General features: G+C 71.7%; 97 protein-coding genes (1 of these 97 running past the window's edge). 57 read left to right on the top strand and 40 right to left on the bottom strand.

The features are described from left to right. The 24 genes from nrtL to ACH4TP_RS01000 all read left to right on the top strand — a co-directional run. Window positions 1–701, top strand: partial view of an ArgS-related anticodon-binding protein NrtL gene (gene nrtL / locus ACH4TP_RS01115; RefSeq protein ID WP_398189128.1) — the 3' portion only. 262 nt of this gene lie to the left of the window's left edge; 701 of the gene's 963 nt are visible here — the last part of the coding sequence; its start codon lies off the left edge, out of view; the stop codon is at window positions 699–701. Window positions 702–713: 12 nt separating this feature from the next. Continuing rightward, window positions 714–2,105 carry a diaminopimelate decarboxylase gene (lysA, locus tag ACH4TP_RS01110; RefSeq protein ID WP_389236177.1) on the top strand — a complete coding sequence of 464 codons (1,392 nt, stop codon included), beginning with the start codon at window positions 714–716 and terminating at the stop codon, window positions 2,103–2,105. A 162-nt stretch (window positions 2,106–2,267) separates the two neighbouring features. Continuing rightward, entirely contained in the window at window positions 2,268–3,560 is a 1,293-nt protein-coding gene (locus tag ACH4TP_RS01105) for a homoserine dehydrogenase (protein ID WP_398435121.1), read from the top strand. 6 nt (window positions 3,561–3,566) lie between these two features. Then, window positions 3,567–4,637, top strand: a complete 1,071-nt coding sequence (thrC, locus tag ACH4TP_RS01100) for a threonine synthase (RefSeq protein ID WP_398189124.1) — start codon at window positions 3,567–3,569, stop codon at window positions 4,635–4,637. 309 nt (window positions 4,638–4,946) lie between these two features. Next, window positions 4,947–5,864 carry a homoserine kinase gene (gene thrB / locus ACH4TP_RS01095; protein WP_389236173.1) on the top strand — a complete coding sequence of 306 codons (918 nt, stop codon included), beginning with the start codon at window positions 4,947–4,949 and terminating at the stop codon, window positions 5,862–5,864. Between the two features lie 415 nt (window positions 5,865–6,279). After that, complete coding sequence (gene rho, locus ACH4TP_RS01090; protein ID WP_398189120.1) at window positions 6,280–8,292, top strand: transcription termination factor Rho; 2,013 nt, start codon at window positions 6,280–6,282, stop codon at window positions 8,290–8,292. Between the two features lie 207 nt (window positions 8,293–8,499). Beyond that, a complete protein-coding gene (locus tag ACH4TP_RS01085; RefSeq protein WP_398435119.1) occupies window positions 8,500–9,594 on the top strand; it encodes an LCP family protein in 1,095 nt (364 codons plus the stop codon). A gap of 134 nt (window positions 9,595–9,728) precedes the next feature. Beyond that, window positions 9,729–9,950, top strand: coding sequence for a 50S ribosomal protein L31 (rpmE, locus tag ACH4TP_RS01080; protein ID WP_015036196.1), 222 nt, complete (start codon window positions 9,729–9,731; stop codon window positions 9,948–9,950). A 98-nt stretch (window positions 9,951–10,048) separates the two neighbouring features. After that, on the top strand, window positions 10,049–11,125 hold the full coding sequence (prfA, locus tag ACH4TP_RS01075; protein WP_388845157.1) for a peptide chain release factor 1: 1,077 nt from the start codon (window positions 10,049–10,051) through the stop codon (window positions 11,123–11,125). An 89-nt stretch (window positions 11,126–11,214) separates the two neighbouring features. Beyond that, window positions 11,215–12,060, top strand: coding sequence for a peptide chain release factor N(5)-glutamine methyltransferase (gene prmC / locus ACH4TP_RS01070; RefSeq protein WP_352028391.1), 846 nt, complete (start codon window positions 11,215–11,217; stop codon window positions 12,058–12,060). Between the two features lie 34 nt (window positions 12,061–12,094). Next, window positions 12,095–12,742: an L-threonylcarbamoyladenylate synthase gene (locus ACH4TP_RS01065; RefSeq protein ID WP_389236167.1), complete on the top strand. Its 648-nt coding sequence runs from the start codon at window positions 12,095–12,097 to the stop codon at window positions 12,740–12,742. After that, window positions 12,739–13,386, top strand: a complete 648-nt coding sequence (locus ACH4TP_RS01060) for a protein-tyrosine-phosphatase (protein WP_389236165.1) — start codon at window positions 12,739–12,741, stop codon at window positions 13,384–13,386. Before ACH4TP_RS01065 ends, ACH4TP_RS01060 begins: the two co-directional genes overlap by 4 nt. A gap of 245 nt (window positions 13,387–13,631) precedes the next feature. Then, on the top strand, window positions 13,632–14,879 hold the full coding sequence (gene glyA / locus ACH4TP_RS01055; protein WP_389236163.1) for a serine hydroxymethyltransferase: 1,248 nt from the start codon (window positions 13,632–13,634) through the stop codon (window positions 14,877–14,879). Window positions 14,880–14,986: 107 nt separating this feature from the next. Continuing rightward, window positions 14,987–16,312 (top strand): MraY family glycosyltransferase, encoded by a 1,326-nt coding sequence (locus ACH4TP_RS01050; protein ID WP_398435115.1) that lies wholly within the window; start codon window positions 14,987–14,989, stop codon window positions 16,310–16,312. 266 nt (window positions 16,313–16,578) lie between these two features. Continuing rightward, complete coding sequence (locus tag ACH4TP_RS01045; RefSeq protein ID WP_389236159.1) at window positions 16,579–16,992, top strand: hypothetical protein; 414 nt, start codon at window positions 16,579–16,581, stop codon at window positions 16,990–16,992. Between the two features lie 225 nt (window positions 16,993–17,217). Further along, entirely contained in the window at window positions 17,218–18,027 is an 810-nt protein-coding gene (atpB, locus tag ACH4TP_RS01040) for a F0F1 ATP synthase subunit A (protein ID WP_389236157.1), read from the top strand. 91 nt (window positions 18,028–18,118) lie between these two features. Further along, window positions 18,119–18,385 (top strand): ATP synthase F0 subunit C, encoded by a 267-nt coding sequence (atpE, locus tag ACH4TP_RS01035; protein WP_266896688.1) that lies wholly within the window; start codon window positions 18,119–18,121, stop codon window positions 18,383–18,385. A gap of 41 nt (window positions 18,386–18,426) precedes the next feature. Further along, window positions 18,427–18,972: a F0F1 ATP synthase subunit B gene (locus ACH4TP_RS01030; RefSeq protein WP_398435113.1), complete on the top strand. Its 546-nt coding sequence runs from the start codon at window positions 18,427–18,429 to the stop codon at window positions 18,970–18,972. Further along, complete coding sequence (locus tag ACH4TP_RS01025) at window positions 18,969–19,784, top strand: F0F1 ATP synthase subunit delta (RefSeq protein ID WP_389236154.1); 816 nt, start codon at window positions 18,969–18,971, stop codon at window positions 19,782–19,784. The genes ACH4TP_RS01030 and ACH4TP_RS01025 overlap by 4 nt, the downstream gene beginning before the upstream one ends. Window positions 19,785–19,936: 152 nt before the next feature. After that, complete coding sequence (gene atpA, locus ACH4TP_RS01020) at window positions 19,937–21,532, top strand: F0F1 ATP synthase subunit alpha (RefSeq protein WP_351183844.1); 1,596 nt, start codon at window positions 19,937–19,939, stop codon at window positions 21,530–21,532. 20 nt (window positions 21,533–21,552) lie between these two features. Further along, window positions 21,553–22,470 (top strand): F0F1 ATP synthase subunit gamma, encoded by a 918-nt coding sequence (locus ACH4TP_RS01015; RefSeq protein WP_389236152.1) that lies wholly within the window; start codon window positions 21,553–21,555, stop codon window positions 22,468–22,470. Beyond that, window positions 22,470–23,912 (top strand): F0F1 ATP synthase subunit beta, encoded by a 1,443-nt coding sequence (atpD, locus tag ACH4TP_RS01010; protein ID WP_389236150.1) that lies wholly within the window; start codon window positions 22,470–22,472, stop codon window positions 23,910–23,912. Before ACH4TP_RS01015 ends, atpD begins: the two co-directional genes overlap by 1 nt. 111 nt (window positions 23,913–24,023) lie before the next feature. Next, complete coding sequence (locus tag ACH4TP_RS01005; protein WP_189799849.1) at window positions 24,024–24,398, top strand: F0F1 ATP synthase subunit epsilon; 375 nt, start codon at window positions 24,024–24,026, stop codon at window positions 24,396–24,398. A 146-nt stretch (window positions 24,399–24,544) separates the two neighbouring features. Continuing rightward, a complete protein-coding gene (locus ACH4TP_RS01000; protein WP_389236148.1) occupies window positions 24,545–24,991 on the top strand; it encodes a DUF2550 domain-containing protein in 447 nt (148 codons plus the stop codon). 55 nt (window positions 24,992–25,046) lie between these two features. On the opposite strand, the gene ACH4TP_RS00995 is transcribed toward ACH4TP_RS01000, so the two are convergent. The 3 genes from ACH4TP_RS00995 to ACH4TP_RS00985 all read right to left on the bottom strand — a co-directional run bounded on the left by ACH4TP_RS00995 (window position 25,047) and on the right by ACH4TP_RS00985 (window position 28,849). After that, on the bottom strand, window positions 25,047–26,894 hold the full coding sequence (locus ACH4TP_RS00995; RefSeq protein WP_398435110.1) for a glycosyl hydrolase family 18 protein: 1,848 nt from the start codon (window positions 26,892–26,894) through the stop codon (window positions 25,047–25,049). Between the two features lie 123 nt (window positions 26,895–27,017). Then, entirely contained in the window at window positions 27,018–27,656 is a 639-nt protein-coding gene (locus ACH4TP_RS00990) for a response regulator (protein WP_398435109.1), read from the bottom strand. Beyond that, a complete protein-coding gene (locus ACH4TP_RS00985) occupies window positions 27,653–28,849 on the bottom strand; it encodes a sensor histidine kinase (protein WP_398435107.1) in 1,197 nt (398 codons plus the stop codon). The genes ACH4TP_RS00990 and ACH4TP_RS00985 overlap by 4 nt, the downstream gene beginning before the upstream one ends. Window positions 28,850–28,986: 137 nt before the next feature. Here ACH4TP_RS00985 and ACH4TP_RS00980 point away from each other — a divergent pair, with 137 nt between their 5' ends. Further along, on the top strand, window positions 28,987–29,655 hold the full coding sequence (locus ACH4TP_RS00980; RefSeq protein ID WP_398435106.1) for a hypothetical protein: 669 nt from the start codon (window positions 28,987–28,989) through the stop codon (window positions 29,653–29,655). Here the strand turns inward: ACH4TP_RS00980 and ACH4TP_RS00975 are convergent. The 3 genes from ACH4TP_RS00975 to ACH4TP_RS00965 are packed head-to-tail and all read right to left on the bottom strand — an operon-like array spanning window position 29,652 to window position 31,771. After that, window positions 29,652–30,224 (bottom strand): cob(I)yrinic acid a,c-diamide adenosyltransferase, encoded by a 573-nt coding sequence (locus tag ACH4TP_RS00975; protein ID WP_389236138.1) that lies wholly within the window; start codon window positions 30,222–30,224, stop codon window positions 29,652–29,654. The genes ACH4TP_RS00980 and ACH4TP_RS00975 overlap by 4 nt on opposite strands. 13 nt (window positions 30,225–30,237) lie before the next feature. Continuing rightward, window positions 30,238–30,987 (bottom strand): ABC transporter permease, encoded by a 750-nt coding sequence (locus tag ACH4TP_RS00970; protein WP_398435104.1) that lies wholly within the window; start codon window positions 30,985–30,987, stop codon window positions 30,238–30,240. Between the two features lie 10 nt (window positions 30,988–30,997). Continuing rightward, the gene (locus tag ACH4TP_RS00965) at window positions 30,998–31,771 is read right to left on the bottom strand and encodes an ABC transporter ATP-binding protein (protein ID WP_389236134.1); all 774 of its coding nucleotides are present in this window, start codon (window positions 31,769–31,771) and stop codon (window positions 30,998–31,000) included. Between the two features lie 71 nt (window positions 31,772–31,842). Between ACH4TP_RS00965 and ACH4TP_RS00960 the strand changes: the two genes are divergently transcribed. From ACH4TP_RS00960 to ACH4TP_RS00945, 4 genes are all read left to right on the top strand, one after another. Further along, entirely contained in the window at window positions 31,843–32,481 is a 639-nt protein-coding gene (locus ACH4TP_RS00960) for a TetR/AcrR family transcriptional regulator (protein ID WP_398189091.1), read from the top strand. A 129-nt stretch (window positions 32,482–32,610) separates the two neighbouring features. After that, the gene (locus ACH4TP_RS00955) at window positions 32,611–33,459 is read left to right on the top strand and encodes a 3-hydroxyacyl-CoA dehydrogenase family protein (protein ID WP_398189088.1); all 849 of its coding nucleotides are present in this window, start codon (window positions 32,611–32,613) and stop codon (window positions 33,457–33,459) included. 127 nt (window positions 33,460–33,586) lie between these two features. Next, window positions 33,587–33,910 (top strand): STAS domain-containing protein, encoded by a 324-nt coding sequence (locus ACH4TP_RS00950; protein ID WP_030210572.1) that lies wholly within the window; start codon window positions 33,587–33,589, stop codon window positions 33,908–33,910. 215 nt (window positions 33,911–34,125) lie between these two features. Continuing rightward, a complete protein-coding gene (locus tag ACH4TP_RS00945) occupies window positions 34,126–36,744 on the top strand; it encodes an ATP-binding protein (protein WP_398435101.1) in 2,619 nt (872 codons plus the stop codon). A gap of 70 nt (window positions 36,745–36,814) precedes the next feature. Here ACH4TP_RS00945 and nucS read toward each other — a convergent pair whose 3' ends face one another. After that, window positions 36,815–37,486 (bottom strand): endonuclease NucS, encoded by a 672-nt coding sequence (nucS, locus tag ACH4TP_RS00940; protein ID WP_177181633.1) that lies wholly within the window; start codon window positions 37,484–37,486, stop codon window positions 36,815–36,817. A gap of 282 nt (window positions 37,487–37,768) precedes the next feature. Here nucS and ACH4TP_RS00935 point away from each other — a divergent pair, with 282 nt between their 5' ends. Next, window positions 37,769–38,161: an SCO5389 family protein gene (locus ACH4TP_RS00935; protein ID WP_389236126.1), complete on the top strand. Its 393-nt coding sequence runs from the start codon at window positions 37,769–37,771 to the stop codon at window positions 38,159–38,161. 109 nt (window positions 38,162–38,270) lie between these two features. On the opposite strand, the gene ACH4TP_RS00930 is transcribed toward ACH4TP_RS00935, so the two are convergent. Further along, window positions 38,271–39,305, bottom strand: coding sequence for an LLM class flavin-dependent oxidoreductase (locus tag ACH4TP_RS00930; protein ID WP_398435099.1), 1,035 nt, complete (start codon window positions 39,303–39,305; stop codon window positions 38,271–38,273). Window positions 39,306–39,505: 200 nt separating this feature from the next. Between ACH4TP_RS00930 and ACH4TP_RS00925 the strand changes: the two genes are divergently transcribed. Next, a complete protein-coding gene (locus ACH4TP_RS00925) occupies window positions 39,506–39,832 on the top strand; it encodes an ATP/GTP-binding protein (protein ID WP_398435098.1) in 327 nt (108 codons plus the stop codon). 4 nt (window positions 39,833–39,836) lie between these two features. Here the strand turns inward: ACH4TP_RS00925 and ACH4TP_RS00920 are convergent, their stop codons facing one another. The 7 genes from ACH4TP_RS00920 to mce all read right to left on the bottom strand — a co-directional run bounded on the left by ACH4TP_RS00920 (window position 39,837) and on the right by mce (window position 50,411). Beyond that, entirely contained in the window at window positions 39,837–40,673 is an 837-nt protein-coding gene (locus tag ACH4TP_RS00920) for an ABC transporter permease (protein ID WP_398435096.1), read from the bottom strand. Continuing rightward, complete coding sequence (locus ACH4TP_RS00915) at window positions 40,670–41,842, bottom strand: ABC transporter ATP-binding protein (protein ID WP_398435094.1); 1,173 nt, start codon at window positions 41,840–41,842, stop codon at window positions 40,670–40,672. Before ACH4TP_RS00915 ends, ACH4TP_RS00920 begins: the two co-directional genes overlap by 4 nt. Before the next feature lie 157 nt (window positions 41,843–41,999). Further along, window positions 42,000–42,779, bottom strand: a complete 780-nt coding sequence (locus ACH4TP_RS00910; protein ID WP_398189074.1) for an ABC transporter permease — start codon at window positions 42,777–42,779, stop codon at window positions 42,000–42,002. A 3-nt stretch (window positions 42,780–42,782) separates the two neighbouring features. Further along, the gene (locus ACH4TP_RS00905) at window positions 42,783–43,751 is read right to left on the bottom strand and encodes an ABC transporter ATP-binding protein (protein ID WP_398189071.1); all 969 of its coding nucleotides are present in this window, start codon (window positions 43,749–43,751) and stop codon (window positions 42,783–42,785) included. Window positions 43,752–43,849: 98 nt separating this feature from the next. Continuing rightward, window positions 43,850–44,785: a cellulose-binding protein gene (locus ACH4TP_RS00900; protein WP_389236112.1), complete on the bottom strand. Its 936-nt coding sequence runs from the start codon at window positions 44,783–44,785 to the stop codon at window positions 43,850–43,852. A gap of 114 nt (window positions 44,786–44,899) precedes the next feature. Beyond that, window positions 44,900–49,744 carry a polarized growth protein Scy gene (gene scy, locus ACH4TP_RS00895; protein WP_398435092.1) on the bottom strand — a complete coding sequence of 1,615 codons (4,845 nt, stop codon included), beginning with the start codon at window positions 49,742–49,744 and terminating at the stop codon, window positions 44,900–44,902. Between the two features lie 214 nt (window positions 49,745–49,958). Next, complete coding sequence (gene mce, locus ACH4TP_RS00890) at window positions 49,959–50,411, bottom strand: methylmalonyl-CoA epimerase (RefSeq protein ID WP_389236108.1); 453 nt, start codon at window positions 50,409–50,411, stop codon at window positions 49,959–49,961. A gap of 137 nt (window positions 50,412–50,548) precedes the next feature. Between mce and ACH4TP_RS00885 the strand changes: the two genes are divergently transcribed. Together ACH4TP_RS00885 and meaB are read left to right on the top strand one after the other, a co-directional pair. Further along, on the top strand, window positions 50,549–51,751 hold the full coding sequence (locus ACH4TP_RS00885) for an acetyl-CoA C-acetyltransferase (protein ID WP_398189065.1): 1,203 nt from the start codon (window positions 50,549–50,551) through the stop codon (window positions 51,749–51,751). Window positions 51,752–51,777: 26 nt separating this feature from the next. Next, complete coding sequence (gene meaB, locus ACH4TP_RS00880) at window positions 51,778–52,734, top strand: methylmalonyl Co-A mutase-associated GTPase MeaB (RefSeq protein ID WP_398189062.1); 957 nt, start codon at window positions 51,778–51,780, stop codon at window positions 52,732–52,734. Window positions 52,735–52,798: 64 nt separating this feature from the next. Here the strand turns inward: meaB and ACH4TP_RS00875 are convergent, their stop codons facing one another. From ACH4TP_RS00875 to ACH4TP_RS00860, 4 genes are all read right to left on the bottom strand, one after another. Then, window positions 52,799–53,275, bottom strand: a complete 477-nt coding sequence (locus tag ACH4TP_RS00875) for a MarR family winged helix-turn-helix transcriptional regulator (protein WP_389236102.1) — start codon at window positions 53,273–53,275, stop codon at window positions 52,799–52,801. 83 nt (window positions 53,276–53,358) lie between these two features. After that, the gene (locus tag ACH4TP_RS00870; protein WP_389236100.1) at window positions 53,359–54,135 is read right to left on the bottom strand and encodes an AIM24 family protein; all 777 of its coding nucleotides are present in this window, start codon (window positions 54,133–54,135) and stop codon (window positions 53,359–53,361) included. Continuing rightward, window positions 54,132–54,782, bottom strand: coding sequence for an AIM24 family protein (locus ACH4TP_RS00865; RefSeq protein WP_389236098.1), 651 nt, complete (start codon window positions 54,780–54,782; stop codon window positions 54,132–54,134). Before ACH4TP_RS00865 ends, ACH4TP_RS00870 begins: the two co-directional genes overlap by 4 nt. Beyond that, window positions 54,782–55,420 carry an AIM24 family protein gene (locus ACH4TP_RS00860; RefSeq protein ID WP_041662875.1) on the bottom strand — a complete coding sequence of 213 codons (639 nt, stop codon included), beginning with the start codon at window positions 55,418–55,420 and terminating at the stop codon, window positions 54,782–54,784. Before ACH4TP_RS00860 ends, ACH4TP_RS00865 begins: the two co-directional genes overlap by 1 nt. Before the next feature lie 107 nt (window positions 55,421–55,527). Between ACH4TP_RS00860 and ACH4TP_RS00855 the strand changes: the two genes are divergently transcribed. From ACH4TP_RS00855 to ACH4TP_RS00835, 5 genes are all read left to right on the top strand, one after another. Beyond that, complete coding sequence (locus ACH4TP_RS00855) at window positions 55,528–55,872, top strand: DUF3817 domain-containing protein (protein ID WP_389236096.1); 345 nt, start codon at window positions 55,528–55,530, stop codon at window positions 55,870–55,872. Continuing rightward, window positions 55,869–56,165 carry an MTH1187 family thiamine-binding protein gene (locus ACH4TP_RS00850; RefSeq protein WP_398435090.1) on the top strand — a complete coding sequence of 99 codons (297 nt, stop codon included), beginning with the start codon at window positions 55,869–55,871 and terminating at the stop codon, window positions 56,163–56,165. The genes ACH4TP_RS00855 and ACH4TP_RS00850 overlap by 4 nt, the downstream gene beginning before the upstream one ends. Window positions 56,166–56,322: 157 nt before the next feature. Next, entirely contained in the window at window positions 56,323–57,045 is a 723-nt protein-coding gene (locus ACH4TP_RS00845) for a hypothetical protein (RefSeq protein WP_398435089.1), read from the top strand. Continuing rightward, complete coding sequence (locus ACH4TP_RS00840; protein WP_398435087.1) at window positions 57,042–57,725, top strand: DUF4166 domain-containing protein; 684 nt, start codon at window positions 57,042–57,044, stop codon at window positions 57,723–57,725. Before ACH4TP_RS00845 ends, ACH4TP_RS00840 begins: the two co-directional genes overlap by 4 nt. Next, window positions 57,722–58,396, top strand: a complete 675-nt coding sequence (locus ACH4TP_RS00835; protein WP_398435085.1) for a TetR/AcrR family transcriptional regulator — start codon at window positions 57,722–57,724, stop codon at window positions 58,394–58,396. The genes ACH4TP_RS00840 and ACH4TP_RS00835 overlap by 4 nt, the downstream gene beginning before the upstream one ends. Before the next feature lie 3 nt (window positions 58,397–58,399). On the opposite strand, the gene ACH4TP_RS00830 is transcribed toward ACH4TP_RS00835, so the two are convergent. Continuing rightward, entirely contained in the window at window positions 58,400–59,392 is a 993-nt protein-coding gene (locus ACH4TP_RS00830; RefSeq protein WP_389236086.1) for a DUF5937 family protein, read from the bottom strand. An 83-nt stretch (window positions 59,393–59,475) separates the two neighbouring features. Here ACH4TP_RS00830 and ACH4TP_RS00825 point away from each other — a divergent pair, with 83 nt between their 5' ends. The 4 genes from ACH4TP_RS00825 (at window position 59,476) to ACH4TP_RS00810 (ending at window position 63,656) form a co-directional block, all read left to right on the top strand. Beyond that, window positions 59,476–60,966, top strand: coding sequence for an MFS transporter (locus ACH4TP_RS00825; RefSeq protein WP_398435083.1), 1,491 nt, complete (start codon window positions 59,476–59,478; stop codon window positions 60,964–60,966). Between the two features lie 9 nt (window positions 60,967–60,975). Further along, on the top strand, window positions 60,976–61,485 hold the full coding sequence (locus ACH4TP_RS00820) for a MarR family winged helix-turn-helix transcriptional regulator (protein ID WP_389236082.1): 510 nt from the start codon (window positions 60,976–60,978) through the stop codon (window positions 61,483–61,485). A gap of 54 nt (window positions 61,486–61,539) precedes the next feature. Further along, complete coding sequence (locus ACH4TP_RS00815) at window positions 61,540–61,872, top strand: DUF3817 domain-containing protein (protein WP_389236080.1); 333 nt, start codon at window positions 61,540–61,542, stop codon at window positions 61,870–61,872. Between the two features lie 83 nt (window positions 61,873–61,955). Beyond that, window positions 61,956–63,656: a methylmalonyl-CoA mutase gene (locus ACH4TP_RS00810; protein ID WP_398435081.1), complete on the top strand. Its 1,701-nt coding sequence runs from the start codon at window positions 61,956–61,958 to the stop codon at window positions 63,654–63,656. 64 nt (window positions 63,657–63,720) lie between these two features. On the opposite strand, the gene ACH4TP_RS00805 is transcribed toward ACH4TP_RS00810, so the two are convergent. Continuing rightward, window positions 63,721–64,350 (bottom strand): TetR/AcrR family transcriptional regulator, encoded by a 630-nt coding sequence (locus ACH4TP_RS00805; RefSeq protein ID WP_389236076.1) that lies wholly within the window; start codon window positions 64,348–64,350, stop codon window positions 63,721–63,723. Window positions 64,351–64,681: 331 nt separating this feature from the next. On the opposite strand from ACH4TP_RS00805, the gene ACH4TP_RS00800 reads away from it, so the two are divergent. From ACH4TP_RS00800 to ACH4TP_RS00770, 7 genes are all read left to right on the top strand, one after another. Further along, window positions 64,682–65,641: a tetratricopeptide repeat protein gene (locus tag ACH4TP_RS00800; RefSeq protein WP_398189037.1), complete on the top strand. Its 960-nt coding sequence runs from the start codon at window positions 64,682–64,684 to the stop codon at window positions 65,639–65,641. Between the two features lie 590 nt (window positions 65,642–66,231). Further along, window positions 66,232–66,912: a DUF6230 family protein gene (locus ACH4TP_RS00795; RefSeq protein WP_389236072.1), complete on the top strand. Its 681-nt coding sequence runs from the start codon at window positions 66,232–66,234 to the stop codon at window positions 66,910–66,912. A 114-nt stretch (window positions 66,913–67,026) separates the two neighbouring features. Then, entirely contained in the window at window positions 67,027–67,596 is a 570-nt protein-coding gene (locus ACH4TP_RS00790; RefSeq protein WP_398435078.1) for a DUF6114 domain-containing protein, read from the top strand. Continuing rightward, window positions 67,586–68,890 (top strand): hypothetical protein, encoded by a 1,305-nt coding sequence (locus ACH4TP_RS00785; protein WP_398435077.1) that lies wholly within the window; start codon window positions 67,586–67,588, stop codon window positions 68,888–68,890. Before ACH4TP_RS00790 ends, ACH4TP_RS00785 begins: the two co-directional genes overlap by 11 nt. Window positions 68,891–69,168: 278 nt before the next feature. Next, the gene (locus tag ACH4TP_RS00780; protein WP_398435075.1) at window positions 69,169–70,020 is read left to right on the top strand and encodes an FG-GAP-like repeat-containing protein; all 852 of its coding nucleotides are present in this window, start codon (window positions 69,169–69,171) and stop codon (window positions 70,018–70,020) included. Between the two features lie 107 nt (window positions 70,021–70,127). Next, a complete protein-coding gene (locus ACH4TP_RS00775; protein WP_398435074.1) occupies window positions 70,128–74,576 on the top strand; it encodes a polymorphic toxin-type HINT domain-containing protein in 4,449 nt (1,482 codons plus the stop codon). Between the two features lie 12 nt (window positions 74,577–74,588). Beyond that, window positions 74,589–75,263: a hypothetical protein gene (locus ACH4TP_RS00770; protein ID WP_398435072.1), complete on the top strand. Its 675-nt coding sequence runs from the start codon at window positions 74,589–74,591 to the stop codon at window positions 75,261–75,263. Between the two features lie 67 nt (window positions 75,264–75,330). Here the strand turns inward: ACH4TP_RS00770 and pyk are convergent, their stop codons facing one another. The 3 genes from pyk to pta all read right to left on the bottom strand — a co-directional run bounded on the left by pyk (window position 75,331) and on the right by pta (window position 80,134). Beyond that, window positions 75,331–76,761 (bottom strand): pyruvate kinase, encoded by a 1,431-nt coding sequence (pyk, locus tag ACH4TP_RS00765; RefSeq protein WP_389236066.1) that lies wholly within the window; start codon window positions 76,759–76,761, stop codon window positions 75,331–75,333. A gap of 74 nt (window positions 76,762–76,835) precedes the next feature. Then, window positions 76,836–78,056 (bottom strand): acetate kinase, encoded by a 1,221-nt coding sequence (locus ACH4TP_RS00760; RefSeq protein ID WP_389236064.1) that lies wholly within the window; start codon window positions 78,054–78,056, stop codon window positions 76,836–76,838. Then, on the bottom strand, window positions 78,053–80,134 hold the full coding sequence (gene pta / locus ACH4TP_RS00755) for a phosphate acetyltransferase (RefSeq protein ID WP_398435069.1): 2,082 nt from the start codon (window positions 80,132–80,134) through the stop codon (window positions 78,053–78,055). The genes ACH4TP_RS00760 and pta overlap by 4 nt, the downstream gene beginning before the upstream one ends. 307 nt (window positions 80,135–80,441) lie before the next feature. On the opposite strand from pta, the gene ACH4TP_RS00750 reads away from it, so the two are divergent. Beyond that, window positions 80,442–81,467 carry an ATP-dependent 6-phosphofructokinase gene (locus ACH4TP_RS00750; protein ID WP_389236060.1) on the top strand — a complete coding sequence of 342 codons (1,026 nt, stop codon included), beginning with the start codon at window positions 80,442–80,444 and terminating at the stop codon, window positions 81,465–81,467. 131 nt (window positions 81,468–81,598) lie between these two features. After that, on the top strand, window positions 81,599–82,360 hold the full coding sequence (locus ACH4TP_RS00745; RefSeq protein ID WP_389236058.1) for an RICIN domain-containing protein: 762 nt from the start codon (window positions 81,599–81,601) through the stop codon (window positions 82,358–82,360). Window positions 82,361–82,376: 16 nt separating this feature from the next. Here ACH4TP_RS00745 and ACH4TP_RS00740 read toward each other — a convergent pair whose 3' ends face one another. The 4 genes from ACH4TP_RS00740 to ACH4TP_RS00725 form a co-directional block, all read right to left on the bottom strand. Beyond that, the gene (locus tag ACH4TP_RS00740; protein WP_398435067.1) at window positions 82,377–83,117 is read right to left on the bottom strand and encodes a tyrosine-protein phosphatase; all 741 of its coding nucleotides are present in this window, start codon (window positions 83,115–83,117) and stop codon (window positions 82,377–82,379) included. A gap of 54 nt (window positions 83,118–83,171) precedes the next feature. Beyond that, the gene (locus ACH4TP_RS00735; protein WP_389236265.1) at window positions 83,172–83,780 is read right to left on the bottom strand and encodes a helix-turn-helix domain-containing protein; all 609 of its coding nucleotides are present in this window, start codon (window positions 83,778–83,780) and stop codon (window positions 83,172–83,174) included. A 164-nt stretch (window positions 83,781–83,944) separates the two neighbouring features. Continuing rightward, window positions 83,945–84,640 (bottom strand): response regulator, encoded by a 696-nt coding sequence (locus ACH4TP_RS00730; RefSeq protein WP_398435065.1) that lies wholly within the window; start codon window positions 84,638–84,640, stop codon window positions 83,945–83,947. Beyond that, the gene (locus ACH4TP_RS00725; protein WP_398189019.1) at window positions 84,637–86,379 is read right to left on the bottom strand and encodes an ATP-binding protein; all 1,743 of its coding nucleotides are present in this window, start codon (window positions 86,377–86,379) and stop codon (window positions 84,637–84,639) included. The genes ACH4TP_RS00730 and ACH4TP_RS00725 overlap by 4 nt, the downstream gene beginning before the upstream one ends. 195 nt (window positions 86,380–86,574) lie before the next feature. On the opposite strand from ACH4TP_RS00725, the gene ACH4TP_RS00720 reads away from it, so the two are divergent. Both ACH4TP_RS00720 and ACH4TP_RS00715 read left to right on the top strand, forming a co-directional pair. Next, window positions 86,575–87,927 (top strand): cation:dicarboxylate symporter family transporter, encoded by a 1,353-nt coding sequence (locus tag ACH4TP_RS00720; protein WP_389236050.1) that lies wholly within the window; start codon window positions 86,575–86,577, stop codon window positions 87,925–87,927. A gap of 220 nt (window positions 87,928–88,147) precedes the next feature. Continuing rightward, on the top strand, window positions 88,148–89,047 hold the full coding sequence (locus tag ACH4TP_RS00715) for an META domain-containing protein (RefSeq protein ID WP_398435062.1): 900 nt from the start codon (window positions 88,148–88,150) through the stop codon (window positions 89,045–89,047). A gap of 41 nt (window positions 89,048–89,088) precedes the next feature. On the opposite strand, the gene ACH4TP_RS00710 is transcribed toward ACH4TP_RS00715, so the two are convergent. Next, window positions 89,089–89,970: an aldo/keto reductase gene (locus tag ACH4TP_RS00710; protein ID WP_398435061.1), complete on the bottom strand. Its 882-nt coding sequence runs from the start codon at window positions 89,968–89,970 to the stop codon at window positions 89,089–89,091. Further along, window positions 89,970–90,866, bottom strand: a complete 897-nt coding sequence (locus ACH4TP_RS00705; RefSeq protein ID WP_398435059.1) for an NAD-dependent epimerase/dehydratase family protein — start codon at window positions 90,864–90,866, stop codon at window positions 89,970–89,972. Before ACH4TP_RS00705 ends, ACH4TP_RS00710 begins: the two co-directional genes overlap by 1 nt. 67 nt (window positions 90,867–90,933) lie before the next feature. Here ACH4TP_RS00705 and ACH4TP_RS00700 point away from each other — a divergent pair, with 67 nt between their 5' ends. Both ACH4TP_RS00700 and ACH4TP_RS00695 read left to right on the top strand, forming a co-directional pair. After that, window positions 90,934–91,452 carry an Lrp/AsnC family transcriptional regulator gene (locus ACH4TP_RS00700; RefSeq protein WP_398189007.1) on the top strand — a complete coding sequence of 173 codons (519 nt, stop codon included), beginning with the start codon at window positions 90,934–90,936 and terminating at the stop codon, window positions 91,450–91,452. 176 nt (window positions 91,453–91,628) lie between these two features. Continuing rightward, window positions 91,629–93,866, top strand: coding sequence for a HelD family protein (locus ACH4TP_RS00695; protein ID WP_389236043.1), 2,238 nt, complete (start codon window positions 91,629–91,631; stop codon window positions 93,864–93,866). On the opposite strand, the gene glgB is transcribed toward ACH4TP_RS00695, so the two are convergent. From glgB to ACH4TP_RS00675, 4 genes are all read right to left on the bottom strand, one after another. After that, the gene (gene glgB, locus ACH4TP_RS00690; protein ID WP_398435057.1) at window positions 93,853–96,084 is read right to left on the bottom strand and encodes a 1,4-alpha-glucan branching enzyme; all 2,232 of its coding nucleotides are present in this window, start codon (window positions 96,082–96,084) and stop codon (window positions 93,853–93,855) included. The two genes, ACH4TP_RS00695 and glgB, sit on opposite strands and share 14 nt — an antisense overlap. Window positions 96,085–96,262: 178 nt before the next feature. After that, window positions 96,263–97,600, bottom strand: coding sequence for a maltokinase (locus tag ACH4TP_RS00685; RefSeq protein WP_398189001.1), 1,338 nt, complete (start codon window positions 97,598–97,600; stop codon window positions 96,263–96,265). A 235-nt stretch (window positions 97,601–97,835) separates the two neighbouring features. Further along, complete coding sequence (gene treS / locus ACH4TP_RS00680; protein WP_389236037.1) at window positions 97,836–99,530, bottom strand: maltose alpha-D-glucosyltransferase; 1,695 nt, start codon at window positions 99,528–99,530, stop codon at window positions 97,836–97,838. Further along, window positions 99,527–101,512 (bottom strand): alpha-1,4-glucan--maltose-1-phosphate maltosyltransferase, encoded by a 1,986-nt coding sequence (locus ACH4TP_RS00675; RefSeq protein ID WP_398188997.1) that lies wholly within the window; start codon window positions 101,510–101,512, stop codon window positions 99,527–99,529. The genes treS and ACH4TP_RS00675 overlap by 4 nt, the downstream gene beginning before the upstream one ends. Before the next feature lie 398 nt (window positions 101,513–101,910). Between ACH4TP_RS00675 and glgP the strand changes: the two genes are divergently transcribed. Further along, window positions 101,911–104,460, top strand: coding sequence for an alpha-glucan family phosphorylase (gene glgP, locus ACH4TP_RS00670; RefSeq protein WP_398435054.1), 2,550 nt, complete (start codon window positions 101,911–101,913; stop codon window positions 104,458–104,460). Window positions 104,461–104,473: 13 nt separating this feature from the next. Here glgP and ACH4TP_RS00665 read toward each other — a convergent pair whose 3' ends face one another. The 4 genes from ACH4TP_RS00665 to ACH4TP_RS00650 all read right to left on the bottom strand — a co-directional run bounded on the left by ACH4TP_RS00665 (window position 104,474) and on the right by ACH4TP_RS00650 (window position 109,885). Next, the gene (locus tag ACH4TP_RS00665) at window positions 104,474–105,994 is read right to left on the bottom strand and encodes a sensor histidine kinase (protein ID WP_398435052.1); all 1,521 of its coding nucleotides are present in this window, start codon (window positions 105,992–105,994) and stop codon (window positions 104,474–104,476) included. Next, the gene (locus ACH4TP_RS00660) at window positions 105,987–106,646 is read right to left on the bottom strand and encodes a response regulator (protein WP_398435050.1); all 660 of its coding nucleotides are present in this window, start codon (window positions 106,644–106,646) and stop codon (window positions 105,987–105,989) included. The genes ACH4TP_RS00665 and ACH4TP_RS00660 overlap by 8 nt, the downstream gene beginning before the upstream one ends. A gap of 78 nt (window positions 106,647–106,724) precedes the next feature. Beyond that, window positions 106,725–108,755, bottom strand: coding sequence for a M4 family metallopeptidase (locus ACH4TP_RS00655; protein WP_398435048.1), 2,031 nt, complete (start codon window positions 108,753–108,755; stop codon window positions 106,725–106,727). 224 nt (window positions 108,756–108,979) lie between these two features. Next, window positions 108,980–109,885 carry a TetR/AcrR family transcriptional regulator C-terminal domain-containing protein gene (locus tag ACH4TP_RS00650; RefSeq protein ID WP_398192382.1) on the bottom strand — a complete coding sequence of 302 codons (906 nt, stop codon included), beginning with the start codon at window positions 109,883–109,885 and terminating at the stop codon, window positions 108,980–108,982. A gap of 125 nt (window positions 109,886–110,010) precedes the next feature. On the opposite strand from ACH4TP_RS00650, the gene ACH4TP_RS00645 reads away from it, so the two are divergent. Continuing rightward, window positions 110,011–111,501: an MFS transporter gene (locus ACH4TP_RS00645; protein WP_398435046.1), complete on the top strand. Its 1,491-nt coding sequence runs from the start codon at window positions 110,011–110,013 to the stop codon at window positions 111,499–111,501. A 137-nt stretch (window positions 111,502–111,638) separates the two neighbouring features. Here the strand turns inward: ACH4TP_RS00645 and ACH4TP_RS00640 are convergent, their stop codons facing one another. Further along, window positions 111,639–113,441, bottom strand: coding sequence for an ABC transporter ATP-binding protein (locus ACH4TP_RS00640; protein ID WP_389236020.1), 1,803 nt, complete (start codon window positions 113,439–113,441; stop codon window positions 111,639–111,641). Continuing rightward, window positions 113,438–115,225: an ABC transporter ATP-binding protein gene (locus ACH4TP_RS00635; protein ID WP_398192376.1), complete on the bottom strand. Its 1,788-nt coding sequence runs from the start codon at window positions 115,223–115,225 to the stop codon at window positions 113,438–113,440. Before ACH4TP_RS00635 ends, ACH4TP_RS00640 begins: the two co-directional genes overlap by 4 nt. Between the last annotated feature and the right edge of the window lie 118 nt (window positions 115,226–115,343).

Genomic DNA, 115,343 nt, shown 5'->3' with positions numbered 1-115,343 from the left:
TGAACTTCACCCTGCGTCGTGACGCCGGCGGCGACCTCGTACGGGCGATTCGTGCCGCCGGAGTCGCGTACGGGCACGGTGACGCGCTCGCCGGGACCGTCGTGCGGTTCGCCGAGCCGGCGGAGGAGCGGGCCGGGATCGTCACCGAGGTCGTGCTCCGGCTGCTCCTCGGTCAAGGGGCCGACGCCGGGTTCGGCGGGGACGAGCGGATCCACGTACGGGGCGGGGCGTACGAGCCCGGGACCCTCGGGGTCGACGCCGCGCGGTGGGCGCTGCTGCGGGCCGCTCCGCATGATCGTGTCCTCGACGGTCCGCCCCTTCTCGTCCAGCACGAGCGCAACTCCCTCTTCCGTGTCCGGTACGCCCACGCGCGGGTCCGGCGGCTGCTCGTCAACGGGCTGCAGCTCGGCTTCGCCCCCTCGTACGAGACCGACATCCACGCTCCCGAGCTTCTCGGCGTCCTCGGCGACCACCCCGTCGTCCTCCTCGCCGCCGCCCGCCACCGCGCCCCCGACCGGGTCGCCCGGCACCTGGAAGCCACCGCCGACGCGCTGCTCGCGTTCCAGCACACCGTTCTGCCGCTCGGCGGCGAGAAACCCTCGGCCGCCCACCGGTCCCGGCTCGCGCTCGCCGAAGCCGCCGGGACGGTGCTCGCCGGTGGCCTCGCCCTGCTCGGCATCAGCGCACCCGACCAGATCTGAAAGACGCAGACCATGAGCCGTTCCGCCCACCCCGCCGGGCCCCGCCACGCCGATGTCCTCCCCGAGGGGCACTACTCCGCTCCGCCCGCCGACCTCAACCTGCTCGACCCCAAGATCTGGGCCCGGACCGTCAAGCGCGACGAGCGGGGGGTCGCCACCGTCGGCGGTCTCGCCGTCGACGCCCTCGCCGAGGAGTTCGGCACGCCCGCCTACTTCCTCGACGAGACCGACTTCCGCGCCCGCTGCCGCGCCTGGGCCGAGGCCTTCGGCAAGGACGCCGACGTGTTCTACGCCGGGAAGGCCTTCCTCTCCCGCGCCGTCGTGCGGTGGCTCAAGGAGGAGGGACTGAACCTCGACGTGTGTTCCGGGGGCGAGCTGACCACCGCTCTCTCCGCCGGGATGCCCGCCGAGCGCATCGCCTTCCACGGGAACAACAAGAGCGACGACGAGATCCACAAGGCCGTCTCGGCCGGTGTCGGGCGGATCGTGCTCGACTCCTTCCAGGAGATCGTGCGGGTCGCCCACGTCGCGCAGTCCCTCGGCAAGCGGCAGCGCGTGCAGATCCGCGCGACCGTCGGCGTCGAGGCGCACACGCACGAGTTCATCGCCACCGCCCACGAGGACCAGAAGTTCGGGATCTCGCTCGCCGGCGGGCAGGCCGCCGAGGCCGTGCGGCGGGCCCTCACGCTGGACGGCCTCGAGCTCGTCGGCATCCACTCGCACATCGGGTCGCAGATCTTCGACATGGCCGGCTTCGAGGTGTCCGCGCGGCGCATCGTGCAGCTGCTCGCCGAGGTGCGGGACGAGCACGGGGTCGAGCTGCCCGAGATCGACCTCGGAGGCGGGCTCGGCATCGCGTACACCTCCGAGGACGACCCGCGCGAGCCGCACGAGATCGCCAAGGCGCTGAACGAGATCGTCACGCGGGAGTGCGAGGCCGCCGGGCTGCGGACGCCCCGCATCTCCGTGGAGCCGGGGCGCGCCATCGTCGGCCCCACCGCCTTCACCCTCTACCGCGTCGGCACCGTCAAGCCGCTCGAAGGGCTGCGGACGTACGTGAGCGTCGACGGCGGCATGTCGGACAACATCCGCACCGCCCTGTACGACGCCGAGTACAGCGTCAGCCTCGTCTCGCGGACCAGCGAGGCCGAGCCGATGCTCTCCCGCGTCGTCGGCAAGCACTGCGAGAGCGGCGACATCGTCGTACGGGACGCCTTCCTGCCCTCGGACCTGGCGCCCGGCGACCTCGTCGCCGTGCCGGCCACCGGCGCGTACTGCCGCTCCATGGCCAGCAACTACAACCACGCCCTGCGGCCGCCCGTCGTCGCCGTCCGCGACGGCGAGGCGCGGGTCATCGTCCGGCGCGAGACGGAGGAAGATCTCCTGCGTCTCGACGTGGGCTGATGAAATAGTCGCGTGGTCAAATAGCCGCGTGATGAAATCGGTGTCTCAGGATCCGGACGAGGGGCTGAATCCCCCGTCCGGTGAGTGAGACTGGTTCTCCGTAGAGAACCGTAGAACTACGAGACCGTAGAGATACGAAGTAGTACGAGGAAACGAGGTCGGATGATGCGTACGCGTCCGCTGAAGGTGGCGCTGCTGGGCTGTGGTGTGGTCGGCTCAGAGGTGGCGCGCATCATGACGACGCACGCCGACGACCTCGCCGCGCGCATCGGCGCGCCGGTCGAGCTCGCCGGCGTGGCCGTCCGCCGGCCCGACAAGGTCCGCGGGGGAGTCCCCGCCGAGCTGATCACCACCGACGCGACCGCCCTCGTCAAACGCGGGGACATCGACGTCGTCGTCGAGGTCATCGGCGGGATCGAGCCGGCCCGCACCCTCATCACCACCGCCTTCGAGCACGGCGCCTCCGTCGTCTCGGCGAACAAGGCGCTGCTCGCCCAGGACGGCGCGAGCCTGTACGCCGCCGCCGAGCAGCACGGCCAGGACCTCTATTACGAGGCCGCCGTCGCCGGCGCCATCCCGCTGATCCGGCCGCTGCGCGAGTCCCTCGCCGGCGACAAGATCAACCGGGTGATGGGCATCGTCAACGGCACGACGAACTTCATCCTCGACAAGATGGACACGTCCGGCGCCGGCTACTCCGAGGCGCTCGACGAGGCCACCGCCCTCGGGTACGCCGAGGCCGACCCCACCGCCGACGTCGAGGGCTTCGACGCCGCCGCCAAGGCCGCCATCCTCGCCGGGATCGCCTTCCACACGCGCGTGCGCCTCGACGACGTCTACCGCGAGGGCATGACCGAGGTCACCGCCGCGGACTTCGCCTCCGCCAAGCAGATGGGCTGCACCATCAAGCTGCTCGCGATCTGCGAGCGGGCCGCCGACGGCGGGTCCGTCACCGCGCGCGTGCACCCCGCGATGATCCCGCTCAGCCACCCGCTGGCCTCCGTCCGCGAGGCGTACAACGCGGTCTTCGTCGAGGCGGAGGCCGCCGGGCAGCTCATGTTCTACGGCCCCGGGGCGGGCGGCTCGCCGACCGCCTCGGCCGTTCTCGGCGACGTCGTCGCCGTCTGCCGCAACCGTCTCAACGAGGCGACGGGCCCCGGCGAGTCCGCGTACACCCAGCTGCCCGTGAGCTCCATGGGCGAGGTCGTCACGCGGTACCACATCAGCCTCGACGTGGCCGACAAGCCGGGCGTCCTCGCCCAGGTCGCGACGGTCTTCGCCGAGCACGGCGTATCCATCGATACGGTGCGCCAGCAGGGCAAGGACGGCGAGGCATCGCTCGTCGTCGTCACCCACCGCGCGCCCGACGCCGCCCTCTCCGGGACCGTCGAGGCGCTGCGCAAGCTCGACACCGTGCGCGGTGTCGCCAGCATCATGCGTGTTGAAGGGGAGTAAGGACCCATGACCCACAAGGGCACCCACCAGTGGCGCGGCATCATCGAGGAGTACCGGGACCGCCTTCCGGTCACGGACACGACGCCGGTCGTCACGCTCCGTGAGGGCGGCACGCCGCTCGTCCCCGCTCAGGTCCTCTCCGAGCGCACGGGCTGCGAGGTGCACCTCAAGGTCGAGGGCGCCAACCCCACCGGCTCCTTCAAGGACCGGGGCATGACCATGGCCATCTCCAAGGCCAAGGAGGAGGGCGCGCAGGCCGTCATCTGCGCGTCCACCGGCAACACCTCCGCCTCCGCCGCCGCCTACGCGGTGCGCGCGGGCATGGTGTCGGCCGTGCTCGTCCCGCAGGGCAAGATCGCGCTCGGCAAGATGGGCCAGGCCCTCGTGCACGGCGCGAAGATCCTCCAGGTCGACGGCAACTTCGACGACTGCCTGACCCTGGCCCGCGGCCTCTCCGAGAACTACCCGGTGGCGCTGGTCAATTCGGTCAACCCGGTCCGCATCGAGGGCCAGAAGACCGCCGCGTTCGAGATCGTGGACATGCTGGGCGACGCCCCCGACATCCACGTCCTGCCCGTGGGCAACGCCGGCAACATCACGGCGTACTGGAAGGGGTACCGCGAGTACGCCGCCGACGGCCTCGCCACCCACCGCCCGCGCATGTGGGGCTTCCAGGCCTCCGGCTCCGCCCCGCTCGTGCGCGGCGAGGTCGTCAAGGACCCCTCGACGATCGCCACCGCGATCCGCATCGGCAACCCGGCCTCGTGGGACTACGCGATCGCCGCGCGCGACGAGTCGGGCGGCTTCATCGACGAGGTGACGGACCGTGAGATCCTCCAGGCCTACCGCCTGTTGGCCGCCCAGGAGGGCGTCTTCGTCGAGCCCGCCTCGGCCGCCTCGGTCGCCGGTCTGCTGAAGGCCGCCGCGCAGGGCAAGGTCGACCCCGGCCAGAAGATCGTCTGCACCGTCACCGGCAACGGCCTCAAGGACCCCGACTGGGCCGTCGCCGGCGCGCCGCAGCCGGTCACCGTCCCGGTCGACGCCGCGGCCGCCGCCGAGCGCCTCGGCCTGGCCTGAAAAACGGGCCAGGGGCCGGGAACAGGCAAGTCCCGCCGGTTCCTGATCGGGTGAAACCCGATCAGGAACCTACATAGGCGCACAGGATGGCTCGCGACACGCATCGTGCGCCTCCTGTGCGCCCTATGTCGCCACAGAACCTTCCTTCGATAGGCTGTACCGAACCCGCCCCGTCGCATATGCGCGGTGTCGTTGCCGTTGTCGCCTCCGCGGCCGAAACGGCCCCCGGCCCCCGGGTCTCCGAGTACTTCGTCTTGAATACCCGTTGTCTGAAACACCGTTTTCGCGATCAAGGAGAGTCAACGAGCGATGGCCGGTCCAGCGTTCCGCGCCGCCGCCGTACGGGTGCGCGTCCCCGCCACCAGCGCCAACCTCGGCCCGGGCTTCGACGCCTTCGGCCTGTCGCTGGGGCTCTACGACGACGTCGTCGTCCGGGTCGCCGACTCCGGGCTGCACGTCGACATCGCCGGTGAGGGCGCCGAGACGCTCCCGCGCGACGAGAGCCACCTGCTCGTACGCTCCCTGCGCACGGCCTTCGACCTGCTCGGCGGACAGCCGCGCGGCCTCGAGGTCGTCTGCGCCAACCGCATCCCGCACGGCCGCGGCCTCGGCTCCTCCTCCGCCGCCATCTGCGCCGGCATCGTCGCCGCCCGCGCCGTGACCATAGGCGGGGACGCCCGGCTCGACGAGGCCGCCCTCCTGGAGCTGGCCACCGAGATCGAGGGCCACCCCGACAACGTCGCCGCCTGTCTGCTCGGCGGATTCACGCTCGCCTGGACCGAGTCCGGCGCCGCGAAGGCGATCAGGATGGATCCCTCGGATTCCATCGTTCCGGTGGTTTTCGTCCCCGGCAAGCCCGTACTGACCGAGACCGCCCGCGGACTCCTGCCGCGCACCGTCCCGCACGTGGACGCCGCCGCCAACGCCGGCCGCGCCGCCCTCCTCGTCGAGGCGCTGACCCGCCGCCCCGAGCTGCTGCTCGCGGCCACCGAGGACCGGCTGCACCAGGAGTACCGGGCCCCCGCGATGCCCGAGAGCATCGCCCTGGTGAACCGGCTGCGCGCGGACGGCGTCCCCGCGGTCATCTCCGGCGCGGGCCCCACGGTCCTCGCGCTGGCCGAACACGGGACGGCCGACAAGGTCGCCCGCCTCGCGGGCGAGGGCTGGGCCGCGAACCGGCTCGACCTCGACGCGTCCGGAGCGAGCGTCCTGCCGCTGGCGCCCTAGGCGTGTGGCGGCCGGGGCGCCGGGCAGCGCCTCGGACAGGAGATTGCCGGTGAGGGAGAGGGGGAATGTTTGTTGGAGCCGGTAGTGTTAACCTCAAGTCTGCACCCGACCTCTTTGTGGAGCGGTGCGGAGTGTCCCCATCAGGGACCACCCATTCTTCCGGGAGCCTCCCCAACTGCCTGAGCAGCCTGCCTGAGCAGTTTTGAGCACGCTCCGGAACCGGCACGACACCCCTCGCTCTTCTTCGAGTCGAGGGCCGAGCAGGGGGCGCTCGGGCCGGACCCAGCACGTTCTCTCTCCGCCGTACCCGGCGGGACCACCGCCCCGGACACGGTCCAAGAACCAGGACCCTGCCGGACAGCACAACCGGTCGCCGAGCCAGATGGCCGACGTCCGCTCCAGGGAAGGACCCTTCGTGAGCGACACCACCGATCTGATGGGCGTGACTGCCGACAGCAGTGTCGACACCGCCGCGCCCGCCGCAGGTGCCACGGGCACCGCACGGCGCCGCCGCTCCGGCACCGGCCTCGACGGCATGGTCCTGGCCGAGCTGCAGCAGGTCGCGTCCGGCCTCGGCATCAGGGGCACCGCGCGGATGCGCAAGAGCCAGCTGATCGAGGTCATCAAGGAGGCGCAGGCCGGAGGCTCCGCCGCCCCCGCCAAGACCGCCGACGCCGCCGACGCCAAGCCGAAGCGCCGCGCCACCTCCAAGGCCCGCACGGGCGAGACCGCCGAGGCCGCCGCGCCGAAGGCGGAGAAGGCCGAGAAGGCCGTCGCCCAGCAGCAGATCGACATCCCGGGCCAGCCCGCCGCCGACGACGCCCCGGCCGGTGAGCGCCGCCGTCGCCGTGCCACCGCCCCCGCCGGTTCGCCGGAGGGCGAGGCCAAGGCCGAGGCCGCCCAGATCGTCAAGACCGAGGCCCGTACCGAGACCCGCGAGGTCAAGGCCGAGCCGCAGGCCGACGCCAGGGCCGAGGGCGCCGTCGACGGCGCCGAGGGCCGCGGCCGCCGCGACCGCGGGGAGCGCGGCGACCGCCGTGACCGCCGTGACCGCCAGCGCGACCGCAAGGGCGACGAGCAGCAGGGCGGCGGCCAGGGCGGCCAGCGCCAGCGCCAGGGCGGCCAGCAGGGCCAGGGCGCCCAGGGCCAGCAGGGCGGCCAGCAGGCCGGCCCGCAGGACGAGGACGACTTCGAGGGCGGCCGTCGCGGTCGTCGCGGCCGCTACCGCGACCGCCGCGGCCGTCGTGGCCGTGACGACTTCCAGGCCGGCGAGCCGCAGGTCGCCGACGACGACGTCCTGATCCCCGTCGCGGGCATCCTCGACATCCTCGACAACTACGCGTTCATCCGGACCTCCGGCTACCTGCCCGGCCCGAACGACGTGTACGTCTCCCTCGCCCAGGTCCGCAAGAACGGCCTGCGCAAGGGCGACCACGTCACCGGCGCCGTGCGCCAGCCGAAGGAGGGCGAGCGCCGCGAGAAGTTCAACGCGCTGGTCCGCCTGGACTCCGCCAACGGCATGGCCGCCGACTCCGGCCGCGGCCGCCCGGAGTTCAACAAGCTGACCCCGCTCTACCCGCAGGACCGCCTCCGCCTGGAGACGGACCCGGGCGTGCTGACCACCCGCATCATCGACCTCGTGTCGCCGATCGGCAAGGGTCAGCGCGGTCTGATCGTGGCCCCGCCGAAGACCGGCAAGACCATGATCATGCAGGCGATCGCCAACGCGATCACGCACAACAACCCCGAGTGCCACCTGATGGTCGTCCTGGTCGACGAGCGTCCGGAAGAGGTCACCGACATGCAGCGGTCGGTCAAGGGCGAGGTCATCTCCTCGACCTTCGACCGTCCGGCCGAGGACCACACCACCGTCGCCGAGCTGGCCATCGAGCGCGCCAAGCGCCTCGTCGAGCTGGGTCACGACGTGGTCGTCCTGCTCGACTCGATCACCCGCCTGGGCCGCGCGTACAACCTCGCGGCGCCCGCCTCCGGCCGCATCCTGTCCGGTGGTGTCGACTCGACCGCGCTCTACCCGCCGAAGCGCTTCTTCGGTGCCGCGCGCAACATCGAGGACGGCGGCTCGCTGACCATCCTGGCCACCGCGCTGGTCGACACCGGCTCGCGGATGGACGAGGTGATCTTCGAGGAGTTCAAGGGCACCGGCAACATGGAGCTCAAGCTCGACCGGAAGCTCGCCGACAAGCGCATCTTCCCGGCCGTCGACGTCGACGCCTCGGGCACGCGCAAGGAGGAGATCCTCCTCGGCAGCGACGAGCTCTCCATCACCTGGAAGCTGCGTCGCGTGCTCCACGCGCTCGACCAGCAGCAGGCGATCGAGCTGCTGCTCGACAAGCTCAAGCAGACGAAGTCGAACGGCGAGTTCCTGCTCCAGATCCAGAAGACGACGCCGGGCGGCAACAACGACTGAGGCGAGATCCGCGTCACACGACGAGAAACGGGCACCGCGCTCGTAACCCCGTCGTGACCTGCGTAAACCACTGCGCCCACCGTGTTCCGCACGGTGGGCGCAGTGCTGTTTCCGGGCAAAGCTCACCCAAACCTCACAGGGTCATATGCAACCCTTTCGGGTGCTTCACCGTCACAGCAGGTGAAACCGAGGCCCGAGGGAAAGACGATGACCGAGCAGAGCAAGAGCGGCCGCGCGCGCGGCGCGGGCAGCGGCCGACGCCGCAAACCGCCCGCCAAGCGGCGCAAGGCGCCGATCCTCATATCGGGGGCCGCCGCGGTCCTCCTCCTCGGCGGCGCCGGACTCGGCTACGTCTACTTCAAGCTCGACGGCAACCTGAAGGGCGTCGACATCAACGCCCAGCTCGGCAAGGAGCGCCCCGACGACGTCGACAACGGCTCCCTCGACATCCTCGTCCTCGGCTCCGACTCCCGCTCCGGCGACAACGGCGCCTACGGCAAGGACGAGGGCGGCGCCCGCTCCGACACCGCGATGGTCGTGCACGTCTACGAGGGCCACAAGAAGGCCAGCGTGGTCTCCATACCCCGCGACACCCTCGTCACCCGGCCCGCCTGCACCGACGCGAAGGGGACCGCCGTCCCCGGCGAGCGGCGCGCCATGTTCAACACCGCGTACGAGGTCGGCGGCCCCGCCTGCGCCGTCAAGACCGTCGAGTCGATGTCCGGCATCCGCATGGACCACTACCTCGAGGTCGACTTCACCGGCTTCAAGAAGCTCATCGACGAACTCGGCGGCGTCGAGATCACCACCACCCGGGCCATCCAGGACCCCAAGAGCCACCTCGACCTCCCCCCGGGCACGCACACCCTCGACGGCGAGCAGTCCCTCGGCCTCGTCCGCACGCGCAAGAGCGTCGGCGACGGCAGCGACCTCGGCCGCATCCAGCTCCAGCAGGCCTTCATGAAGGCCTTCATGAACCAGGTCAAGGACGTCGGCGTCTTCTCGAACCCCGCCAAGCTGTACGGGCTCGCCGACGCCGCCACCAAGGCCATCACGCCCGACTCCGAACTCGACTCCGTCCAGGAGCTGACGGGCTTCGCCAAGGGCCTCGCCGGCATCGGCTCCCAGAACGTCCACATGGTCACCCTGCCCGTCGAGTACGACCCCCGGGACCCCAACCGCGTCGTCCCCCTCGAAGCCCAGGCCGCACAGGTCTGGAAGGCCCTCAAGAGCGACCTGCCGATCCCCGCGTCGGCCACGAAGGACGCCGCCACCGGCAAGGCCGGGGGCGTGGTCAGGTAGCCGGGGAATACATCCGGACCGCCCCCGGTTTGGGGAGATGCGGCCGGTCCTGGCAGACTGGTACGTCGGCCCCGGTTCACGCTGTCCGCAACCCGCGGCGGCGACCCGGCGCCCTCCCGAAACTAGGAGACACCTTGAAGCGCGAGATCCACCCCGAGTACGTCGAGACCCAGGTCAGCTGCACCTGTGGCGCGTCGTTCACCACCCGCAGCACCCTGACCGAGGGCACCATCCGTGCCGAGGTCTGCTCCGAGTGCCACCCGTTCTACACGGGCAAGCAGAAGATCCTCGACACCGGCGGCCGCGTGGCCCGCTTCGAGGCCCGCTTCGGCAAGGCTGCCGGCTCCGCCAAGTAGCGAGCCACTGCGCCGGTCTTCGGCTGCCCCCGTGCGGGGGTGGCCGGGACCGGCGCTTTGCCGTCCCGTAGCAACCCACGAAAACCCAGGAGCCCCCGATGTTCGAGGCGGTCGAGGAACTGGTCGGCGAGCACGCCGACCTCGAGACCAGGCTCGCGGACCCTTCGGTCCACGCCGATCAGGCCAACGCGCGCAAGCTCAACAAGCGCTACGCCGAGCTGACCCCGATCGTCGCCACCTACCGCTCCTGGAAGCAGACCGGTGACGACATCGAGACGGCCCGCGAGCTGATGCACGACGACCCCGACTTCGCCGCCGAGGTCAAGGAGCTGGAGAAGCAGCGCGAGGAGCTCACCGACAAGCTCCGCCTGCTCCTCGTTCCGCGCGACCCCAGCGACGACAAGGACGTCATCCTGGAGATCAAGGCGGGCGCGGGCGGCGACGAGTCCGCCCTCTTCGCCGGCGACCTCCTCCGGATGTACCTGCGGTACGCCGAGCGCGTCGGCTGGAAGACCGAGATCATCGACGCCACCGAGTCCGAGCTCGGCGGCTACAAGGACGTCCAGGTCGCCGTGAAGACCAAGGGCGGCAACGGCGCCACCGAGCCCGGCCAGGGCGTCTGGGCCCGGCTCAAGTACGAGGGCGGGGTGCACCGCGTCCAGCGCGTGCCCGCCACCGAGTCCGCCGGCCGCATCCACACCTCCGCCGCCGGCGTGCTCGTCACGCCCGAGGCCGAGGAGGTCGACGTCGAGATCCACGCCAACGACCTGCGCATCGACGTCTACCGCTCGTCCGGCCCCGGCGGCCAGTCGGTCAACACCACCGACTCCGCGGTCCGCATCACGCACCTGCCGACCGGCATCGTCGCCTCCTGCCAGAACGAGAAGAGCCAGCTCCAGAACAAGGAGCAGGCGATGCGCATCCTGCGCTCCCGGCTCCTCGCCGCCGCCCAGGAGAAGGCCGAGGCCGAGGCCGCGGACGCCCGCCGCAGCCAGGTCCGCACCGTCGACCGGTCCGAGAAGATCCGCACGTACAACTTCCCGGAGAACCGGATCTCCGACCACCGCGTCGGCTTCAAGGCGTACAACCTGGACCAGGTCCTCGACGGCGACCTGGACGCGATGATCCAGGCCTGCGTCGACGCCGACTCGGCGGCGAAGCTCGCCGCAGCGTAAGGCGGGCGAGACCCGCCGCAGCGCAAGGCGGGCGAAGCCCGCAGCGTAAGGCCCCCCTCAAGCCCCACCCCGCACCACGGAGGACCAGCGTGAACCTGCTGCTTGCCGAGGTGGCCCAGGCCACCCAGCGGCTGGCCGACGCCGGCGTTCCCTCACCGCGTTTCGACGCCGAGGAGCTCGCCGCGTTCGTGCACGGCGTCAAGCGGGGGGAGCTGCACAACGTCAAGGACGCGGACTTCGACGCCCGCTACTGGGAGGCCGTCGCCCGCCGCGAGGCCCGCGAACCGCTCCAGCACATCACCGGCCGGGCGTTCTTCCGCTACCTGGAGCTCCAGGTGGGGCCCGGCGTCTTCGTGCCCCGCCCGGAGACCGAGTCGGTCGTCGGCTGGGCCATAGACGCCGTACGCGCCATGGACGTCGTCGAACCGCTCATCGTCGACCTGTGCACCGGCTCCGGGGCGATCGCCCTCGCGCTCGCCCAGGAGGTGCCCCGCTCGCGGGTGCACGCCGTGGAGCTGTCCGAGGACGCGCTCGCGTGGACCCGCAAGAACGTCGAGGGCTCCCGGGTGGTGCTGCACGAGGGAGACGCGCTCACCGCCCTCCCCGAGCTGGACGGACAGGTCGACCTGGTCATCTCCAACCCGCCGTACATCCCGCTCACCGAGTGGGAGTACGTGGCGCCCGAGGCCCGCGACCACGACCCGGAGATGGCCCTCTTCTCCGGCGAGGACGGCCTCGACACCATCCGCGGCATCGAGCGCACCGCCCACCGGCTGCTGCGCCCCGGCGGCCTCGTCGTCATCGAGCACGCGGACACGCAGGGCGGGCAGGTGCCGTGGATCTTCAACGAGGAGGCCGGCTGGGCCGACGCCGCCGACCACCCGGACCTGAACAACCGGCCGCGCTTCGCGACCGCCCGCAAGGCGATGCCATGACCACGCACGACGCACACGAGGAGGCCGGGAGCTGATGGCACGGCGATACGACTGCAACGAGGCGACCGACCGCGCGACCGGTCTGCGCGAGGCCGCGTCCGCCGTCCGCCGGGGCGAGCTGGTCGTGCTGCCCACCGACACCGTGTACGGGATCGGGGCGGACGCCTTCAGCGGCGAGGCCGTCGGCGACCTGCTCGCCGCCAAGGGCCGCGGCCGCAACATGCCCACGCCCGTGCTCATCGGCTCCCCGAACACCCTCCACGGCCTGGTCACCGACTTCTCCGAGCAGGCCTGGGAGCTCGTCGACGCCTTCTGGCCCGGCGCGCTCACCCTCGTCGCCAAGCACCAGCCGTCCCTCCAGTGGGACCTGGGCGACAGCCGGGGGACCGTCGCCATCCGGATGCCGCTGCACCCGGTCGCGATCGAGCTGCTCACCGAGGTCGGCCCGATGGCCGTCTCCTCGGCCAACCTCACCGGCCACCCGGCGCCGGAGGACTGCGACGCGGCGCAGCAGATGCTCGGCGACTCCGTCTCCGTCTACCTCGACGGCGGCCCGACGCCCGGCATCGTCCCCTCGTCCATCGTCGACGTCACGGGCAAGGTGCCGGTGCTGCTGCGGGAGGGCGCGCTCTCCCCGGAGGAGCTCCGGAAGGTCGTACCCGACCTCGAGGTGGCCAGTTGACCGCGCCTGAGGGGCGTGGCATAGCGGGGCACGAGAACAGCGACACCTTCCGCATACTCCACGTCAGCACCGGCAACGTCTGCCGCTCGCCGATCACCGAGCGGCTGACCCGCCATGCCCTGAGCGTCCGCCTCGGGGACCCCCTCGGCGGTGGCCTGATCGTGGAGAGCGCGGGCACCTGGGGCCACGAGGGCGCCCCGATGGAGACCAACGCGGAACTGGTCCTCGCCGACTTCGGCGCGGACTACAGCGGCTTCGTCGGCCGCGAGCTCCTCGACGAGCACGTCATCCGCGCCGACCTCGTCCTGACCGCGACCCGCGACCACCGCGCGCAGGTCATCTCGATGGGCCACTCGGCGGGCCTGCGCACCTTCACCCTGAAGGAGTTCACCCGCCTGGTCCGCGCGATCGACCCCGCCACCCTGCCGGACCCGCGCGACGAGGGCATGGTGGAACGCGCCCGCGCCCTGGTCCGCGCCGCCGCGGCTCTACGCGGGTGGCTCCTCGCCCCCTCGGTGGACGCCGACGAGGTCAACGACCCCTACGGCGCCCCCATCACCTTCTTCCGCTCGATCGGCGACGAGATCAACCAGGCCCTGGACCCCGTGGTGACGGCCCTGACGGGTGTCAGCGCCGAGCGCTGACGGCCCTCGGCCACGCCCGGCGGTCGGAGGCCGCCGCAGCGTCCCGAAGCCCGGGAGGCCCCCTCGGGGCCGAGCGGTGCGAGGGGCGCGTCGGGGATCGGGTCCCCTACGGCGCCCCGATCGCCTTCTTCCGCTCGATCGGCGACGAGATCAACCAGGCGCTGGACCCCGTGGTGACGGCCCTGACGGGTGTCAGCGCCGAGCGCTGACGGGCGGGGGTGGAGGGGCGCGCCTACATTGGTGACATGTCGGTCACCGCGCCCCCCGATGAGGAACTCGACGTCCTGCGCCGGCAGGACCCCGAGGTCGCCGATGTGCTGCTCGGTGAGGCGCGGAGGCAGGCGGACAGTCTGCAGTTGATCGCGGCGGAGAACTTCACCTCGCGGGCGGTGCTCGCGGCGCTCGGCTCGCCGCTGGCGAACAAGTACGCCGAGGGCTATCCGGGCGCGCGGCACCACGGCGGCTGCGAGTACGCCGACGCCGTGGAGCGGATCGCCGTGGGACGGGCCACCGCGCTCTTCGGAGCCGACCACGCGAACGTACAGGCCCACTCGGGCTCCTCGGCCGTCCTGGCGGCGTACGCGGCCCTTCTCAGGCCCGGTGACACGGTTCTGGCCATGGGGCTGAACCACGGCGGGCACCTCACGCACGGGTCGCCCGCGAACTTCTCCGGCCGGTGGTTCGACTTCGTGCCGTACGGCGTCGACGCCGAGACCGGGCTCGTCGACTACGAGCAGGTCGCCGCGCTCGCCCGCCACCACCGCCCGAAGGCGATCGTCTGCGGATCGATCTCGTATCCGCGCCATCTCGACTACGCGCTGTTCCGGGAGATCGCCGACGAGGTCGGGGCCTATCTGATCGCCGACGCCGCCCACCCCATCGGCCTCGTCGCCGGGGGAGCGGCCCCCAGCCCCGTCCCGTACGCCGACGTGGTCTGCGCGACGACGCACAAGGTGCTGCGCGGCCCGCGCGGCGGGATGGTCCTGTGCGGCGAGGAGCTGGCGGACCGGATCGACCGGGCGGTGTTCCCGTTCACGCAGGGCGGCGCCCAGATGCACACGATCGCGGCGAAGGCGGTGGCCTTCGGCGAGGCGTCCACCCCGGCGTTCACCGCGTACGCCCATCAGGTGGTCGAACACGCCAGGGTCCTCGCCTCCGCGCTCGCCGCCGAGGGCTTCGCGGTGACCACCGGAGGGACGGACACCCATCTGATCACCGCCGATTCCACCCCGCTCGGCGTCGACGGCCGCACCGCGCGCGCCCGGCTCGCCGCCGCCGGCATGGTGCTCGACACCTGCGCCCTGCCGTACGGGGAGGGCCGCGGGATCCGGCTCGGCACCGCCGCCGTCACCACCCAGGGGATGGGCTCCCCGGAGATGGCGAGAATTGCCGCACTGTTCACCGTCGCGTTGCGCGACGACCCCGGGGAAACGGCCCGGGTACGCGCGGAAGTACGGGAGCTGACCTCCCGATTTCCCCCGTATGGGCCCTGACGGAAGAGCGAGCGCAACCGTTCGGGAGGCACGCGTGTCTCCAAGCACATGGACGGCACGGCTAGGGTGTGGGGCTGAGATGGCCAGCGATTCCTGTGGGGCAGCCCGTGCGTGATTACCTGCTGACGCTCTGTGTCACGGCCGCGGTGACCTATCTGCTCACCGGTCCGGTGCGGAAGTTCGCCATCGCCACCGGGGCGATGCCGGAGATCCGCGCCCGCGACGTGCACCGAGAACCGACTCCGCGGCTCGGTGGCATCGCCATGTTCTTCGGGCTGTGCGCGGGACTCCTCGTCGCCGACCACCTGCAGAACCTGAACAGCGTCTTCGAGCAGTCCAACGAGCCCCGCGCGCTGCTCTCCGGCGCCGCCCTGATCTGGCTGATCGGCGTCCTCGACGACAAGTTCGAGCTGGACGCGCTCATCAAGCTGGGCGCGCAGATGATCTCCGCCGGCGTGATGGTCGCGCAGGGTCTGACGATCCTGTGGCTGCCGATCCCCGGCGTCGGCACGGTGGCCCTGACCCCCTGGCAGGGCACGCTCCTGACGGTCGCCCTGGTGGTCCTCACCATCAACGCCGTGAACTTCGTCGACGGCCTCGACGGCCTCGCCGCCGGCATGGTCTGCATCGCCGCCGCGGCCTTCTTCCTGTACGCGTACCGCCTCTGGTACGGCTACACGATCGAGGCGGCCGCCCCCGCGACCCTCTTCGCCGCCATCCTCATGGGCATGTGCCTGGGCTTCCTCCCGCACAACATGCACCCGGCGCGGATCTTCATGGGCGACTCCGGCTCGATGCTGATCGGCCTGATCCTGGCCGCCTCCGCCATCTCGATCACCGGCCAGGTCGACCCCGACGCGCTGAAGATCTTCGAGGGCTCGACCCGGCAGGCCACGCACGCCGCCCTGCCCGTCTTCATCCCGCTCGTGCTGCCGCTGACGATCATCGCGATCCCGATGGCGGACCTGGTCCTCGCGATCGTGCGCCGCACGTGGAAGGGCCAGTCGCCGTTCGCGGCCGACCGCGGCCATCTGCACCACCGGCTCCTGGAGATCGGGCATTCGCACAGCCGCGCGGTGCTGATCATGTACTTCTGGTCGGCGCTCATCGCCTTCGGCACGCTGGCCTACTCGGTCCACTCGACCTCGATGTGGATCGTCCTCGCCATCACCGGGCTCAGCGCGATCGGCCTGGTGCTGCTCCTGCTGCCGCGCTTCACGCCGCGCGCCCCGCGCTGGGCCCAGTCCGTCGTCCCGCCCCGCTACCGCCGCCGCAAGCCGGCCGCCGTGCCGGTCGGGGCCGTGGAGCCGGGAGAGTCCTCGGAGGTGGTCGAGGAGGAGCGGGAGCCCGTGCCCGCCGGGGTCAACGGGGCGACCGCCATCGGTCACCGTTCGCGCTTCTCCGACAGGAGTAAGGCCGGGGCGCGCGGTTGACGAAAAGCCTCATTCGGGGGCTATAGCAGACAACTTGCCCTGCTGTCGCGCACACACGCGCAGGGTCACTCTCATGTGTGACTGTTGGCACACCTTACGAGTAAAGACCTATTCAAATAGTTTGTGATACGGTTCACGAGACCCGGCGACAGTGCCGAAAGACCGTAGTGCGACGGTCTGTTGGCCCCGAGACCCACCTCGGACCGGGATTACGCTCGTCCATGACGACACCATCGCCCCCTCCAAGAGCAAGCGGAGACACCGCCATGCCGTCGAACGACGCACGCATCCTTCTGCACACCGCCGTACCCACCGCAGCCGTCGGCGCCGTCGCCACGGTCATCAGCGGCGTGGTCGCCGGGGGCAAGGGTGCGATCGGTGCCGTCGTCGGCACCCTGGTGGTCATCCTCTTCATGGGGATCGGGCAGCTGGTTCTCCAGCGGACGGCGAAGTCGCTTCCGCACCTCTTCCAGGCCATGGGGCTCATGCTCTACACGGCCCAGCTGCTGGTGCTCTTCATCTTCCTGGCCTTGCTGAAGAACACGACGCTGTTCGACTTCAAGGCCTTCGCCTTCACGCTGCTCGCGACGACCGTGGTGTGGGTCGCCGCACAGGCCCGGGCCTACATGAAGGCCAAGATCACGTACATCGACCCCGGAAACACGGGGTCCAAGTCGTGAAGGGTAGGGCCGGGATAAAGCCGCGTTCGGCTTCCTGCTATCGTCCGGTGCCAACTGCGGCACTGCGGACGCGGGCATCCGAAACGGCGCCTGCCCCAGCGAGAGGCTCGACGCCGAACCGCCGCCCCCTTATCCGTAAGACCAGTCCAGTGCCGACCCGCGGCTGCGCGCCGCGCCGACACAACGAGGTTGCCGTACCTATGCGCCACGCTGAAGGAGCCCGCGGTGAGTGCTGACCAGACGCTTGCCTTCGACCCGGATTGCCACATCTTCTCTGGATGTGGCTTCCCGGCGCCGGGCCTGCACACGTTCATGTACGAGCCCATCGCCACGGTGGGCGGCATCGACATCACCAAGCCGATGCTGCTCGCCGTCCTCGGCTCCATCGTGGTCGTCGGGTTCTTCTGGGCCGCCTTCAACAAGCCCAAGCTGATCCCCGGCAAGATGCAGATGGTCGGCGAGGCCGGCTACGACTTCGTGCGCCGCGGCATCGTCTACGAGATCATCGGCAAGAAGGACGGCGAGAAGTACGTCCCCTTCATGGTGTCGCTGTTCTTCTTCGTCTGGATCATGAACCTCTGGTCGATCATTCCGGTCGCCCAGTTCCCGGTCACCTCGCTGATCGCCTTCCCGGCGGCCCTCGCGCTGATCGTGTACGTCATGTGGGTGGCGCTGACCTTCAAGAAGCACGGCTTCGTCGGTGCCTGGAAGAACATCCTCGGGTACGACAAGTCCCTGGGTGCGATCCTCCCGCTCATCATGCTGCTCGAGTTCTTCTCGAACCTGCTCATCCGGCCCTTCACGCACGCGGTGCGACTGTTCGCGAACATGTTCGCCGGTCACCTGCTGATCGTGATGTTCTCGCTGGCCACCTGGTACCTCATGAACGGCCTGGGCTTCGTCTACGCCGGCGCCTCGTTCGTGATGGTTCTCGTGATGACCGCCTTCGAGCTCTTCATCCAGGCCGTCCAGGCGTACGTCTTCGTCCTCCTGGCCTGCAGCTACGTCCAGGGCGCGCTCTCCGAGCACCACTGAGCCTCCCTGCCCCGTAGCTCCACCCCCGAAACCATCAGTCGTCCGGTGGCCAACCCCCATCGGGTCATTGAACAGAGAAGGAAGTATCGGCATGTCCGCTGCTCTCGACATGATCAACCTCGCCGCTGGCGAAGGTAGCGCCAAGACCAACGTCGTCGGCAACGTCGCCTCGATCGGTTACGGCCTCGCCGCGATCGGCCCCGGCGTCGGCGTCGGCATCATCTTCGGCAACGGTACGCAGGCCCTCGCCCGCCAGCCCGAGGCCGCCGGTCTCATCCGTACCAACCAGATCATGGGCTTCGCCTTCTGTGAGGCGCTCGCCCTCATCGGCATCGTCATGGGCTTCGTCTACCAGTAAGCCGGACCGACTGCCCGATTCTTTTTACGGAAGGCACTGATGTGAACGCTCTGCTTCTTGCGGAAGCGGCGGAGCCCCAGCCTCCGCTCATCCCGCATCTCGATGAGCTCGTCATCGGCCTGATCGCCTTCGTCATCGTCTTCGGCTTCCTCGCCAAGAAGCTTCTCCCGAACATCAACAAGGTTCTGGACGAGCGCCGCGAGGCCATCGAGGGTGGCATCGAGAAGGCCGAGTCGGCCCAGATCGAGGCTCAGAGTGTGCTGGAGCAGTACAAGGCCCAGCTCGCCGAGGCCCGCCACGAGGCCGCGCGTCTTCGCCAGGAGGCGACGGAGCAGGGCACCGCGATCATCCAGGAGATGAAGGCGGAAGGCCAGCGCCAGCGCGAGGAGATCATCGCGGCCGGCCACGCGCAGATCGAGGCCGACCGCAAGGCCGCGTCCGCGTCGCTGCGCCAGGACGTGGGCAAGCTCGCCACCGACCTGGCCGGCAAGCTGGTCGGCGAGTCCCTCCAGGACACCGCCCGCCAGAGCCGCACCATCGACCGCTTCCTCGACGAGCTCGAGGAGAAGGTGGAGGCTGTCCGATGAACGGAGCGAGCCGCGAGGCACTGGCCGCCGCCCGTGAGTCCCTCGACGCGCTGACCGACAACACGCCGGTCGACGCGACGAAGCTCGCGGACGAGCTGGCTGCCGTCACCGCGCTGCTCGACCGCGAGGTGTCGCTGCGCCGGGTCCTGACCGACCCCGCCCAGCCGGGTGAGGCCAAGGCCGAGCTCGCGCAGCGACTCCTCCGCGGTCAGGTGGGCGGCGAGACCGTCGACCTGGTCTCGGGCATGGTGCGTTCCCGCTGGTCGCGTTCGCGCGACCTCGTCGACGCGGCCGAGGAGCTGGCGAACACCGCCGACCTCACCGCGGCGCAGAAGGCGGGCGCGCTCGACGACGTCGAGGACGAGCTGTTCCGGTTCGGCCGGATCGTGTCCTCCAGCACCGAGCTCCGCTCGGCGCTGACGGACAAGGCCGCCACGGCCACCGCGAAGGGCACGCTGCTCCGCAGCCTGCTCGGCGGCAAGGCCCACGCGACCACCGAGCGTCTGGTCGTCCGTCTGGTGACCCAGCCCCGGGGACGTAGCCTGGAAGCGGGACTCGAGTCCCTGTCCAAGCTCGCCGCGGCGCGCCGGGACCGGATGGTCGCCGTCGTCACCTCGGCGGTGCCGCTGTCGGACCGGCAGAAGCAGCGCCTCGGTGCCGTCCTGGCGAAGCTGTACGGCCGCGAGATGCACCTGAACCTGGACGTGGACCCCGCGGTCCTCGGCGGGATCACGGTGCGCGTCGGCGACGAGGTCATCGACGGTTCCATCGCGGAGCGCCTCGGCGAGGCGACCCGTCGACTGGCCGGCTGACGGCCGCGACCACAGCAGCACCAAGGCAGCACAGCAACACAGCATCACCAGCGGCCCGGTTGGGCCGTGCAGAGATTGCAGAAGATTCCTGGGGGTCGGCCCCCAGACCCCTTAAGAAACTTCGGGCCCAACAAGGAGAGCAGGGAACCCAGATGGCGGAGCTCACGATCCGGCCGGAGGAGATCCGGGACGCACTGGAGAACTTCGTCCAGTCGTACCAGCCGGACGCGGCCTCGCGCGAGGAGGTCGGCACGGTCAGCCTGGCCGGTGACGGCATCGCGAAGGTGGAGGGTCTTCCCTCCGCCATGGCGAACGAGCTGCTGAAGTTCGAGGACGGGACCCTCGGTCTCGCGCTGAACCTCGAAGAGCGCGAGATCGGTGCGATCGTCCTCGGCGAGTTCAGCGGCATCGAGGAGGGTCAGTCGGTGCAGCGCACCGGCGAGGTCCTCTCCGTCGGTGTCGGTGAGGGCTACCTGGGTCGCGTCGTCGACCCGCTCGGTAACCCGATCGACGGTCTCGGCGAGATCGCGACCGAGGGCCGCCGCGCCCTCGAACTGCAGGCCCCGGGCGTTATGGCCCGTAAGTCGGTGCACGAGCCGATGGAGACCGGCTACAAGGCCGTCGACGCCATGACGCCGGTCGGCCGTGGTCAGCGTCAGCTGATCATCGGTGACCGTCAGACCGGCAAGACCGCTCTGTGTGTCGACACGATCATCAACCAGCGCGACAACTGGCGCTCGGGCGACGTGAACAAGCAGGTCCGCTGCATCTACGTCGCCATCGGCCAGAAGGGCTCGACCATCGCGTCCGTTCGCGGCGCCCTGGAAGAGGCCGGCGCGCTCGAGTACACGACGATCGTCGCCGCCCCGGCGTCCGACCCGGCCGGCTTCAAGTACCTGGCGCCGTACACCGGTTCCGCCATCGGTCAGCACTGGATGTACCAGGGCAAGCACGTCCTGATCGTCTTCGACGACCTGTCGAAGCAGGCCGACGCCTACCGCGCCGTGTCGCTGCTGCTGCGCCGCCCGCCGGGCCGTGAGGCCTACCCGGGTGACGTCTTCTACCTGCACTCCCGTCTCCTCGAGCGCTGCGCGAAGCTCTCGGACGAGCTGGGCGCGGGCTCGATGACCGGTCTGCCGGTCGTCGAGACGAAGGCCAACGACGTCTCGGCGTTCATCCCGACCAACGTCATCTCCATCACCGACGGCCAGTGCTTCCTGGAGTCCGACCTGTTCAACGCCGGCCAGCGCCCGGCCCTGAACGTCGGTATCTCGGTCTCCCGTGTCGGTGGCTCCGCCCAGCACCCGGCCATGAAGCAGATCGCCGGCCGCCTCCGCGTGGACCTGGCCCAGTTCCGTGAGCTGGAGGCCTTCGCGGCCTTCGGTTCCGACCTGGACTCGGCCTCGAAGGCGCAGCTGGAGCGCGGTCAGCGCATGGTCGAGCTGCTCAAGCAGGCTCAGTACCAGCCGATGCCCACCGAGAACCAGGTCGTCTCCGTCTGGGCCGGTACCACCGGCAAGATGGACGACGTCCCGGTCGCCGACATCCGTCGCTTCGAGGCCGAGCTCCTGGCGTACCTGCGCCAGAACCACTCCGGTCTCATGACCTCCATCCGTGAGGGCAAGAAGATGTCGGACGACACCCTGACGGCCGTCGCCGACGCCATCGCGGAGTTCAAGCAGCAGTTCGAGACGTCTGACGGCAAGCTGCTGGGCGCGGACGCTCCCGCCGTCAACGTCTCGAAGTGACGACGGAAGGGACCTGACTCATGGGAGCGCAGCTCCGGGTCTACAAGCGTCGCATCAAATCCGTCACCGCGACGAAGAAGATCACCAAGGCGATGGAGATGATCGCCGCCTCGCGTGTCGTCAAGGCGCAGCGCAAGGTGCAGGCGTCGACTCCGTACGCGACCGAGCTCACGCGCGCGGTCACGGCGGTGGCCACGGGTGCGAACGACAAGCACCCGCTGACCACCGAGGCGGAGAACCCGAGCCGTGCCGCGGTCCTGCTCCTCTCGAGCGACCGCGGTCTGGCCGGTGCCTTCAACTCCAACGCCATCAAGGCGGCGGAGCAGCTCATCAAGAAGCTGGAGGGCGAGGGCCGCACGGTCGACATCTATGTCGTCGGCCGCCGCGGTGTGTCGCACTTCAACTTCCGTGAGCGGAAGCTGACCGACACGTGGACCGGCTTCACGGACGAGCCCACGTACGCGGACGCCAAGAAGATCGCGGCACCGCTGATCGAGGCGATCGAGAAGGACACGGCCGAGGGTGGTGTGGACGAGCTCCACATCGTCTACACCGAGTTCGTCTCGATGATGACCCAGACGGCGGTCGAGGCCCGGCTGCTGCCCCTCAGCCTCGACGAGGTGGCGAAGGAGGCCGGCGAGCCGGACACCCTCCGTCCGCTGTACGACTTCGAGCCGTCGGCGGAGGACGTCCTCGACGCCCTCCTGCCGCGCTACGTCGAGAGCCGGATCTACAACGCGCTGCTCCAGTCGGCTGCCTCCAAGCACGCCGCCACGCGCCGCGCGATGAAGTCGGCCACCGACAACGCGGGAGACTTGATCAACAACCTCTCCCGACTTGCCAACGCGGCCCGACAGGCCGAAATCACCCAGGAAATCAGCGAGATCGTCGGTGGCACCGCAGCCCTGGCCGACGCGACCGCGGGGAGTGACAAGTAATGACGACCACTGTTGAGACGGCCGCCGCCACGGGCCGCGTCGCCCGGGTCATCGGCCCGGTCGTCGACGTGGAGTTCCCCGTCGACGCGATGCCGGAGATCTACAACGCCCTGCACGTGCAGGTCGCCGACCCGGCCGAGGAGGGCGCGCTCAAGACGCTGACCCTCGAGGTCGCGCAGCACCTCGGTGACGGCATCGTCCGCACCATCTCGATGCAGCCCACCGACGGTCTGGTCCGCCAGGCCCCCGTGGTCGACACCGGCGACGGCATCACGGTGCCCGTCGGCGACGTCACCAAGGGTCGCGTGTTCAACACGCTGGGCCAGATCCTGAACGAGCCCGAGGCGGAGTCGGAGGTCAGCGAGCGCTGGTCCATCCACCGCAAGGCCCCGGCGTTCGACCAGCTCGAGTCGAAGACCGAGATGTTCGAGACCGGCCTGAAGGTCGTCGACCTTCTCACCCCGTACGTCAAGGGTGGAAAGATCGGTCTGTTCGGTGGTGCCGGTGTCGGCAAGACCGTTCTGATCCAGGAAATGATCATGCGTGTGGCGAAGCTGCACGAGGGTGTTTCCGTCTTCGCCGGCGTGGGTGAGCGCACCCGTGAGGGCAACGACCTCATCCACGAGATGGCCGACTCCGGCGTTCTGGACAAGACCGCCCTGGTCTTCGGCCAGATGGACGAGCCCCCGGGCACCCGTCTCCGTGTCGCCCTCGCCGGTCTGACCATGGCGGAGTACTTCCGCGATGTGCAGAAGCAGGACGTGCTGTTCTTCATCGACAACATCTTCCGCTTCACGCAGGCCGGTTCCGAGGTCTCGACCCTGCTCGGCCGCATGCCCTCCGCGGTGGGTTACCAGCCGAACCTGGCCGACGAGATGGGTCTCCTCCAGGAGCGCATCACCTCGACCCGTGGTCACTCGATCACCTCGATGCAGGCGATCTACGTCCCCGCCGACGACCTCACCGACCCGGCGCCGGCGACCACCTTCGCCCACCTCGACGCGACGACGGTTCTCTCCCGTCCGATCTCCGAGAAGGGCATCTACCCGGCCGTGGACCCGCTGGACTCCACGTCCCGGATCCTGGACCCGCGCTACATCGCGCAGGACCACTACGACGCCGCCACGCGCGTCAAGGGAATCCTGCAGAAGTACAAGGACCTCCAGGACATCATCGCGATCCTCGGTATCGACGAGCTGAGCGAGGAGGACAAGATCACCGTCCACCGCGCCCGCCGTGTCGAGCGATTCCTGTCCCAGAACACCCACGCGGCGAAGCAGTTCACCGGCGTGGACGGTTCGGACGTTCCGCTCGACGAGTCGATCGCCGCGTTCAACGCGATCTGCGACGGTGAGTTCGACCACTTCCCGGAGCAGGCGTTCTTCATGTGCGGTGGCCTTGAGGACCTCAAGAACAACGCCAAGGAGCTCGGCGTCTCCTGAGCCCCGTGCTCACCGAGGGGGACGGGATCCGTCCCGTCCCCCTCTCCACGCCCCCTAGAATTGACCCCAACACCCGGCACGACCGCCGGGTGGTGACCCGAGGAGCCACCCTTGGCTGCTGAGCTGCACGTCGAGCTGGTCGCCGCGGACCGGAGTGTCTGGTCCGGCGAGGCCACCCTGGTCATCGCGCGTACCACCTCCGGCGACATCGGCGTCATGCCCGGCCACCAGCCGCTGCTCGGTGTGCTGGAGTCGGGCCCGGTGACCATCCGTACGAGCGAGGGCGCGACCGTCGTCGCCGCCGTCCACGGAGGATTCATCTCGTTCGCCGACGACAAGCTGTCTCTGCTCGCGGAGATCTGCGAGCTGGCGGACGAGATCGACGCCCAGCGCGCCGAGCGCGCGCTGGAGCGTGCGAAGACGGACTCCGACGCCGCCGCCGAGCGGCGCGCCGAGGTCCGGCTGCGCGCGGTATCGGTCCGCTAGCGGACCGCACCGAGCAGGAGTGCCCTCAGCCGCGGCACGATCCGGAATTTTCCGGACCGTGTCGCGGCTGAGGCGATGCAGATGCAGGTTGTATTCGGTTCTGCCGGCCGTGCCGGCCACGGGACGCAGCGAGGAGGTCGGTGAAGATGTTCCTCGCTCTGCTCGTGTGCGGCATCGTCGTCGCACTGGTGGTGATCGGGCTCTTCGTCTTCGGCACGCGCCGGAGACTGATCCAGCGCGCCGGCGGCACGTTCGACTGTTCGCTGCGCTGGGACGTCCCCGACGAGCCGGATCCGACCGGCAAGGGCTGGGTGTACGGGGTCGCCCGCTACAGCGGTGACGAGATCGCCTGGTTCCGTGTCTTCTCGTACTCGCCCCGCCCGCGCCGCGTCCTGGAGCGCTCGTCCATCGTGGCCCTGGAGCGCCGGATGCCGGAGGGCGAGGAGGAGCTCGCGCTGCTCTCCGACTCCGTGATCCAGCCCTGTATGTACGAGGGCGTCCGCATGGAGCTCGCGATGAGCGAGGACGCCCGGACGGGTTTCATGGCCTGGCTGGAGGCGGCGCCTCCCGGGCAGAGGGTGAATGTCGCCTGAGGCATGAAGAAGCGGGGACGGCGTGCTGCGCCGTCCCCGCTTCGGCTTTCCCGGCCTAGCTCAGGCCGGTGTTGATGGCGCCGACCAGCTCGCCGTTGCTGGTGTCACCGCTGAACTCCCAGAAGAACGCGCCGCCGAGGCCCTGGTTCTTGGCCCAGCTCATCTTCGCGTTCACGGTGGCGGGGGTGTCGTAGCTCCACCAGTTGGTGCCGCAGTAGGCGTACGCGGTGCCCGCGACGGTGCCGGTGGCCGGGCAGGAGTTCTTGAGGACCTTGTAGTCCTCGATGCCCTGCTCGTACGTGCCCTGCGCGGGGCCGGTGGCCGTGCCGCCGGGGGCGGCCTGGGTGACGCCGGTCCAGCCGCGGCCGTAGAAGCCGATGCCGAGCAGCAGCTTGTTGGCGGGGACGCCCTTGGCCTTGTACTTGGCGATGGCCTCGGCCGAGTTGAAGCCCTGCTGAGGGATGCCGGCGTACGAGGTGAGCGGGGAGTGCGGGGCCGTCGGGCCCTTCGCCGCCCAGGCGCCGAAGAAGTCGTACGTCATGACGTTGAACCAGTTCATGTACGGCGCGGCGCCCGCGTAGTCGGCGGCGTCGATCTTGCCGCCGTCGGAGGCGTCGGCCGTGACGGCCGCGGTGACCAGGGCGTTGGCGCCGAACTTGGCGCGCATGGCCTGGATCATGGTCTTGAAGGAGGCCGCGCCGCTGGTGTCGCAGGACAGACCGCAGGCGTTGGGGTACTCCCAGTCCAGGTCGATGCCGTCGAAGACGTCGGCCCAGCGCGGGTCCTCGACCAGGTCGTAGCAGGACTGGGCGAAGGCGGTCGGGTTCTGCAGGGCCTGGCCGAAGCCGCCGGACCAGGTCCAGCCGCCGAAGGACCAGATGACCTTGATGTTCGGGTAGAGCTTCTTCAGCTTGCGCAGCTGGTTGAAGTTGCCGCGCAGCGGCTGGTCCCAGGTGTCGGCGACGCCGTCGACGGACTGGTCGGCGGTGTAGGCCTTGTCGTAGTCGGCGTAGGAGTCGCCGATGGCGCACTTGCCGCCGGTGACGTTGCCGAAGGCGTAGTTGATGTGGGTGATCTTGGACGCGGAGCCCGAGGTCACGATGTTCTTCACGTGGTAGTTGCGGCCGTAGACGCCCCAGTTGGTGAAGTAGCCCATCTTCACGGCGTTCGGGAGGGGCTGGCCGCCGCCTCCGCCGGTGGTGTGGACGGCGACCGGGCCGGCGGCGGGTCCGGTCTGGTCGATGGTGTCGCGGGCGACGACGGTGTACGAGTAGTCGGTGCCGGCGGTGAGGCCGCTGTCCGTGAAGGTGAGGCCGGTGGTGGTGGTCACCTTGGTGCCGTCGCGCAGGACGTCGTAGTTCTTGACGCCCTTGTCGTCGGTGGCCGCGGTCCAAGTGAGCTTGGCCGAGGTGTCGGTGATGTTCGAGGCGACCGGGGTGCCGGGGGCCGAGGGCGGGTTGTCGCCCGGCACGGTGGTGCCGTCGCAGGAAGCGCCGTTGACCTTGCAGCCGGTGGGCGCGCCGGGGCCCGCGCCGTTGTAGCCGAAGGAGACGGAGGCGCCGGGGGCGAGGGTGCCGTTCCAGCCGACGTTCTTGGCGGTCCAGTGGGTGCCGGAGCTGGTGACGGTGGCGTCCCAGGCGGAGGTGACGGAGGTGCCGGCGGGGTAGTCCCACTCGACGGCCCAGGAGCTGATGGTGGTGGTGCCGGTGTTCTTGATGGTCCAGTTGGCGCCGAAGCCGGTGCCCCAGTCCTGGGTCTTGATGTAGGTCGCGGTGGCCGAGGTGGCGGCCTCGGCGGGGGAGGCGAGGCCGACCAGGGCGGCCAGGGGCAGGATCAGGGCGGTCAGTCCGGCGGCGGTCCGCTTTCTGAACCCTGCTCTGCGCGTCGGTGCTTGAGTGCTCAACGGTGCTCCTCAAGTTGCGGACGGACAAGGTGGGGGTGGTCCGTGGAGATGCGCGCGCCCCGCGAGCGTAGAAAGGTCTGTACCAACCGTCAAGAGGTCCAGACCATCGTCGGCAAAGTTCTCCTAAACCCCCAACTCCTGTGCCAGAACCGCCGCTTGGACCCGGCTCCGCAGCCCCAGCTTGCCCAGCACCTTGCTCACGTGCGTCTTCGCCGTCGCCTCCGCCATGTCCAGACGCACCGCGATCTCCGCGTTCGACAGACCCAGGCCGAGCGCCGACAGCACCTCCCGCTCCCGGGGCGTCAGCACCTCCAGTACGGCGGGATCCACTGCCGGACGCCTCGGGGCCGCGAACTCCGCGATCAGCCGCCGCGTCACCGCCGGGGCGATCAGGCCCTCGCCGCGCCCCACCGTCCGCACCGCGGTGATCAGCTCCTTCGCGTCCGCGTTCTTCAGCAGGAAACCGGAGGCCCCGGCCCGCAGCGCCCCGAAGACGTACTCGTCCAGGTCGAAGGTCGTCAGGACGAGGACGTCGGCGAGGCCCTCCGCGACGACGATCCCGGTCGCCGTCACCCCGTCCATCCGGGGCATCTGCACATCCATCAGGACCAGGTCCGGGCGCAGTTCGCGCGCCAGCTCCACCGCCCGCTCGCCGTCCGGCGCCTCGCCGACCACCTCGATGTCCGGCGCGCTCCCCAGGATCAGCACGAGCCCCGCCCGTACCGCCGACTGGTCCTCGGCCACGACCACCCGGATCGTCATGCGTTTCCCGCCTTCTCGTCCGCGGGCAGGACCGCCCGCACCTGCCAGACCGCCCCCGAGGCCGCCGCCCGGAACTCCCCGCCGAGCAGCTCCGTCCGCTCCCGCATCCCCACCAGACCCGATCCCGTCCCGGGCGCCGACGGCCCGGACCGCTTCCCGTACGGCGAGTCGACGGCCACGGTCAGGACCCCGTCGCCGAGGCCGACCCGTACGGTGACCGTACCGGGGGAGGCGTGCTTGACCGCATTCGTCAGGGACTCCTGGACGATCCGGTACGCCGCCAGCTCCACGGGCGCCGGCAGGGCGGTCCCGCCCGCGGGCCGGGAGTCCTGGAGGACGAACTCCAGGCCGCCGGACGCGCCGTTCGCACGGGCCCGGGCGAGCAGACCGTCCAGCGCGTCGAGGCTCGGCACCGCCCCCGGCTCCGCGTCCCCGCCGCTGTCCCGCAGCAGCCCGATCAGCCGCCGCATCTCGGCGAGACCCGCCACGCTGTTCTCCCGGATCACCGTCAACGCCTGCCGGGTGGTGGCCGGTTCGTCGAGGGAGAGCGCGGCCGTGGAGTGGATCGCGATCGCCGAGAGGTGGTTCGCCACCACGTCGTGCAGCTCGCGCGCCATCCGCGCCCGCTCGGCCACGACCGCCTGCGCCCGGTCCATCTCGGCGAGCAGCGCGGTCTGTTCGGCCCGAAGCCGGGCGGCGTCGGCCGCCTCGCGGTGGTTGCGGACGATCGCGCCGGTGATCGCGGGGAGGAAGGAGATCATGCCGGTGATGACGCCGACGAGCAGCGCGTACGCGTTCTCCCACCAGACCAGGAAGCCGATCGTCACCCCGATCGTGACGAGCCCGGTGGTGTAGGGGACGCGGCGGGCGTGGGCGGTCGGCCCGTACACGACGGCCGCGTAGACGACGTCCGTGAACATCAGGACGGTGGCCAGGCTCCCGTACGTGAACTGGTCCGCGACGATCGCGAGCGTGCCGACGCCCAGCGCGGCCCTGGGCGCCGTCCGGCGCACCGCCTCGCAGCCGGACATCACCACGAGCGGCACCAGGGCCGCCCAGCGCTCGGTGAACAGCCGGTCCACCTGGGTGTGCAGCCCGAACCACCACAGGATCAGGCCGCCGACGAGTCCGGCGGCGGCGATGAACAGGTCGACGCGGTGCGGGCGGGGGAGTGTCACGTACTCATCCAACATGCCGCACCGGGCCGGGACCTCCTCGCCCGGGCCGATCCGTCCCTCCGCCGAACGATGTAGACGCACTTCGTCACCGGCGACGACGAACCGGGCCCGGTGCCACGGGACGCTGAAGGGGCACCGAAAGGGGAACCGCCGTGATCGTCACGCTGATCGTCGTCTGCGAGGTCGGCTTCTGGGTCCTGCTGGCCGCCGGCCTCGCCACCCGCTACCTCCTGAAGAAGCCCCGGGCGGGCATGGCGCTGCTGCTGTGCGAACCGCTCCTGGAGCTGGTCCTCCTCGTCGTCACCGCGATCGACCTCAAGAACGGCGCAGAGCCCGGCTGGGAGCACGGCCTCGCCGCGCTGTACCTCGGCTACACCGCCGGCCACGGCCACCGCACCGTGAAGTGGCTCGACGGCCACGCCGCCCACCGCCTGGGCGGCGCGCCGCCGCCCCCGAAGCCCCCGAGGTACGGCATGGCGCGCGCCCGCCACGAGGGCCGGATCTGGCTGGGCACGCTGATCGGCGGCGCCGTCGCCACCGTCCTGCTGCTCCTCGCGATCTGGTACGTCGGCGACGACGGGAACACCGACAGCCTGTGGAGCTGGATGTTCGCCGCATGGCGGGCGGTCGGCATCCACGGCCTGATCGCGCTCAGCTACCTGATCTGGCGGAAGAAGGACCCGGACGCCGGGTCAGCGGTCGCCGCCGGGGACCCGGAGCACGTCCCCGACCTCCTTGTTCGCGGTGCGGGCAAGGATGCCGCATCCCCCGGGGGCGACCCCCGGACCCCCGGGCAAGGGCATGCCCGGCATCCGGCCTAGCGGTCTCCGCCGGGCACCCAGAGCACATCTCCGACCTCCTTGTTGGCCGTCCTGGCCAGGATGAACAGAAGGTCGGACAGCCGGTTGAGGTACGTGGCCGTCAGGGCGTTCATCGTCTCGCCGTGCACCTCCAGGGCCGCCCAGGTGGAGCGTTCCGCCCGCCGGACCACCGTGCAGGCCTGGTGCAGCAGGGCCGCACCGGGCGTGCCGCCCGGCAGGATGAAGGAGCGCAGCTTGTCGAGCCGCTCCAGGAAGCGGTCGCAGTCGGCCTCCAGCTTGTCGACGTAGCCCTGCTCGACGCGCAGCGGCGGGTACTCGGGGTTCTCCACCACCGGCGTGCAGAGGTCGGCGCCCACGTCGAAGAGGTCGTTCTGGATGCGGGTGAGGACCTTCACGAGCTCCTCGTCCAGCTGCCCGAGGGCGATGGCCGTCCCGATGGCGGCGTTGGCCTCGTTGGCGTCGGCGTAGGCCGAGATCCGCAGATCGGTCTTGGCGGTCCGGCTCATGTCGCCGAGCGCCGTGGTGCCCTTGTCGCCGGTACGGGTGTAGATGCGCGTCAGATTGACCATGGGTCCAGCCTAGTTACGCGCCGGCCCTCCGGAACGAGCGTGTGCCGACCGTCACGGCGAGCGCCGTCAGCGCGAGGGCGACCAGCACCCCGTACAGCACCGTCGGTGTCGTGTAGTGGCCGATGTACGCCTCCCGGACCGCGTCCACCAGATAGCGGAACGGCATGAGGTGCGAGACCACGTCGAGCCAGCCGGGGGCGAGGGCCATCGGCAGCATCAGGCCCGAGAGCAGCATCGCCGGCATGGCGAGCGTGTTGATCGCGGGGCCGAACTCCTGCGGGGTGCGCAGCTTCAGGGCCAGTGCGTACGAGAGGGAGGCGAGCGCGGCGGAGAGCAGGGCGACGAAGCCGAAGCCGAGGAGGATTCCGGGGAGCGGCGCCCGCAGGCCCATCGGGATCGCCACCAGGACGAGCAGGACCGCCTGGAGGACGAAGAGCGCGGCGTCCCGCAGGACCCGGCCGAGGAGCAGGGCGAGCCGGCTGACCGGGGTGACCCGCATCCGGTCGAACACGCCCCAGCCCTTCTCCATGATGAGCGAGAAACCGGCGAACGAGGCGCCGAAGAGGCCGAGCTGGAGCAGCAGGCCGGGGACGAGGATCTGCCAGGAGTCGCCCTCGCGGCCCAGCGGGAGGCCGGTGAGCAGCGGCCCGAAGAAGAAGAGGTAGAGCAGCGGCATCAGGGTGCCGAAGAAGATCTGGAACGGGGAGCGCAGGGTCTGGCGGGCGTAGCGCCCGAAGAGCAGCGCGGTGTCGCGGAACAGCATCACGGGTCTCCTAGACCGCTACGGGGGTGGTGTCGACGGGGGCGGGGCCGCGGCCGGTGACGGCGAGGAAGGCCTCCTGGAGGGTGGTCACGCCGTGCGCGGCCTTGAGGCCGGCGGGGGTGTCCTCGGTGACGACCGTCCCCTTGTCGACGATGACGAGCCGGTCGGCGAGCGCGTCGGCCTCGTCGAGGTAGTGGGTGGTGAGGACGACGGTGGTGCCGTGCTCGTCGCGCAGGCGCCGCACCAGCGCCCACAGGTCGGCGCGGCTGCCGGGGTCGAGGCCGGTCGTCGGCTCGTCGAGGAAGAGGACCTCGGGGCGGTGGGTGAGGCCCATCGCGAGGTCGAGCCGGCGGCGCTGGCCGCCGGAGAGCGCCGGGGTCCTCCGGTCGAGGAGCTCGGTGAGGCCGAGGTCGGCGGCGAGCTCCCCGGCGCGGGCCGCGGCGGTCGTCCGGTCCAGGCCGTAGAGCCTGCCCTGCGTGACGAGTTCGGAGCGGACGGTCTCCTGCGGGTCGAGGCCGCCGGACTGGGCGACGTACCCGATGCGTCGGCGGACGGCGGCGGGGTCCCTGACGAGGTCGTGGCCGGCGACGGTGGCGGCGCCGGCGGTGGGCGGCAGGAGCGTCGTGAGCATCTGGAGGGTGGTGGTCTTGCCGGCGCCGTTGGGGCCGAGGAGTCCGAGGATCTCGCCGGGGCGGACGGTGAGGTCGATCCCGCGGACGGCCTCCACGGGGCCGGTCTTCGTCGCGAAGGTCCGGGCGAGCCCGGCCGTGCTGATGATGGGCATGGCGACTACAAAAACAGAGTCACTGAAATTTTGCAACGCCTCCAAAATTTCAGGGCACCTAGGATGACGGCATGGCTGAAGGGCTCAGGGAGCGCAAGAAGCGCCAGACGAAACAGCGGATCTCGGACATCGCGACCGGACTCTTCCTGGAGCGCGGCTTCCAGGCCGTGACGGTGGCGGAGATCGCGGAGGCCGCCGACGTCTCCGTCAACACCGTCTACAACTACTTCCCGGCCAAGGAGGACCTCTTCCTCGACCGGATGGAGGGCGTCACCCACCGCCTCGCCCGGATGATCCGCGGCCGCGACGCGGGGGAGTCGGCCGCCGAGGCCGTGCTCCGCGAGATCCGCGGCCACGTCACCGCCGTCTCGCCCGCGTACGGACTGATGGACGGCTACGCCGACTTCATGCGGGTGATCGACGAGGCCCCCACCCTCCAGGCCCGGCTCATGGTCCTCCAGCAGGAGGTCCGCCGGACCACCGTCGACGCCCTGCGCGAGGAGGCCGGTGCCGGACCCGAGGACCCGATGCCCCTGCTCGTCGGCGGCCAGATCGCCTGGATCCAGAGCACCGTCGTCGAGTTCGTCTCCGAGCGGATGACCGCGGGCGGCAGGGCGGGCGAGGTCTCCCGCGAGGCCCTCGCCCTCCTCGACGAGATCGAGCAGCTGCTGAGCGAGGAGGTCCTGGCGTACGCGGTGCGCGAGGGCTGAGGGGTGTCGTGAGTGTGACGTCCGTCAAAGAGGGCGTGACGCGCATTACTTAGCGGTCACATGGGGCCCCGCGACCGCTAATCTCCGCCGGAGAGCCAGAAGTGAACAGGTGTAGAGGGGTGGAAGATCGTGGCCAGGAAGCTCGCCGTCATCGGGGCCGGACTCATGGGATCCGGCATCGCACAGGTCTCGGCACAGGCGGGCTGGGACGTCGTCCTGCGTGACGTCACCGACGCCGCCCTGACCCGCGGCACCGACGGCATCAAGGCCTCGTACGACAAGTTCGTCGCCAAGGGCAGGCTCGCCGCCGAGGACGCCGAGGCCGCGCTCGGCCGGATCACCGCCACCACCGAGCTCGACGCCGTCGCCGACGCGGACGTCGTCGTCGAGGCCGTCTTCGAGAACCTCGACGTCAAGCACGAGATCTTCCGCTCGCTCGACAAGATCGTCAAGGACGGCGCCGTCCTCGCCTCCAACACCTCCGCGATCCCGATCACCAAGATCGCCGCGGTCACCGGGCGCCCCGAGGCCGTCGTCGGCGTCCACTTCTTCTCGCCGGTCCCGATGATGCAGCTCGTCGAGCTGGTCCGCGGCTACAAGACGAGCGACGAGACCCTCGCCACCGCCCGCGCGTTCGCCGAGTCCGTCGGCAAGACCTGCATCGTCGTCAACCGCGACGTCGCCGGCTTCGTCACCACCCGCCTCATCTCGGCCCTCGTCGTCGAGGCCGCCAAGCTCCACGAGTCGGGCGTCGCCACCGCCGAGGACATCGACATCGCCTGCAAGCTCGGCTTCGGCCACGCCATGGGCCCGCTCGCCACCGCCGACCTCACCGGCATCGACATCCTGGTGAACGCCGCCAACAACATCTACACCGAGTCCCAGGACGAGAAGTTCGCGCCGCCGGAGCTGATGCGCCGGATGGTGGACGCGGGTGACATCGGCCGCAAGAGCGGGCAGGGCTTCTACAAGTACTGATCCCGACCCACCACCCCGCCCTCACTCCACGGGGTGAATTTCGGTATCGGTTCGCTGACAAGGCGCAACGTATCTGCCGGTGCGGCAGTCAGTTGTTGCGAAGACGGAGCACTCTCGGGGAGCGCATATGCACATCAGGGGCGACCACGTCGAGCTGGTCGTCGGGGGCCGCCTCGACGTCCGCAGCGCGGCGGACGCCCGCACGGTCCTGCACTCGGCCGTCGACGACGGAGTCGGCGACCTGGTGCTCGACCTGACCGGCCTCGACTCCTGGGACGCCACCGGACTCGGCGTCATCATGGGCGCCCACCGGAGGGCCGGCCGCTGCGGCCGGCGCCTCGTCCTGCGGGGGGTGCCGCCCCAGATGCAGCGGCTCCTCGTCGCCACCCGGCTGCACCGCATCCTCGCCATCGAGGGCGGCCTCGCCCTGGAGTCCCTGCCCCGCGTGTGACCCCCGGGACGCCCGTCGGGTGTGAAGCAGCTGTGTGAAACAGGCGTCACGCTCAATCCTCACAAGACCGTGACGTCTTGGTCTCGGGAGCACCCCGACTGTTCCCGAGCCCCTGAGCACGGTCTAGGGTTCGGTCGCCCGCACCATGACGGCCCCGCCTGCACATGGACGGAACCACCGGCGGGCACCGGAACCGCTTCTTGGGGGCTTGCACCATGGACCCGATCAACCCTGGGTCGGAGGAGTACGGTCACGACACCGAGGGCGAGGAGACCCGCCAGGGCCGTGGCGTGCCCGCGCCGGCGCCCGCCCAGACGCCCGCACGCGCCCGCGTCGTCCGGCTCGTCTCCGGCGGACTGCTCCTCACCGTCAACCCCGTCGACGGCAGCGAGATCGAACCCTGCCCGCCCGGCCGGGAACCGGCGGCCCCCCGCCCCCGCACCCCCGAGGAACGCGCCGAGGCCGCCCGCGCCGCCGCCCCGCCCGTCCCGCCGGGCCCCGCCGCGCCCGAGCTGCCCCTCCTCGAACGCCAGGAGGAACGCGAACGGCTCACCGGCATCCTCCGCTCCGGCCGCTGCGCCCGCCTCGTCGGCGCCCCCGGCTCCGGCCGCACCACCCTCCTCGACGCCGTCGCCGCCGACTGCGCCGGCCTCGCCCCCGACGGCGTCGTCCGCCTCTCCGGCCACCACCGCACCCCCACCGAACTCCTCCACGAACTCTTCACCGCCGTCCGGTACGCCCCCGACCACCGCCCCGACCGGGCCGGCCTCCTCGCCCTGCTCGGCGACGTCGGCGCCGTGGTCGTCGTCGACGACCTGGAGTTCGGCGGCGCCGCCCTCGACGAACTCCTCGCCGCCGCCCCCGAGTGCGCCTTCCTCCTCGCCGCGGCCCCCGACGCGCCCGCCCCCTCCGCCGACGCCCCCGTCGAGGAGGTCCTCCTCGCCGGCCTCGGCCGCGCCGCCGCCCTGGAGCTCCTGACGAGCGCCGTCGGCCGCACCCTCACCGAGGAGGAGGCCAACTGGGCCGGCGACCTCTGGTTCGAGTCCGAAGGCCTCCCGCTCCGCTTCGTCCAGGCCGGCGCCCTGCTCCGGCAGCGCGACAAGCTGCGCGTCACCCCCGCCGAGTTCGACGCCTTCGGCGCCCTCGAAGAGGCCTTCGGCCCCACCGACCCCGCCGCGGCGGCGGCCGCCGCTGCCGCCGCCTTCGACGGCGTCGAGGACCCCGACATCGAGCTCCGCGACATACCGCTGCCCAGCCTCGGCGAGGGCGCCGCCCCCGCCGCCCTCCTCGCCTCCCGCCTCAGCCGCTCCGCCCAGACCGCCCTGCGCTTCGCCGTCGCCCTCGGCGGCGAGGTCCCCCACCAGGCCCACCTCCCGGCCCTCGTCGGCGACACCCACGCCGACGCCGCCCTCGGCGAGCTCGTGGCCTGCGGACTGCTCTCCCCGACCGGCCCCCGCTACCGCCTCGCCGCCGGAGTCCTCACCCAGCTCCTCGCCCACGGGTACGAGCGCGAGGCCGTCGAGCGCGCCCACACCGCCGCCCAGCACTACGCCTGGTGGGCGTCCCACCCCTCCGTCACCCCCGAGCGGGCCGCCGCCGAGGCCGACGCCCTGCTCGCCGCCCTCACCGTGCTGATCCCCGGCAGCGGCGACACCGCCGCCGAACACCGCGCCACCGCCGTCCTCCTCGCCCGCGCCGCCGCGCCCGCCTTCGCCGCCGGACTGCACTGGGGCGCCTGGGAGCGCGCCCTGCGTGCCGGACAGGAAGCCGCCCGGCTCACCGGCGAGGTCGCCGAGGAGGCCTACTTCCACCACGAGCTCGGCGTCCTCGCGATCTGCGCCGGAAACCTGGAGCGCGCCCGCGCCGAGCTGGAGGCCTCCATCGCCATGCGCGGGGTGCTCGCCGACAAGCGCGGCACCGTCGCGGGGCGCCGGGCACTCGCCCTCGTCGCCGACCTCTCCGGGGAGCACGCGGCCGCCGTGGAGCCCCTCTCCCCGCCGCGCGGAACCCCCGCCCTGCGCGGCCCGGCCGCCCGCCCCGCCCCCGTACCGGAGCCCGTCACGGCCCCGCTGCCCGGCGGACCCTTCCGGAGCCCGGCGGCGGCCCCGGCGACGGCCCCCGTCCCCGCGTTCCCCGGCTTCGCCGACGAGGGCCCGACGCTCCTCGCCCGCCCCGACACCGAGGAGGGCGGGGCCCGCCGCCCCGGCCTCAAGGGCGGCATCCTCAGCGGCGCCCGCCGCAACCTCGTCGCCGTCGGCGCCGGCGCGCTGCTCGTCGCCGTCCTCGGCACCGTCGTGACCCTCGGCGCCACCTCCGGCGACGGCACGGACCCCGCGAACAACCGCGTCACCTCCGACAGCACCGCGAGCGAGAGCGGCACCGGCGACGGCCTCGACGGCGAGGAGCCGCCGGCCGACGGCGGGACCGCCCCGGCCGAGACCGGGGAGGCCACCCACTCGGACTCCCCGAGCCCCTCGGGCTCCGGGAGCGCCTCGGCGTCCTCGTCCACGGACCCGTCCGCCTCCGGCTCCCCCTCGCCCTCGGACAGCCCGTCGGCGACGACCTCGCCCAGCGGGACGACGCGGCCCACCGGGGGAGCGACGACGACGGCCCCCACCGCGACGGGCGGCCCGAGGCCGACGAGGACGACCTCGCCCAAGCCCACCACCACGCCGTCGAAGCCGCCGACGACCACCCCCGACCCGCCGACGCCGACGACCGAGCCGCCCACGACGCCCCCGACGACGACCGAGCCGCCGTCGTCGGGCGCGACGACGACCCTCGGCGCCCCCTCCGCCTCCGAGACCTCCACCGCCTCGGAGACGCCGGCCTGACCCGTACGGGAGACGACGACGGCCCCGGGCGCGCTCATCGCACCCGGGGCCGTCGTCCGTGGGACAGGTCTCAGAACAGCCGCAGCTTGTCGTCCTCGATGCCGCGCAGCGCGTCGTAGTCGAGGACGACGCAGCCGATCCCGCGGTCCGTCGCGAGGACCCGCGCCTGCGGCTTGATCTCCTGGGCCGCGAAGACGCCCTTCACCGGCGCCAGGTGCGGGTCGCGGTTGAGCAGCTCCAGGTAGCGGGTCAGCTGCTCGACGCCGTCGATCTCGCCGCGCCGCTTGATCTCCACCGCGACCGTCCCGCCGTCGGAGTCCCGGCACAGGATGTCCACGGGACCGATCGCGGTCGGGTACTCGCGGCGGATCAGGGTGTAGCCCTCGCCGAGGGTCTCGATCCGGTCGGCGAGCAGCTCCTGGAGGTGCGCCTCGACGCCGTCCTTGATGAGACCGGGGTCCACGCCCAGTTCGTGCGAGGAGTCGTGGAGGATCTCCTCCATCGTGATGATCAGTTTCTCGCCCGCTTTGTTGATCACGGTCCAGATGCCCGCCTCACCGTCGACGCCCTCCTTGAGCGTGCACGGCGGGGACATCCAGTTGAGCGGTTTGTACGCGCGGTCGTCCGCGTGGATGGAGACGCTGCCGTCTGCCTTGACCAGGATCAGACGGGGAGCGGAGGGCAGGTGGGCCGTGAGCCGGCCCGCGTAGTCCACGGAGCAACGGGCGATGACGAGACGCATGGTCGGCAACGCTACAAGACAGGCCCTCTTCCGCGCGATTCGGGCATCACCCGGGCATCGGGCGGGTACGGTCCGAGCGGCTTCCGGGATGCGCCGGAGCGCGGTCATGAGCCGAACACCCGTCGGTTATCAGCCGGTTGTGTGCCCATTCTTCTGGTGTCGCCCGGACTGCGCGCTTACCGTGGAAGCTGGAGGTCGTCGTCCGTGCACTCTGCGTGGCGCACGGCCGGCCCTCGGCCCTGCCCGCAAGACCCCGTCCGCGGGGTCGCGAGAGGAGAACCCATGTCGCTCGACGTCTCACCGGCACTGTTGGAACAGGCCGAGCGAGGCGAGGTCGACGAAGCCGACTTCGTCGACTGCGTCCGGACCTCCCTGCCCTACGCATGGGAGATGATCAGTTCTCTGGTGGCACAGCTGAAGGTCGACGGCGGAGAGTTCGCCGACAACCAGACGCCGCCGTCGAACGAGCAGGAACGTGGTCAACTGCTGCGCGCGCTCGCGAGCGATGCCATTCGCGGTGCGCTGCAGCGGCACTTCGGGGTGCGTCTCGCCTTCCAGAACTGCCACCGCGTGGCGGTCTTCCCGCTGGACCCGGCGGTGGACGAGCGGCTCGCCCGCTTCACGTCCATCCGGGGGCAGCTGCTGAACCAGTCGCCGGAACTGCGCGACTGCTGAGACATGGTGCTGCCGCTCGACACCGCGGGAGAACGCGACCGATGCGAGCCGACGCGCATCGCCGCCGACCGGCGCGGGAGCGGCAGCACAGTCCCGGACGTGGCCGCTCTCACACCAGGAGCGGCAGGACCTCCGCGCCCAGGCGCCGGACGTTCTCCTCGGTCGCCGCGAGGTCGCCCGAGCCCTCCGCGAGCAGGGCGAAGCGCGTGATGCCCGTACGCTCCGCCGTCGCCGCGAGCCGGTCCGCCGCCTGCCGGGGCGTGCCCACCGGGTGCAGCCCGCACAGCAGCTCCGTGTACGCGACGGGGTCCCGCATCACCCGGTGCCGGCCGTCCACCGTCACGTGCGCGTCGAGCCCCTGTTTCAGCCAGCCCGGCATCGCCTTCACCAGCGCCTCCGCCGCGTCCGCCCCCCGGTCCGCCAGCTGGGCCACCCCCGCCGAGACGTGCTGCGCCCCGGTCCGCGCGATCTCGTCCGGGTCCCGCCCGGCCTCCCGCGCGCACCGGTTCCAGGCCGCGACCATCTCGGCCTTGTCCTCGTCGCCGCAGTGCATGCCGAGCAGCATCGGCAGTCCGCGCTCCGCCGCGAGCCGCACGCTCTTCGGCGAGGTGCAGGCCACGACCACCTCGGGGGAGGCGGGGCCGTCGATCAGCTCGTCGGGGCGGGGCACCACGGGCACCTCGCGGAAGGCGATCCGCTCCCCGTCGGCGCCGACACGCGGCTCGGTGAGCCAGCGCAGCAGCAGGTCGAGCGAGTCCGGGAACCCCTTCTCGTACGCCTCGAGACCCGCGCCGAACACCTCCAGGTCGACCCAGGGCCCGCCCCGGCCCACCCCGAGGGTGAACCTGCCGCCCGAGGTGAGGTGCAGCAGCGCAGCCTGCTCGCCGAGGGCGACCGGGTGGACGGTGGGCAGCACGCTCACCGCCGTGCCGACCCGGAGCCGCCGGGTGCGGCCCAGGAGCAGCGCGGCCAGGGTCACGGCCGAGGGACAGACCCCGTACGGCACGAAGTGGTGCTCGGCGAGCCAGACGGAGTCGAGCCCCGCCTCCTCGGCCACCTCGGCGGTCCGCACCGCCCGGTGCAGCGCCTCTCCCTGCCCCTGGCCCGGGAACTGGGCTGCCAGAACGAACGTACCCACGCGCATCGCCTTCTGCCTCCTTGCGGCCGACGCGTACATCTCCCCTCGCACTGGCAACAACGTCTGACACGTGCCAAAGGCAACGGCCGTTCATGAAGTTCTTGCGATTTTCGGCTAAGCCGTTCCGGACGGGGCCCGGGGCACCGGGTGGCGGCCCGTAGGCTGGAGGGAACGGTCCGTGTTCCCAGACCCCGTGAGGTGTGCCCGTGTCCCCGCGTCACAACCGCTCCCGAGGCGGCGAGAAGCCCGCGCAGCAGGGCGATCACGGCGACCGGTACGGCGGCGTGCAGCGCACCGAGACATGGCAGGGCGAGGAATGGTACGTCCGCCTCGTCGCCGGAGCGAGCTCCCCCGGCAAGCGCTACCGCTGCCCCGGCTGCGACCAGGAGATCCCGCCCGGCGCCCCGCACGTCGTCGCCTGGCCGGAGTGGGGCGGCGTGGACGACCGCCGCCACTGGCACAAGGCCTGCTGGAACGCGAAGGACCGCCGCACCAGCAGGGTGCAGCGGTCCCGCAACGCGCCGAGGTACTAGCGGCTCACACGTCCCGGCTGCTCAGCACGGCGTACGCGCCGCCCAGGGCCGCCGCCGCGACGGCGGCCACGATCAGCAGCGTCTCCCAGCCCGCCGGGCCCGAGTCGCCGAACTGCGGGGTGGCGTTGTAGAGCGCGATCATCTGCGAGGGGATCGAGTAGGTGAACAGGAACTCCTGCACCGACCGCAGCGCCTCGGCCATCATGAACATGCCCGCCACCAGCGGCAGCAGCAGCACGCCGATCATCACCGTGATCGCGCCGGCCGAGTGCCGGACGAGCGTCCCCACGGCCAGCGAGACCAGCCCGAGCAGGGCCAGGTAGGCGCCCGCGCCGACCGTCGCCCGCAGCCACTCGGCACCCGTCGGCGGCGCCGCCGTGTCCACGAGCGCGACCTGCGCCACCGCCACCAGGGTCGCCATCACCGTGGTGACCGAGAAGACCAGCAGGAAGAAGACGATCGCCTTCGCCGTCAGCACCCGGGCCCGGCTCGGGCAGGCCGTCAGCGTCGTACGGATCATGCCCGTGCCGTACTCGGAGGAGATCGTCAGGACGCCGAGCGTGATCACGCAGATCGACGCCGGCAGCATCCCGAAGAAGCCGAAGGCGAGCGCGGACTGCCCGCCCATCTCGACGTCGGCGCCCGAGGCGATGGCCGCGACGCCCAGGCCGATGGCGAGCATCAGCAGGATCATGACCCCGAGCGTCCACACCGTGGAACGCACCGAGCGGATCTTCGTCCACTCGGAGGCGAGCGCGTCACCGAGGTGCGCGGCGCGGACCGGGATGGGGGAGACGTAGGCGTGCGGCGCCGGGGCGTGGTGGTGGGTGGGGGCGGTCATCGGACGTCCTTCGGGGTCTCGCTCGGCTGCGGGAGGCCCGGCTGCGAAGCGGCCGGAGGGGCGTACGGACCGGGCGCGGGAGCCTGAGGGGCACCGGCGTACGGGCCCGGCGCGCCCGCGTACGGGTTCTGCCCGGGCGGCGGCGGGGCGTACCAGCCCTCCTGCGGCACCTCCGGGACCGGCGGCCGCGGCGGCAGCCCGTACCCCGGCTGGCCCGGCTGCACGGGCGGCTGGAGATGGGCGAGACGGTCGTCGGTGGAGCGGTAGTCGACGGCGCCCTGCGTCAGCCGCATGTACGCCTCTTCGAGGGAGGCCTGGTGCGGGGACAGCTCCCAGAGCCGTACGTCCGCGCCGTGCGCCAGATCGCTGATCCGCGCCAGCGGCAGGCCCGTGACGCGCAGCGCGCCGTCCGGCTCGGACAGCACCTGCCCGCCGGCCTCCATGAGCACCGGGACCAGCTTCTCCCGCTGCGCCGGCTCGGTCTCCGGGGTCCGCACCCGGGCGAAGTCGGCGGAGTTCGCCGAGATGAAGTCCTTCACCGGCATGTCGGCGAGGAGCTGACCCCGGCCGATCACGATCAGGTGGTCGGCGGTCAGCGCCATCTCGCTCATGAGGTGGCTGGAGACGAAGACCGTGCGGCCCTCGGCGGCCAGCTTCTTCATCAGGTTCCGCACCCAGAGGATGCCCTCGGGGTCCAGGCCGTTGACGGGCTCGTCGAAGAGCAGCACCTGAGGGTCGCCGAGGAGCGCCGCCGCGATGCCGAGCCGCTGGCCCATGCCGAGCGAGAAGCCCTTCGAGCGCCGTTTCGCGACGTCCTGGAGGCCGACCACGCCGAGGACCTCGTCGACGCGCTGCGCCGGGATGCCGGCCAGCTGCGCGAGCGACAGGAGGTGGCTGCGGGCGCTCCGGCCGCCGTGCACGGCCTTGGCGTCGAGGAGCGCGCCCACCTGGCGGGGGGCGTTCGGCAGCTGCCGGAAGGGGTGGCCGCCGATCGTGACCTGGCCCGCAGTGGGCTGGTCGAGCCCCAGGATCATGCGCATGGTCGTCGACTTGCCGGAGCCGTTGGGGCCCAGGAATCCGGTGACGACACCGGGCCTCACCTGGAAGGAAAGGTTGTACACGGCCGTCTTGGCGCCGTAGCGCTTCGTCAGGCCGACTGCCTCGATCATTCTCCAGCCCCATCGACAGGTCGATCGCATCCGTGTCGGGGCGTGGCGGCCGTCGGCCGGAGCCCCCCGTATGAGCTAGGAGCTTATCCAGGCGTTGACGGTTCCGGCCAAGTGGAAGAACCGAGCGGAAGGACCAAGCGGAAGAACCGGGCTGAGATCAGGCGTCCCGCTCCTGCAGCACCACGTAGCCGCCGACGAGCGAGGCCACCACCCACAGCACCATGATCCCGAGCCCGCCCCAGGGGCCGTACGGAGCCTTCTCCGAGCCCAGCGCGTTCGGCACCACCTGCATGATCTTGGAGCCGGCCTGGTCGGGGAAGTACTTGGCGACCTCCTTGGCCTTCGGGACGTTCGAGAGGATCTGCGAGATCAGGAAGAAGAACGGCACGAGGATGCCGAGCGACAGCATCGAGGAGCGCAGCATCGTCGCGACGCCCATCGAGAAGACCGCGATCAGCCCCATGTAGAGGCCGCCGCCGGCCACCGCGCGCAGCACGTTGTCCGCGCCGATGGTGGTGCGGTGCTCGCCGAGCAGCGCCTGGCCGAGGAAGAACGACAGGAAGCTGGTCGCCAGGCCCACCACGAGGGCGAGCACCCCGGCCACCGCGATCTTCGAGAAGAGGAAGGTCGCGCGCTGCGGGACCGCCGCGAGCGAGGTGCGGATCATGCCCGAGGAGTACTCGGTGCCGACCACCAGGACACCGAAGACCACCATCGCCAGCTGGCCGAGGATCGTCCCGGAGAAGCTGGCGAACGTCGGGTCGAAGGTCGCCCGCTCGACGTCGGAGAGATCGTCGAAGGTCGACCGGAACAGGGCGCACAGCGCCGCGCTCATCGCCACCGTGACGATGAGGGCGCTCGCCAGCGTCCAGACGGTCGACGAAACCGTCCGGATCTTGGTCCACTCGGACTGCAGGACCGCGGTTGCCGCTGCCATCGATCAGGCTCCCTCGGAGGTCGTGCCCCACTGGGGGCCCGGCGCCTTGGCGCCGCCGTGTACGTCGGTGCCGTGTGCGTGGTACTCCACCGCACTGGCCGTCATCTGCATGAACGCTTCTTCGAGGGAGGCGCGCTGGGCGGACAGCTCGTGCAGCACGAGCCCGTTCTCCGCCGCGAGCTCGCCCAGCTTCTCCGTGCTCGCCCCGTCGATCTCCAGCGTCCCGTTGCCCGCCTCGATCACGACGAATCCGTTGGCGTGGAGCACGTCCCGCAGCCGTTCCTGCTGCGGCGAACGCATCCGGGCATAACTCCGGGAATTCTGCTGGATGAAATCCGCCATCGACGTGTCGGCCAGCAGCTTTCCCTGCCCGATCACGATCAGGTGATCGGCCGTCAGCGCCATTTCACTCATCAGATGGCTGGAAACGAAGATCGTCCGGCCCTCGGCCGCCAACGCCTTCATCAGATTGCGGATCCAGTGAATTCCCTCGGGGTCCAGACCATTGACGGGTTCGTCGAACATCAGGATCTCGGGATCGCCGAGGAGCGCCGACGCGATCCCGAGCCGCTGCCCCATGCCGAGGGAGAAACCCTTCGACTTCTTCCTCGCGACCGCCGTCAGACCCACCAGATCGAGCACCTCGCCCACCCGGCTCGCCGGGATGCGGTTCGACTGCGCCAGACACAGCAGGTTGTTGTACGCGGAACGGCCGCCGTGCATCGCCTTGGCGTCGAGCAGCGCCCCGATGTACTTCAGGGGCTCGGACAGCTCCCGGTAGTGCTTGCCGTCGATCCGGACCGTCCCGCTCGTCGGGTTGTCCAGATCGAGCATCATCCGCATCGTCGTCGACTTGCCCGCCCCGTTCGGCCCGAGGAAGCCGGTGACCACGCCGGGGCGGACCTGGAAGGAGAGGTGGTCGACCGCGGTCTTCGTCCCGTACCTCTTCGTCAGGCCCTCAAGCTCGATCATGCGCACCAAGCTACGGGCACGCAAAACCCCCCGCCACCGGAGGAATGACGGGGGCGGGGGGTTCTTCGCGCCGGGGGTACGCCGGGGTCGCCTACCGCTTACCGCGACTGCTGGGCCGGGACGCCGGCCGTGCGCTCGTCGTCGATCGGGGAGCCGGCCGCCGCCACCGCGGCACCGGTCAGCGTCGCCAGCATCTCGCGGACGTTGGTCAGCTGCGCGTTGATCGAGTCGCGGCGGTTCGTCAGCGCCGCGAGCTCGCGCTCCGATTCCGAACGGATCCGGTCGGCCTTGGCGTTCGCGTCGGCCACGATGTCCTCGGCCTGGCGCTGCGCGGTCTCCACCGTCTGGCGGGCCCGGCGCTCCGCGTCCGTGCGCAGCTTCTCGGCCTCCAGACGAAGCTGCTCGGCGCGGTGCTCGATCTCCGCGAGGCGCTTCTCGGCCTTCGCCTGACGCGAGGCGAGGTCCCGCTCCGACTGCTCGCGGCGCTTCGCCAGGTTCGTCTCGAAGTCCGCGGCGGCCTGGGCGGCCTTGGCGCGGGTCTCCTCGAAGAGGGCGTCGGCCTCCTCGCGCTTCGACTGCGCGTCCTTCTGCGCCTCGGCACGCAGCGAGTTGGCCTCGCCCTGCGCCTTCTCGACGATCCGGACACCCTCGTCCTCGGCCTTCGCCTTCCGCTCGGCCGCGAACGCCTCCGCGTCGTTGCGCACCTGCTGGGCGGCCGACTCGGCCAGCTCGCGGTGCTGCTCGGCCGCGCGGCGGGCCTCCTCACGCAGGTCCTTCGCCTCCTCCTCGGCGAGCCGGAGGATCTTCTCGACCCGGGCGCCGAGCCCCGCGTACGACGGCTCGGCGTCGGTGACCTGCGCCTGGGCGTTCTGCGTCTCGAGGTGGAGCTCCTCGATGCGCTTCTCCAGCGAGGTGATGCGGGACAGAGCGCTGTCGCGGTCGGACACGAGCTTGGTAATGCGGTCGTCCACCTGACCGCGGTCGTAACCGCGCCGCACGAGCTCGAAGCCGAAGGGGGAGGATGTGTCGCTCATGGGTTTCCTGTCGAATGAGACCGGTGAGGTGTTAGAGGGAATCCTAGGGGCCGAAGCGGCGTGTCATCGAGCGTATGCCCGTTTGATCTGGAGAATGTCCAGCCTTTTGAGTGGCTAGCCGTCCTGGGACTTGCCACCCGTACGAGTGGACCCCGACGACGCACCCGCCTTGACCCCGTCCTTTCCGGCGGACGGCGTCTCGAAAGACTCCAACGCCTCCAGGACGTCCTGGACACGGGAGATCTCGGCATTGATGTCCTTGCGCCGCCGCGTCAGCGTCTCCAGCTCGCGCTTCCCCTCCGCGACCGTCTTCTCGGCCTCGGCCTCCGCCTCGGCACGGATCCGCTCGGCCTCCGCCTTGATGGCCTCGGCCTCCGCGATGAGCGAGGCCTTCTTCTGCGCGGCCTCCTTCAGCAGCGTGTCCGCCTTGCGGACCGCCGCGATCCGGACCTTGCTCGCCTCCGAACTCGCCTCGGAGACCAGCTCCTTGGCCTTCTCCTCCGCCTCGGCCCGCTGCTCCTCGGCCGCCTTCACCAGCTTGTCGACGCGCTCGCCGGCCGTCTTCATCTGCTCGGCCGACTCGCGCCGCGCCCGCTCGTGCAGCTCCTCGATCTCGCCCTCGATACGGCCCCGGAGCTCCTCCGCCCGCTCCCTTATGGCCGTCGCGTCGCTGCGCGCCCCGACCAGGAGCTCGTCCGCGTCCGTACGGGCCTTCTCCACCAGCGAGTTGCCCTCGACGGTCGCCTCGGCGACGATCCGCTCGGCCTCCTTGCGGGCCGCGCCGACCATCGTGTCGGCCTGCGACTCGGCCTCCGTGGTGGCGCGCAGCGCCTCCTCCTGGGCCTTGGCGACGAGCTGGTCCGCCTGCTCGGCCGCGTCGGAACGCTTCCGGGCCCCGGCCTCCCGCGCCTCGTCGAGGATCCGGTCCGCCTCCTCGCGGGCCTCGGCGCGCATCTGCTCGCCCGCGGCCGCGGCGTCGGCCTTCACCCGCTCCGACTCGGTACGGATCCGCTCGGCGTCCTGGAGGGCCTCGGCGATCGCCTCGGCGCCCTCGGCACGCAGCCGTTCGGCCTCCTCCGAGGCGGCGCCGACGGTCCGGCCCGCCTCGGCGCGGGCGTCCGCGCCGACCGAATCGGCCAGCTCGGCCGCCTCGTTCACGATCCGCTCGGCCTCGGCCGTCGCCTCGGCGACGAGGGTGTCGGCCTGCTCGGCGGCGTCCGCGCGGCGCTTGTCGGCCGCCTTGCGGGCCTCGTCCAGGATCTGGTCGGAATCGGCGAGCGCCGCGTTCCGCAGGGCCTGGGCGTGCGCCTCTCCGTCGGCCTTGACCTGCTCGGCCTCCGTCCGCAGCCGCTCGGCGTCCCGCTCCGTCGTCTCCCGCAGCTCGGCGGCCTCGGCCGCGATCCGTTCGGCCTCGGCCGTTGCCTCGCCGATGAGGGTGTCCGCCTGCTCGGCGGCGTCCGCGCGGCGCTTGTCGGCCGCCTTGCGGGCCTCGTCGAGGACCTGCTCGGCCTCGGCACGGGCCTCCGCCCGCAGCGCCTCCGCCTGCGCCTCTCCCTCGGCCTTGACCTGCTCGGCCTCGGCCCGCAGCCGCTGCGCGTCCTGCTCGGCCGTCTCCATGAGCTCCACCGCCTCAGCGGTGAGCCGCTCGGCCTCGGCCGTGGCCTCGCCGATGAGGGTGTCGGCCTGCTCGGCGGCGTCGGCGCGCCGCTTGTCGGCCGCCTTGCGGGCCTCGTCGAGAACCTGCTCGGCCTCGGCACGCGCCTCGGCCCGCAGTGCCTCCGCCTGCGCCTCTCCCTCGGCCTTGACCTGCTCGGCCTCGACGAGCAGCTGGGCGGCCTCGGCCGCGATCCGCTCGGCCTCGGTCGTCGCCTCGCCGATGAGGGTGTCCGCCTGCTCGGCGGCGTCGGCGCGGCGCTTGTCGGCCGCCTTGCGGGCCTCGTCGAGGACCTGCTCGCCCTCGGCGATCGCCGCGTCGCGCAGCGCCTCGGCGTGCGCCTCACCGTCGATCTTGAGCTGCTCGGTCTCGGCGAGCAGCTGGGCGGCCTCGGCGCCGATGCGTTCGGCCTCGGCCGTGGCTTCCCCGATGAGGGTGTCGGCCTGCTCGGCCGCGTCCGCGCGCCGCTTGTCCGCCGCCTGACGGGCCTCGTCGAGGACCTGCTCGGCCTCGGCGGCGATGCGCTCGGCCTCCGTGCGGGCCTCGGCGACCGTCGTCTCGGCGCGCTCGGCGGCCTCGGAGCGGATGCGGTTGGCGTCGTCGCGGGCGTCGGCGCGGGTGCGGGCGGCGTCCTGTTCGGCCGAGGCGAGGGAGTCCGTGACCTCGGTGCGTACCCGCTGGGCGTACTCGGCGGTGTCGGCGCGGAGCTTCTCGGCCTCGGCGAGGGCGTCCGTGACGGTCCGCTCGGCCAGCGCCTTGGCGGCCTCCGACTCCTCCTGGGCACGCGCACGCGTGGCGGCGGCGTCCTCCGAGGCGCGCTCCCGCTCCTCGTACGCGTCGGAGCGGACCCGGTCCGCCTCCTCCTGCGCCTCGGTACGCGTCCGCTCGGCCGCGTGCTCGGCGGCGGAACGCAGCCCGGCGATCTCCTCCTCGGCCTGCTCGCGCAGCCCGGCGACCGAGTCCCGCACTTCCTGCGCGGTCTGTTCGGCGGCGGTGACCATCTCGGTCGCCCGCGCGTCCGCCTCCTCGACCAGGCGCTGCGCCTCGGCCTGCGCGTCCTCGACCCGCTTGCGGGCGGCGGCGAGGAGCTCCTCGGACTGCTCCCGGGCGTGCTCGCGCTCCCGACCGGCCTCGGAACGGGCCGATTCGAGGGTCGACTCGGCCTCCTTGCGGCGCCGTACGGCCTCCTCCTGCGCGGCGGCCAGGGCCTCGGCGGCCTCGGCGGCCACCCGCTCGGCGGCGGCCGCCGCCTCGGCCCGCACCCGGTCCGCGGTCTCCTGGGCCTCCGACTTCAGCCGCTCGGCCTCCTCGGCGGCCTCCGAGCGGAGCCGTACGGCCGCGGACTCGGCCTCGGTACGGGTGGTGGAGGCGTCCGACGCGGCCTCGGCGCGCAGCCGCTCGGCCTCCTGCTCGGCCTGCTCCCGCAGGGACCGGATCCGCTCGGCGGCCTCGGTCCGCAGCCGCTCCGTCTCCTCGGCGGCCTCGCGCCGGATCAGCTCGCCCTCGGCCCGCGCGTCGGCGAGCTCCTCCCCGGCGGCCGCCACCTTCGCCTCGGCGTCGCCGTGCAGCCGGGCCAGCTCCTCGGCGGCCTCCGTGCGGCGCGCCTCGGCGGCCCGCTCGGCGTCCGCGCGCAGCCCGGCGGCGGCCTCCTCGGCCGCGGCCTTCACCGACTCGGCCTGCTCCTCGGCCTCGGCGCGCAGCCGCTCGGCCTCGGCGCGGGTGCGCTCCAGGGTCTCCTCGGCCTGGGCCCGGAGCGTCTGGGCGCGCTCCATCGCCTCCGACTTGACCCGCTCGCCCTCGGCGCCGGCCTTGGTGCGCTGCTCCTCGGCGTCCGTACGGGCCTTGGTGAGGAGCTCCTCGGCGGTCTTCGCCGCCTCCTCGATCTGCTGGAGGGCCTCGCGGCGGGCCTCGGAGCGGATCCGCTCGCCCTCGTCGACGGCCTCGGCGCGCAGCGCCTCGGCCTCGCCGCGCAGCCGGCGGGCCTCCTCCTGGAGCTCGACCGTCTTGGCGCGGTACTCCTTGGTGTCGTCCTTCGCCGAGCCGAGCAGTTCGTCGGCCTGCTCGCCGGCCTCGGCGCGCAGCCGGTCGGCCTCGGTCTCGGCCTCGCGGCGGACCCGCTCGGCCTCCTCGGCGGCCTTGCGGGTGGTCTCCCGGGCGTCCTCGGACGCCTTGGTGAGGATCTCCTCGGCGCTGCGGGCGGCCTTGGCGAGCGCGGCGGCGGAGTCCTCGGCGGCGGCCGTGACGGCCTTCTCGGTGGCCTCCGTGACGAGCTTCTCCGCCTCGGCGGTCGCCTCGCGGAGCTTCTCCTCGGCCTCCGCCTTGAGCGCCTCGGCCTCCTTGGTGGCCTCGCCGACGAGCCGGGCGATCTCCGCCTTCGCGGTGCGGGTGCGCTGCTCGTTGACCGACTCGGCGGAGGAGAGCTGCCGGGCGGCGGCCTCCTTGGCCTCGGTGAGGGCCTTCTCGGCCTCGGCGCGGGCCAGCCGGAGCCGCTCCTCGGCCTCCTGGATCCGCTGCTCGGCGGCGCGGGAGAGCTCGGTGGCCTGCCGGCGGGCCTGGTCGGTCTCGGCGGCGGTGCTGGAGCGGAGCTGCTCGGCGTGGGCGGTGGCCTCCTGCGCCTGGCTGGAGGCGGCGGCCATGAGCCGCTCGGCGTCCTTGCGGGCGCGCAGCAGAATCGCTTCGGCCTCGGCGCGGGCGGACTCCGCCTCGGCGCCGACGCGGCGGCTGGTCTCCTCGGCGAGCCGGGCGGCCTCGGCGCGGGCGGCGGCGAGCGACTGCTCGGCCTCCGCGCGGGACTCCTCCATCAGGCGGCGGGCCTGGGACTCCGTGCGGGCGCGCAGCTGTTCGGCCCAGGCGACGTTCTCGTTGACGTGCGCCTCGACGGTCTGGCGGCGCTCGTTGAGCTCCTGGTCGAGCTGCTGGCGCCGCTGGACGGCCTCGTTGTGCAGCTCGGCCTGGAGCCGGGCCTGGTGCTCGGCGTGCTCCTGGAGGATGCGCTGGGTCTGGGCGCGGGCCTCGCGGAGCTCGCGCTCGGCGTCCTGGCGGAGCTGCTCGGCCTGCGCCTGCGCGTTCCGCAGCATCTGCTCGGCCTGGTAGCCGATGTCCGCGCTGTCGTACGCGGGCCGGGACGCGATGGTGCGCCGCGCCTCGTGGAGCTTGGCGCGCAAGACCTCGACCTGGTAGCCCAGGTCCTCGGCATGCTGGACGGCCTTCTCGCGTTCGGTCTTCAGCCGGTCCATCTCGGCTTCGAACCTGGCGAGATGGTCGTCTTCAGCTCGGTGGCTCTCCTGGCGTTCGTAGCCCCGCACTGCGCGGTCCCATCCTTCCCCGAAGCTCTTCGAGCAGGGGAGACCCCAACCCTGGTCGCAACTCCTACGAGCACGCCCTCACGGCCGAGGACGGACCCCCGGGGAATCGTGGCAGATCGGACGACCCCGACATCCCGACTTCGGTGCCGCACGGAGCGGCCCCGACCGGCCCCGGCCCGGAGCCGCCCACTCTACCGGGCCAGGAATCCGGAGGTCAGTGCTCCGCTGAGGAGTGGTCAGCGGACGGCTCCGCCGAAGTGACCAGTTCCGTGAGGACGCCGTGGCAGTCCTTGGGGTGGAGGAAGGTGATCCGGGAGCCCATGGAACCGGTCCGCGGCTCGTCGTAGAGGACCCGGACGCCCTTGGAGCGGATGGCCTCGGCGTCCCCGTCGACGTCCGCCGTGCCGAAGGCGATGTGGTGCACGCCCTCGCCGTTCTTGGCGAGCCACTTGCCCACCGCGGAGTCCTCCCGGGTGGGCTCCAGGAGCTGGAGGTACGAGGCCCCGCCGTCGTCGGTGGCGTTGATCCGGAGCATGGCCTCGCGGACGCCCTGCTCCTCGTTGACCTCGGAGTGGTAGACCTCGAAACCGTACGTGGCACGGTAGAACTCGACGGTCTTGTCCAGGTCGAAGCAGGCGATCCCGATGTGGTCGATACGCGTCAGCATGGATCCAGTGCACCGCCGGAAAGGTGGTTACGCAACGTGCGCGCGATCACACCATCGGGCCGGTGACCGTTCGCCGCGCCGCTCAGTACATTGGCGGTAAACCCTCGTTCACTCCTCATCCCTAGGGGCCGTGCCTCATGTCTGGAACGACCGGTACCACCTCAGTGATCGTCGCGGGCGCCCGCACGCCCATGGGTCGCCTCCTCGGCTCGCTCAAGTCCTTCTCGGGCGCCGACCTCGGCGGCTTCGCCATCAAGGCGGCCCTCGACCGGGCCGGCATCGGCGGCGACCAGGTGCAGTACGTGATCATGGGCCAGGTGCTCCAGGCGGGCGCCGGGCAGATCCCCGCCCGCCAGGCGGCCGTCAAGGCCGGCATCCCGATGAACGTCCCCGCGCTCACCATCAACAAGGTGTGCCTGTCGGGTCTCGACGCCATCGCCCTCGCCGACCAGCTGATCCGCGCCGGTGAGTTCGACATCGTCGTCGCCGGCGGCCAGGAGTCCATGACGAACGCCCCGCACCTGCTGCCGAAGTCCCGCGAGGGCTTCAAGTACGGCGCCATCGAGATGCTCGACGCCATGGCGTACGACGGTCTCACCGACTCCTTCGAGGGCATCGCCATGGGCGAGTCCACGGAGAAGCACAACACCCGCCTCGGCATCGGCCGCGAGGTGCAGGACGAGATCGCCGCCCTCTCGCACCAGCGTGCCGCCGCCGCCCAGAAGAACGGCGTCTTCGAGGCCGAGATCACCCCGGTCGAGATCCCGCAGCGCAAGGGCGAGCCGGTCGTCTTCTCCAAGGACGAGGGCATCCGCGCGGAGACCACCGTCGAGTCCCTCGGCAAGCTCCGCCCGGCCTTCACCAGGGACGGCACCATCACCGCCGGCACCGCCTCGCAGATCTCCGACGGCGCCGCCGCCGTGGTCGTCATGAGCAAGGCGAAGGCCCAGGAGCTGGGCCTGGAGTGGATCGCCGAGATCGGCGCCCACGGCAACGTGGCCGGCCCGGACAACTCCCTCCAGTCGCAGCCGTCCAACGCGATCCTGCACGCCCTCAAGAAGGAGGGCCTGGAGGTCTCCGACCTCGACCTGATCGAGATCAACGAGGCCTTCGCCGCCGTCTCGCACCAGTCCATGAAGGACCTCGGCGTCACCCCCGAAAAGGTGAACGTCAACGGCGGCGCCATCGCGCTCGGCCACCCGATCGGCATGTCCGGCGCCCGTCTGGTGCTGCACCTGGCCCTGGAGCTCAAGCGGCGCGGCGGCGGCGTCGGCGCGGCCGCCCTGTGCGGCGGCGGCGGTCAGGGCGACGCGCTCATCGTCAAGGTCCCCGGCAAGTAAGTCCTTCTGGTCAAGGAGCAGCGCACATGGTGGACGTCCCCGAACTCGTCGCCCAGGCACGGGAGGGCAGGCCGCGGGCCGTGGCCCGGTTGATCTCGCTCGTGGAGGGGGCGTCCCCGCAGCTGCGCGAGGTGATGGCGGCGCTCGCGCCGCTCACCGGCGGCGCGTACGTGGTGGGCCTGACCGGCTCGCCGGGCGTGGGCAAGTCCACGTCGACGTCCGCGCTGGTCTCCGCGTACCGCAGGGCGGGCAAGCGGGTCGGCGTCCTGGCCGTCGACCCGTCCTCCCCGTTCAGCGGGGGAGCGCTCCTCGGCGACCGGGTCCGGATGTCGGAGCACGCCTCCGACCCGGGCGTCTACATCCGCTCGATGGCGACCCGCGGCCACCTCGGCGGGCTCGCCTGGTCCGCCCCGCAGGCCATCCGCGTCCTGGACGCGGCCGGCTGCGAGGTGATCCTCGTGGAGACCGTCGGCGTCGGGCAGTCGGAGGTGGAGATCGCCTCCCAGGCCGACACCTCGGTCGTGCTCCTCGCGCCGGGCATGGGCGACGGGATCCAGGCCGCGAAGGCGGGCATCCTGGAGATCGGCGACGTGTACGTGGTGAACAAGGCCGACCGGGACGGCGCGGACGCCACCGCCCGGGAGCTCAACCACATGCTGGGCCTCGGCGAGGCGCGGGCCGCGGGCGACTGGCGGCCGCCGATCGTCAAGACGGTCGCGGCGCGCGGCGAGGGCGTCGACGAGGTCGTGGAGGCGCTGGAGAAGCACCGGGCCTGGATGGAGGAGCACGGGGTCCTGGCGGAGCGCCGCCGGGCCCGTGCGGCGCGCGAGGTGGAGACCATCGCGGTCACGGCCCTGCGCGAGCGCATCGGCGACCTGCACGGCGACCGGCGCCTGGACGCCCTCGCCGAGCGGATCGTGGCGGGCGCCCTCGACCCGTACGCGGCCTCGGACGAGCTGGTCGCGAGCCTGACCGGAAACTGACCCCCGGCACCTGCGCGAAGGGCCCCTCCGGTCGCCGGAGGGGCCCTTCGCGTTCTCTGTCAGGTCACGGCTTGCCGCGGCGGCCGCGGAGCTGCTCGGCGACCGGCTTCAGGGACTCGTGGAGGTCGCCGAGGGCCTCGCCGCTGAGCTGGTCGATGAAGTGCCTGCGCACCGACTCGACGTGGTGCGGGGCGACCTTGCGCATGGTCTCCATGCCGTCGTCGGTCAGGACGGCGTAGAGCCCGCGCCGGTCGGACTCGCAGTTCTCGCGGCGGACGAGACCGGCGTTCTCCATGCGGGTGATCTGGTGCGAGAGCCGGCTCTTCGACTGGAGGGTGGCGGCGGCGAGGTCGCTCATGCGCAGGCGCCGGTCCGCGGACTCCGAGAGGTTCACCAGGATCTCGTAGTCGTTCATCGTCAGGCCGAAGGGCTGGAGGTCCTTCTCCAGCTGGTACGTCAGCATTCTCTGGACGTCCAGGAACGTGCGCCAGGCGCACTGCTCGCCGTCGGTGAGCCAGGGGGTGGCGGTCTCGGTCTCCATATATGGATTCTACCTAAGAAGTTGAATTCTTGACGAAGTCTGGGAGCGCGCGTTCGATCACGTCACACTCCGCAGACTACCGCTCACAGACCGAAGCGCCGCTGGAGGTCACCGAGCTGGCCTGGAAGGCGCGGTACCGCGCCGGGCATGCCCTGGCCGGAACCATGCCCACCGGGCACGCCCGCCTGCGCCGGCGGTCCGCCGATCGCCCGCTCCGGCATCAGCAGCTCCGTCGACTGGAGCAGCACCGTGCCCGCCCCCACGAACTCGAACTGGTGCTCCTCGCCGGAGGTCCCGCCGATGCCCGTCAGGGCCCGTACGCCGCCCATCACGCCGGTCATGTAGCCGTGGTCGTAATGGTGGCAGGGCGAGGGGCAGTCCGCCCAGCCCACCAGCGCCTGCGGATCCACCCGCATCGGCGGCTCCATGAAGACCACCGGCCCGTTCGACGCCGCCACGAACTTGCCCGTGCCGATCAGCGTCACGAACCCCGGCACGATCGACTGCTTCAGCGCCAGCGTCGGCTGGTACGCCAGCAGGTTCCCCGAGCGGATCGTCAGATTGCCCTCGTCCAGGTCGTACGAGTTCACGTCGAAGGCCCGGTCCGCCAGCAGCATCTTCCCGCTGCCCTCCGCCACCACCCAGTCGCTCGCATGCAGCGGCGAGTGGAAGGAGGTCCGCACCAGCCGGTCGAGCCGCCCGTGCCCGATGCCGTTGAACTCGATCCGCCCGTAGTAGGCGATCATCTTCCCCTTCTGCAGGAACCACTGGGAGCCCTTGAGCTCCACGCAGAAGGTGTACGGATTGACGTTGTCGTCCGACGGCAGGGAGTGCGGGTCGTGGATGACAGGGGTGCTCACAGCTTCTCCTCCGAGGCCTGGACGTACACCGCGCCGCTGCCGCTCAGCTCCAGCTGGAACGCCTCGCCCGAGCCGCGCCCCACCATGTCGCGCCAGCCGAGCGCCGTGGAGAGCTTGTTCCGCACGTCGCCGTGGTGCGCCACGTACGCCTGCGGGTCGACGTGCACCGGGCGGCCCGGGGCGATGGGCAGCTCGATGACGCCGCCGTGCGCCATGACGGCCACCGAACCGTGGCCCCTCAGGGTCGTGGTGAACAGGCCCTGGCCGGTCACCTGCCCCCGCACCATGCCCATGACCCCGCCCTGCGAGCCCATGAACATCGTGCCCTGCTCCAGGGTCCCGTCGAAGGCGAGGAGACGGTCGGCCTCCACGTACAGGGTGTCGCCCGTCAGCGCGATCACCTGGATGTGGTGGCCGCCGTGCCCGAACATCACCGTGCCGTTGCCCTCGACGGTCATCAGCGGGGTCGCCTCGCCGGCCACCCGGCGGCCGATCATCGACATCAGGCCGCCCTGGCCGCCCGCGATGTTCGGCGTGAAAGCGACGTCCCCGCGGTACGCGAGCATCGCGCCGCGCTGACTGAACATCCGCTGCCCGGGGACGACGGTCGCCTCGACCATCTTCGAGTTGATCTCGCGGAACGGCATCAGACGTCGCCCCCGATCGTGTTCCGCTCGCTCGGCTGGACGTACACGAGCCCGTCGCCCTCGAAGCGGATCTGGAAGGCCTCGCCGCCGCCCTCGCCCATCAGGGTGCGGAAGGTCACACCCGACTGGAAGTGCTGCTGGAGGTTGCCCTGATGGGCGATGTACGCGCCGGGGTCCACCTGGAGCGGGTACTGCGGGGTCACCCGCAGCACCACCGCCGGACCGTCCGACATGATCGCCGCCTGCCCGGTGCCCTCGACGGTCGTGGTGAAGAGCCCGTTTCCGGTGGCGCCGCCGCGCAGCCCCGTGAAGGTGGTGCCGGTGCGCAGCCCCGCGTCGGTGCAGAGCAGATTGCTCGCCTCCACCCAGAGCTTGTCGCCGTGCAGCGAGACGAGGTTGATCTCGGAGGCCCGGTCGGCGAACCAGCAGGTCCCCTGGCCGCGCACCTCCATCACCTCCATCTGCTCACCCGTGAGCCGGCGGGTCACCATGCCGCGCAGACCCTCACCGCCGCCGCTCATCTTCTTGAACGCCATCTGGCCGTCGTAGGCGACCATCGAGCCGTTCTTCGCCTTGACGGCGTCGCCGGTCATGGAGACGGCGAGCACCTTGCTGCCTTGGAGTCGGAACGTTGCCACCCGAGGAAGGTACTGGGCCCCCGGTAAAAGGGACAGCAAAGTCGCCAGGCACAATGGACGGGCCCTTGTGCATCCGTTCACAAGATCGAACGAAGGTGACGCCCACCGTGGACATCAAGACCGCTTCCGCCCTCCACCGACTCCGGCTGGTCTCCGCGCCGGAAGCCGTATCGTTCCTGCTCCTGCTGGTCTGCTCGGTGCTCAAGCGGACGACGGACTTCAACGCGGTGCCGGTCATGGGAGCGGTCCACGGCATCCTCTTCATCCTCTACGTCCTCTTCTGGCTCGACGCCTGGAACAAGACCAAGTGGAGCTTCGGCACCGCCGCCCTCTACTTCGTCCTCTCGGTCCTGCCCCTGGGCGGCTTCTACGCCGAGCGGAAGCTGAAGCGCGAGGCCGAGGACGCGGTCATCGCCTCCCGCGCCCGCGCGGAGCAGGCGGTGAAGGCGTGATCGTCGCGTTCTCCGTCACCCCCCTCGGCGTGGGCGAAGAGGTCGGCGAGTACGTCGCCGACGCCGTCCGCGTCGTCCGCGAGTCCGGCCTCCCGAACCGCACCGACGCCATGTTCACCTCCATCGAGGGCGACGACTGGGACGAGGTCATGGACGTCGTCAAGCGCGCCGTCGCCGCCGTCGAGGCCCGCGCCCCGCGCGTCTCCGTCGTGATGAAGGTCGACATCCGCCCGGGCGTGACGGACGGTCTCACCACGAAGGTCGAGACGGTGGAGCGCCACCTGGGCGGCTGACGCCTGCGGCTGTGAGTGAGGAGCCCCCGGTCCTGCGTTCAGGACCGGGGGCTTCTCTTTCGCCCTCTGGTTGAGCGAGTGCTCAAAATCCACTACCTTCCCTCTTGAGGCAGTTTTGAGCGGTCGCTCAAAAGCCGGATGAGCTGGGGGGACATCCATGGGTCTCTACATCGAGACACGCGTGCGCGTGGATCTGGAGACGCTCTGGGAACGCACGCAGGAACCCGACCGACACCAGCGGTGGGACCTGCGGTTCACGGAGATCTCCTCCCTTCCGCGCACCGAGGGAGAGCCCCGACGCTTCCGCTACGCGACCCGCGTCCTGCCCTTCCTGGCCGTCGCCGGCACCGGTGTCTCCGCGGGGGAGCGCCACCGGGCCGGCGGCGACCGGGTCTCCGCCCTCCGGTTCGCCTCGCCGCACCCGCTCTCGCTGCTCGCCGAGGGCAGCGGCTACTGGCGGTACGTGCCCACCCCCGACGGGATCCGCTTCCTCACCGGCTACGCGTACCGGCCCCGCTGGGGCCGTTTCGGCCGCGTCGCCGACCGGCTCCTCTTCCGGCCCCTCATGGGCTGGGCCACCGCCTGGTCCTTCGACCGGCTGCGGCTCTGGTGCGAGCGGGGCATCACCCCCGAGCGCTCCCGCGACCGCTGGCTCCTCGAACTCGCCGCCCGAATCCTGCTCGTGGCCGTGCCGTGGACCGCCACCGCCCTGCCGCTCGGGCCCGTGTCGCTCGCCGCCCTCCCGCTCACCGTCCTCGGGCTCGCCCTCGCCGTCCTCGTATCGCCCTCCTCGCGCGCCCCCGCGGCCCGGCGCTGTCTGCGCACCCCGCCCGCCCGCCACCCGGAGCCCCGGCTCCTCGCCACCCTGGAGCAGCCGTGACCTCGATCTTCCGCACCGTCATGGGGGACGCCCAGTTCGAGCGGCTGCACCCCGAACTCCAACGGCGCTTCTCGGTCGGGCTCGCGAGCGGCGAGCTGTGCGTCGGCCGGGGCGTCATGGACCACATCTGGCACGGCAGGGCCTTCGTGAAGCCCTTCCTCGCGCTCGGCGGGCTGCGGAACATCCTGCTGCCCCGCACCGGCCGCGCCGTCCCCTTCACCATCGAGAACGTCCCCTACGCCGACTCGTACGGACGGGAGACCGTCACCTTCGTCCGCACCTTCGACCTCCCCGGCGGCCTCCGCCGCTTCGACGCCACCATGGTCCACAGCCCCGAGCGCGACTGCGTCCTCGACTACCTCGGCACCCACCAGCACCTCGCCAGCGACCTCCACCCGACCGCCCAGCCCGACGGCTCGCTCCTCATCACCTCCGGCGAACACCGCTTCCGCGAGGGCCCGCTCGACGTCCGCGTCCCCGAACTCGTCGGCGGCCGGGCCGAGGTGCGGGAGTCCTTCGACGAGCGCACCGGCCGCTTCCGCATCGACGTCCGGGTGGTCAACCGCCACTTCGGGCCGCTCTTCGGCTACCGGGGGTCCTTCACCGCCACCTACGCCGACGTACGCTCCCGGGGGGTGCGCGCGGGGCTGCGCCCGGTGCGCGAGGAGGTACGGGCATGAGCGGGCGGACCGCGCAGGACGCGAAGACGCGGGACGCCAGAAGCCAGGAGACCCGGGAGAAACTGCTCGACGGCGCCCTGCGCACGCTCGTCGAGCAGGGCATCGCCAAGGCCTCCGCGCGCGCGATCGCGACCACCGCCGGGGTCAACCAGGCCCTCGTCTTCTACCACTTCGGCTCCGTCGACGAACTGCTCTCCGCCGCCTGCCGCCACGGCGCCGAGCTGCGGGTGGCCCGCCACCGGGAGCGGCTGCGCTCCGTCTCCAGCCTCTCCGAACTGCTCGCCTTCGGGCGTGAGATGCACACCGAGGAGCGGGACGCCGGGCACGTGGCCGTCCTCGGGCAGCTGCTCGCCGGCGCCCAGACCCACCCCCGGCTCGCCCCGGCCACCGCCGCCGGGCTCGACCTGTGGATCGCCGAGATCGAGCAGGTCCTCGTCCGCGTCCTCGCCGGGACCCCGCTCGCCGAGTTCACCGACCCCGCCGGGCTCGCCCGCGCGGTCGCCGCCTCCTTCGTCGGACTCGAACTCTACGAAGGGGTCGATCCGGCGGGCGCGGAGGCCGCGCTCACCGCGCTCGAACAGCTCGGCGCCCTGATGGCCGCGGTCGAGGAGCTGAACCCGGTGGCGCGGAAGGCCGTCACGTACACGCTGCGGCGCCGTCTCGACCCCTGAGGCTCACCCCGCCTCCGGCTGCGAGACCGCGATGCCCAGCGGCGTCCGCTCGTACAGCACCTGGTGGCCGTACCGCCGCGAGGTCAGCAGGCCCGCGTCCCGCAGCACCGCCAGGTGCGCGGAGACGGAGGAGGGCGCCCTGCCCAGGAGATGGGCCAGTGCCGTCGTCCCCATCGGCTCGGCCAGGGCGCACAGGACGTCCGCCCGCACCGGGCCGAGCAGCCGGGCCAGCGCCTCGGGGGTGCGGTCCCGGGGCTCGGACCACAGTCCGCCGATGCCGCGCGCCGGGTAGACCACGGTCGGCTGCCAGGGCGGATCGAAGCCGCTCACCACGTCCGGCCAGGTGAACACCGACGGCATCAGGACGAGCCCCTGCCCGTCCAGCGGCCGGTCGTGCTCCCCGGGATAGTCCACCCGCAGCGTGGCCGTCTCCGCCGCCCAGTCGAAGGCCGGGTGCAGCTCGCCCAGGAGCCGTTCGAGCCCGCCCTCCGCGAGCCGCCGCGAGTGGTACGCCACGTCCGCCTCCAGGAGCGCGCGCAGCCGGGGCCAGTCCGGGGCGATCAGCGCCTCGTACGCGGCCCGGAGCAGGTCCGCGAGCCGCAGCACCGCCCCGGCGGGGTCCGCGAGCAGCCGCCGCCCCTCCGGGGTGTCCGCCGCCCCCGGCGTCTCCGCGAGCGCCCGCTCGAAGTCGTCCAGGACGAGCGCGGGATCGGTCTCCCGCACAGCGGCGATCTCGTCCTCGAAGGCGGCGGCGGGGCCGAGGGGCGGGGGGTAGAGGAAGTCCGGGCTGTGCCCGCGCAGCGGCATGAGCAGCTGCAACGGCCCGAGATCGAGCTCCCGCGCGGCGCCGGCGATCCGCCGCATCCAGGGCAGGTGGTAGCCCTGCTTCGCGGGCCGCGCGAGGACGCGCACGGCGGAGTGTGTCTCCCAGAGCGGGGAGATCGCGAACCGGATCCGCAGCGGGTCGGCCTCGCCGAAACGGAGGTGGTACGGCACGGGGCCCTCCGGGGGACACGGCTGAACATTCGGCTGGAGCCGAAAGTCTAGAGTGCGCCCCCTGCGCCCGGCAGGCTGCGCCCATGCCCGAGAACGACACCCGGACGCCGACGACGGCGCCCGCGAACACCCCTGCCCCGACGCCTCCCGCACCGGCGGCCCTGGCCACCGACCCGAGCACCGCACCCGCCCCGGCCCGCGCCGGGGGCCCGGAGACCGCGCCGACCCCCGCCCGGGTCGGCGTTCCCGGCGCCGCGCCGACCCCGGCGGGAGGTGTCACGCCCGCCCCGGCCACCGGACCCGGCGTCGGCCCCGTCGGGGCCGTGGCCGCATCCGCCCCCGCCCGGGCCGGCGGCCCCGACCCCCGCCCCGGCTACCGTGCCGTCTTCGCCGTCCGTGAGTTCCGGTTCGTGTTCGCGGCGCATCTGTTCTCGCTGCTCGGGGTCGTCGTCAGTGAGCTGGCGCTCACCGTGCTCGTGTACGACCTGACGGGGTCGCCGCTGCTGTCCTCGCTGACGTTCGCGCTCGGGTTCCTGCCGTACCTCGTCGGGGGCACCCTTCTGGCGGGGCTGACGGACCGGCTTCCGCCCCGCAGGATCCTCGTCGTCTGCGATCTCGTCTGTGCGGGCTGTGTCGCGGTCATGGTCGTGCCCGCGACGCCCGTCGCAGTCCTGCTCGTGCTGCGCTGTGCGATCGCGGTGGTCTCGCCCGTCTTCAACGGCACCCGGATGGCGACCCTCGCCGACATCCTGGGTGAGGGCGACCTGTTCGTGCTCGGGCGGTCGCTGCTGCGGATCGTGTCGCAGAGCGCGCTGCTGACCGGCTTCGCCGCCGGGGGAGTCCTCCTCACCGTCGTTCCGCCGCGCGGCGCCCTCGCCGTCACCACCGCCACCTTCCTCGCCTCCGCGCTCCTGCTGCGGCTCGGGACCGCCCGGCGGCCCGCTCGGGCGGGCGGAGGGGCGAGCGGGCTCGCCGGGACCCGGGCCGTGCTGCGGAACCGGCGGGTGCGGGCGCTGATGCTGATGTTCTGGGTGCCGCCGCTGTTCGCGGTCGTCCCCGAGGCCCTCGCCGCTCCCTACGCAGACGAGATCGGCGTCTCCACGGCCGCCCTCGGCCTCCTCATGTGCGCGCTGCCCGTCGGCACGATCGCGGGCGAGCTGTTCGCCGGATCGTTCCTCTCCGCCGCGACCCGCTCCCGGATCGTGCTGCCGCTCGCCGTCGCCGGCGTCCTGCCGTACCTGCTGTACGGGCCCCGGCCCGGCGTCGCCCTCGCGGCCGTCGCGCTCTTCCTGGCGGGAGCCACCGGCGCGTACACCCTCGGACTCGACGCCTGGTTCGTCGCGGCCGTCCCCGAGGAGCAGCGGGGGAGGGCCATGACCCTGATGACGGCGGGCATGATGACCGTCCAGGGCGTCGGGATGGCCGGGGCCGGGATCGCCGCCGAGTTCGCGCCCGTGCACACGGTCGTGGCCGGTACGGGCGTCCTCGGTACCCTGTGCCTCCTCGCCGCCGCGGCCGAGCTGCGCGCGACCGAAAGGCGAGACGGGGCTGACCGGCATATGACCAGTCGATAAGGTCGAGGCGTGTCCAAGCCGCTCAGTCTCCCCTTCGACCCCATCGCCCGAGCCGACGAACTCTGGCAGAAGCGCTGGGGCCCGGCCCCCTCGATGGCCGCGATCACCTCGATCATGCGCGCCCACCAGATCCTCCTCGCGGAGGTCGACGCGGTCGTCAAGCCGTACGGGCTGACCTTCGCGCGGTACGAGGCCCTGGTCCTGCTCACCTTCTCCAAGGCCGGCGAGCTGCCGATGTCCAAGATCGGCGAGCGGCTGCAGGTCCACCCGACCTCGGTGACGAACACGGTGGACCGGCTGGTGAGGTCGGGGCTCGTGAGCAAGCGGCCCAACCCCAACGACGGACGCGGAACCCTCGCCTGCATCACCGAGAAGGGCCGCGAGGTGGTCGAGGCCGCGACCCGCGACCTGATGGCGATGGAGTTCGGCCTCGGCGCGTACGACGCCGAGGAATGCGCGGAGATCTTCGCGATGCTGCGCCCGCTGCGGGTCGCGGCGCACGACTTCGACGAGGGCTGACGGCACCCCGACCCCCGCGAAGATCGCCCGGATCGTGCCGTTACGCTCGACGGCATGAAATCCAGCGTGCTGACCCGCTACCGCGTCATGGCCTACGTGACCGCCGTCATGCTCCTCGTCCTGTGCGCGTGCATGGTCGCCAAGTACGGCTTCGGCGTCGGCGAGGGCCTGACCCTCGTGGTCTCCCAGATCCACGGCGTCCTGTACATCATCTACCTGATCTTCGCCTTCGACCTGGGCTCCAAGGCCAAGTGGCCGTTCGGCAAGCTCATCTGGGTGCTGGTCTCCGGCACCATCCCGACCGCCGCGTTCTTCGTCGAGCGCAAGGTCGTCGCCGAGACGCTTCCGCTGGTCAGCGGCGTGCGGCCGGAGCCGGTCAAGGCCTGACCGGGGCCCGGGGACCCACCCCCGCACTGATGTGCGGGGGTTTGCCATCGACATTTACTAGGACGTCCTAGTAAATTCGAAGCATGGACGCTGACGCCATCGAGGAAGGCCGCCGTCGCTGGCAGGCCCGTTACGACAAGGCCCGCAAGCGGGACGCCGACTTCACCACGCTCTCCGGCGACGCCGTCGAGCCGGTCTACGGGCCCCGGCCCGGCGACACCTACGAGGGGTTCGAGCGCATCGGCTGGCCCGGTGAGTACCCCTTCACCCGGGGCCTGCACCCGACCGGCTACCGGGGCCGGACCTGGACCATCCGCCAGTTCGCCGGCTTCGGCAACGCCGAGCAGACCAACGAGCGGTACAAGATGATCCTGGCCGCCGGCGGCGGCGGCCTCTCCGTCGCCTTCGACATGCCCACCCTCATGGGCCGCGACTCCGACGACCCCCGCTCCCTCGGCGAGGTCGGCCACTGCGGCGTCGCCATCGACTCCGCCGCCGACATGGAGGTCCTCTTCAAGGACATCCCGCTCGGCGACGTCACGACCTCGATGACGATCTCCGGCCCCGCCGTCCCGGTCTTCTGCATGTACCTGGTCGCCGCCGAGCGCCAGGGCGTCGACCCGGCCGTCCTCAACGGCACGCTCCAGACCGACATCTTCAAGGAGTACATCGCGCAGAAGGAGTGGCTCTTCGAGCCCGAGCCCCATCTGCGCCTCATCGGCGACCTGATGGAGCACTGCGCGGCGAACATCCCCGCGTACAAGCCGCTCTCGGTCTCCGGCTACCACATCCGCGAGGCCGGGGCGACGGCCGCGCAGGAGCTCGCGTACACCCTCGCCGACGGCTTCGGCTACGTCGAGCTGGGCCTGAGCCGGGGCCTGGACGTGGACGTCTTCGCGCCCGGCCTGTCCTTCTTCTTCGACGCGCACCTCGACTTCTTCGAGGAGATCGCCAAGTTCCGCGCCGCCCGCCGCATCTGGGCCCGCTGGATGAAGGAGGTCTACGGCGCGAAGACCGACAAGGCGCAGTGGCTCCGCTTCCACACCCAGACCGCCGGCGTCTCCCTCACCGCCCAGCAGCCGTACAACAACGTCGTGCGCACCGCGGTCGAGGCCCTCTCCGCCGTCCTCGGCGGCACCAACTCCCTCCACACCAACGCCCTCGACGAGACCCTCGCGCTCCCCAGCGAGCAGGCCGCCGAGATCGCGCTGCGCACCCAGCAGGTGCTGATGGAGGAGACCGGCGTCGCCAACGTCGCCGACCCGCTGGGCGGTTCCTGGTACGTCGAGCAGCTCACCGACCGCATCGAGGCCGACGCCGAGAAGATCTTCGACCAGATCAAGGAGCGCGGCCGCCGCGCCCACCCGGACGGGCAGCACCCCATCGGCCCGATCACCTCCGGCATCCTGCGCGGCATCGAGGACGGCTGGTTCACCGGCGAGATCGCCGAGTCCGCCTTCCGCTACCAGCAGGCCCTGGAGAAGGGTGAGAAGCGGGTCGTCGGCGTCAACGTCCACCACGGCTCCGTCACCGGCGACCTGGAGATCCTGCGCGTCAGCCACGAGGTCGAGTGGGAGCAGGTCCGCGTCCTCGGCGAGCGCAAGGGCCGCCGCGACGACGCCAGGGTCCGCGCCTCCCTCGACGCGATGATCGCCGCCGCCCGCGACGGCTCGAACATGATCGGCCCGATGCTGGAGGCCGTACGGGCCGAGGCCACGCTCGGCGAGATCTGCAACGTGCTGCGCGACGAGTGGGGCGTCTACACGGAGCCCCCGGGCTTCTGATCCACCTGAACACGGCAGGGGCGGTACGGGAGTTCCCGTACCGCCCCTGCCGCGTTCGGACCGATCAGCCGGTGGTGGCCGCCGCGCCCAGGCCGCCGAGGAGGAGGGCGGAGAGGCGGGCCGCCCAGGGCCCGTCCACCGGCTCCGCGCTCACCAGGGCGCGGTGCACCACCGCGCCGGCGACCACGTCGAAGATCAGGTCGTCGAGGGCGGCGACCGTGGCCGGCGGGTGCTCCTCCGGGAGCTCGCCGCGCTGCTGCGCCCGCCGACGGCCCGCCAGGACCAGGCGCTTCTGGCGGTCGACGATCGAGGCGCGTATGCGCTCGCGCAGCGGTTCGTCCCGGGTCGACTCGGCGACGACGGCCATCAGGGCCGTCTTCGTCTCGGGCCGCTCCAGAAGGGTCGCGAACTGCAGCACCACGTGCTCGATGTCGGCCTGGAGGGAACCCAGGTCGGGCAGTTCGAGTTCGTCGAAGAGGACGGCGACGGCGTCCACCACGAGTTCGTTCTTGTTGGCCCAGCGGCGGTACAGCGTCGTCTTCGCCACCCCGGCGCGGCCGGCCACGTCCCCCATCGTGAGCTTCGACCAGCCCAGGTCGACCAGGGCCGCGCGGGTCGCCTCCAGGATGGCCGTGTCGGCCTCGGTGGAGCGGGGGCGGCCGGTACGGCTGCTGCGGTTGGTGCGGCTACACATGAGAAGGGACCATACCCGCCGGTAGGTATACCGCCAGGGGTCGGTGATGTGAGGCAGTTCACCGTACGGATCGGACGCGCGCCCTCCCGCCGGGTCCCTCGGCGGAGTTACGCTACGACCTGTAGCGAAAGGCATTGAGCGGCCTGAGCGACAACCAGCGCACCAGGTGGGGACCCGGTGCGGAGCGAAGGTGCCGGGTGGGGACCCGGTGCCGCCGAAGACGAAGAACCGTGTCGTCCGCGCGTCTCGCACACACCGGCGGGAGATGTGCGGACGGCACGGTTCAGCCATGGCTTACCGGTTACGCGCGCGGAAGGGGGAGGATGTATCCATGCAGCCCCGAAACATGTCCATGAGCGGCGTCGTCGACCTCGCCGCGGTGAAGGCGGCCGGAGAGGCCAAGGCGAAGGCGGAGCAGGTGCGCGCCGAGGCCGCGCGGCAGGGTGGTTCCGCCGCGGTGCCCCCGTCGGCCCTGGTGATCGACGTCGACGAGGCCGGCTTCGAGCGCGATGTGCTCCAGCGCTCCGCCGAGGTTCCGGTCGTCCTCGACTTCTGGGCCGAGTGGTGCGAGCCGTGCAAGCAGCTCGGCCCCCTCCTGGAGCGTCTCGCCGTCGAGTACAACGGCCGCATCCTGCTCGCGAAGATCGACGTCGACGCCAACCAGATGCTGATGCAGCAGTTCGGCATCCAGGGAATTCCGGCCGTTTTCGCGGTGGTCGCCGGTCAGGCGCTGCCGCTCTTCCAGGGCGCGGTGCCCGAGGCGCAGATCCGGGAGACCCTCGACCAGCTGATCCAGGTCGGCGAGGAGCGCTTCGGCCTCACCGGCATCGCCGTGGACGCCGACGCCTCGGCCCCCGCCGCGCGACAGGCCGGCCCGTACGACGCCCTGCTCGAAGCGGCCATGTCCGCGCTCGACGCGGGCGACCTGGCCGGCGCCGTCCAGGCGTACAAGAACGTGCTCGCCGACGACCCGGCCCACCCGGAGGCCAAGCTCGGCCTGGCACAGGCCGAACTGCTCACCCGCGTACAGGATCTGGACCCCGGTGCCGTCCGCAAGAACGCGGCGGACAACCCGGCGGACGTCACCGCTCAGATCGCCGCCGCCGACCTCGATCTGGTGGGCGGTCACGTCCAGGACGCCTTCGGGCGCCTCGTGGAGACCGTGCGCCGCACGGCGGGCGAGGACCGGAACGCGGCGCGGCTCCGCCTCCTCGAACTGTTCGAGGTGATCGGTGCGGACGACCCGCGCGTGACGGCGGCCCGGCAGGCCCTCGCCCGGGTGCTGTTCTAGCTCCCGGCACCGCCGGATCGTCCGACGATTTGGCAGCAGGGTGACAAATCGCGGCCGCGCTTTACCAAAACTTGGTAATCGCGGCCGCTGTTACTTGTAGTAAATCGAACCCGGTGTTCTGTCCGCATTCATCCGGCGATCTCCCGACATTCCCCGTCGCTCGAACGTACCCAGCGTGCCCGTTCGGTCCCGTCCCGCCATGGCGTGGTTATCCCCCCGTTACTAGCCGGTAATGAACCCCCTTGTGCGGGGGCCCGGAATGGACCACGATCGGCGACGCTCGGTCCGAACCGCACCACCCCGGCAACCAACCGGGATCGCGGCAAGGGTCCCCACCGAGCCGACCGGTGTTCCGGCACCGGTCGCGGACAGGGGGGTTCCCGCTCTCACCGAACGGGGCCTGTCCGAACAGGTCGCGCCCCAAGGCGCGCCCATGGTTGTCGCTCGGGGGTGATCGCCGGTGATTCGGACGCGCATCGCGCCGCCTGACGCCTCGGCGCTCTCCTTCCCGAGGACGTAGCTCTTCTCCCATCCCAGGGCGGCCCCCCGGGGTCCCTCCGGAGATGTACGTCCGAGAAGGAGGAATTCTCATGAAGTCCCAGGTTCGTGGCGGAACCAGATGGAAGCGGTTCGCCGTCGTCATGGTCCCGAGCGTGGCCGCGACGGCCGCGATCGGCGTCGGCCTCGCCCAGGGCGCGCTCGCCGCGTCCTTCAGCATCTCCGGCCAGGAGTTCAAGGTTCGTGCCGACAAGCTCGAGGGCACGAACTTCGTCCAGTACGGCAGCGTGGCCAGGGGCAACAACCTCGACGGTTCGGAGCTCAACGCCCCCGTCGCGGTGTCCGGCTTCACCGAGGCCAAGATCACCAACATGTGCCAGTCCGTGGTGACGCCGAAGGTGCCGTTCATCAACGACTCCGTCACCCTCACCCTGAAGGCCGGCGGCAAGGCCGCCGAGTCCGGCGATGACAAGGACAAGGTCATCGCGTCGGGCATCTACCTCGATGTCTCCGACCTCCAGGCCGACGCCGAGTTCAAGAAGATCGACATCGGCGTCGCCGCGGGCAAGCTCAACGAGTTCGGCGGCAAGGCGGACGGCAGCAAGCCGGGCATCCAGCCGAACACCGCGGCCAACCCGTTCGGCTTCGGCCAGCGCGCCGAGACGGCGACGCTGACGAACGTGAAGCAGCGTGCCTGGGCCACCACGGCCGCGACCTTCACGCTTCCCGGCCTGCACCTGTCGCTCGACAAGGGCGTCCACGAGTGCTTCTAGGACCGGCCGGTCCCTGAGGGCCGATCCGTTCCGAAGGGTGGGGCCGCGTGCGGCCCCACCCGCCAGGTTCCTTCTTCACCTTTCTCAGCAACACCGCTTCCAGGGAGCTGTTCCATGAGCGCCGAGATCCCCGCCTCCCGCGAAGTCCCCAAAAAGGAGAACCGGTTCAAGGTCTGGCGGCAGACCCGGCCCTTCTGGGCGGGACTGTTCACCATGCTGGGCGGCGTGCCGATCGCCTACCTCCCGTACGGGGACATGCGGCTCGGCAACATGACGCTCGCCCTGGCGACGACCGCCGGAGCCGGCGCGCTGATCATCGGCGTCCTGCTCATCACGCTCGGGCTGACGATGTGGTTCCAGCCCATCGTCCGGGTGTTCGCGGGTGTCGCGGCGATCGTCCTGGCACTCGTCTCCATCCCGGTGTCGAACTTCGGCGGCCTCGTCATCGGATTCCTGTTCGCCCTCGTCGGCGGCGCCATGTCCGCTTCCTGGGCGCCCGCACGGCCGGTCGAGGAGACCGAGGACGCACAGCACGACGGTCACCCCGAGGCCTCCCACGAGGCCGGCGCGGAGCCCGAGACCCAGGTCGTGCCCGCGGCCGTCGTCCCGGAGCAGCGCGAGGCGGAGCACATGGCGACCGAAACCACGACCGACGCCAACGGCGGGAGGAACAGTGCGGGGTGACGAGAATCAGCCGGCGCTCGCGAAGCAGGGCCCGCGGCACGCGGCCCCGCGCAAGTCGCTGCTGAACAGGATCCAGGGCCCCGCCGGGAAGGCGATGGCACTGGCGGCCATGCCGACCGCGGTGTTCGTGGGCATGGGCCTCACGCCCAAGCTCGCCCTCGCGGACGACAAGGACATCCCCTTCGCCCCCGGCCCCTGTGTGACGCGCTCGGACGAGCCGACGCCCGAGGCGAGCGAGACGGCGAAGCCCACGGAGAGCGCGAAGCCCACCGCCACCGCTTCGCCGACGGACACCCCCACGGTGACCGCCACGCCCTCCGCCACCGCGACGCCGGACGCGACCCCGACGCCCACCGCGACGCAGGCCGTGCAGACCGCCGCGCCGCAGGCGCAGCAGCACGCGACGACCGCCCCCGCGCCCGCCTCGACCCCCACGGCCACCCCCTCGCCGACGCAGTCCAGGAACCCGCTGGACCCGCTGGGCCTGGGCGACGCCCTGAAGGACCTTCTCGACGGCCCCGACAAGACGCCGACGGCCACGCCCACGCCCACCACGGCGCCCACCACGGCCGCGCCCACCCCGACGCAGCCCTCCGCCGACAAGACGCCGGCGACCGACGCTCCGGCCCCGGCCGCCACCACCGCGGCCCCGAAGCAGAGGGCGGCGGACGAGGCCGCGCAGAGGACGAAGACGGCGATCGAGAAGGCCGCCGACCAGGCGGGCGTGAAGGTCGCGGAGCTCCCCGAGAGCGCCAAGGGCCTCGACGCCAAGAAGGACACGGACATACCCGACGGGGCCAAGCCCCGCTTCCCGTGCCCCGAGTACGACGCCCAGGCGCTCGCCGACGCCGAACTGGAGCCGGGCATCCCGCTGCTCCCGGACGCGCCCTGGCGCCTGGAGAGCTCCTGGCTCACCCTGAAGGGCCTCAAGTACCACGGCATCGTCGAGGTGAAGACCGGCAGCGGCACGATCAAGAAGGTCCTGAAGTTCACCGCGTCCGAGGTGGACATCAAGGACCTGCACCAGATGACGGAGCACTCCGAGGGCCGCACGGCGCACATCCGCTCCACGCCGGGCTCGACGTCGACCATCACCGGCGGCACGGTGACGATGTACACGGAGGAGCTGAAGGGCAACCTCCTCGGCATCATCCCGATCACCTTCAGCCCGGAGTCCCCGCCGCCGCTGGACATCTCGCTCGTCTGGTTCAGCAACGTGAAGATCAAGCAGGCGGGCCAGTTCGGCGGCAACCTCCAGATCAAGGGCCTCCGCAACACGATCGAGCCCAGCTGACCCCCGTACCACTCCGGGAGCCGCACACCGTTGTGGCCCGCGCTCTTCACGAGTGCGGGCCACGACGAGCTTCACAGGGGCTCAAAAGAATCTTCACAGAGTCAAACTGTTGTTCTACTTTGAATGTGGTTGAAGCGGATCCGCTTCAGCGCGCGGGCGTCGGGGGGGCGGCCGTCGTGCAGAGATCCTCCTCGCGTCTGCGCAGGCAACCCCTGTGAGGACCCACCACCTTCATGCGTCGTCAAACCGATCACCCGCTCGCCAGAGGGGCGCTCTCCATGGCAGCTCTCGGTGGGCTCCTGGCTGCCCTGCTCGTAGCCGTGCAGCCGTCATTTCCCTGGACGGACCGTACGGACGAGGCCGCCGCAGCGCAGGTCCAAGCCGCTCCCGGACCCGTGATGTTCCCCCTCTTCGGCCGCAAGTCCGGCCGTCTCTACGACTACGAGCCCAAGGGCACGGGAGGCGTCCAGCCCATGGTCGACATGGGCGGTGACTGGTCCGAGGCGGACGCCATCGTGCAGGCCAACGTCTCTGAGGGCGGCAAGGGCAACGACCTCTACCACCGTTCCGACGGCACGCTCTTCTATACCGCCGAACGTGGTAACGACACCAAGGTCGTCGGTGGGGGGTGGCAGATATACGACCGGTTGGTCTCCGTGGGCAACATGGGTGGGACGGCTGAACCGGACCTCGTCGCACGGCATACGGACGGGACGCTCTGGCTCTACGCGGCCCGACCCGACGGCCTGCTCCAGCCGCGTATACGGATAGGCAGTGGCGGCTGGGGCGCCATGACCGCACTGGCCGGCCGCGGCGACTACACCGGCGACGGCAAGACCGACCTCATCGCCCGGCAGTCGGACGGCACGCTGTACATCTACCCCGGCACCGGCAACTACGTGGCGGACGGGGTCCTCGGGGCGCGCATCACGGTGGGCACCGGCTGGAACATCCACAAGCTGATCGTTTCCACGGGCGACAACAACGGCGACGGCAAGACCGACCTGATCGCCGCTGACACGGCCGGCTTGCTCTGGCTCTTCAAGGGAACCGGAAACCCCAGCGCTCCCTTCGCTCCTCGCGTGCAGATCGGCACCGGCGGCTGGGCCGCCTTCGACCACCTCTTCTGAGGCGCGCCCTCTTCCCTCCGCCACTTCCGTACGAGAACGGTTGATCCACCATGCGTATGTACGCGCCTCCGGGCGGCCGCCGTGCCTCCCGCAGATGGACGCGGCTGTTGAGCGTCACCGCCCTGACCACCGCACTTGCCGTAGCTCTCACCGGCAACCAACTGCCCCGGACGACCGAGCCCGTGGCTCCCGCCGCTGCCCTGACCGACCTACCGGGGAAGGAGACCTTGGATCTCGACGCTGCCGCAAAGGTGCGCGTCGACCAATGCCTGCTCAACCTGACGCTCCGCAGAGGTGGCCAGGCGCTGAAGGCCGTGTCGCGGAGTGGTCTGAACGGCACCGAGGCCGAGCTGCACGCCGCAGCCGAAAGCATGCAGTGGCAAGACGGCAATACTCCCCTCGCCATCGCCTGGGACGAGGACAACGCGTGGAAAAACGCCAAGGGCTATGAACTGGGGGCCCGGGACGAGGTCTGGGAACAGTCCTTGCGCATTCCGTCGATGACCACTCCGCCCGGCTACACGGGCGCCGGGTTCGAATGGGTCGACACCGAGGAGAACCCCTACTACACCACCGGAGTCATGGGCGGGCTGGGTGCCCTGTACTTCGACACCGAGTCCGATATCTACTTCACGGACCAGACACCGGTTGCGAGCAAGGAGTCGGTGGAAGCGGTCAACGCGATCGCCGCGGCCCGCTACTCCAAGGACCGTTACGAGGACTGGGCGGCGCTGGAGGCGCTCGAGTGGAAAATGGCCTTCATGCACCCGATGTACGCGGACGACGCGCGCATCTTCCTCCAGCACGGTGGCTTCCCGACGACCGCGCCGGAGCCGGACACCATGGAGTTCCGCCTCGACGTCGAGGCGCTCAAGGCACGGTTCGCCTCCTGCACGGCGCACAACCCGCTTGATCCGTACAAGGTGTTGGATGCCGAGGTCGCCCAGGCCTCCGTCGAGTGGCAGAACGAGCTGTCCGGTCAGAAGGCACAGCGGGCCGTGATCATGGATGCCGAGGCGAAGGCCTCCCGACACCTGGGAGTGGCCTCACAGGCGATGGCCGAGGCGCTGGGCCAGTCCCTCATTGCGAGCCGGCTCACCGACTGGCAAGACCACTGGATCAGGCAGTCCCCGAGCTCGACGATGTTCTACCCGACAGCCGCCGAGTTTGCGGAGGTCAAGACGAACATCGCCCGCGCTCGGGAGCGGGCCCAGGGTCGGGTCTACGTCGCCGGACGTGCCGCACTCGCCGCGCAGGAGGAGGCCGCACGGGCGGACGAGGCCAAGATCGAGGCGTACGCCCTCGCCGACGCCGCCGGCCTGCCGCGCGGCCGCGGCCTGATGTACGGGCAGCAGGCCGTACAGGTCGCCAAGGCGTCCGCAGCCGCCGCGCAGGCGGCCTTCAAGGCGACTGAGACGGCGGCGAACGCCACCCGCGCGTCCGCGTCCGACAGCAAGACGCTGATGGCGCTCGCCGAGACGCAGGCACACGCCTCGAAGACCGAGTTCCGCCGCAAGGCCGCCGAGGAGGCCGAGGCGCAGGCCAAGGCCGCCGCCGACGGCGCCGCGTATCAGGCGAAGCTGGCCGCGGACAACGCGGCCAAGGCCAAGGAAGCGGAGAATCGCGCCAAGGCCGCCGAGGCGGAGGCGAAGGTGGCCGCCGCCGACGCGGCAGCCAAGCGGAAGAAGGCCGAAGCGGAAGCCGCGTACGCCAAGTCCCAGAAGGAACTGGCAGACACGGAGCGGGCCAAGGCCGCCACCGCGAAGGCGAAGGCGCAGTCCGAACGCCAGATAGCGGCGGACAAGTTGGCTGCCGCGCAGACCGCAGGCGCCACCGCCGCGACGAAGAAGGACGAGGCGCTGGCCGCCGAACAGAACGCGGTCAAGGCCAGGGACAATGCCATCATCGCAGAAGGCCGACGCGACGCCCTGGAGGCCAAGGCGTTCGCACTGGAAGCCAGAGCGGAAGCCGATGAGGGCACCGATGCCGCCGCCGCGTCGCGGGCTGCGGCCACGGATGCGCGCACCGCTGCCAACGAGGCGGGTACGGCGGCGGCGAGCGCCCGTGCGGCCGCCGACTCGGCCACCAGGGCCTCGGCCAACGCCAGAGCCGCCGCCACCCGCGCCGAAGGCGCGGCCAAGCGGGCTCAGGCGACAGCGGACGCGGCCAAGCGGGACGTCGCGATCACCGAGGCTGCCGTGGCGAAGGCCACCGCAGCCACAGCTGACGCCATCGACGCAGCCGACCAGGCGAAATGGAACGCGATCACGGCGAAGGCACAGGCTGCCACGGCCCGGGAGAAGGCGGCCGAAGCCAAGGGGCACGCGGACGTCGCACGCCAGGAGGCGGCTGCGGCGGTTGCTGCTTCGGTGCGTGCGGCCGGTTTCGCCTACGCCACAGCGCAGGCGGCGATAGCCACCCGGAACTCGGCGCAACAGGTGATCAAGCCGGCCAACGACGCCATCGAACTCGGATCTCCGTACGCGGACACCGATCCATCAGCGGGCCTCGCGGTGCTCATCGGGCAGGCGTCCAAGACTCAAGCCGAGCAGCAGGCCGCTCTCGCGAAGGCCAAGTCCGTCCAGGCCGCCGCCGCGGCCGTCGAGGCGAAGGCCATTGCGGCCCGGGCGACCGCCGACGCGAAGGCCGCCGCGGAAGCGGCTGCCCGCAGCGCCGAGTACGCGGCGGCCGCCACGGCATCGGCCGAGGCGGCCCAGGCATCAGCGAACGCCGCGGCGAAATCGGTCGAGGCTGCCAAGCAGGCGCTCGCCAGAACAGTGGAGTACCACCAGCAGGCGAAGGCGGATGCGGAAGCGGCGCAGGAAGCCGCGAATTCCGCTGGAGACTACGCGGCGCAGGCGGACGGGGCAGCCAGCGAGGCGGAGAAGGATGCGGGAGCGGCGCGTACTTCGGCGACGGCCGCCGAGAGCGACGCCAGCACCGCCAGTGATGTGGCGACTCAGGCCGAACAGGACGCGACGAAGGCTGAGGAATCGGCCGGCCGGGCTGACGAGGCCGCGGACGAAGCCGAGGACGCGGCGACTCGTGCCGAGAACACCAAGGCCCAAGAGACTATTTCGACCGGTGGTGCCACCGGTATCGGAGGCGTCTTCACCAGACAGAGCATGGAGCAGATCGGTGAGGCGCAACCTCAGAACCCCTGCGTGCTGGACATCGGATTCGACGGTTGCACGGTCAAGTTCAAGCTGACCTTCAACGTCACCGTCGACTTCTATCTCTGCCAGGACCCGGCCGCCGGAGACACTCCGACGGCCGCCAATTGCCCGACTGCGGCGACGACGTGGGTGGGAAGCCAGCGGTTCGAGAACCAGGTTGCCTATATCGACCACTACTTCACGCGGTGGGAGATCGTCAGCGAACTGGACAAGGCATTCCTCAAGGTCGTGTGGCACGTCCTGACGGACGACTTCGTCCAGTGTTCCAAGGGAAGCGTCTCCGGGTGCCTGTGGGCTGCGAGCAACTTCATCCCGGGGAAGAAGATCGCCGATGCCATTGACGTGATCCGAGCACTCGATGCGGCGATGAACACCGGGGTCGGGGTGGCGGACGCTTACCGGGCGCTCAAGAACCTGGACCTGGACCCGCAGATCATGGCCGCCATCACCAGGGAGGTGAACCTGGTCGAGGATGTTCTGGTGGCCTGCAGCACCAACAGCTTCCTGGGGGAGACGCCGGTCGTCATGGCGGACGGGACGACCCGTCCGATCAGCGGCGTGCGGATCGGCGATCTCGTGCTCGCGGCCGATCCCGACAGCGGTGAGCGACGTGGGATGCGGGTGTCGTCGACGTTCCGCCACGAGACGACGAACCTCGTCGAGGTTCGGCTCGCTGACGGCTCCACGGTGGTCACCACGCCTGGGCACAAGGTCCATGTCGTCGGTCGCGGGTGGACTCTCGCTCTGACCCTCCGGCCCGACGACCTGGTGATTGGTGCCGATGGGATCGCCGCCCGTGTGGCTTCGGTACGGGACCGGGACGAGCGTGCCGCGCTCACCGTGTACGACCTGACGGTGGAAGGCCTGCACACGTTCTTCGTCGGTACCCGAGGGGCGACCTCCCGGAGCGTCCTCGTCCACAACTGCCTGAACCTCCTCACGCACGAATCTGCGACCGCGGGGCATACGATCGCGGACCACGTCACGCCCACGGCTCAGGAGGCGATCGACCTGGCGAAAAGGAAGCTGCTGAAGAATCCCAACGGCCCGGGGATCAATTCCGTGTGGAACGATCTCTCCACCGCTCAGGCGTCCGTGGACGAGGCCATGAAGAAGTTCCTGACCGGCGGGTCGGCGGCGCAGAACGCGAAGAACCGCAAGCGTCTGGCCGATTGGATGGCGAGAACCCCCAAGGATTCGAGCAGTCCTCTACACCTGCTTTCGTTCAAGGTGAGACTTGACACTCCGGGGTCACTCGGTACCGTCTATCGCCACGACGGAGACTTCTGGAAAGCCGGGAATACGGTGGTCCTCACCCTGCAACGGACAGGAATGCCGAAGCACAACGGATATATCGTCTACACGGCATCGCCGGAGTAGGAGTTCAGAGTGATGTCACGCAGTGATATATGGGTGGACTTCGGCCTCAGCGGGCTCGCCAAGTGGCTGTCGTCACCTGCCGCGAGCGGTCTTGAGCAGCGCGAGGTGGTCGGGGAAGCCGTCGAGTGGGGAGAGGGAGCCTACGCGGCAACCTTGCTGTCCGATGCCGAACGACTCCTCGCGTCCTCGTTGACCACCCAGGACGTCAACGTCCTGTGGAGTGCAGCGGTGAGGAGGGCGTACTCGGCAGAGGCTCCGTGGCTCGACGGGAAGGCGTGGCTGCGCGAGATCGTGGAGTCGGTCACGACGCGGTACGACGCGGGGCAGCTGAGCGCACTTCGCGGCGACGGCGTGCCGGACCCAGCTGTGGAGCTGAAGGCCGACGTGCTTTCGGAGATCGAAGCCATGGCCGCTCCCCTGGCCACCGCGACCGAGGGCGACCGGTACGGCGCCGTCCGCGGTGTCGTGCCCGTTCTGCGGCGTGTCGTCGCCAACATCGACCCCGACCTCGGCTTCCGGTTCTTCCTGAGAGCCCTGAAGGCCTACGGTGTTCCGATCACGGAAGCCCGGTACCTCCGCTACCACGAACTCGGGGAACACCTCGGCTACCACGAGCTCGTGGTGGACGACGGCTCGCTCCGGGTGGAGGGTGAGGGAGAGGACCCGTCCGCCTCCCGCGGGGTCTGACGCGTGTGACGCACAAGGCGAAGCCCCCGTCCGGATCGGACGGGGGCTTCGTCGTGCGTCACACGCGTCAGGCGTGCTCGCCGCCGCCCAGGTGGTGGACGCGGACCATGTTGGTGGTGCCGGGGACGCCGGGGGGAGAGCCGGCGGTGATGACCATGGTGTCGCCGGCGTTGTAGCGCTGGAGCTTGAGGAGCTCGGCGTCGACCAGGTCGACCATGGCGTCCGTGTTGTCCACGAACGGGACGAGGAAGGACTCCACGCCCCAGCTCAGGGTGAGCTGGTTGCGGGTGCCCTCGTCCGTCGTGAAGGCGAGGATCGGCTGCTGCGTGCGGTAGCGCGAGAGGCGGCGGGCGGTGTCGCCGGACTGGGTGAAGGCGATCAGGGCCTGGCCGCCGAGGAAGTCCGCGATCTCGCAGGCGGCGCGGGCGACGGAGCCGCCCTGGGTGCGGGGCTTCTTGCCCGGGACCAGGGGCTGGAGGCCCTTGGAGAGGAGCTCCTCCTCGGCCGCGGCGACGATCTTCGACATCGTCTTCACGGTCTCGATCGGGTAGGCGCCGACCGAGGACTCGGCCGACAGCATGACCGCGTCCGCGCCGTCCAGGATCGCGTTGGCGACGTCGCTCGCCTCGGCGCGGGTCGGCCGCGAGTTGGTGATCATCGACTCCATCATCTGGGTGGCGACGATGACCGGCTTCGCGTTCCGGCGGCAGAGCTCCACGAGGCGCTTCTGCACCATCGGGACCTTCTCGAGCGGGTACTCCACGGCGAGGTCGCCACGGGCCACCATGACCGCGTCGAAGGCGGCGACGACGGCGGCCATGTTCTCGACGGCCTGCGGCTTCTCGACCTTGGCGATGACGGGGACCCGGCGGCCCTCCTCGTCCATCACCTTGTGGACGTCCTTGACGTCGTTGGCGTCGCGGACGAAGGACAGGGCGACCATGTCGCAGCCCATCCGCAGGGCGAAGCGGAGGTCCTCGACGTCCTTCTCCGACAGGGCGGGGACGTTGACCGCCGCGCCGGGCAGGTTGATGCCCTTGTGGTCGGAGATGACGCCGCCCTCGACCACGATGGTCTTGACGCGGGGGCCGTCGACCTCGACGACGCGCAGCTCGACGTTGCCGTCGTTGATCAGGACCTGGTCGCCCTTGGCGACGTCGCCGGGCAGGCCCTTGTAGGTGGTGCCGCAGATCGACTTGTCGCCGGGGACGTCCTCGGTGGTGATGGTGAACTCGTCACCGCGCACCAGCTCGACCGGTCCCTCGGCGAAGGTCTCCAGCCGGATCTTCGGGCCCTGGAGGTCGGCGAGGACGCCGACGGAGCGGCCGATGTCCGCGGAGACCTGCCGGAGGCGGTCGTACCGATCCTGGTGTTCCGTGTGGGACCCGTGGCTGAAGTTGAATCGGGCCACGTTCATACCGGCCTCGATGAGAGCCTTCAGCTGCTCATACGAGTCGACGGCGGGGCCCAGCGTGCAGACGATTTTGGAACGGCGCATGAGGCGGATCCTATCGGTTTGTTTCACTGCGGAATATTCCGTCTGGCGGAAAGTACAAATGGGCGCGGGTCCGCTCAGGCGTTCACTTCTCCGTGCACCAGTGCGTAGCTCTGTCGGGCGATCTCCAGCTCCTCGTCCGTCGGCACCACGGCGACCGCCACCCGCGCGTACACCGGCGAGATGATCCGGGGCTCGTCGGAGCGGACGGCGTTGAGGTCGGAGTCCACCGCGAGCCCCAGCTCCTCCAGGCCCGTGATCGCGGCCTCCCGCACCGGCGCGGAGTTCTCGCCGACCCCCGCCGTGAACGCCACCGCGTCCACCCGGCCGAGGACCGCGTAGTACGCCCCGATGTACTTCTTCAGCCGGTGGACGTAGATGTCGAAGGCGAGCGCCGCCCGCTCGTCGCCCTCGTCGACCCGCCGGCGGATCTCCCGCATGTCGTTGTCGCCGCAGAGCCCCACCAGACCGGACCTCTTGTTCAGGAGCACGTCGATCTCGTCCGCCGACATGCCCGCCACCCGCTTGAGGTGGAAGGTCACCGCGGGGTCGACGTCGCCCGAGCGGGTGCCCATGACCAGGCCCTCCAGGGGAGTCAGACCCATCGAGGTGTCCACGCACCGGCCGCCCCGCACCGCCGAGGCGGAGGCGCCGTTCCCCAGGTGCAGCACGATCACGTTCACCTCCTCCGGCTCCTTGCCGAGCAGCCGCGCCGTCTCCCGCGAGACGTAGGCGTGCGAGGTGCCGTGGAAGCCGTACCGGCGGATCCGGTGCTTGTCGGCGGTCTCCACGTCGATCGCGTACCGCGCCGCCGACTCCGGCATCGTCGTGTGGAAGGCGGTGTCGAAGACCGCCACCTGCGGCAGGTCCGGGCGCAGCGCCATCGCCGTACGGATGCCGGTGAGGTTCGCCGGGTTGTGCAGCGGCGCCACAGGCACGAGCCGCTCGATCTCGGCGAGCACCTCCTCGTCGATGACCGTCGGCTCGGTGAACCGCAGCCCGCCGTGCACCACCCGGTGGCCGATCGCCGCCAGCTCGGGGGAGTCCAGGCCCAGGCCGTCCGCCGCCAGCTCCTCGGCGACCGCCTTCAGCGCGGCCGCGTGGTCGGCGATCGGCCCGTTCTTCTCGCGCCGCTCCCCGCCCTGGAGCGGGGTGTGCACGATCCGGGAGGTCTCCTCGCCGATCCGCTCGACCAGGCCCTGCGCGAGTCGGCGGTCGTCCTTCATGTCGAGCAGCTGGTACTTCACCGACGAGGAGCCGGAGTTGAGGACGAGTACACGAGAGGGAGGGGTCGTCATGCCGGCGGCTCCTGGGTCTGGGACTGGATCGCCGTGATGGCGACCGTGTTGACGATGTCGCTGACGAGGGCGCCGCGCGAGAGGTCGTTCACCGGCTTGCGCAGGCCCTGGAGCACCGGCCCGACGGCCACGGCGCCGGCCGAGCGCTGCACGGCCTTGTAGGTGTTGTTGCCCGTGTTGAGGTCCGGGAAGATCAGCACGGTCGCCTGGCCCGCCACCTTCGAACCCGGCAGCTTCGTCGCCGCGACGGAGGGCTCGACGGCCGCGTCGTACTGGATCGGGCCCTCGATCCGCAGCTCCGGATGCGCCTCGCGGACCAGCTTCGTCGCCTCCCGCACCTTGTCGACGTCGGCGCCGGAGCCCGAGGTGCCCGTGGAGTACGAGAGCATCGCGATCCGCGGCTCCACGCCGAAGCGGGCCGCGGTCGCCGCCGACTGGACGGCGATGTCCGCGAGCTGCTCGGCGTCCGGGTCCGGGTTGACCGCGCAGTCGCCGTACACGAGCACCTTGTCGGCGAGGCACATGAAGAAGACCGAGGAGACGATCGAGGCGTCCGGCTTCGTCTTGATGATCTCGAAGGCCGGGCGGATCGTCGCCGCCGTCGAGTGCACCGAGCCGGACACCATGCCGTCGGCCAGGCCCTCCTGGACCATCAGGGTGCCGAAGTAGTTCACGTCCGAGACGACGTCGTACGCCAGCTCCACGGTGACGCCCTTGTGGGCCCGCAGCGCCGCGTACCGCTCCGCGAACGTGTCGCGCAGCTCCGAGGTCTGCGGGTCGATCAGCTGCGTGTCGCGCAGGTCCACGCTCAGGTCGGCGGCCTTCTTGCGGATGGCCTCGACGTCGCCGAGGAGCGTCAGGTCGCAGACGTCACGGCGGATCAGCACGTCGGCGGCGCGCAGCACCCGCTCCTCGGTGCCCTCCGGGAGCACCACCCGGCGCCGGTCGGCCCGCGCCTGTTCGAGCAGCTCGTGCTCGAACATCATCGGGGTGACCCGGCCGCTGCGCGCGACCGAGACCCGCTTGAGGAGGTCGGCGGTGTCCACGTGCCGCTCGAAGAGGCCGAGGGCGGTCTCCGCCTTGCGCGGGGTGGCGGCGTTCAGCTTGCCTTCGAGGGCGAACAGCTCGGCGGCGGTGGGGAAGCTGTTGCCGGGCACGGAGATGACGGGGGTGCCGGGCGCGAGGCGTGCCGCCAGGGTCAGGATCTCCTCGCCGGGCCGCTCGTTCAGGGTGAGCAGCACGCCCGCGATCGGCGGGGTGCCGGCCGAGTGCGCGGCGAGCGCGCCGACGACCAGGTCGGCCCGGTCCCCGGGGGTGACGACGAGACAGCCCGGGGTCAGCGCGTGGAGGAAGTTCGGCAGCATCGCGCCGCCGAAGACGAAGTCGAGCGCGTCCCGCGCGAGCCCCGCGTCGTCGCCGAGGACGACGGTGGCGCCGAGCGCCTGGGTGATCTGGGCGACGGTGGGCGCGGAGAGCGCCGGCTCGTCCGGCAGGACGTAGCACGGTACGGGGAGCCGGGCCGCGAGCCGCTCGGCGATGGCCTCGCGGTCCTCGCCCGTCACCCGGTTGACGACCATCGCGAGGACGTCGCAGCCGAGTCCGTCGTAGGCCCGGAAGGCGTTGCGCGCCTCGGCCCGTACGGACTCGGCGGGCTGGCCCTTGCCGCCGACCACCGGGATGACGGAGGCGCCGAACTCGTTGGCGAGGCGGGCGTTGAGCGCGAGCTCGTCGGGGAGCTGGGTGGCGGCGAAGTCGGTGCCGAGGACGAGGACGACCTCGTAGTCGCGGGCGACGGCGTGGAAGCGGTCGACGAGCCGGGACACCAGCTCGTCGGTGCCCCGCTCGGCCTGGAGCGCGGAGGCCTCCTGGTAGTCCATGCCGTAGACCGTCGAGGGGTCCTGGGTGAGCCGGTAGCGGGCGCGCAGCAGGTCGAAGAGCCGGTCGGGACGGTGGTGCACGAGGGGCCGGAACACCCCCACCCGGTCCACCTGGCGGGTGAGGAGCTCCATGACTCCCAGCTCGACGACCTGGCGGCCGTCACCGCGGTCGATCCCGGTCACGTACACGCTGCGCGTCACGCCGTCGTCTCCTGTCCAGTCCTGCGGAAGGGGCCGGGAGGGTGCCCTCGCGGCACCTTCTCCGCGGCCCGTGCGTCAATCGACAGTGCTCAGAAAGCCCCGATAGGGCGGCATTACCCCCTTGACAATACCCCCGGCAATGGTTAGGTCGCCCGCCGGACGAAGGGCCCGGGAACCCGGGACGAAAGGCCTTCCCGGGGCCGCGGGGAAGGACGCGCGGACGGCCGGCGAGCGCGCCCGCCGGTAACGGCGTGTGAGAATCGAAGTGGCTCACAACGGACCGCGACCGAGCAGGAGACACAGCACGATGCGCATCGGAGTTCTCACCGCAGGCGGCGACTGCCCCGGCCTGAACGCAGTGATCCGGTCGGTCGTGCACCGGGCGGTCACCCACTACGGAGACGAGGTCATCGGCTTCGAGGACGGCTACGCGGGCCTGCTCGACGGCCGCTACCGCCCCCTCGACCTCAACGCCGTCAGCGGCATCCTCGCCCGCGGCGGCACCATCCTCGGCTCCTCCCGCCTGGAGCGCGACCGCTTCCGCGCGGCCTGCGACAACGCCAAGGAGCTCATCGAGAAGAGCGGCTTCGACGCGCTCGTCCCGATCGGCGGCGAGGGCACCCTCACCGCCGCCCGGATGCTCCACGAGGCCGGCGTGCCCGTCGTCGGCGTCCCCAAGACCATCGACAACGACATCTCCTCCACCGACCGCACCTTCGGCTTCGACACCGCCGTCGGCGTCGCCACCGAGGCCATGGACCGGCTCAAGACCACCGCCGAGTCCCACCAGCGGGTGATGGTCGTCGAGGTGATGGGCCGCCACGCCGGCTGGATCGCCCTGGAGTCCGGCATGGCCGGCGGCGCCCACGGCATCTGCCTGCCCGAGCGCCCCTTCGACCCGGCCGACCTGGTCAAGATGGTCGAGGAGCGCTTCTCCCGGGGCAAGAAGTTCGCCGTCATCTGCGTCGCCGAGGGCGCGCACCCCGCCGCGGGCACGATGGACTACGACAAGGGCGAGATCGACCAGTTCGGCCACGAGCGCTTCCAGGGCATCGGCACGGCCCTCGCGTACGAACTGGAGCGCCGCCTCGGCAAGGAGGCCCGGCCCGTCATCCTCGGCCACGTCCAGCGCGGCGGCACGCCGACCGCGTACGACCGGGTGCTCGCCACCCGCTTCGGCTGGCACGCGGTGGAGGCCGTGCACAACGGCGACTTCGGCCGGATGACGGCCCTGCGCGGCACGAACGTCGAGATGGTGCCGCTGGCCGAGGCCGTGACCCAGCTCAAGACGGTCCCGGAGGACCGCATGCGCGAGGCGGAGTCGGTCTTCTAGGCGCGACTCCCCGGCTTTCCGGCCCCCCGGAAATGCCGGATTCCCCCCTTGAGCCCCGGCGCGCGATCAACAAGGCTGGGGCCTGTCCCGGACACGTCCCGACCCTGTCCGGCGGAAGGGGGGAGGCGCGGATGACGCCGGGGGAGCACACTCCTGATCCGCGGACCGCACGGGAGGAGCCCGCGACCGGCGGGATGTACGGACCCGGCCCGGCGGCCCCGGGCCCGGCCGCCGCCGAGGCCCCCGACGCACCGCCCGCCTGGCCCGGCGCCCCCGAGGCCCCGGAGCCCGGCGAGGCCCGTCCGGGGCCCCGGTCCCGGATACGGCGCGGCCTGGTCGCGGCGGTCGCGCTCGCGGGTCTCGTGCTCGCCGGCGCCAGCGTCGTCGCCTTCCTGAAGGACGGGCAGGCCGGACATCCGCCCCGCACCCCCACCGCCCCCGCCGCCGGGGACGTCCGCATCCGGGTGGCCGGCACCGAGTTCTGCCTCGGCGAGCGGCGCGGCGCCCGCACCGGCCGGGTCCACCAGCTGCCGTGCGCCGCCGCGGGACTCCCGCGCTACTCGCTCGCGGAGCTGGGCGGCGGCCGGTGGAGGATCGTTTCGCACCACCCCGACCTCGGCCCCGGCTGCTCCGGCATACCCTCCGGCGGACGGATACCCGACGCCGCGTACGAGGACGCCGCCTGCGGTGACCCGACCCGGGTGGAGGCCTTCACCCTGGAGGCGTACGGCACCCCCGTCGAGGGCTACCGGATCGTCCCGGTCGGCTCGGCGACCCCCGGCGGCTGCGTCACCGTCGTCGGCGACCGCGAGGCCGCCTGGGCGCGGCTCGCCCAGGCGCCCTGCGCGCCGGACGCGGCGGGCCAGCTCTTCGACTTCGACCGGGCGGACTGAGGACCGGGACCCGGGCTCAGGCGGCCTCCACCAGACGGGCCCTGAGCGCCGTCACCACCGCCGGGTCGAGCCCGACGTGCCCGGTGACGTACCCGTGCACCGAGCCGTACCGCCCGCGCAGGTCCGCGAGGAACAGCCGGATGACGTCGGCGGGCGCCCGGCCGAAGCCCGGCCAGCGCGGCTCCCGGCCCGGATGCGCCGCCCGCCAGTCGCCGATCAGCCGCTCCGTGGCCAGCTCGGTGAGCGCGAAGTCCGCGAGGATCTCCTCGTCCGGGACGTCCAGGAGGGCGAGGACGACGGCCGCGAGCAGACCCGTGCGGTCCTTCCCGGAGGCGCAGTGGAAGACGAGCGGCCCCTCGGCGGCGGCGATCAGCTCCAGGGCCGCGCGGAGCTCCTCCGCCCCGTCCTCGGCGACCTCGGCGAACCGGTCGGCGAGGTAGCGCCAGGGGTCGAGGGCCGGGTCGATCGCCTCCTGGTCGTAGGGGCGGTGCTCGATGGAGAGGTTGTGCCAGGAGACCCCCTCGGTCTCCGGAAGGCGTCCCTTGCGGGCGATCTCCCACGGATAGCGCAGGTCGATCACCGTGCCCACGCCCAGCGCGCGGAAGCGCTCCAGGTCGGCGGGGTCGGCGTCCGCGAGCTTGCCGAGGGAGTCGGAGCGGTAGAGGGTCCCCCACCGCACGGTGCCGCCGCCGGCGGTCCGATAGCCGCCCAGGTCACGGAAGTTGTGGAGTCGGTCGAACGGTATGTGTCGTCTCACGGCGCCAATGTACGGACCGGTCCCGCGGTCACGTACCGGGGGCCGGTTCCGCCGTCACGGACCGACCGCCGCCCAGAAGTGCTCGGTTATCCCGTCCAGGTAGACGCGCCCCTCGTCGCCGGTCGTCCCCGGCGCGCCCCAGCTGCTGACCGCGACCATCCGCGCGTGGTACTCCGTGTGGAGCCGCTGGAGCGCGGGCTCCACGATCCGCTTGGGCAGCGGCACCATCTTCACGACCGGCTTCACGTACGCCTGCCAGCGCGTGCTGACCGCGCTGCGCAGCAGCTCCGCGAGCACCTCGTCGCCGCCGGTCGCGGTGATCAGGGCGCGCGGCCCGAGACCGAGCGCCTCGGCGAGGGCGGCCGTCTGGCGTTCGTTGCCGTGCCAGCGGCCCTCGTCCTCCATCCGCTGGTACGCGGAGGCCGACACGCCCACCCGCCGGGCGAGCTCCTCGGCGGCGATCCCGCGCGCGACCCGGTGCTCCCGCAGGGTGGCGGGGGCGGCGATCAGGTCCACGGGGGAGCACCACAGGACGCCCGCGAGGGCGGTGAGCTCCTGCTCGTCCGGGATCGCCCGGCCGCGCTCCCAGGCGACCACGGTGTCGGGGTGGACGAGGAGGCCGTACTGCGCCCGCAGGCCGTAGGCGACGTGTCCGGGGGCCATGCCGAGGGCCTCGCGGAGCCGGCGCGCGGCCTGGGCGTCGAAGGGAGGGGAGGGTTGGTGCACCCCGCCACGGTAGATACGAGAAGTGACGGGTGGCTACGGTGCGTTCCCCCAACGTGCGTCGTCGTAGGAACGTGGGAACCGGAAGGTAACCGTCCCGCCGCTCAGTGCCCGCGCGCGGGACCGTCGAGCCAGCGGTACTGGAGCTCGGGCCGCCCTATCTGGCCGTACTGCGGGGCGCGCACGGCCCGGCCGCCGGTGACGAGGTGCTCCAGATAGCGGCGCGCGGTGATCCGGGAGATCCCGACGGCCGCGCCCGCCTCGGCGGCGGTGAGCCCCGCCGGGGCGGCGCGGAGGGTCCGGGTGACCGCTTCGAGCGTCGGGGCGCTCAGCCCCTTGGGGAGCGTGGCGGGCTGCGGGGCCCGGAGCGTGGCCAGGGCCCGGTCCACCTCGTCCTGCCCGGAGGCCTCCCCGGCGGCCGCCCGGAACTCGGCGTACCGGACGAGCCTGTCCCGGAGCGTGGCGAACGCGAAGGGCTTCAGGACGTACTGGACGACCCCGAGGGACACCCCCTCGCGGACGACCGCCAGGTCACGGGCCGAGGTCACGGCGATGACGTCGGCGGAGTGCCCGGCGGCCCGCAGGGCACGAAGCAGCTGGAGGCCGTGGCCGTCGGGCAGATAGAGGTCCAGCAGGATCAGGTCGACCGGCGTCCGGTCCAGGATCCGCACGGCCGCCGCCCGCGAGTGCGCCACCCCGACGACCCGGAAGCCCTCGACGCGCCCCGCGTAGAGCGCGTGGGCGTCGGCGGCGACGGGATCGTCCTCGACGACGAGGACCCGCAGCGGAGCCGTACTCACGCGATCACCTCCGGTCCGGCGGCGCGGGGGCCCGTGGGGGCGCCGGGCCGGCCGTTCGCGCCGCGCCCTCCGCCGGCCTCGGGGCGGCCGGAGGCGCCGGTGGCGCCGAGGCCGTCCGCGGCTCCGGGGCCGCCGTCCGTCGCCCCGCCCTCCCGCGGCAGCGGCAGTCGTACGGTGAACTGGGCGCCGCCCTCCGCGGCCTCCGCGAGGTCCAGTGTGCCCGAGGCGCGGGAGACGGCCTGGCCGACCAGGGCCAGGCCGAGGCCGCGGCCGGGGCCCCGGGTGGACCAGCCGCGGCCGAGGACGGCCTCGCGGTCGGCGGGGCGGACGCCGGGGCCGTTGTCGCCGACCCGCAGCAGCAGTTCGCCGTCGCCCGCGCGGGCCGCGACCGTGACCGTCACGCGCGCCTGCGGGGTCCCGCCGGCCGCCTCGACCGCGTTGTCGATGAGGTTGCCCAGGATCGTCACGAGGTCCCGGGAGGGCAGGGCCGCCGGCACCCGGCCGTCGTCGATGCGGCTGTCCTCGGTGAGGACCAGCTCCACGCCCCGCTCGTTGGCCTGCGCCGCCTTGCCGAGCAGCAGCGCCGCGAGGACCGGCTCGCCGACGGCGTCGACGACCCGGTCCGTCAGGGCCTGCGCGAGCTCCAGTTCCGCCGTCGCGAACTCCACCGCCTCCGCCACCCGGCCCAGTTCGATCAGCGACACGACCGTGTGCAGCCGGTTCGCCGCCTCGTGGGCCTGGGAGCGCAGCGCCTCCGTGAAGCCCCGCTCGGAGTCCAGCTCGCCGGAGAGCGCCTGGAGCTCGGTGCGGTCCCGGAGCGTGACGACGGTGCCGCGCCGCTCCCCGCCCACCACCGGGCGGGTGTTGACCACGAGGACCCGTTCGGCCGTCAGGTGCGTCTCGTCGACGCGCGGCTCGGAGGAGAGCAGCGCCCCGGTCAGCGGGGCGGGCAGGCCGAGTTCGGCGGCGGACCGGCCGACGACCCCCTCGTCCAGGCCGAGCAGCTCCCGCGCGCCGTCGTTGATGAGGGCGATCCGCCGCCGTCCGTCGAGCATCACGAGCCCTTCGCGGACCGCGTGCAGCGCGGCCTCGTGGTAGTCGTGCATCCGGCTCAGTTCGGTGGCGTTCATGCCGTGCGTGTGGCGGCGCAGGCGGGCGTTCACGACGTACGTCCCCGCGCCGCCGAGCGCGAGCGCCGCGCCCGCCATGCCGAGCAGCGCGGTCACCTGCTGCCGTACCTGCTCGCTGATCCTGTCGATGGTGATGCCCGCGCTGACCAGGGCGACGACCCGGCCGTGGTCGAGGACGGGCGCCACCGTCCGGACGGAGGGGCCGAGGACGCCGAGGTGCGTCTCGGAGTAGAGCCGGCCCCGCCGGGCCTCCTCGATGTGGCCGAGGTACGTGCGCCCGATCTGCGCCGGCTCGGGATGCGTCCAGCGGGTGCCGTCCGGGGCCATGATCACCACGAAGGCGACGCCCGCGTGGCGGCGCAGCGACTCCGCGTACGGCTGGAGGACGGCCGTCGGGTCGGCGGAGCGGGCGGCGGCGGCCACGGACGGGGAGTCGGCGACGGCGGCGGCGGTCGCGGTGGCCTGGCGCCGCGCGGTCTCCTCGGCCTGCGCCCGGTCCGTGACGTACGCGAAGACCGCGCAGCCCGCCACGACGACGGCCACGAGCACGACCTGCATCGCGAAGAGCTGGCCGGCGAGGCTGCGGGGACGGCGGAGGGGGAGACGCATGCGGTAAGTGTGCACGTGGGAACGGTCGCGGGCGGTACCGCGTTCCCGAATCGTGCCCTTCCCGGCCGCTCCCGGCGGTGCCCGTCGAGGCCCGCCGTGAACGAAAGGCACGCAATCGTGACCCGGGTCACAGGCTGATGGATAGTCGCGGAGGTCCACCGGGACGTGGACACCCATCAGCACGAGGAGGACCCCGTGGCCGCACGCCGGGACCGCACCCACTATCTGTATCTGGCCGTCATCGGCGCCGTACTGCTCGGCATCGCGGTCGGCTTCCTGGCGCCGGGCGTCGCCGTCGAGCTCAAGCCCCTGGGCACCGGCTTCGTCAACCTGATCAAGATGATGATCTCGCCGATCATCTTCTGCACGATCGTGCTCGGCGTCGGCTCGGTCCGCAAGGCCGCGAAGGTCGGCGCCGTCGGCGGGCTCGCCCTCGGCTACTTCCTCGTGATGTCGACCGTCGCACTCGCGATCGGTCTGCTCGTCGGCAACCTCCTGGAGCCCGGCTCCGGGCTCCACCTCACCAAGGAGCTCGCCGAGGCCGGCGCGAAGCAGGCGGAGGGCGCGCACCAGTCCACGCCGGACTTCCTGCTCGGGATGATCCCGAAGACCCTCGTCTCCGCCTTCACCGAGGGCGAGGTCCTCCAGACCCTCCTCGTCGCCCTCCTCGCCGGCTTCGCGCTCCAGGCCATGGGCTCCGCCGGAGAGCCCGTCCTGCGCGGGATCGGGCACATCCAGAAGCTCGTCTTCCGCATCCTCGGCATGATCATGTGGGCCGCGCCCGTAGGCGCGTTCGGCGCGATCGCGGCCGTCGTCGGCGCGACGGGTGCCGCCGCGCTCAAGTCCCTCGCCATGATCATGATCGGCTTCTACGTCACCTGCGGGCTCTTCGTCTTCCTCGTCCTCGGTACGCTGCTCCGCCTGATCGCCGGGATCAACATCTGGTCGCTCCTGAAGTACCTGGGCCGCGAGTTCCTGCTGATCCTCTCCACCTCGTCCTCCGAGTCCGCGCTGCCGCGGCTCATCGCGAAGATGGAGCACCTGGGCGTCAGCAAGCCGGTCGTCGGCATCACCGTGCCGACCGGCTACTCCTTCAACCTCGACGGCACCGCGATCTACCTGACGATGGCCTCGCTCTTCACCGCCGAGGCGATGGGCAACCCGCTGTCGATCGGCGAGCAGATCTCGCTCCTCGTCTTCATGATCATCGCCTCGAAGGGCGCGGCGGGCGTCACGGGCGCCGGGCTCGCCACCCTCGCGGGCGGCCTCCAGTCGCACCGCCCCGACCTCGTCGACGGGGTCGGCCTGATCGTCGGCATCGACCGCTTCATGAGCGAGGCCCGCGCCCTCACCAACTTCGCCGGCAACGCGGTGGCGACGGTGCTCGTCGGCACGTGGACGAAGGAGATCGACAAGGAGCGGGCCGCGGAGGTCCTCGCGGGCCGCGTCCCCTTCGACGAGACGACGCTCGTGGACGACCACGGTCCGGCACCGGTGCCCGACCAGCGCGCGGACGAGGGCGAGGAGAGGGCCCGCGCGGGCGTCTGACCCCCGGACCCCGCCCCCGACCGGCGCCGCTCCCGACCCGCGCTGCTCCCGGCCCGCGCCGCTCCCCGCCGGCCCCCGCACGTACGGACCCGCGTCCGTCGTACGGGGGCCGCGTCCCGTGGGGCGGTGCCCCCGCCTCCGTGGCGACTTCGGGCGGTACGCGGCGGCAGCCGAAGAGGAGCTCCGCAACCCTGCGCGGGTCTCGTCCGTCTCACACTCCATGCGAACGACCGCCGAGCGTGGAATCCGTGCCGGGGCCATCGCCGGAGCCCTCCTCGCCGTCCTGATCCTCGTCGCCGGGTGCGCGTCGGCGGACACGAGGCCGACGGACGCGGGAAGGGCCACGGCCGTACCCGCTCCCCGGGGCCCCGGCGGGAACGGGGGACTGCTGGTGGGAGCGCGCTGGTACGTGCAGTGGATCACCGTCGGCGGGCGGGTGACCACCGCGCCGCCCCGTGCCGCGGCATGGGTCGAGTTCGGCCGTGACGGTACGGCCGAGGGCAACTACGGGTGCGTCCCCTTCAGGGCGGCGGTCACCGTCGCGGAAGCGGCGCTCACCGTCGGCCGGAAGGTCGACGGAGGGCCCTCGGCCGAACACTGCCCGACGTCGTACCGGGTCTTCGGGGAAAAGCTGCGCAAGCTCTTCAGCGGGCCGCTCGGCATCGACCGGCGCGTCGACGACCTCACGATGGACCTGAGGAACCGGGAGGGCGACTACGTCGCGGTGAAACTGATACGCCCCCAGGGGCTCTTCGGTTCCCGGTGGCGGCTGGACCACGTGGTCGTGGGCGACTCCGTCGCGCCGGTCGTCGGCGGCGAGGAGGTGTACTACGTCTTCCACCGGGACGGGACCGTCACCGGCAAGGCCGGCTGCAACGACTTCACCGGCAGGGCCGTCTTCGACGACGACACCCTTTCGATGGACCGGCTCACCCGGACCACCCACCGGACCTGCTCGCGAGAGCTCATGGACCAGGAACGCATGCTGCTGACGGACGAGATGGTCCCGCGCCGGATGGAATACGGCCACGCCCTGACCCACGCCTTCGAGGCCATCGACGAGTCCCGGGGCCTGGACCGCTTCGGATACGGCTGGGTGGCGATGCCGAACGGCTCCTGAGGCCGTCGGCGCGGCCGGCGGCGCCGGGGCGGGCGTGCGGGTCAGGGCGCGTTCAGGGACGACAGGTCCTCCGGCGCGAGCCGCAGGGCCGCCGCCTCCGCCGAGTCCCGCACCGTCTCGGGTCGGCTCGCCCCCGGGATCGGGAGGACCGTTTCCGAGCGGGTCAGGAGCCAGGCGAGGGCCACCCGCTGGGGGCTGACCCCGTGCGTCCGCGCCACCCGGTGGAAGGCCCCGAACTCCGGGTCCTCCTCCAGCGCGGACGCCCCGTCGAGCGAGCTCCGCGAGATCCCGCCCAGCGGGCTCCACGGCAGGAACGCGAGGCCGAGCGAAGCGCAGAGCCGCAGCTCCGCCTCGCTGTCCCGTACCGCCGGCGAGTACCGGTTCTGGACGGAGACCAGCCGGTCACCGAGGATCTCGCGGGCCAGCAGGATCTGCCCGGTGTCCACGTTCGAGACGCCCGCCAGGCGGATCGTGCCCGCGTCCAGCAACTTCCGTACCGCTCCGAGGGATTCGGCGTACGGGACGGCCGGGTCCGGCTTGTGCAGCTGGTACAGGCCGATCGCGTCGCCGCCGAGCCGCCGCGCCGAGTCCTCCGCCGCCCGCCGCAGGTGCTCGGGCCGGCCGTCCACGGTCCAGCCGCCGTCGGCGGTGCGCCCCCGGCCGCCCTTCGTGGCCACGAGCACCTCGTCCGTGGAGCCGCCGTAGGAGGCGAGGGCCCGCCGCACGAGGAGTTCGCCCTCGCCCGGTGTGCCGCCCGGCGGGTGGTAGGAGTCGGCGGTGTCGAGCAGGGTCACCCCCGCGTCCAGGGCCGCGTGCACGGTGGCGACGGCCCGCGCCTCGTCGGGGCGGCCCTCGATGGAGAGCGGCATCGTGCCGAAGCCGATCGCCCCGACCCGTACGTCGCCCAGCGTCCGGTACCGCATCAGCGTGCCTCCCCGATCGTCTCGGCGACGGCCTTCGCCAGCCACTCGCCGGAATCGCTGAACGCGTAACCGAGCCCAACCGCACGGGAGTTGTCCATGCCGTACGAGCGGGCGAAGGAGAACGGCGAGACCTCGCCGACCTCCACCTCCCGGAACACCGTCCGGCCGCCCACGAGCTTCTCGATCTCCGCGCAGAGGTCGGCCGTGGTGAGGGGGCCGTGGGAGTGCGCGTTCACCGGGCCGGTGAACTCCGCCCCGACCGCCCAGGCGAGGAACGCGGCGATCTCCTCCACGTGGACGTACGTCGCGGGGTGGTTCACCACCGGCACGGATATCGGTTCGCCCGCCCGGATCCGCCGCGCGTAGTGGTCCAGGCGGCCCGTGAAGTCGTCCGCGCCGCCGAGCACGTGCGCCACCCGCACCGAGGCCCAGGCGAACGGGGAACCCGCCGCGAAGACCGCCTCGGCCTGTCGCTTGCCCTCCCCGTAGTGCGCGTCGAGGAACTCCGGGTCCTCCCAGGGCAGTCCCGTGTCGACGGTCACCGCGGCCAGGTCGAGGGCCGACTCGGCGACCGGTACGGCCGAGTCCTCGTACTCGTACACCTCCACGGTCGAGGTCATCACATAGCGCCGCGTCCGCGTCCCGAACACCCGCCGGGCGATCTCCGCCTGGCGCGGGGTGTAGCAGACCTGGTCCACGACGACGTCGAAGGAGCGGCCCGCGAGAACGGATGCGAGCGCGTCCTCGTCGTCGCGGTCGGCGACCAGCCGCTCGATTCCCTCCGGGGCGGCGGAAGAGCCCCGGTTGAGCACCGTGACGCGGTGCCCGGATTCCCGGAGGAGCGCGATGAGCCGCTTTCCGAAATAGCGGTTCCCGCCGATGACCAGAATGTCCATGAATCCCAACTCCCTTGCTCGACGGGACAAGTGTTACGTTGTGCGCTCGCCGATTGAAGGGGGAAACATGGGAGTGCGAGCCGTACCGCCGAAGGAACCACGGCATTCGCGCGCCGCCACCGACGAAACCTCGGCGCCCGCTTTCGACCCCATCGACCGGCAGATCCTGGACCTCCTGCAGACCGACGGCCGCATCAGGCTCAGCGAGCTCGGCCGCCGCGTCCGGCTCAGCCCCGCCGCCGTCACCGAGCGCGTCCGCCGCCTGGAGGCGAGCGGGGCGGTCACCGGCTACGGCGCGCACGTCTCGCCGGCCCTGCTCGGCTACGGCATCCAGGCCTTCATCCGCGTGAACCCGCATGCCGGCTACAACCTCAAGCACCCCCGCACCCTGGAGCTCACCGCGCGCCCCGAGGTCCTGGAGGTCCACCACGTGGTCGGCGAGGACTGCTGGATCCTCAAGGTCGCCGTCACCGACACCATCCACCTGGAGGAGGTCCTGGAGCAGACCTCGGCGCTCGGCCGGACCACGACCTCGATCGTGCTGTCCTCCCCGGTCCAGCGGAAGCCGCTCCTGCCGCCGTCCTGAGGCCCCCGCCCCCGCCCTCGTGGCCTTCCGGGCGGCGACACCGAGGCATACAGAAATACCCCGACTAGAATTGACAGTCGGGGTATTGCCTCGCGTATATTGGTGGATTCCGTGTCCGGGCATACCGGAGACGCGGAGAAGTTCAATAAACGCACTGTATCGCGCCGGGAGTCGAATTGTCAACCGAGGAATTTCGGAATGAGCAGCAATTCATCACCGATCTCTACGCACGACTCGACGACCTCAGGGACCAGGCCGAAGCCGCCGTCGAGCAGGCGCTCCGCACCCCCGGGGTCGGCAGCAGCCAGGGCCGCCTCGAACGGGACGTGATGGTCGCCGAGCAGTCCGGGCTGCTCTCCGCGCTCAACGCCGGGGAGAGCGGGCTCTGCTTCGGCCGGCTCGTCTTCAGGGACGGCCGCGACCACCACATCGGCCGGCTCGGCATCCGCGAGGACGACCCGAACCGCACCCCGCTCGTCGTCGACTGGCGCGCCGAGATCGCCCGCCCCTTCTACCTCGCCACCGGCTACGAGCCCATGGGCCTCACCCGCCGCCGGCACATCACCACCAAGGGGCGCGAGGTCGTCTCCCTCCACGACGAGGTCCTCGACCTCGCCGACGCCACCCGCACCGGCCACGAGAGCCGGAACGCCGACGAGGTCCTCCTCGCCGCGCTCGACGCCGCCCGCACCGGCCGGATGCACGACATCGTGCAGACCATCCAGGCCGAGCAGGACGCCATCATCCGCTCCCCGCACCGCGGGGTCCTCGTCGTCGAGGGCGGCCCCGGCACCGGCAAGACCGCCGTCGCCCTGCACCGGGCCGCGTACCTCCTCTACGCGCACCGCGAGCAGCTCGCCAAGCGGGCCGTCCTCATCGTCGGCCCCAACCCCGCCTTCCTCGGCTACATCGGCAACGTCCTGCCCTCCCTCGGCGAGACCGGCGTCCTCCTCGCCACCCCCGCCGAGCTCTTCCCGGGCGTCCGCGCCACCGGCACCGACACCCCGCGCGCCGCCGCCGTCAAGGGCGCCGCCGCCATGGCCGAGGCCCTCGCCGCCGCCGTACGGGACCGCCAGCAGGTCCCCGAGCGCGGCGAACCGCTGATCGTCCCGCACGAGGACGGCGACCTGGTCATCGACTGGGACATGGCCCTCGAAGCCCGCCACAAGGCCCGCGAGACCTTCCTCCCGCACAACCTGGCCCGCCCCTACTTCGTCTTCCGGATCCTCGACGCGCTCGCCGAACAGCTCGCCGACCGCATCGGCGCCGACCCCTACGGCGGCCCCAACTTCCTCGGCCCCGACGACATCGCCCTGCTCGCCAAGGGCATCGCCGCCAACCCCGACGTCCACGCCGCCATCGACACCCTGTGGCCGCCGCTCACCCCGCAGGAGTTCCTCGCCGACTACCTCGCCGAGCCCACGCACCTGGGCGACGAGGCGGACGTCGAGGCGATCCGGCGCGACGGCGGCCCCTGGACCCCCGCCGACGTCCCCCTGCTCGACGAGGCCGCCGAACTCCTCGGCGAGGACGACTCCGCCCTCCGCGCCGCCGAGGAGGCCGAGCGCCAGAAGCAGATCCAGTACGCGCAGGGCGTCCTCGACGTCTCCTTCGCCTCCCGCACCTACGAGTTCGAGGACAAGGAGGAGCTCGACAAGGACGCCTCCGAGGTCCTCTCCGCCCACGACATCATCGACGCCGAGCGCTTCGCCGAGCGCCACGAGGAGGCCGACCACCGCACCGCCGCCGAGCGGGCCGCCGCCGACCGCACCTGGGCCTTCGGCCACATCATCGTCGACGAGGCCCAGGAGCTCTCCGCCATGGCCTGGCGGCTCCTCATGCGCCGCAGCCCCAGCCGCTCCATGACCCTCGTCGGCGACCCCGCCCAGACCGGCGACCCCGCCGGCGTCGGCGCCTGGCAGTCCATCCTCGGCCCGTACGTCGAGGACCGCTGGGACCACGTCCGCCTCGGCGTCAACTACCGCACGCCCGCCGAGATCATGGCCGTCGCCGCCGAGGCCCGGCGGGCCGCCGACCCCGGCTTCGAACCGCCCCGCTCGGTGCGCTCCACCGGCGTCGAGCCCTGGGACCGGACCGTGGAGGACCCGGTGAAGGAGGCCGCGGACGCGGTCGCCGCCGAACTCCGCGAGGAGGGCCGGATCGCCGTCATCGCCCCGGCCGGGTTCCACCCCGGCCTGATCGCCGCCCTCCCCGAGGCCTCCTACGGCCCGAAGCCCGACCTCACCCGACCGGTCGTCCTCCTCGACCCCCGGCAGGCGAAGGGCCTCGAATTCGACACCGTCCTCGTCGTCGACCCGGACGGCATCCGGGACGGCGCCACGCACGGGGTCAACGACCTGTACGTGGCGCTCACCCGGGCCACTCAGCGCCTCGGAGTGATCAGGCAGGCCTGAGCCACACCGTCGCCAGCGGCGGCAGCGTCATCCGTACGCTCGCGTCACGGCCGTGCCACGGCACCGACTCGGTCTTCACCGGGTCGGTGCCGACCACGTCCGAGCCCCCGTACCGGGACGCGTCCGTGTTCAGGACCTCCGCCCAGGCCGCGAACGTGTCCGGCACCCCCAGCCGGTAGTCGTGGCGCACCACCGGGGAGAAGTTGCACACGGCGAGCAGCGGCGAACCGAAGCCGTCGAAACGGAGGAACGCGAAGACGTTGTCCTCGGCCGCGTCCCCCACCACCCACTGGAAACCGTCCGGGACGGTGTCCCGCTCCCAGAGCGAGGGCGTCGCCGCGTACACCGTGTTCAGGTCCCGGACGAGGTCCCGCACCCCCCGGTGGTCCGCCTCCGCCCCGTACGCCGGATCGAGCAGCCACCAGTCGGGACCGTGGTCCGCCGACCACTCCCCGCCCTGCGCGAACTCCTGCCCCATGTAAAGCAGCTGCTTGCCCGGGTGCGCCCACATGAAGCCCAGATAGGCGCGGTGGTTGGCCCGCTGCTGCCACCAGTCGCCCGGCATCTTCGACACCAGCGACCGCTTGCCGTGCACCACCTCGTCGTGCGAGATCGGCAGGATGTAGTTCTCGCTGTACGCGTACACCATCGAGAACGTCATCTCGTGGTGGTGGTACTTGCGGTGCACCGGCTCCTTCTCCATGTACTGGAGCGAGTCGTGCATCCAGCCCATGTTCCACTTCATGCCGAAGCCCAGACCGCCGAAGCCGCCGGGACCCACCTGGTCCGTCGCCCGCGTCACCCCGTCCCAGGCCGTCGACTCCTCGGCGAAGGTGACGACGCCGGGGCAGCGCCGGTACACGGTGGCGTTCATCTCCTGGAGGAAGCGGACCGCGTCCAGGTTCTCCCGGCCCCCGAACTCGTTCGGCAGCCACTCGCCGTGCTCCCGCGAGTAGTCCAGGTAGAGCATCGACGCCACCGCGTCCACCCGCAGCCCGTCCACGTGGAACTCCTGGCACCAGTACACGGCGTTCGCGACCAGGAAGTTCCGCACCTCCTTGCGGCCGTAGTCGAACTCCAGGGTCCCCCAGTCGGGATGGTGCGAACGGCGCGGGTCCTCGTGCTCGTACAGCGGCCGCCCGTCGAACTCCGCGAGCGCCCAGTCGTCCTTCGGGAAGTGCGCGGGCACCCAGTCCATCAGGACGCCGATCCCGGCCCGGTGCAGCGCGTCGACGAGGAACCTGAAGTCGTCCGGGGTGCCCATGCGGGCCGTCGGCGCGTAGAACCCGGTCACCTGGTAGCCCCAGGACCCGCCGAAGGGGTGCTCGGTGACCGGCATCAACTCCACGTGCGTGAACCCGAGGTCGCGGACGTACGCGGGCAGCTGCTCGGCCAGCTCGCGGTAGCTGAGACCCGGCCGCCACGACGGCAGGTGCACCTCGTAGACCGAGATCGGCGCCTCGTGCGGCGGGCGCGCCCCGCGCCGCTCCATCCACTCCGCGTCGTCCCAGGCGTAGTGCGACTCGGTGACGATCGAGGCGGTGTTCGGCGGGCATTCGGTCCGGCGGGCCATCGGGTCCGCGCGGACCGTGTGCGAGCCGTCGGGGCGCGTGATGTCGTACTTGTAGACGGCGCCCTCGCCGATCCCCGGCACGAACAGCTCCCACACGCCCGTCGAGCCCAGCGAGCGCATCGGCAGCGCCGTGCCGTCCCAGTGCGTGAAGTCACCCGTGACCCGCACGCCGCGCGCGTTCGGCGCCCACACGGCGAAGCGGGTGCCGGCGACGCCCTCGTGGGTCATCGGGTGCGAGCCGAGCGCCGTCCACAGCTCCTCGTGCCGGCCCTCGCCGATCAGGTGCAGGTCGAGCTCGCCGAGGGAGGGCAGGAAGCGGTACGGGTCCTGGACGGGCAGCTCGTCCCCGTCGTACCGCACCCGCAGCTCGTACGCCGGGACCTTCCGCAGCAGCGGGACGAACACCGAGAACAGCCCGTCGCCGTCGTCGTCCATCGGGAGCCGCTTGCCCTTGGTGAGGACGGCGACCTCCTTCGCCCAGGGGCGCAGCGCCCTGATGACGACCCCGCCCTTCACCGGGTGCGCGCCGAGCAGACCGTGCGGATCGTGATGCTCCCCGGCGAGCAGCCGGGCCCGGTCGCCCGGATCGAGCAGGGGCGCCTTCCGTACGGTGCTGGACTTCTTGCCTGCGGGACGGCCGGTCACGGGGGTGCCTCCTGGGGGCAGGGGAAGGGGATACGGGAACGGAACGGTGCGGCGGCGGGCCGGGACACTCGGCCGAACGGGGCGCGTCGGGCTTTCGCAGGCGGGGGGCGGTGCGGCGCGCGGCCGGACTGCGCCGAACGTGTCGGGCCCGCCCGCCGCGGGCCCGACACGTCGCGGTTCACCGGGCCGCGAGGCGTTCGATCGCGGACATCGGGACCGGGAGCCAGTCCGGGCGGTGCCGGGCCTCGTACACGACCTCGTACACCGCCTTGTCCGTCTCGTAGGCGCGCAGGAGCGCGGGGTCGGCGCGCGGGTCCACGCCCGCCGTCTCCGCGTATCCGGTGCAGTAGGCGGCCCGGCACCGGGTGGCCCAGTCGGCGTTCCAGGGGCGGTGGGTGCGGGCCGCGTAGTCGAAGGAGCGGAGCATTCCGGCGATGTCGCGGACGGTGGGCTGGGGGCTGCGGCGTTCGTCGAGGGGCTTCGCCGGTTCGCCCTCGAAGTCGATGACGGCCCAGCCGCCGTCGGAGCCGCGCAGGGTCTGCCCGAGGTGCAGGTCGCCGTGGACGCGCTGCACCGCGGCCCCGCCGCTCGCCGCGGCGAACACGGCCCGCAGGCCCGGGACGTACGGCAGCAGCGCGGGCACCGCCTGCGCCGCCGCGTGGAGGCGCCGGTCCATCGCCGCCGCCAGTTGCTCGGTCTCCGCGTGGGCGAGCCGCCGGGTCGGCAGGGCCGAGGCCAGCGCCAGGTGCACCTCCGCCGTCGCGCGGCCCAGCGCCCGCGCCTCCGTCGTGAACTCCCGCCCGTCCGCCAGCGCGTCGAGGGCGAGCCGCCAGCCGTCGCGGGAGTCCCGCAGATAGGGCTGGAGGACGCCGAGGGTGGAGGCGCCCGATTCGAACCAGGCCACCGGCGCCGGGACGCGGGCGCAGCCGGCCCCGGCCAGGGCGAGGGGGAGCTCCAGGTCCGGGTTGGCGCCCGGACTGACCCTCCGGAAGATCTTCAGGATGAACGAATCCCCGTAGACCAGGGAGGAGTTGGACTGTTCCGCGTCCAGCATCCGGGGGGCCAGGGCAGGGGGGAGCGGTGTCGTGGCGTGGAAGCGCAGCGGGCCCGTGCGGCCCGGGGTGCGCAGCCGCTCGTACAGGAGGCCGGCGAGGCGCGGATCGCGCAGTCCCTCGTACACGGCGCGTCCGGCGAGCGGGCCCTGCCGGATCCGCCCGATCAGGGCGGGGGCGAGGCGGGGCGGCAGCTGGGTCCGTACGCCCAGGAGCAGTTGGTAGCAGTCGGCGGGCGTTCCGGCCGGGCGGCCCGGCTGTTCGACCCGTACGAGCAGATGGAGGAGGCCGGGTCCCGCGCCGTCCAGGGGTAGCAGCTCGGTGGCCGCGTCCAGCGTGAATCCGGTGACCCGGCGTCCCTTGCCCGCGAACCAGCGCTGCCGCGGCAGCCATTCGTGGAGCAGGGGAGCGAGGGACGGAAGGAGGGCGTCCGGGGCCCGGGTGGTGGATGCGGTCTCCGGCATGGCATCGCGTCCTTTCCCCGGGGTGCGCAAGTGGCTTTCGTATGCGTTCAAATGCGCAGAGTGTCCCGGATGGCGGCTGTGACTGTCCGGATGTGCGGGACGTGTCGGAAAGGGAAGATCCGTATGGGCCCGGCAAGAAGGCCCGGATGGACCTGAATCACGGCGTGGATCGTGTGTCGTTCACAGTGCCCAGGGTGGGACGGGGGAAACCGCCCCACCCGGAACTGGTCGCGGCTCAGGCCTTCTTGAGACGGAACCAGTAGAAGCCGTGTCCCGCAAGGGTCAGGAGGTAGGGGAGCTGGCCGATGGCCGGGAACTGCACCCCGCCGATCAGCTCCACGGGCCGGGTGCCGTCGAAGCGGCGCAGGTCGAGCTCGGTCGGCTGTGCGTGCCGCGAGAAGTTGTTCACGCACAGCACGAGGTCGTCGCCGTCTTCGCGGAGGAAGGCGAGCACCGCCGGGTTGGAGGCCGGGAGTTCCGTGTACGTCCCCGTCCCGAAGGCCCGGTTCTGCTTACGGATCTCGATCATCCGCTTCGTCCAGTGCAGCAGCGAGGACGGAGAGGCCATGCCCGCCTCGACGTTCGTCACCTGGTAGCCGTGGACCGGGTCCATGATGGCCGGCAGGTAGAGCCGTCCCGGGTCGCAGGAGGAGAAGCCCGCGTTCCGGTCGGGGGTCCACTGCATCGGGGTCCGCACCCCGTCCCGGTCGCCCAGCCAGATGTTGTCGCCCATGCCGATCTCGTCGCCGTAGTACAGCACCGGCGAGCCGGGCAGCGAGAAGAGCAGCGCGGTGAACAGCTCCATCTGCTTGCGGTCGTTGTCGAGGAGCGGGGCGAGCCGCCGCCGGATGCCGATGTTGGCCCGCATGCGCGGGTCCTTGGCGTACTCGGCGTACATGTAGTCGCGCTCTTCGTCCGTGACCATTTCGAGCGTGAGCTCGTCGTGGTTGCGCAGGAAGATGCCCCACTGGCAGCCGGAGGGGATCTCCGGGGTCTTCGCCAGGATCTCGGAGACCGGGTAGCGGGACTCGCGGCGCACGGCCATGAAGATGCGCGGCATGACCGGGAAGTGGAAGGCCATGTGGCACTCGTCGCCGCCGGAGCGGAAGTCGCCGAAGTAGTCGACGACGTCCTCCGGCCACTGGTTGGCCTCGGCGAGCAGCACCGTGTCCGGGTAGTGGTCGTCGATCTCCTTGCGGACCCGCTTGAGGAAGGCGTGGGTGGCCGGGAGGTTCTCGCAGTTGGTGCCCTCCTGCTGGTACAGGTACGGCACCGCGTCGAGCCGGAAGCCGTCGATCCCCAGGTCCAGCCAGAACTTCAGCGCGGACAGGATCTCCTCCTGCACCGCCGGGTTCTCGTAGTTGAGGTCCGGCTGGTGCGAGAAGAACCGGTGCCAGTAGTACTGCTTGCGGACCGGGTCGAAGGTCCAGTTGGAGGTCTCGGTGTCGACGAAGATGATCCGGGCGTCCGCGTACTGCTTGTCGTCGTCCGCCCAGACGTAGTAGTCGCCGTACGGGCCGTCCGGGTCGCGCCGCGACTCCTGGAACCACTCGTGCTGGTCGCTGGTGTGGTTCATGACGAAGTCGATGACCACGCGCATCCCGCGCTGGTGGGCCGCGTCGACGAACTCCACGAAGTCGGCGAGGTCGCCGAACTCGGGGAGCACCGAGGTGTAGTCGGCGACGTCGTAGCCGCCGTCCCGCAGCGGGGACTTGAAGAACGGCGGCAGCCAGAGGCAGTCCACGCCCAGCCACTGGAGGTAGTCCAGCTTGGACGTGATGCCCTTCAGGTCGCCGACGCCGTCGCCGTTGCTGTCCTGGAAGGAGCGGACGAGGACCTCGTAGAACACCGCCCGCTTGAACCAGTCGGGATCGCGGTCCTTGGCGGGGGTGTCCTCGAAGGTGTCGGGGACGGGCTCGTTGACAGTCATGTGGTGGGTGACCCTCCGGTCTGCGGGGACGGTCGCAGGGCGAGTACGTGCGCGGGCGTGACGCCCGGTTCCAGGCGCACGTAAGCGGCCCTGCCCCAGTGATAGGTCTCGCCGGTGAGCTCGTCGCGCACCGGCACGGTCTCGTGCCAGTCGAGGCCGAGTTCCGGCATGTTCAACGAGAGTGAAGCCTCCTGGGTATGGTGCGGGTCGAGGTTGACGACCACCAGAACGATGTTCGAACCCGAGCGCTTCGAGTACGCGATCACCTGCGGGTTGTCGGTGTCGTGGAAGGTCAGGTTCCGCAGCCGGCGGAGGGCCGGGTGGCGGCGCCTGATCCGGTTCAGGGCGGTGATCAGCGGGGTGATCGTCGCCCCCGCCCGCTCCGCCGACTCCCAGTCGCGCGGCCTGAGTTGGTACTTCTCCGAGTCGAGGTACTCCTCGCTTCCGTCCCGCAGCGCGGTGTTCTCGCACAGCTCGTACCCGGCGTACATGCCCCAGGACGGCGAGAGCGTCGCGGCGAGCACGGCGCGCGCCTCGAACGCGGGCCGGCCGCCCTCCTGGAGGTAGGCGTGCAGGATGTCGGGGGTGTTCACGAAGAAGTTCGGCCGCATCAGCGCGGCCGTCTCCCCGGACAGCTCGGTGAGGTACTCCGTCAGCTCCTCCTTGGTGTTGCGCCAGGTGAAGTACGTGTACGACTGCTGGAAGCCGATCGCGCCGAGCGTCCGCATCATCGCCGGCCGGGTGAACGCCTCCGCCAGGAAGATCACGTCCGGGTCGGCCCGGTTGACCTCGCCGATCACCCGCTCCCAGAACACCACCGGCTTGGTGTGCGGGTTGTCGACGCGGAAGATCCGGATGCCGTGGTCCATCCAGAACCGCAGGATCCGCACGGTCTCCGCGACGATCCCGTCCATGTCCCGGTCGAACGCGATCGGATAGATGTCCTGGTACTTCTTCGGCGGGTTCTCCGCGTACGCGATCGAGCCGTCCGGGCGGTGGTGGAACCACTCCGGGTGCTTCTCCACCCACGGGTGGTCCGGCGAGCACTGCAGCGCGAAGTCGAGCGCGATCTCCAGGCGCAGCTCCCTCGCCCGCGCCACGAACGCGTCGAAGTCCTCGAAGGTCCCCAGGTCCGGGTGGAGCGCGTCGTGCCCGCCCTCCGGCGAACCGATCGCCCACGGCACGCCCACGTCGCTCGGGGACGCCGACAGGGAGTTGTTCGGTCCCTTGCGGTGGGTCTCGCCGATCGGGTGCACCGGCGGCAGGTAGACCACGTCGAAGCCCATCGCCGCGATCGCCGGGAGCCGTTCGGCCGCGGTCCGGAAGTTCCCCGGGACCGTACGGCCCTTCACCTTCCGCACGCCCTCCGAGCGCGGGAAGAACTCGTACCAGGAGCCGAACAGGGCCCGCTCCCGCTCCACCTGGAGCGGCAACGCGGGGGAGGAGGACAGCAGTTCGCGCAGCGGGTGGCGGTCCAGGGCCTCGACGACCCGCGGGGCGAGCGCCGCCGCCAGCCGCACCGCCGCCGGGCGCGACACGTCGCGCAGCGCGTCCGCCGCCGCGAGCACGGCCTCCCGGCCACCGCCCTTCTTCGGGACGCCCTTCGCGGCCCGCTCGTGCAGCTCGGCCCCCTCGGCGAGGACCAGTTCGGAGTCGATCCCGGCCGGGATCTTGATCCTCGCCGTGTGGCGCCAGGTGGCCACCGGGTCGCTCCAGGCCTCCACGGTGTACGTCCACAGGCCCTCGGCGTCCGGGGTGACCTCGGCCCCCCACCGGTCGGTCCCCGGCGCCAGTTCGCGCATCGGCGTCCAGGGCCCGGGGCGGCCCGACGGGCCGCACAGCACGACATTGGCGGCGACCGCGTCGTGACCCTCGCGGAAGACGGTCGCCGTCACCTCGAAGGACTCTCCGGCCACCGCCTTCGCGGGTCGTCGACCGCAGTCGACCAACGGGCGGACGTCCAGTACGGGAATGCGTCCCATGAGCGGATTCACGGCATCACCTGACGGGTTACGGGGGTGCGGGTGGTGGTGCGCTCTTTCTAGCTCCGTCGGCGGCCGGCGGGTTGCGGGCATGACGGCTCCTGTCCGCGTTCACTCGGATGGCGGGTCCACAGGGATGAACTGGGATGAACGGGAGGCTCGGGGAGACGGGTTCGGGGGCGTACCGGAGGAGCCTTCCCCCGGTTCTCGGGTGGGCAATCCGGCGCTTTGTTAACTACTCGGACGTAGGCCCGTCGGCAAGCGCCTGAACCGGCCGGGTGTGACGGGGGCGCTCTGGTGGGGTCCGCCAGGGTGGCCTAATCTTCCGGGACGACAGTCGCGGACGCACAGCGTGGTGCTTTCGCTCCGGTCCGTCACGGCCTGCGAAGGTGGACAACGTGAAGGCAATCCGTCGATTCACCGTGCGTCCCGTCCTCCCCGACACCCTTCGACCCCTCGCCGACCTCGCGCACAACCTGCGCTGGTCCTGGCACGAGCCCACCCGGGCGCTCTTCGACTCCCTCGCTCCCGACCGCTCGGGCGGCATCGACCCCGTCCGGATCCTCGGCGCCCTGGAAGCGCCCCGGCTGGCCGCGCTCGCCGCGGACCAGGGGTTCCTGGCGCGGCTGGGCGAGGCGGCAGAGGACCTCGACCGCTATCTGAACGCCCCCCGCTGGTACCAGGGCAGGCCCGGAGACGCCCCGGCCGCCGTCGCCTACTTCTCGCCGGAGTTCGGCGTCGCCGCGGCCCTGCCGCAGTACTCCGGCGGTCTCGGCATCCTCGCCGGGGACCACCTCAAGTCCGCGAGCGACCTCGGCGTGCCGCTGATCGGCGTCGGTCTGCTCTACCGGCACGGCTACTTCCGGCAGTCCCTGGGCCGGGACGGCTGGCAGCAGGAGCAGTACCCCGTCCTCGACCCCGGCGAGCTGCCCGTCACGCTGCTCCGCGAGGCCGACGGCGGCCCCGCCCGGATCACCCTGGCCCTGCCCGGTGGGCGGAGTCTGCATGCCCAGATCTGGATCGCCCGGGTCGGGCGTGTCCCGCTCCTCATGCTCGACTCCGACGTCGAGGAGAACGCCCCCGGCGAACGGAACGTCACCGACCGGCTGTACGGCGGCGGCAGCGAGCACCGGCTCCTCCAGGAGATGCTCCTCGGCATCGGCGGGGTCCGCGCCGTCCGCACGTACACCCGGCTCACCGGCCACCCCGTCCCCGAGGTCTTCCACACCAACGAGGGCCACGCCGGCTTCCTCGGTCTCGAACGCGTCCGTGAACTCGGCGGCGAGGGGCTCGACTTCGACGCCGCCCTGGAGGTCGTCCGGGCCGGCACCGTCTTCACCACCCACACCCCCGTCCCGGCCGGCATCGACCGCTTCGACCGGGCCCTCGTCGCCCGCCACCTCGGCGCCGACGGAGCCCTCCCCGGCGTCGACCTCGGCCGGATCCTCGCCCTCGGCGACGAGACCCCCCTCGGCGGCGAACCCGGCGTCTTCAACATGGCCGCCATGGGCCTGCGCCTCGCCCAGCGCGCCAACGGCGTCTCCACCCTCCACGGCGCCGTCAGCCGCTCCATGTTCGCCGGACTCTGGCCGGGCTTCGACGCCGACGAGGTGCCCATCACCTCCATCACCAACGGCGTCCACGCCCCCACCTGGGTCGCCCCCGAGGCCGCCCGCCTCGGACCGGACGCGAGCGACCGGGAGCTGTGGGAGCTGCGCCGGACGCTGCGCGAACGGCTCGTCGCCGACGTACGGGACCGGCTGCGGGCCTCCTGGCGGCAGCGCGGCGCGGCCGCCGCCGAACTCGGCTGGACCGAGACCGTCCTCGACCCCGACGTCCTCACCATCGGCTTCGCCCGCCGCGTCCCCTCGTACAAGCGGCTCACCCTGATGCTGCGGGACAAGGACCGGCTGCGGGCGCTGCTCCTCCACCCCGAGCGGCCCGTGCAGCTCGTCGTCGCCGGCAAGGCCCACCCCGCCGACGACGGCGGGAAGCGGCTCGTGCAGGAACTCGTCCGCTTCGCCGACGACCCCCGGGTCCGGCACCGCATCGTCTTCCTGCCCGACTACGGCATGGAGATGGCCCGCGGCCTCTACCCCGGCTGCGACGTCTGGCTCAACAACCCCCTGCGCCCCCTGGAGGCCTGCGGGACGAGCGGGATGAAGGCCGCGCTCAACGGCTGCCTCAACCTGTCCGTCCTCGACGGCTGGTGGGACGAGTGGTACCAGCCCGACTTCGGCTGGGCCATCCCCACCGCCGACGGCGCGGCCGCCGCCGACGAGGACCGCCGCGACGACCTGGAGGCCGCCGCCCTCTACGAGCTCATCGAGCGCCGGGTCGCCCCCCGCTTCTACGACCGGGGCCCCGACGGCGTCCCGTCCGGCTGGACCGCCATGGTCCGCCGCACCCTCGCCGACCTCGGCCCGAAGGTCCTCGCCGACCGGATGGTCCGCGAGTACGTCGAGAAGCTGTACGTGCCCGCCGCCGGCGCCCACCGGGCCCTCGGCCCGGACCGGGCGCGGGACCTCGCCGCCTGGAAGGCCCGGGTCCGGGAGGCCTGGCCGGCGGTGGCCGTGGAGCACGTGGAGATCGGCGACGACCTCGCGGAGGCGGACGCCGAACTCGGCGCGACGCCCGTCGTCCGGGTCCGGGTCGCGCTCGGCGCGCTCGGCCCCGACGACGTCGAGGTGCAGGCGGTCACCGGCCGCGTCGACGCCGACGACACCCTCGCCGCCACCCGCACCGTCGCCCTCAAGCCGGCGGGCGGCCCCGACCTGGACGGGCGCCTGCCCTACGCGGGCACCCTGGAGCTCGACCGGACCGGCTCCTTCGGCTGCACCGTCCGCGTCCTGCCCGCCCACCCGCTGCTCGCCCACCCGGCCGAGCTCGGCCTCGCGGCGCTGCCGGAGGAGTCGACGGGGGAGGGGGCGGGAGTGCTCCTGAGGTAGCCCCGGGGACCTTCTAGGGGACCTTCGCCTTGTCGGCGAGGTGCCCGTCGACGAAGCAGAGCCGGTACACCGGGATCGCGGCCAGCATCGTGGACCGGTAGTACCGGCATTCGTCCATGCCGGGCGGCTCCGCCGGGGTGCGCCGCGGCGGGCCGTCCAGCGGGCGGGCGGGCCAGTCCTCGGCGTCGTCGGTGATCTCCTTCAGCGACCGCCCGATCCGCAGCCCGGCGTAGTCCTCCGGCTCCAGGTACGACTGGGCCTGCGTCCACACGGCCACCCCGGCCATCAGCAGGCCGAGCGCGCCGAGGAGCGCCAGCGGGATCCAGATCGCCCGCGCCAGGCCCCTGCGGACCTCCCGGCGGGCCCGGTCCAGCTCCCGCGCCGAGGTCGGCGCGGCCGGCAGCGGCGCCGGGGGGTTCCGGGGCAGGACGGCCTCGAGGACGAACCCGCCGTCCCCGGCACCCCGATGCGCCAGCGAACCCCCCGCGAGCCGCACCCGCTCGTCGAGCCCGACGAGCCCGGTGCCACCGGAGGCGAGGCCCGCCGGGGCGGTGCTGCCCGGGCCGCTCGCCACCCTGACCCGTACGTTCGGGCCGTCGCCGGTGACCGCGACCGAGACCGCCGCGCCCGGCGCGTGCTTGGCCGCGTTCGTCAGGCCCTCCTGGACGACCCGGTGCAGGGCGAGGCCCGACATGCCCGGGAGCGTCGGCACGGGGGCCGGGGCGAGGGAGACGGAGAGGCCCGAGGCGCGGGCGCGGGAGACCAGCTCCTCGACGGTCTCGCCGGACGGGGTCGTCGGCGCCCCGGCGTCGTCCTCGCGCAGGACGCCGATGATGTCCCGCAGCCGGGCCGTCGCGTCCGCCGCCGCGCGCCGCAGCTCGCCGGCCGCGTGCTGCTGGGCGGGACCGAGCCCCGGGTCGACCTCCAGGGCGCCCGCGCGGATCGCGATCAGGGCCAGGTCGTGGCCGAGGGAGTCGTGCATGTCGCCCGCGATCCGGGACCGCTCCCGCAGCCGCTCCCGGTCGGCGACGGCCGCCTGCTCCCGCTCCATCCGGTCGGCCAGCTCCCAGCCGCTCCGTACGAGCCGGTCGTACTGGCGCACGTAACGGCCGACGAGCCAGGGCGCCACGACCGCCAGGGCGAGCGTCAGCAGCAGCGCGAACCACTGGCCGAGGGAGGAGTGCGTGGCCACCGTCAGGAGCAGCCCCGCCGTCGCGACCGTGCCGAACAGCCACAGCGCCGCCCGGGTCTGCTCCTGCCGCCGCCCGGCGAGATAGCCGAAGGCGATCAGGGCCAGGCTGTACGAGGGGGTGAACAGCTCCGGGGCGGAGGCCAGGCTCACCGCGACCACGACGGCGACCGGCACCAGCGGCCACCGCCGGCTGACCGCGACGCAGCCGCCGAGGAGCGCCACGCCGACGGCGACCCCGGTCCAGCTCCCGCCGTCGTCGGGGTCCGACTTGAGCAGGACGGGGAGGCACAGCAGCAGCCAGAGGCCGAGGCCGAAGAGGCGCTCCCGGAGCGGTTCACGCATCTTGGACCAGGCCCGCCTCGTACGCCAGGACCGCGAGCTGGACCCGGTTGCGCAGGCCGAGCCTGCCGAGGACGGCGCTCACGTGTGCCTTGACCGTGCCCTCGACCACGTACATGCGGTCGGCGATCTCCTGGTTGGAGAGCCCTGCGCCGAGGAGCGCGACGACCTCCCGCTCCCGGCCCGTGAGGGGTTCCAGGCGGGCCCGCGCCTCGGCCGCGCGGGAGAACCGCCCGCCGCCGCCGAGGGTGTCGATGACCCGCCGCGCGACCGTGGGGGAGAGGGCGGCGCCGCCCCCGGCCACGGCCCGGACCCCGGCGATCAGCTCGCGCGGGTCCCCGGCCTTGAGGAGGAAGCCGCTGACGCCGCTGCCGAGCGCCCGCGCGATGTACGCGTCCTCCGAGAAGGTGGTGAGCATGACGACGGCCGCGTCCGGCACCGTCGCGCGCAGCTCCGCGGCAGCGCCGAGCCCGTCGAGCCGGGGCATCCGGATGTCGAGCAGGACCACGTCGGGCCGGTGCTCGCGGGCGAGCTCGACGGCCTCGCGTCCGTCGCCGGCCTCGGCCACCACCTCGATCCCGGGGTCGGTGGCGAGGATCGCCCGCACCCCGGCCCGGATCATCGCCTCGTCGTCCGCAAGGAGCACCCTGATCATGCGGTCCAGGGTATGCAGACGCGCGGGCGCCCCGGAGGGAACGTTCCCTCCGGGGCGCCCGCTCCCGTGCGGTGGTGCTTACGGGAAGGTCAGCTTGAAGCTGTTGATGTAGCCGGTGTCGATGGCCGCCTTGTCCTGGACCCGGAGCTTCCAGACGCCGTTGGCGACCTCCGAGGAGGCGTTCACGGTGTAGGTCTGGTTGATGTTGTCGGTGCTGCCGCCCGCCCGGTTGGACAGGTTGTAGACCGAGCCGTCGGGGGCGATGAGGTCGACGACGAGGTCACCGATGTAGGTGTGGACGATGTCCACGCCGACCTGGAGGTTGCTCGGCGCGTTGCCCGTGATGCCGGAGACGGTCACCGAGGAGGTCACCGCGGCTCCCGGGGAGTCCGGGATGGCGACGTCGGTGTCGTTGCTGAAGACCGTGCCGCCGCCGGGGTTGCCGCCGCCGGAGCGCGCACCCACGTTGATCGCCGCGAAGGCGTCCTGGACGGCCGCGACCTCGGGGCTGCTCGCGCCGTACAGGTCGGTGGCCGCGGCGATGGCACCCGTGCGGGCGCCCGCGTAGTTGGTCGAGGAGTTGAACTTGGTCGTCAGCGCCTTGAACCAGATCAGGCGGGCCTTGTCGATGCCTATGCCGGTGACCGGCAGACCGTCGGAGGTCGGCGAGTCGTAGCTCACGCCGTTGATGGTCTTGGCACCGCTGCCCTCGGAGAGCAGGTAGAAGAAGTGGTTCGCCGGGCCCGAGGAGTAGTGGACGTCGACGTTGCCGATGCCCGAGTACCACGCGTCCTTGGACGCGCCGTCCTTGCTCGGCTTGTCCATGTAGCGCAGCGGGGTGCCGTCGCCGTTGATGTTGATCTTCTCGCCGACGAGGTAGTCGCCCTTGTCGGTGGGGTTGTTGGCGTAGAACTCGACGGCCGCCGCGAAGATGTCCGAGGTGGCCTCGTTGAGGCCGCCGGACTCGCCGCTGTAGACCAGGCCGGCCGTGTTGGAGGTGACGCCGTGCGTCATCTCGTGCGCGGCCACGTCGATGGACGTCAGCGGGTGGGTGTTGCTCGTGCCGTCGCCGTACGTCATGCAGAAGCAGGAGTCGTCCCAGAACGCGTTCACGTAGGCGTTGCCGTAGTGGACGCGGGAGTACGCGCCGACGCCGTCGCCGCGGATGCCGGAGCGGCCGTGGACGTTCTTGTAGTAGTCCCACGTGAGCGCGGCACCGTAGTGCGCGTCCGCGCCCGCGGTCTCCTTGTTGGAGGCCAGGCCGTTGCCCCACGTGTCCGTGGTGTTGGTGAACAGCGTCCCGGTGCCCGACGTACCGCCGTTGAGGTTGTACGTCTTGTGGTTGCCGCGGGTGGTGTCCGTCAGCGAGTACGAGGGCGCGGTGCCGAGGGTCACCTGGCCGCTGTACATCGTGTTGCCGACACCGGTCTCGATGCCCTGCCACTCGAACAGCTTCGCACCGGACTTCGCGTCCGTGATGACGTGCAGCTGGTTCGGGGTGCCGTCGTGCTGGAGGCCGCCGACGACGGTCTCGTACGCGAGGACGGGCGCGCCCTGGGCCATCCACACGACCTTGCGCGGGGCGCGGTCGGCGGCGGTCTTCTTCGAGCCGTCCGCGGCGGCGAGGCCGAGGGCCTGCTTCTCGGCGGCGGCCGGGGCGACGGAGGCGCTGAGGTCGACGTTCTTGAGCTCGGCGCGGTTGGCCTTGATGACGCCCGCGGTGGCGCCGGCCTTGGTCTCGTCGACGATCAGGTCGCCGCCGAGGACGGGCAGTCCGGCGTAGGTGCGCTCGTACCGCGTGTGGGTCGTGCCGTCGCGGTCCTGGACGACGTCCTTGACGACGAGCTTCTCCTGGGCGCCGAGGCCGAGGGACTTGGCCGTGGCGGCCTTGTCGGCGTCCGCCGCCTTGATCAGCGCGGCGCGCTGGGCGGGGGAGAGGTCGGCCGGGAGCTTGCCCGGGTTGACCTTGCCGAGGGACTGCGCCGCGGGGGCGGAGGCCCCGAAGGTGCCGGCCGAGGCGGGGCCGGCCTGCACGCCGAGGGTGAGCATGGCGGCGGCGGCGATCAGGGCGCCGGTCGCGGTGGCGCGACGGCTGGGCGTGGATCTCACGCAGACTCCTTAAGCGAGGGGGGTACCGGCGGACTTGGGTGGGTCCGTCCGGGCTGAGCAAGGAGAGCTGTGGAGCAAGTACTTGTGACGCTTCAGCCGTTCGGATGAAGCGGTGAACTGTGGTGCGAACAACCGGGGAGAGAGTGACAGGAATGACGGGGACCTGTCAGGACCGCGTCGGGAAGTTGGCTGGAAATCGTCCGCTGCCCGTAAGACCGTGTTCGTTAACCGGACGTTTCGTCGATCAAGGTCGCGATGCCGTCCAACGTTCTCCGGAGGCCGAATTCGAAGAGCGTCTCCAGGCTCAGCTCGAAGCCCCCGTCATGGGCGATCGCGTCGAGCAGGGGATACGGGCCACCCGACTGCAGCGCGTCGAACCGTGGCTCGTTCTGTTCCATCCACTCGTCGTCCGACAGGCCCGTGTCGAGCCGCGCCTGCTCCTCCAGGTCGTGCGCCATCGCCAGTCCCTGGACGAACGCGAACAGCGTCAGATGCGCATGCAGCTTCTGCGAGGACGACAGCGGCGTCTCCCACAGCGCCGCCAGCACCCACTCCGTGTACGCCATCGCGTTCGGCGTGGCCACCGGCCGGGTGAGCGTGGCCATCGCCTGCGCCATCCACCGGTGCCGCGCGAACACGCCGCGCATCCAGTGCGCCGCCCGCTCCAGGCCCTCCCGCCACCCCGCCGGCACCGGCCCGAGCGGCACCTCCCCGCAGGCCTCGTCCGTCATCAGCCGCACCAGCTCGCCCTTGCCCGGAACGTGCCGGTACAGCGCCATCGCCGACGTGTCCAGGAGCGTCGCGAGCCGGCGCATCGTCAGGGCGTTCAGGCCCTCCGCGTCCGCGAGCTCGATCGCCGTGCGGACGATGCGGGTCCGGGTGAGGGACGGCGCCGTGCCCTGCCGCGGCCGCTTCGGGTCCACCACCACCGTGCCGACGCCCGGCTCCACCCGGACCAGACCCTCCTGGCGCAGCGCCGCCAGCGCCTTCGTCGCCGTCGCCATCGCCACGCCCCACTCGCGCGTGATCGCCCGCGTCGACGGGACCCGGTCGCCCGGGGCGAGCTTCCCGGCGTGGATGCGGCGCCGGATCTCGGCGGCGATCGTCAGGTAGGGCGGTTCAGTCGACACGAGGGGCGAGTGTACTAGTGCACCTGTGTGCTGTACGCGGGCTTGAACTGGGTTTTCAAGGAGTGCGCTTGGGGTGCACTAGGGCGTGCGTGGCGTCGTACGCCGGGTGTTGCTTCGCTGCCCGCATGACACTCACCGCGTCGCCTCAGACCCTCCCGGCCGTCCGCGCCGGGCGGCGTGAATGGACCGCCCTCGGCGTCCTCATGCTTCCCCTCCTCCTCGTCTCCATGGACGTCTCCGTCCTCTACTTCGCGATCCCCTCCATCGCCGCCGACCTCCGGCCCGGCGCGACCCAGCAGCTGTGGATCCTCGACATGTACGGCTTCGTGCTGGCCGGACTCCTCGTCACCATGGGCTCCCTCGGCGACCGCGTCGGGCGCCGCAGGCTCCTCCTCGTCGGTGCGGCCCTCTTCGGTGTCGCGTCCCTCGCCGCCGCCTACGCCCACAGTCCCGGCGCGCTCATCGGCGCCCGCGCGCTCCTCGGCGTCGCCGGCGCCTGCCTCATGCCGTCCACCCTCGCCCTGATCCGCACCCTCTTCCAGGACCCGGGCCAGCGCGCCAAGGCCGTCACCCTGTGGACCACCGTCATGGCGAGCGGCATCTCCCTGGGGCCCGTCGTCAGCGGGGCGCTCCTCGAACGTTTCTGGTGGGGGTCCGTCTTCCTGCTCAACCTGCCCGCGATGGTGCTGCTGTTGGTGCTCGCGCCGCTGCTGCTGCCCGAGTCCAAGGGGGCCGGGGCCGGGGACGGTTCGCGGTTCGATGTGCTCAGTGCCGGGCTCTCGCTCGCCGCGCTGCTGCCCGTGATCCACGGGGTCAAGGAGCTCGCCAAGGGCGGATGGGCCGTTCTGCCCGCCCTGGGGATCGTCGGGGGAGTCCTGCTCGGTGTCGTCTTCGTGCGGCGGCAGAGGCGTCTCGCACACCCCATGGTCGACCTGCGGCTCGTCCGTACCCCGGCGTACGGCGGCTCCCTGCTGGTCAACCTGCTCTCCATGGCCGCGACGGTGGGGTTCGCCGTCTTCCTCACCCAGTACCTCCAGTCCGTGCTGGGGCAGAGTCCTCTCGAAGCCGCCCTCTGGAGTCTCGTCCCCGCCGGCGGCGTCATGGTCGCCGCGCCTCTCGCGGCGGCGCTCGCCCAGCGGGTGGACCGGGCGTACGTCATGGGTGGCGGGTTTCTCGTGTCCGCCTCGGGGTTCGTCTGGCTCGCCGGCGTCGGCCGCGCCACGCCCCTGTGGGTGGTCCTCGTCGGCAGCGCCGTCTACGCCGCCGGGCTCGTCTCCGCGATGACCCTCGCCAACGAGCTCGCCCTCGGTGCCGCGCCGCCCGAGCGGGCCGGGGCCGCCGCTGCCGTGCTCGAATCCGGGTCCGAGCTGGGTGGGGCGCTCGGGATGGCCGTGCTGGGTTCCATCGGTGCGGCGGTCTACACCGCGGCCATGCCCTCCTCGGCGCCGGCCGCCGCCCGGGAGACGCTGGGGGGTGCGTCGGGGGGTGCGCCCGGTGTCGTCGAGGCCGCGCGTGATGCCTTCGTGTCGGCCATGTCCGGGGCCGCTGTGGGGGCCGCCGTGTTGATGCTCCTCGCGGCTGCGCTGTCGCTGGCGCTCCTGCGGCGGCGGGGCTGATTCGGGTCGTCGGGGACGGGCGGAGGGCCGTGTCCGGGACTGCGTGATCTACGGCGCCGGGGTGCCGCACATCACGCTTCACGTCCCGAACACGACCCCCCGCCCGTCCCCCGCTTCTGTCCGATTGCCGCTCCCCCTCAGCCCACCAGGCTGTCCCGCCAGGCCTGGTGCAGGCCCGCGTAGTGGCCTTCGCCTCTTACGAGTGTCGACGGGTGGCCGTCCTCGACGATGCGGCCCTGTTCCATCACGAGGACCCGGTCCGCGACCTCGACCGTGGACAGGCGGTGGGCGATGACGACGGCCGTACGGCCCGCGAGGACCGTGTCCATGGCTCGCTGCACCGCGCGTTCGCCCGGGACGTCCAGGGAGCTCGTCGCCTCGTCCAGGATGAGGACCGCCGGGTCCGCCAGGAGGGCGCGGGCGAAGGCGACCAGTTGGCGCTGGCCCGCGGAGATGCGGCCGCCTCGTTTGCGGACGTCCGTGTCGTAGCCGTCGGGGAGGGTGGTGATGAAGTCGTGTGCCCCGATGGCCTTCGCCGCTTCCTCGATCTCGGCGCGGGTCGCTTCCGGGCGGCCGATGGCGATGTTGTCCGCGATCGTGCCCGAGAAGAGGAAGGCCTCCTGGGTGACCATGACCACCCCTTGGCGGAGGGTGGGCGTGGCCAGGTCGCGGAGGTCCACGCCGTCGAGTCTCACGTGGCCTTCCGTGGGGTCGTAGAAGCGGGCCAGCAGTTTCGCGAGGGTGGACTTGCCCGCGCCTGTGGCTCCTACCACCGCGACCGTCTGGCCCGCCGGGATCGTGAGGTCGAAGCGGGGGAGTACCTCGCCGCCCGTCCGGTAGGCGAAGCGGACGCCGGTGAAGGTGATCTCCCTGCCGGGTGCTTCGCTGCGGTGGGGGAGTTCCCTGGGCGTCTTCGGCTCCGGGATTCCCGGTTCCTGGGCCAGCAGGCCGGCGATCTTGGTGAGGGACGCCGCTGCCGACTCGTACGAGTTCAGGAACATGCCGAGGCGGTCGATCGGGTCGTACAGGCGGCGCATGTAGAGGACCGCCGCCGCCAGGACGCCCAGTTCGAGGGTGCCGGCCGCCACGCGGTACGCGCCCCACAGGCACATGCCGGCGATCGCCGTGTTCGCGACCAGGCGTGAACCCACGACGTAGCGGGCCATTTCGAGGAGGGCGTCGCCGTTGCTTCGTTCGTGGCGGTGGTTGAGGAGGGCGAATTCCGTGTCGTTGGTCTTCTCGCGGCGGAACGCGCGGACCGGGCGGATGCCGTTCATGGTCTCCGCGAACTTGACGATCACGCCCGCGATGGCCGTGGAGCGCTCCGCGTACACCCTGCCCGCCCGTGCCTGGTAGAGGCGGATGAGGAGGTAGAGGGGGGCGAAGGAGGCGATGGCCACCGCTCCGATGCCCCAGTCCAGCCAGAGGAGGACCAGGGAGATGGAGAGGAAGGAGAGGACCACGCCGATGAGTTCCTGGAGGCCCTCCGAGAGGAGTTCGCGCAGGGATTCGACGTCCGTGGTCGAGCGGGAGATCAGGCGGCCCGAGGTGTACCGCTCGTGGAAGTCGACGCTCAGCACCTGGGCATGCCGGAAGATCCGGCCGCGCAGGTCGAGCAGCGCGGCCTGGTTGACCCTGGCCGCTCCGCGGACGAAGGCGTACTGGAGGGCGCCCGAGAGGGCGGCGCAGAGGAGGTAGCCGGTCGCCACGGCGAGGACGGGGCCGTGGTCTCCCGCACGGAAGGCGGGGACGCCCCGGTCGATGGCGTACGCGACGAGCAGCGGGCCCGCCTGGAGCGCGGCCTCCCTGAGGAGGAGGACCAGGGCCATGAGCGCCAGGCGGGCGCGGTGGGGTGCGAGGAGGGAGCGGAGGAGGGCTCCCGTCGCTCCGGGCGGGGCCGGGAGGTCGTCCCGGTCGAAGGGGTCGGACGGCTCTGTCATCGGTTGTCGTTCCCTTCGCCGGACATCAGCCAGGCGTATTCGGCGTTGCCGCGCAGCAGTTCCTGATGGGTGCCCACGGCCGCGATCCGGCCCCGGGAGAGCAGCGCGACCCGGTCGGCGAGCATCACCGTCGACGGGCGGTGGGCCACGACCAGGGCCGTCGTCTCCTTGAGCACCTCGCGCAGGGCCGCTTCGACCCGGGCCTCCGTGTGGACGTCGAGTGCCGAGAGCGGGTCGTCGAGGACCAGGAAGCGGGGCCTGCCGACGACCGCGCGGGCCAGGGCGAGGCGCTGGCGCTGGCCGCCGGACAGGCTGAGGCCCTGTTCGCCGACCTGGGTGGCCGCGCCGTCCGGGAGGCGGTCGACGAAGCCGTCCGCCTGGGCGATGGTCAGGGCGCGCCGCAGTTCGGGGTCGCCGGCCGCTTCGGCGCCCATGAGGACGTTCTCGCCGACGCTCGCCGAGAACAGCGTCGGTTCCTCGAAGGCCATGGAGACGAGGGAGCGGAGCTCCTCCCGTTCCATGAGGGCGATGTCCGCGCCGTCGAGGAGGATGCGGCCGGCGGTCGCCTCGTGCAGGCGGGGGACCAGGGCGGTGAGCGTGGTCTTGCCCGAGCCCGTGCCGCCGACCAGGGCCAACGTTTCGCCGGGGCGGATGTGGAGGTCGATGCCGTCCAGGACGGGGGGCGCGTCCTCGGGGGCGTCCGGGTAGCGGAAGGTGACGTTCTCGAAGCGGACCCCGTCCGGGGTGGCGCCGGGCTTCGCTTCCCCGGTCGTGTCCGCTTCCTCCGGGGTGTCCATCACCTCGAAGTAGCGTTCCGTCGCGGTCGCGGCCTCCTTGCTCATCGCGAGCAGGAAGCCGATCGACTCCACGGGCCAGCGCAGCGCCAGGGCCGTCGACAGGAACGCGACGAGGGTGCCCGCCGACAGGTCCCCGTCGGCGACCCGCACCGCGCCGAGCACGAGGGCCGCGCCGATGGCGAGTTCGGGCAGGGCGGTGACGACCGCCCAGATCATGGCGAGCAGCCGCGCCTTGGCCAGTTCCGTGCCGCGGAGCTCCTCCGCGAGCCGGCGGAACGCCTGCGTCTGGCTGCGGTGCCGGCCGAAGCCCTTCACGATCCGGATGCCGAGGACGCTCTCCTCGACGACCGTCGTCAGGTCGCCGACCTGGTCCTGGGCCGTGCGCGCCACCGCCCCGTACCGGCGCTCGAAGAACTGGGAGGCGAGGATCAGGGGGAGCACGGGCGTGAGCAGCACCAGGCCGAGGGTCCAGTCCTGGACGAGCAGGAGCACGTAGCCGGCGAGGATCGTCACGCCGTTGACCAGGAGGAAGGTCAGCGGGAAGGCCAGGAACATCCGGACCAGCATCAGGTCCGTCGTTCCCCGCGAGAGCAGCTGCCCGGACGCCCAGCGGTCGTGGAAGGCGATCGGGAGGCGCTGGAGCCTGCCGTACAGGTCGGCACGCATCCGGGCCTCCACCGAGGACAGCGGGCGTGCCACCAGCCACCGGCGGTATCCGAAGAGACCGGCCTCGGTGATCCCCAGGAGCAGCAGGTACAGCGCTCCCAGCCAGACGCCCCCGGGGTCCCGGTCCGCGACGGGCCCGTCCACCATCCACTTCAGGACGAGGGGGATGACGAGCGACAGACAGGACGCGACGATCGCGACGACCGCGGCCGTGACCAGTCGGCCCCGCACGGGCTTCACGTAGGGCCAGAGCCGGAGCAGGACGCGGACCGTCGACCGGTCTGGGCGGTCGGGGGGCGGGGTGTGTGGTTTCTCGGGCATCAGGTCCGACCATACGGTTCGGGGCTGACACGGCTCATCCGGTTTTCCGGCCGACGGGTCGTACCCCGGCATCAACCGATCGGCTGATGCCGGTTCGAGCGCGATGGCCGATGGTCCG

This window comes from Streptomyces sp. NPDC021012, assembly GCF_044333355.1.
Classification (GTDB): domain Bacteria; phylum Actinomycetota; class Actinomycetes; order Streptomycetales; family Streptomycetaceae; genus Streptomyces.
Note: the sequence above shows the minus strand (reverse complement) of the source record. Positions and strands in the feature narration are given on the sequence as shown.

Coding starts and splice junctions, on each gene's coding strand:
- lysA (WP_389236177.1), top strand. CDS start 714: ATGAGCCGTTCCGCCCACCCCGCCGGGCCCCGCCACGCCGATGTCCTC.
- ACH4TP_RS01105 (WP_398435121.1), top strand. CDS start 2,268: ATGATGCGTACGCGTCCGCTGAAGGTGGCGCTGCTGGGCTGTGGTGTG.
- thrC (WP_398189124.1), top strand. CDS start 3,567: ATGACCCACAAGGGCACCCACCAGTGGCGCGGCATCATCGAGGAGTAC.
- thrB (WP_389236173.1), top strand. CDS start 4,947: ATGGCCGGTCCAGCGTTCCGCGCCGCCGCCGTACGGGTGCGCGTCCCC.
- ACH4TP_RS01085 (WP_398435119.1), top strand. CDS start 8,500: ATGACCGAGCAGAGCAAGAGCGGCCGCGCGCGCGGCGCGGGCAGCGGC.
- prfA (WP_388845157.1), top strand. CDS start 10,049: ATGTTCGAGGCGGTCGAGGAACTGGTCGGCGAGCACGCCGACCTCGAG.
- ACH4TP_RS01065 (WP_389236167.1), top strand. CDS start 12,095: ATGGCACGGCGATACGACTGCAACGAGGCGACCGACCGCGCGACCGGT.
- glyA (WP_389236163.1), top strand. CDS start 13,632: ATGTCGGTCACCGCGCCCCCCGATGAGGAACTCGACGTCCTGCGCCGG.
- ACH4TP_RS01045 (WP_389236159.1), top strand. CDS start 16,579: ATGCCGTCGAACGACGCACGCATCCTTCTGCACACCGCCGTACCCACC.
- atpE (WP_266896688.1), top strand. CDS start 18,119: ATGTCCGCTGCTCTCGACATGATCAACCTCGCCGCTGGCGAAGGTAGC.
- ACH4TP_RS01025 (WP_389236154.1), top strand. CDS start 18,969: ATGAACGGAGCGAGCCGCGAGGCACTGGCCGCCGCCCGTGAGTCCCTC.
- atpA (WP_351183844.1), top strand. CDS start 19,937: ATGGCGGAGCTCACGATCCGGCCGGAGGAGATCCGGGACGCACTGGAG.
- ACH4TP_RS01015 (WP_389236152.1), top strand. CDS start 21,553: ATGGGAGCGCAGCTCCGGGTCTACAAGCGTCGCATCAAATCCGTCACC.
- atpD (WP_389236150.1), top strand. CDS start 22,470: ATGACGACCACTGTTGAGACGGCCGCCGCCACGGGCCGCGTCGCCCGG.
- ACH4TP_RS01000 (WP_389236148.1), top strand. CDS start 24,545: ATGTTCCTCGCTCTGCTCGTGTGCGGCATCGTCGTCGCACTGGTGGTG.
- ACH4TP_RS00990 (WP_398435109.1), bottom strand. CDS start 27,656: ATGACGATCCGGGTGGTCGTGGCCGAGGACCAGTCGGCGGTACGGGCG.
- ACH4TP_RS00985 (WP_398435107.1), bottom strand. CDS start 28,849: ATGTTGGATGAGTACGTGACACTCCCCCGCCCGCACCGCGTCGACCTG.
- ACH4TP_RS00975 (WP_389236138.1), bottom strand. CDS start 30,224: ATGGTCAATCTGACGCGCATCTACACCCGTACCGGCGACAAGGGCACC.
- ACH4TP_RS00970 (WP_398435104.1), bottom strand. CDS start 30,987: ATGCTGTTCCGCGACACCGCGCTGCTCTTCGGGCGCTACGCCCGCCAG.
- ACH4TP_RS00965 (WP_389236134.1), bottom strand. CDS start 31,771: ATGCCCATCATCAGCACGGCCGGGCTCGCCCGGACCTTCGCGACGAAG.
- ACH4TP_RS00960 (WP_398189091.1), top strand. CDS start 31,843: ATGGCTGAAGGGCTCAGGGAGCGCAAGAAGCGCCAGACGAAACAGCGG.
- ACH4TP_RS00950 (WP_030210572.1), top strand. CDS start 33,587: ATGCACATCAGGGGCGACCACGTCGAGCTGGTCGTCGGGGGCCGCCTC.
- ACH4TP_RS00945 (WP_398435101.1), top strand. CDS start 34,126: ATGGACCCGATCAACCCTGGGTCGGAGGAGTACGGTCACGACACCGAG.
- nucS (WP_177181633.1), bottom strand. CDS start 37,486: ATGCGTCTCGTCATCGCCCGTTGCTCCGTGGACTACGCGGGCCGGCTC.
- ACH4TP_RS00935 (WP_389236126.1), top strand. CDS start 37,769: ATGTCGCTCGACGTCTCACCGGCACTGTTGGAACAGGCCGAGCGAGGC.
- ACH4TP_RS00930 (WP_398435099.1), bottom strand. CDS start 39,305: ATGCGCGTGGGTACGTTCGTTCTGGCAGCCCAGTTCCCGGGCCAGGGG.
- ACH4TP_RS00920 (WP_398435096.1), bottom strand. CDS start 40,673: ATGACCGCCCCCACCCACCACCACGCCCCGGCGCCGCACGCCTACGTC.
- ACH4TP_RS00915 (WP_398435094.1), bottom strand. CDS start 41,842: ATGATCGAGGCAGTCGGCCTGACGAAGCGCTACGGCGCCAAGACGGCC.
- ACH4TP_RS00910 (WP_398189074.1), bottom strand. CDS start 42,779: ATGGCAGCGGCAACCGCGGTCCTGCAGTCCGAGTGGACCAAGATCCGG.
- ACH4TP_RS00905 (WP_398189071.1), bottom strand. CDS start 43,751: ATGATCGAGCTTGAGGGCCTGACGAAGAGGTACGGGACGAAGACCGCG.
- ACH4TP_RS00900 (WP_389236112.1), bottom strand. CDS start 44,785: ATGAGCGACACATCCTCCCCCTTCGGCTTCGAGCTCGTGCGGCGCGGT.
- mce (WP_389236108.1), bottom strand. CDS start 50,411: ATGCTGACGCGTATCGACCACATCGGGATCGCCTGCTTCGACCTGGAC.
- ACH4TP_RS00885 (WP_398189065.1), top strand. CDS start 50,549: ATGTCTGGAACGACCGGTACCACCTCAGTGATCGTCGCGGGCGCCCGC.
- meaB (WP_398189062.1), top strand. CDS start 51,778: ATGGTGGACGTCCCCGAACTCGTCGCCCAGGCACGGGAGGGCAGGCCG.
- ACH4TP_RS00875 (WP_389236102.1), bottom strand. CDS start 53,275: ATGGAGACCGAGACCGCCACCCCCTGGCTCACCGACGGCGAGCAGTGC.
- ACH4TP_RS00865 (WP_389236098.1), bottom strand. CDS start 54,782: ATGCCGTTCCGCGAGATCAACTCGAAGATGGTCGAGGCGACCGTCGTC.
- ACH4TP_RS00845 (WP_398435089.1), top strand. CDS start 56,323: ATGGGTCTCTACATCGAGACACGCGTGCGCGTGGATCTGGAGACGCTC.
- ACH4TP_RS00835 (WP_398435085.1), top strand. CDS start 57,722: ATGAGCGGGCGGACCGCGCAGGACGCGAAGACGCGGGACGCCAGAAGC.
- ACH4TP_RS00825 (WP_398435083.1), top strand. CDS start 59,476: ATGCCCGAGAACGACACCCGGACGCCGACGACGGCGCCCGCGAACACC.
- ACH4TP_RS00815 (WP_389236080.1), top strand. CDS start 61,540: ATGAAATCCAGCGTGCTGACCCGCTACCGCGTCATGGCCTACGTGACC.
- ACH4TP_RS00810 (WP_398435081.1), top strand. CDS start 61,956: ATGGACGCTGACGCCATCGAGGAAGGCCGCCGTCGCTGGCAGGCCCGT.
- ACH4TP_RS00805 (WP_389236076.1), bottom strand. CDS start 64,350: ATGTGTAGCCGCACCAACCGCAGCAGCCGTACCGGCCGCCCCCGCTCC.
- ACH4TP_RS00800 (WP_398189037.1), top strand. CDS start 64,682: ATGCAGCCCCGAAACATGTCCATGAGCGGCGTCGTCGACCTCGCCGCG.
- ACH4TP_RS00795 (WP_389236072.1), top strand. CDS start 66,232: ATGAAGTCCCAGGTTCGTGGCGGAACCAGATGGAAGCGGTTCGCCGTC.
- ACH4TP_RS00790 (WP_398435078.1), top strand. CDS start 67,027: ATGAGCGCCGAGATCCCCGCCTCCCGCGAAGTCCCCAAAAAGGAGAAC.
- ACH4TP_RS00780 (WP_398435075.1), top strand. CDS start 69,169: ATGGCAGCTCTCGGTGGGCTCCTGGCTGCCCTGCTCGTAGCCGTGCAG.
- ACH4TP_RS00770 (WP_398435072.1), top strand. CDS start 74,589: ATGTCACGCAGTGATATATGGGTGGACTTCGGCCTCAGCGGGCTCGCC.
- pyk (WP_389236066.1), bottom strand. CDS start 76,761: ATGCGCCGTTCCAAAATCGTCTGCACGCTGGGCCCCGCCGTCGACTCG.
- ACH4TP_RS00760 (WP_389236064.1), bottom strand. CDS start 78,056: ATGACGACCCCTCCCTCTCGTGTACTCGTCCTCAACTCCGGCTCCTCG.
- ACH4TP_RS00750 (WP_389236060.1), top strand. CDS start 80,442: ATGCGCATCGGAGTTCTCACCGCAGGCGGCGACTGCCCCGGCCTGAAC.
- ACH4TP_RS00745 (WP_389236058.1), top strand. CDS start 81,599: ATGACGCCGGGGGAGCACACTCCTGATCCGCGGACCGCACGGGAGGAG.
- ACH4TP_RS00735 (WP_389236265.1), bottom strand. CDS start 83,780: ATGGCCCCCGGACACGTCGCCTACGGCCTGCGGGCGCAGTACGGCCTC.
- ACH4TP_RS00725 (WP_398189019.1), bottom strand. CDS start 86,379: ATGCGTCTCCCCCTCCGCCGTCCCCGCAGCCTCGCCGGCCAGCTCTTC.
- ACH4TP_RS00715 (WP_398435062.1), top strand. CDS start 88,148: ATGCGAACGACCGCCGAGCGTGGAATCCGTGCCGGGGCCATCGCCGGA.
- ACH4TP_RS00710 (WP_398435061.1), bottom strand. CDS start 89,970: ATGCGGTACCGGACGCTGGGCGACGTACGGGTCGGGGCGATCGGCTTC.
- ACH4TP_RS00705 (WP_398435059.1), bottom strand. CDS start 90,866: ATGGACATTCTGGTCATCGGCGGGAACCGCTATTTCGGAAAGCGGCTC.
- ACH4TP_RS00700 (WP_398189007.1), top strand. CDS start 90,934: ATGGGAGTGCGAGCCGTACCGCCGAAGGAACCACGGCATTCGCGCGCC.
- ACH4TP_RS00685 (WP_398189001.1), bottom strand. CDS start 97,600: ATGCCGGAGACCGCATCCACCACCCGGGCCCCGGACGCCCTCCTTCCG.
- treS (WP_389236037.1), bottom strand. CDS start 99,530: ATGACTGTCAACGAGCCCGTCCCCGACACCTTCGAGGACACCCCCGCC.
- ACH4TP_RS00675 (WP_398188997.1), bottom strand. CDS start 101,512: ATGGGACGCATTCCCGTACTGGACGTCCGCCCGTTGGTCGACTGCGGT.
- ACH4TP_RS00665 (WP_398435052.1), bottom strand. CDS start 105,994: ATGCGTGAACCGCTCCGGGAGCGCCTCTTCGGCCTCGGCCTCTGGCTG.
- ACH4TP_RS00660 (WP_398435050.1), bottom strand. CDS start 106,646: ATGATCAGGGTGCTCCTTGCGGACGACGAGGCGATGATCCGGGCCGGG.
- ACH4TP_RS00645 (WP_398435046.1), top strand. CDS start 110,011: ATGACACTCACCGCGTCGCCTCAGACCCTCCCGGCCGTCCGCGCCGGG.
- ACH4TP_RS00640 (WP_389236020.1), bottom strand. CDS start 113,441: ATGACAGAGCCGTCCGACCCCTTCGACCGGGACGACCTCCCGGCCCCG.
- ACH4TP_RS00635 (WP_398192376.1), bottom strand. CDS start 115,225: ATGCCCGAGAAACCACACACCCCGCCCCCCGACCGCCCAGACCGGTCG.